Origin of the sequence: Propionibacterium australiense, assembly GCF_003666605.1 — a bacterium.
Classification (GTDB): domain Bacteria; phylum Actinomycetota; class Actinomycetes; order Propionibacteriales; family Propionibacteriaceae; genus Propionibacterium; species Propionibacterium australiense.
The window spans coordinates 173,015-287,191 of the sequence record NZ_RCIV01000002.1; the positions used below are offsets into that span (position 1 = coordinate 173,015).

General features: G+C 68.5%; 101 protein-coding genes, 1 tRNA gene, 3 pseudogenes and 1 riboswitch (2 of these 106 only partly in view). Of the genes and pseudogenes, 57 read left to right on the forward strand and 48 right to left on the reverse strand.

Annotated features, from left to right (window positions below; all coding sequences use genetic code 11):
* Window positions 1–3,299: the 3' portion of a methionine synthase gene (gene metH / locus D9T14_RS02835; protein WP_310648464.1), read on the forward strand. 184 nt of this gene lie to the left of the window's left edge; the window shows 3,299 of its 3,483 coding nt (coding positions 185–3,483); its start codon lies beyond the left edge, outside the window; its stop codon occupies window positions 3,297–3,299.
* 31 nt (window positions 3,300–3,330) lie between these two features.
* Here the strand turns inward: metH and D9T14_RS02840 are convergent, their stop codons facing one another.
* Entirely contained in the window at window positions 3,331–4,578 is a 1,248-nt protein-coding gene (locus D9T14_RS02840; protein WP_170175698.1) for a S49 family peptidase, read from the reverse strand.
* 195 nt (window positions 4,579–4,773) lie between these two features.
* Here D9T14_RS02840 and D9T14_RS14420 point away from each other — a divergent pair.
* The 5 genes and pseudogenes from D9T14_RS14420 (at window position 4,774) to cmk (ending at window position 10,047) form a co-directional block, all read left to right on the forward strand.
* Window positions 4,774–6,596, forward strand: a pseudogene (locus tag D9T14_RS14420) (HAD-IA family hydrolase).
* A gap of 24 nt (window positions 6,597–6,620) precedes the next feature.
* The gene (prcB, locus tag D9T14_RS02855; RefSeq protein ID WP_119160654.1) at window positions 6,621–7,445 is read left to right on the forward strand and encodes a proteasome subunit beta; all 825 of its coding nucleotides are present in this window, start codon (window positions 6,621–6,623) and stop codon (window positions 7,443–7,445) included.
* Entirely contained in the window at window positions 7,442–8,134 is a 693-nt protein-coding gene (gene prcA, locus D9T14_RS02860; protein WP_119160655.1) for a proteasome subunit alpha, read from the forward strand. Before prcB ends, prcA begins: the two co-directional genes overlap by 4 nt.
* Window positions 8,134–9,216, forward strand: a complete 1,083-nt coding sequence (locus tag D9T14_RS02865; protein ID WP_119160656.1) for a prephenate dehydrogenase — start codon at window positions 8,134–8,136, stop codon at window positions 9,214–9,216. The genes prcA and D9T14_RS02865 overlap by 1 nt, the downstream gene beginning before the upstream one ends.
* A 159-nt stretch (window positions 9,217–9,375) precedes the next feature.
* Entirely contained in the window at window positions 9,376–10,047 is a 672-nt protein-coding gene (cmk, locus tag D9T14_RS02870) for a (d)CMP kinase (RefSeq protein ID WP_119160657.1), read from the forward strand.
* 197 nt (window positions 10,048–10,244) lie between these two features.
* Here the strand turns inward: cmk and D9T14_RS02875 are convergent, their stop codons facing one another.
* Window positions 10,245–10,877 carry a GyrI-like domain-containing protein gene (locus D9T14_RS02875; RefSeq protein WP_119160658.1) on the reverse strand — a complete coding sequence of 211 codons (633 nt, stop codon included), beginning with the start codon at window positions 10,875–10,877 and terminating at the stop codon, window positions 10,245–10,247.
* 350 nt (window positions 10,878–11,227) lie between these two features.
* Between D9T14_RS02875 and der the strand changes: the two genes are divergently transcribed.
* Complete coding sequence (gene der, locus D9T14_RS02880) at window positions 11,228–12,580, forward strand: ribosome biogenesis GTPase Der (protein ID WP_119160659.1); 1,353 nt, start codon at window positions 11,228–11,230, stop codon at window positions 12,578–12,580.
* A gap of 101 nt (window positions 12,581–12,681) precedes the next feature.
* On the opposite strand, the gene D9T14_RS02885 is transcribed toward der, so the two are convergent.
* Complete coding sequence (locus tag D9T14_RS02885) at window positions 12,682–14,124, reverse strand: L,D-transpeptidase family protein (RefSeq protein ID WP_119160660.1); 1,443 nt, start codon at window positions 14,122–14,124, stop codon at window positions 12,682–12,684.
* A gap of 77 nt (window positions 14,125–14,201) precedes the next feature.
* Window positions 14,202–14,741, reverse strand: coding sequence for a YbhB/YbcL family Raf kinase inhibitor-like protein (locus tag D9T14_RS02890; protein WP_119160872.1), 540 nt, complete (start codon window positions 14,739–14,741; stop codon window positions 14,202–14,204).
* Window positions 14,742–14,983: 242 nt separating this feature from the next.
* Here D9T14_RS02890 and D9T14_RS02895 point away from each other — a divergent pair, with 242 nt between their 5' ends.
* The 4 genes from D9T14_RS02895 to D9T14_RS02910 are packed head-to-tail and all read left to right on the forward strand — an operon-like array spanning window position 14,984 to window position 18,918.
* Window positions 14,984–16,123, forward strand: coding sequence for a siderophore ABC transporter substrate-binding protein (locus tag D9T14_RS02895; RefSeq protein ID WP_197720671.1), 1,140 nt, complete (start codon window positions 14,984–14,986; stop codon window positions 16,121–16,123).
* Window positions 16,120–17,145, forward strand: coding sequence for an ABC transporter permease (locus tag D9T14_RS02900; protein WP_119160662.1), 1,026 nt, complete (start codon window positions 16,120–16,122; stop codon window positions 17,143–17,145). Before D9T14_RS02895 ends, D9T14_RS02900 begins: the two co-directional genes overlap by 4 nt.
* The gene (locus D9T14_RS02905) at window positions 17,138–18,163 is read left to right on the forward strand and encodes an iron chelate uptake ABC transporter family permease subunit (RefSeq protein ID WP_182482032.1); all 1,026 of its coding nucleotides are present in this window, start codon (window positions 17,138–17,140) and stop codon (window positions 18,161–18,163) included. Before D9T14_RS02900 ends, D9T14_RS02905 begins: the two co-directional genes overlap by 8 nt.
* On the forward strand, window positions 18,160–18,918 hold the full coding sequence (locus D9T14_RS02910) for an iron ABC transporter ATP-binding protein (protein ID WP_119160664.1): 759 nt from the start codon (window positions 18,160–18,162) through the stop codon (window positions 18,916–18,918). The genes D9T14_RS02905 and D9T14_RS02910 overlap by 4 nt, the downstream gene beginning before the upstream one ends.
* 94 nt (window positions 18,919–19,012) lie before the next feature.
* Here D9T14_RS02910 and D9T14_RS02915 read toward each other — a convergent pair whose 3' ends face one another.
* Complete coding sequence (locus D9T14_RS02915; RefSeq protein ID WP_119160665.1) at window positions 19,013–19,720, reverse strand: sirohydrochlorin chelatase; 708 nt, start codon at window positions 19,718–19,720, stop codon at window positions 19,013–19,015.
* 413 nt (window positions 19,721–20,133) lie between these two features.
* On the opposite strand from D9T14_RS02915, the gene D9T14_RS02920 reads away from it, so the two are divergent.
* The 9 genes and pseudogenes from D9T14_RS02920 to D9T14_RS02950 all read left to right on the forward strand — a co-directional run bounded on the left by D9T14_RS02920 (window position 20,134) and on the right by D9T14_RS02950 (window position 29,003).
* Complete coding sequence (locus tag D9T14_RS02920) at window positions 20,134–20,826, forward strand: FadR/GntR family transcriptional regulator (protein WP_119160666.1); 693 nt, start codon at window positions 20,134–20,136, stop codon at window positions 20,824–20,826.
* A gap of 98 nt (window positions 20,827–20,924) precedes the next feature.
* A complete protein-coding gene (locus tag D9T14_RS02925; RefSeq protein ID WP_119160667.1) occupies window positions 20,925–22,343 on the forward strand; it encodes a four-carbon acid sugar kinase family protein in 1,419 nt (472 codons plus the stop codon).
* 145 nt (window positions 22,344–22,488) lie between these two features.
* A pseudogene (locus D9T14_RS14095) lies at window positions 22,489–23,046 on the forward strand (NAD(P)-dependent oxidoreductase); the annotation flags it as partial.
* Window positions 23,047–23,143: 97 nt separating this feature from the next.
* Window positions 23,144–23,329 (forward strand): NAD-binding protein, encoded by a 186-nt coding sequence (locus D9T14_RS14100; protein ID WP_232012508.1) that lies wholly within the window; start codon window positions 23,144–23,146, stop codon window positions 23,327–23,329.
* 9 nt (window positions 23,330–23,338) lie between these two features.
* Window positions 23,339–24,709, forward strand: a complete 1,371-nt coding sequence (locus tag D9T14_RS02935) for a GntP family transporter (protein ID WP_119160668.1) — start codon at window positions 23,339–23,341, stop codon at window positions 24,707–24,709.
* Window positions 24,710–25,112: 403 nt separating this feature from the next.
* Window positions 25,113–25,973 carry a PRD domain-containing protein gene (locus D9T14_RS02940; RefSeq protein ID WP_197720670.1) on the forward strand — a complete coding sequence of 287 codons (861 nt, stop codon included), beginning with the start codon at window positions 25,113–25,115 and terminating at the stop codon, window positions 25,971–25,973.
* A 619-nt stretch (window positions 25,974–26,592) separates the two neighbouring features.
* Window positions 26,593–26,949 (forward strand): annotated as a pseudogene (locus D9T14_RS14425) (PTS transporter subunit EIIB); the annotation flags it as partial.
* Complete coding sequence (locus D9T14_RS02945; protein ID WP_197720669.1) at window positions 26,873–28,447, forward strand: glucose PTS transporter subunit IIA; 1,575 nt, start codon at window positions 26,873–26,875, stop codon at window positions 28,445–28,447. The pseudogene D9T14_RS14425 and the gene D9T14_RS02945, both read left to right, overlap by 77 nt.
* A complete protein-coding gene (locus D9T14_RS02950; protein WP_197720668.1) occupies window positions 28,440–29,003 on the forward strand; it encodes a glycoside hydrolase family 1 protein in 564 nt (187 codons plus the stop codon). Before D9T14_RS02945 ends, D9T14_RS02950 begins: the two co-directional genes overlap by 8 nt.
* On the opposite strand, the gene D9T14_RS02955 is transcribed toward D9T14_RS02950, so the two are convergent.
* On the reverse strand, window positions 28,966–29,730 hold the full coding sequence (locus D9T14_RS02955) for a transposase family protein (RefSeq protein ID WP_197720667.1): 765 nt from the start codon (window positions 29,728–29,730) through the stop codon (window positions 28,966–28,968). The genes D9T14_RS02950 and D9T14_RS02955 overlap by 38 nt on opposite strands.
* Before the next feature lie 151 nt (window positions 29,731–29,881).
* Between D9T14_RS02955 and D9T14_RS02960 the strand changes: the two genes are divergently transcribed.
* Window positions 29,882–30,781, forward strand: a complete 900-nt coding sequence (locus D9T14_RS02960; protein ID WP_119160669.1) for a family 1 glycosylhydrolase — start codon at window positions 29,882–29,884, stop codon at window positions 30,779–30,781.
* A 134-nt stretch (window positions 30,782–30,915) separates the two neighbouring features.
* Here the strand turns inward: D9T14_RS02960 and rpmG are convergent, their stop codons facing one another.
* Window positions 30,916–31,089 carry a 50S ribosomal protein L33 gene (gene rpmG, locus D9T14_RS02965; protein WP_119160670.1) on the reverse strand — a complete coding sequence of 58 codons (174 nt, stop codon included), beginning with the start codon at window positions 31,087–31,089 and terminating at the stop codon, window positions 30,916–30,918.
* Window positions 31,089–31,325: a 50S ribosomal protein L28 gene (gene rpmB, locus D9T14_RS02970; protein ID WP_119160671.1), complete on the reverse strand. Its 237-nt coding sequence runs from the start codon at window positions 31,323–31,325 to the stop codon at window positions 31,089–31,091. Before rpmB ends, rpmG begins: the two co-directional genes overlap by 1 nt.
* A 69-nt stretch (window positions 31,326–31,394) precedes the next feature.
* On the opposite strand from rpmB, the gene D9T14_RS02975 reads away from it, so the two are divergent.
* Complete coding sequence (locus D9T14_RS02975; protein WP_119160672.1) at window positions 31,395–31,634, forward strand: type B 50S ribosomal protein L31; 240 nt, start codon at window positions 31,395–31,397, stop codon at window positions 31,632–31,634.
* Between the two features lie 173 nt (window positions 31,635–31,807).
* On the opposite strand, the gene D9T14_RS02980 is transcribed toward D9T14_RS02975, so the two are convergent.
* The 3 genes from D9T14_RS02980 to D9T14_RS02990 form a co-directional block, all read right to left on the reverse strand.
* Window positions 31,808–32,629 carry a MerR family transcriptional regulator gene (locus D9T14_RS02980; protein ID WP_232012507.1) on the reverse strand — a complete coding sequence of 274 codons (822 nt, stop codon included), beginning with the start codon at window positions 32,627–32,629 and terminating at the stop codon, window positions 31,808–31,810.
* 85 nt (window positions 32,630–32,714) lie between these two features.
* On the reverse strand, window positions 32,715–33,098 hold the full coding sequence (locus D9T14_RS02985) for a type II toxin-antitoxin system VapC family toxin (RefSeq protein WP_119160674.1): 384 nt from the start codon (window positions 33,096–33,098) through the stop codon (window positions 32,715–32,717).
* On the reverse strand, window positions 33,098–33,328 hold the full coding sequence (locus D9T14_RS02990) for a FitA-like ribbon-helix-helix domain-containing protein (protein WP_119160675.1): 231 nt from the start codon (window positions 33,326–33,328) through the stop codon (window positions 33,098–33,100). The genes D9T14_RS02985 and D9T14_RS02990 overlap by 1 nt, the downstream gene beginning before the upstream one ends.
* Window positions 33,329–33,567: 239 nt before the next feature.
* On the opposite strand from D9T14_RS02990, the gene D9T14_RS02995 reads away from it, so the two are divergent.
* Complete coding sequence (locus tag D9T14_RS02995) at window positions 33,568–34,665, forward strand: DUF418 domain-containing protein (protein WP_119160676.1); 1,098 nt, start codon at window positions 33,568–33,570, stop codon at window positions 34,663–34,665.
* A gap of 112 nt (window positions 34,666–34,777) precedes the next feature.
* On the opposite strand, the gene D9T14_RS03000 is transcribed toward D9T14_RS02995, so the two are convergent.
* Window positions 34,778–34,885: a MetS family NSS transporter small subunit gene (locus tag D9T14_RS03000; RefSeq protein ID WP_119160677.1), complete on the reverse strand. Its 108-nt coding sequence runs from the start codon at window positions 34,883–34,885 to the stop codon at window positions 34,778–34,780.
* A gap of 1 nt (window position 34,886) precedes the next feature.
* A complete protein-coding gene (locus D9T14_RS03005; RefSeq protein WP_119160678.1) occupies window positions 34,887–36,455 on the reverse strand; it encodes a sodium-dependent transporter in 1,569 nt (522 codons plus the stop codon).
* 830 nt (window positions 36,456–37,285) lie between these two features.
* On the opposite strand from D9T14_RS03005, the gene D9T14_RS03010 reads away from it, so the two are divergent.
* Window positions 37,286–38,707: an amino acid permease gene (locus D9T14_RS03010; RefSeq protein WP_232012506.1), complete on the forward strand. Its 1,422-nt coding sequence runs from the start codon at window positions 37,286–37,288 to the stop codon at window positions 38,705–38,707.
* A 148-nt stretch (window positions 38,708–38,855) separates the two neighbouring features.
* Here the strand turns inward: D9T14_RS03010 and D9T14_RS03015 are convergent, their stop codons facing one another.
* The 3 genes from D9T14_RS03015 to D9T14_RS03025 all read right to left on the reverse strand — a co-directional run bounded on the left by D9T14_RS03015 (window position 38,856) and on the right by D9T14_RS03025 (window position 41,739).
* Window positions 38,856–40,256 carry an aldo/keto reductase gene (locus D9T14_RS03015; RefSeq protein WP_119160680.1) on the reverse strand — a complete coding sequence of 467 codons (1,401 nt, stop codon included), beginning with the start codon at window positions 40,254–40,256 and terminating at the stop codon, window positions 38,856–38,858.
* 221 nt (window positions 40,257–40,477) lie between these two features.
* Window positions 40,478–41,434, reverse strand: coding sequence for an aldo/keto reductase (locus D9T14_RS03020; protein ID WP_119160681.1), 957 nt, complete (start codon window positions 41,432–41,434; stop codon window positions 40,478–40,480).
* A gap of 231 nt (window positions 41,435–41,665) precedes the next feature.
* Window positions 41,666–41,739 (reverse strand) — tRNA-Pro (locus D9T14_RS03025).
* Between the two features lie 396 nt (window positions 41,740–42,135).
* On the opposite strand from D9T14_RS03025, the gene D9T14_RS03030 reads away from it, so the two are divergent.
* The 16 genes from D9T14_RS03030 (at window position 42,136) to D9T14_RS03105 (ending at window position 58,601) form a co-directional block, all read left to right on the forward strand.
* The gene (locus D9T14_RS03030) at window positions 42,136–42,612 is read left to right on the forward strand and encodes an SRPBCC family protein (protein WP_170175696.1); all 477 of its coding nucleotides are present in this window, start codon (window positions 42,136–42,138) and stop codon (window positions 42,610–42,612) included.
* Window positions 42,609–43,982, forward strand: coding sequence for an MFS transporter (locus tag D9T14_RS03035; protein WP_119160683.1), 1,374 nt, complete (start codon window positions 42,609–42,611; stop codon window positions 43,980–43,982). Before D9T14_RS03030 ends, D9T14_RS03035 begins: the two co-directional genes overlap by 4 nt.
* Before the next feature lie 4 nt (window positions 43,983–43,986).
* A complete protein-coding gene (locus D9T14_RS03040; RefSeq protein WP_119160684.1) occupies window positions 43,987–44,508 on the forward strand; it encodes a universal stress protein in 522 nt (173 codons plus the stop codon).
* A 225-nt stretch (window positions 44,509–44,733) separates the two neighbouring features.
* Entirely contained in the window at window positions 44,734–46,392 is a 1,659-nt protein-coding gene (locus D9T14_RS03045) for an alpha-amylase family protein (RefSeq protein ID WP_232012535.1), read from the forward strand.
* Window positions 46,393–46,480: 88 nt separating this feature from the next.
* Window positions 46,481–46,945 carry an S-ribosylhomocysteine lyase gene (locus tag D9T14_RS03050; protein ID WP_119160686.1) on the forward strand — a complete coding sequence of 155 codons (465 nt, stop codon included), beginning with the start codon at window positions 46,481–46,483 and terminating at the stop codon, window positions 46,943–46,945.
* Between the two features lie 97 nt (window positions 46,946–47,042).
* The gene (locus tag D9T14_RS03055) at window positions 47,043–47,816 is read left to right on the forward strand and encodes an IclR family transcriptional regulator (RefSeq protein ID WP_119160687.1); all 774 of its coding nucleotides are present in this window, start codon (window positions 47,043–47,045) and stop codon (window positions 47,814–47,816) included.
* A 200-nt stretch (window positions 47,817–48,016) separates the two neighbouring features.
* On the forward strand, window positions 48,017–48,646 hold the full coding sequence (locus D9T14_RS03060) for a bifunctional 4-hydroxy-2-oxoglutarate aldolase/2-dehydro-3-deoxy-phosphogluconate aldolase (protein ID WP_119160688.1): 630 nt from the start codon (window positions 48,017–48,019) through the stop codon (window positions 48,644–48,646).
* A 14-nt stretch (window positions 48,647–48,660) separates the two neighbouring features.
* Window positions 48,661–49,767 carry a sugar kinase gene (locus D9T14_RS03065; RefSeq protein WP_119160689.1) on the forward strand — a complete coding sequence of 369 codons (1,107 nt, stop codon included), beginning with the start codon at window positions 48,661–48,663 and terminating at the stop codon, window positions 49,765–49,767.
* 91 nt (window positions 49,768–49,858) lie between these two features.
* Window positions 49,859–51,418: an MFS transporter gene (locus tag D9T14_RS03070; RefSeq protein WP_232012505.1), complete on the forward strand. Its 1,560-nt coding sequence runs from the start codon at window positions 49,859–49,861 to the stop codon at window positions 51,416–51,418.
* Between the two features lie 75 nt (window positions 51,419–51,493).
* Window positions 51,494–51,612: riboswitch (FMN riboswitch) on the forward strand.
* Between the two features lie 96 nt (window positions 51,613–51,708).
* The gene (locus tag D9T14_RS03075; protein WP_119160690.1) at window positions 51,709–52,611 is read left to right on the forward strand and encodes an ABC transporter permease; all 903 of its coding nucleotides are present in this window, start codon (window positions 51,709–51,711) and stop codon (window positions 52,609–52,611) included.
* Window positions 52,608–53,609 carry an ABC transporter substrate-binding protein gene (locus D9T14_RS03080; RefSeq protein ID WP_119160691.1) on the forward strand — a complete coding sequence of 334 codons (1,002 nt, stop codon included), beginning with the start codon at window positions 52,608–52,610 and terminating at the stop codon, window positions 53,607–53,609. The genes D9T14_RS03075 and D9T14_RS03080 overlap by 4 nt, the downstream gene beginning before the upstream one ends.
* Before the next feature lie 138 nt (window positions 53,610–53,747).
* Window positions 53,748–54,917, forward strand: a complete 1,170-nt coding sequence (metX, locus tag D9T14_RS03085) for a homoserine O-acetyltransferase MetX (RefSeq protein WP_119160692.1) — start codon at window positions 53,748–53,750, stop codon at window positions 54,915–54,917.
* Complete coding sequence (gene metW / locus D9T14_RS03090; protein ID WP_119160693.1) at window positions 54,917–55,552, forward strand: methionine biosynthesis protein MetW; 636 nt, start codon at window positions 54,917–54,919, stop codon at window positions 55,550–55,552. Before metX ends, metW begins: the two co-directional genes overlap by 1 nt.
* Before the next feature lie 70 nt (window positions 55,553–55,622).
* Window positions 55,623–56,090 carry an Lrp/AsnC family transcriptional regulator gene (locus D9T14_RS03095; protein ID WP_119160876.1) on the forward strand — a complete coding sequence of 156 codons (468 nt, stop codon included), beginning with the start codon at window positions 55,623–55,625 and terminating at the stop codon, window positions 56,088–56,090.
* A gap of 27 nt (window positions 56,091–56,117) precedes the next feature.
* Window positions 56,118–57,710, forward strand: coding sequence for an apolipoprotein N-acyltransferase (gene lnt, locus D9T14_RS03100; RefSeq protein ID WP_119160694.1), 1,593 nt, complete (start codon window positions 56,118–56,120; stop codon window positions 57,708–57,710).
* Window positions 57,711–57,791: 81 nt separating this feature from the next.
* A complete protein-coding gene (locus tag D9T14_RS03105) occupies window positions 57,792–58,601 on the forward strand; it encodes a polyprenol monophosphomannose synthase (RefSeq protein ID WP_119160695.1) in 810 nt (269 codons plus the stop codon).
* A 111-nt stretch (window positions 58,602–58,712) separates the two neighbouring features.
* Here D9T14_RS03105 and D9T14_RS03110 read toward each other — a convergent pair whose 3' ends face one another.
* The 4 genes from D9T14_RS03110 to D9T14_RS03125 form a co-directional block, all read right to left on the reverse strand.
* Window positions 58,713–59,051 carry an RNA polymerase-binding protein RbpA gene (locus D9T14_RS03110; RefSeq protein WP_119160696.1) on the reverse strand — a complete coding sequence of 113 codons (339 nt, stop codon included), beginning with the start codon at window positions 59,049–59,051 and terminating at the stop codon, window positions 58,713–58,715.
* Between the two features lie 190 nt (window positions 59,052–59,241).
* Complete coding sequence (locus D9T14_RS03115) at window positions 59,242–60,036, reverse strand: glycerophosphodiester phosphodiesterase family protein (protein ID WP_119160697.1); 795 nt, start codon at window positions 60,034–60,036, stop codon at window positions 59,242–59,244.
* Window positions 60,037–60,051: 15 nt separating this feature from the next.
* Window positions 60,052–60,723, reverse strand: a complete 672-nt coding sequence (locus tag D9T14_RS13275) for a PGPGW domain-containing protein (protein WP_126464219.1) — start codon at window positions 60,721–60,723, stop codon at window positions 60,052–60,054.
* A gap of 194 nt (window positions 60,724–60,917) precedes the next feature.
* Entirely contained in the window at window positions 60,918–62,453 is a 1,536-nt protein-coding gene (locus tag D9T14_RS03125) for a UDP-N-acetylglucosamine 1-carboxyvinyltransferase (RefSeq protein ID WP_259340959.1), read from the reverse strand.
* Window positions 62,454–62,613: 160 nt separating this feature from the next.
* Between D9T14_RS03125 and lpdA the strand changes: the two genes are divergently transcribed.
* Window positions 62,614–64,017 (forward strand): dihydrolipoyl dehydrogenase, encoded by a 1,404-nt coding sequence (gene lpdA / locus D9T14_RS03130; protein WP_119160700.1) that lies wholly within the window; start codon window positions 62,614–62,616, stop codon window positions 64,015–64,017.
* Between the two features lie 73 nt (window positions 64,018–64,090).
* Here the strand turns inward: lpdA and D9T14_RS03135 are convergent, their stop codons facing one another.
* The 6 genes from D9T14_RS03135 to mgrA all read right to left on the reverse strand — a co-directional run bounded on the left by D9T14_RS03135 (window position 64,091) and on the right by mgrA (window position 69,634).
* Window positions 64,091–65,365, reverse strand: a complete 1,275-nt coding sequence (locus D9T14_RS03135; RefSeq protein WP_119160701.1) for a chloride channel protein — start codon at window positions 65,363–65,365, stop codon at window positions 64,091–64,093.
* Window positions 65,362–66,117, reverse strand: coding sequence for a 2,3-bisphosphoglycerate-dependent phosphoglycerate mutase (locus tag D9T14_RS03140; RefSeq protein ID WP_170175695.1), 756 nt, complete (start codon window positions 66,115–66,117; stop codon window positions 65,362–65,364). Before D9T14_RS03140 ends, D9T14_RS03135 begins: the two co-directional genes overlap by 4 nt.
* Before the next feature lie 84 nt (window positions 66,118–66,201).
* Complete coding sequence (locus tag D9T14_RS03145) at window positions 66,202–66,927, reverse strand: DUF6882 domain-containing protein (protein ID WP_119160703.1); 726 nt, start codon at window positions 66,925–66,927, stop codon at window positions 66,202–66,204.
* 26 nt (window positions 66,928–66,953) lie between these two features.
* Window positions 66,954–67,451 (reverse strand): arsenic metallochaperone ArsD family protein, encoded by a 498-nt coding sequence (locus D9T14_RS03150; protein WP_119160704.1) that lies wholly within the window; start codon window positions 67,449–67,451, stop codon window positions 66,954–66,956.
* Between the two features lie 83 nt (window positions 67,452–67,534).
* Window positions 67,535–68,503 (reverse strand): DNA glycosylase AlkZ-like family protein, encoded by a 969-nt coding sequence (locus tag D9T14_RS03155; protein WP_119160877.1) that lies wholly within the window; start codon window positions 68,501–68,503, stop codon window positions 67,535–67,537.
* Window positions 68,504–68,572: 69 nt separating this feature from the next.
* Window positions 68,573–69,634, reverse strand: a complete 1,062-nt coding sequence (gene mgrA / locus D9T14_RS03160; protein ID WP_119160705.1) for an L-glyceraldehyde 3-phosphate reductase — start codon at window positions 69,632–69,634, stop codon at window positions 68,573–68,575.
* A 623-nt stretch (window positions 69,635–70,257) separates the two neighbouring features.
* Between mgrA and D9T14_RS03165 the strand changes: the two genes are divergently transcribed.
* A complete protein-coding gene (locus D9T14_RS03165; RefSeq protein ID WP_119160706.1) occupies window positions 70,258–71,391 on the forward strand; it encodes a M24 family metallopeptidase in 1,134 nt (377 codons plus the stop codon).
* A gap of 69 nt (window positions 71,392–71,460) precedes the next feature.
* Window positions 71,461–72,660 (forward strand): MFS transporter, encoded by a 1,200-nt coding sequence (locus D9T14_RS03170; protein WP_197720665.1) that lies wholly within the window; start codon window positions 71,461–71,463, stop codon window positions 72,658–72,660.
* 32 nt (window positions 72,661–72,692) lie between these two features.
* Here the strand turns inward: D9T14_RS03170 and D9T14_RS03175 are convergent, their stop codons facing one another.
* The 7 genes from D9T14_RS03175 to mnmA form a co-directional block, all read right to left on the reverse strand.
* Window positions 72,693–75,275 carry an MprF family protein gene (locus D9T14_RS03175; protein WP_119160708.1) on the reverse strand — a complete coding sequence of 861 codons (2,583 nt, stop codon included), beginning with the start codon at window positions 75,273–75,275 and terminating at the stop codon, window positions 72,693–72,695.
* A gap of 66 nt (window positions 75,276–75,341) precedes the next feature.
* Window positions 75,342–76,823 (reverse strand): Asp-tRNA(Asn)/Glu-tRNA(Gln) amidotransferase subunit GatB, encoded by a 1,482-nt coding sequence (gene gatB, locus D9T14_RS03180; RefSeq protein ID WP_119160878.1) that lies wholly within the window; start codon window positions 76,821–76,823, stop codon window positions 75,342–75,344.
* A gap of 26 nt (window positions 76,824–76,849) precedes the next feature.
* Complete coding sequence (gene gatA / locus D9T14_RS03185) at window positions 76,850–78,370, reverse strand: Asp-tRNA(Asn)/Glu-tRNA(Gln) amidotransferase subunit GatA (RefSeq protein WP_119160709.1); 1,521 nt, start codon at window positions 78,368–78,370, stop codon at window positions 76,850–76,852.
* Window positions 78,371–78,378: 8 nt separating this feature from the next.
* Window positions 78,379–78,681, reverse strand: a complete 303-nt coding sequence (gene gatC / locus D9T14_RS03190) for an Asp-tRNA(Asn)/Glu-tRNA(Gln) amidotransferase subunit GatC (protein ID WP_119160710.1) — start codon at window positions 78,679–78,681, stop codon at window positions 78,379–78,381.
* Window positions 78,682–78,798: 117 nt separating this feature from the next.
* Window positions 78,799–79,005, reverse strand: a complete 207-nt coding sequence (locus tag D9T14_RS03195; protein WP_119160711.1) for a hypothetical protein — start codon at window positions 79,003–79,005, stop codon at window positions 78,799–78,801.
* 53 nt (window positions 79,006–79,058) lie between these two features.
* Window positions 79,059–80,033, reverse strand: coding sequence for a uroporphyrinogen decarboxylase/cobalamine-independent methonine synthase family protein (locus D9T14_RS03200; RefSeq protein WP_119160712.1), 975 nt, complete (start codon window positions 80,031–80,033; stop codon window positions 79,059–79,061).
* Window positions 80,030–81,253, reverse strand: coding sequence for a tRNA 2-thiouridine(34) synthase MnmA (gene mnmA / locus D9T14_RS03205; RefSeq protein WP_119160713.1), 1,224 nt, complete (start codon window positions 81,251–81,253; stop codon window positions 80,030–80,032). Before mnmA ends, D9T14_RS03200 begins: the two co-directional genes overlap by 4 nt.
* Before the next feature lie 57 nt (window positions 81,254–81,310).
* Here mnmA and glgX point away from each other — a divergent pair, with 57 nt between their 5' ends.
* Window positions 81,311–83,521, forward strand: a complete 2,211-nt coding sequence (glgX, locus tag D9T14_RS03210; protein ID WP_119160879.1) for a glycogen debranching protein GlgX — start codon at window positions 81,311–81,313, stop codon at window positions 83,519–83,521.
* A 131-nt stretch (window positions 83,522–83,652) separates the two neighbouring features.
* Here glgX and glgP read toward each other — a convergent pair whose 3' ends face one another.
* Complete coding sequence (gene glgP, locus D9T14_RS03215) at window positions 83,653–86,220, reverse strand: alpha-glucan family phosphorylase (protein WP_119160714.1); 2,568 nt, start codon at window positions 86,218–86,220, stop codon at window positions 83,653–83,655.
* A 159-nt stretch (window positions 86,221–86,379) separates the two neighbouring features.
* Here glgP and D9T14_RS03220 point away from each other — a divergent pair, with 159 nt between their 5' ends.
* The 5 genes from D9T14_RS03220 to D9T14_RS03240 all read left to right on the forward strand — a co-directional run bounded on the left by D9T14_RS03220 (window position 86,380) and on the right by D9T14_RS03240 (window position 94,654).
* Window positions 86,380–88,617: an alpha-1,4-glucan--maltose-1-phosphate maltosyltransferase gene (locus D9T14_RS03220; protein WP_374955765.1), complete on the forward strand. Its 2,238-nt coding sequence runs from the start codon at window positions 86,380–86,382 to the stop codon at window positions 88,615–88,617.
* Between the two features lie 100 nt (window positions 88,618–88,717).
* On the forward strand, window positions 88,718–90,478 hold the full coding sequence (gene treS / locus D9T14_RS03225) for a maltose alpha-D-glucosyltransferase (RefSeq protein WP_119160881.1): 1,761 nt from the start codon (window positions 88,718–88,720) through the stop codon (window positions 90,476–90,478).
* Window positions 90,479–90,488: 10 nt separating this feature from the next.
* On the forward strand, window positions 90,489–91,814 hold the full coding sequence (locus tag D9T14_RS03230; RefSeq protein WP_170175694.1) for a phosphotransferase: 1,326 nt from the start codon (window positions 90,489–90,491) through the stop codon (window positions 91,812–91,814).
* 17 nt (window positions 91,815–91,831) lie between these two features.
* Complete coding sequence (gene glgB / locus D9T14_RS03235) at window positions 91,832–93,751, forward strand: 1,4-alpha-glucan branching protein GlgB (RefSeq protein ID WP_119160716.1); 1,920 nt, start codon at window positions 91,832–91,834, stop codon at window positions 93,749–93,751.
* Window positions 93,752–93,853: 102 nt separating this feature from the next.
* A complete protein-coding gene (locus tag D9T14_RS03240; RefSeq protein ID WP_119160717.1) occupies window positions 93,854–94,654 on the forward strand; it encodes an NUDIX hydrolase in 801 nt (266 codons plus the stop codon).
* Window positions 94,655–94,937: 283 nt separating this feature from the next.
* Here the strand turns inward: D9T14_RS03240 and pgm are convergent, their stop codons facing one another.
* Entirely contained in the window at window positions 94,938–96,569 is a 1,632-nt protein-coding gene (gene pgm / locus D9T14_RS03245) for a phosphoglucomutase (alpha-D-glucose-1,6-bisphosphate-dependent) (RefSeq protein ID WP_119160718.1), read from the reverse strand.
* A gap of 166 nt (window positions 96,570–96,735) precedes the next feature.
* On the opposite strand from pgm, the gene D9T14_RS03250 reads away from it, so the two are divergent.
* Both D9T14_RS03250 and mce read left to right on the forward strand, forming a co-directional pair.
* The gene (locus D9T14_RS03250; RefSeq protein WP_119160719.1) at window positions 96,736–97,707 is read left to right on the forward strand and encodes a tetratricopeptide repeat protein; all 972 of its coding nucleotides are present in this window, start codon (window positions 96,736–96,738) and stop codon (window positions 97,705–97,707) included.
* Window positions 97,708–97,884: 177 nt separating this feature from the next.
* Complete coding sequence (gene mce, locus D9T14_RS03255; protein WP_119160720.1) at window positions 97,885–98,334, forward strand: methylmalonyl-CoA epimerase; 450 nt, start codon at window positions 97,885–97,887, stop codon at window positions 98,332–98,334.
* A gap of 310 nt (window positions 98,335–98,644) precedes the next feature.
* On the opposite strand, the gene D9T14_RS03260 is transcribed toward mce, so the two are convergent.
* Window positions 98,645–99,064: a hypothetical protein gene (locus D9T14_RS03260; protein ID WP_197720664.1), complete on the reverse strand. Its 420-nt coding sequence runs from the start codon at window positions 99,062–99,064 to the stop codon at window positions 98,645–98,647.
* A 294-nt stretch (window positions 99,065–99,358) separates the two neighbouring features.
* On the opposite strand from D9T14_RS03260, the gene D9T14_RS03265 reads away from it, so the two are divergent.
* From D9T14_RS03265 to D9T14_RS03275, 3 genes are all read left to right on the forward strand, one after another.
* On the forward strand, window positions 99,359–99,943 hold the full coding sequence (locus tag D9T14_RS03265; protein WP_119160721.1) for a hypothetical protein: 585 nt from the start codon (window positions 99,359–99,361) through the stop codon (window positions 99,941–99,943).
* 94 nt (window positions 99,944–100,037) lie between these two features.
* On the forward strand, window positions 100,038–101,279 hold the full coding sequence (locus D9T14_RS14105) for a 1-acyl-sn-glycerol-3-phosphate acyltransferase (protein ID WP_232012503.1): 1,242 nt from the start codon (window positions 100,038–100,040) through the stop codon (window positions 101,277–101,279).
* Between the two features lie 103 nt (window positions 101,280–101,382).
* Window positions 101,383–102,957: a hypothetical protein gene (locus tag D9T14_RS03275; protein ID WP_119160722.1), complete on the forward strand. Its 1,575-nt coding sequence runs from the start codon at window positions 101,383–101,385 to the stop codon at window positions 102,955–102,957.
* 48 nt (window positions 102,958–103,005) lie between these two features.
* Here D9T14_RS03275 and nucS read toward each other — a convergent pair whose 3' ends face one another.
* Entirely contained in the window at window positions 103,006–103,716 is a 711-nt protein-coding gene (gene nucS, locus D9T14_RS03280; protein WP_119160723.1) for an endonuclease NucS, read from the reverse strand.
* Between the two features lie 82 nt (window positions 103,717–103,798).
* On the opposite strand from nucS, the gene D9T14_RS14110 reads away from it, so the two are divergent.
* Together D9T14_RS14110 and D9T14_RS03290 are read left to right on the forward strand one after the other, a co-directional pair.
* On the forward strand, window positions 103,799–104,077 hold the full coding sequence (locus tag D9T14_RS14110; RefSeq protein ID WP_119160724.1) for an Rv1322 family protein: 279 nt from the start codon (window positions 103,799–103,801) through the stop codon (window positions 104,075–104,077).
* Window positions 104,074–104,901: an alpha/beta fold hydrolase gene (locus D9T14_RS03290; protein ID WP_119160725.1), complete on the forward strand. Its 828-nt coding sequence runs from the start codon at window positions 104,074–104,076 to the stop codon at window positions 104,899–104,901. The genes D9T14_RS14110 and D9T14_RS03290 overlap by 4 nt, the downstream gene beginning before the upstream one ends.
* Here D9T14_RS03290 and D9T14_RS03295 read toward each other — a convergent pair.
* Window positions 104,888–105,550, reverse strand: coding sequence for a peptidylprolyl isomerase (locus D9T14_RS03295; protein ID WP_182482033.1), 663 nt, complete (start codon window positions 105,548–105,550; stop codon window positions 104,888–104,890). The two genes, D9T14_RS03290 and D9T14_RS03295, sit on opposite strands and share 14 nt — an antisense overlap.
* 113 nt (window positions 105,551–105,663) lie before the next feature.
* Here D9T14_RS03295 and D9T14_RS03300 point away from each other — a divergent pair, with 113 nt between their 5' ends.
* The gene (locus D9T14_RS03300; RefSeq protein ID WP_119160727.1) at window positions 105,664–106,329 is read left to right on the forward strand and encodes a cob(I)yrinic acid a,c-diamide adenosyltransferase; all 666 of its coding nucleotides are present in this window, start codon (window positions 105,664–105,666) and stop codon (window positions 106,327–106,329) included.
* A 76-nt stretch (window positions 106,330–106,405) separates the two neighbouring features.
* On the opposite strand, the gene lplAB is transcribed toward D9T14_RS03300, so the two are convergent.
* The 10 genes in view from lplAB to atpB are tightly spaced (at most 58 nt apart) and all read right to left on the reverse strand, a layout consistent with a single transcriptional unit that may run on beyond the window.
* Window positions 106,406–107,455: a lipoate-protein ligase LplAB gene (gene lplAB, locus D9T14_RS03305; RefSeq protein ID WP_119160728.1), complete on the reverse strand. Its 1,050-nt coding sequence runs from the start codon at window positions 107,453–107,455 to the stop codon at window positions 106,406–106,408.
* Window positions 107,456–107,469: 14 nt separating this feature from the next.
* On the reverse strand, window positions 107,470–107,946 hold the full coding sequence (locus D9T14_RS03310) for a DUF2550 domain-containing protein (RefSeq protein WP_119160729.1): 477 nt from the start codon (window positions 107,944–107,946) through the stop codon (window positions 107,470–107,472).
* Between the two features lie 42 nt (window positions 107,947–107,988).
* Window positions 107,989–108,456 carry a F0F1 ATP synthase subunit epsilon gene (locus D9T14_RS03315; RefSeq protein WP_119160730.1) on the reverse strand — a complete coding sequence of 156 codons (468 nt, stop codon included), beginning with the start codon at window positions 108,454–108,456 and terminating at the stop codon, window positions 107,989–107,991.
* Window positions 108,456–109,907 (reverse strand): F0F1 ATP synthase subunit beta, encoded by a 1,452-nt coding sequence (atpD, locus tag D9T14_RS03320; RefSeq protein ID WP_119160731.1) that lies wholly within the window; start codon window positions 109,905–109,907, stop codon window positions 108,456–108,458. Before atpD ends, D9T14_RS03315 begins: the two co-directional genes overlap by 1 nt.
* Complete coding sequence (locus tag D9T14_RS03325; RefSeq protein WP_119160732.1) at window positions 109,908–110,843, reverse strand: F0F1 ATP synthase subunit gamma; 936 nt, start codon at window positions 110,841–110,843, stop codon at window positions 109,908–109,910.
* A 1-nt stretch (window position 110,844) separates the two neighbouring features.
* On the reverse strand, window positions 110,845–112,479 hold the full coding sequence (gene atpA, locus D9T14_RS03330; RefSeq protein ID WP_119160733.1) for a F0F1 ATP synthase subunit alpha: 1,635 nt from the start codon (window positions 112,477–112,479) through the stop codon (window positions 110,845–110,847).
* 58 nt (window positions 112,480–112,537) lie between these two features.
* Window positions 112,538–113,308, reverse strand: coding sequence for a F0F1 ATP synthase subunit delta (locus D9T14_RS03335; protein WP_119160734.1), 771 nt, complete (start codon window positions 113,306–113,308; stop codon window positions 112,538–112,540).
* A 6-nt stretch (window positions 113,309–113,314) separates the two neighbouring features.
* Window positions 113,315–113,869: a F0F1 ATP synthase subunit B gene (locus D9T14_RS03340; protein WP_119160735.1), complete on the reverse strand. Its 555-nt coding sequence runs from the start codon at window positions 113,867–113,869 to the stop codon at window positions 113,315–113,317.
* Between the two features lie 10 nt (window positions 113,870–113,879).
* Complete coding sequence (locus D9T14_RS03345; protein WP_119160736.1) at window positions 113,880–114,101, reverse strand: ATP synthase F0 subunit c; 222 nt, start codon at window positions 114,099–114,101, stop codon at window positions 113,880–113,882.
* A 48-nt stretch (window positions 114,102–114,149) separates the two neighbouring features.
* Window positions 114,150–114,177, reverse strand: partial view of a F0F1 ATP synthase subunit A gene (gene atpB / locus D9T14_RS03350; RefSeq protein WP_119160737.1) — the 3' portion only. It continues 857 nt past the right edge of the window; 28 of the gene's 885 nt are visible here — the last part of the coding sequence; its start codon lies off the right edge, out of view; the stop codon is at window positions 114,150–114,152.

Here is a 114,177-nt window from a genome sequence, read left to right on the forward strand (position 1 = left end):
CGGCCGGCTCCGACATCATCACGACCAACACCTTCGGCTGCAACTGGGCGAACCTGTCCGAGTACGGCTGCTACGACCGCATCGGCGAGCTGGCGGCAGCCGGCGCCCGTCTCGCCCGCCAGGCCGCCGACGAGGCGCCCGGCCGGCGCTGGGTGAGCGCATCGGTGGGTCCCGGCACCAAGCTGCCGAGCCTGGGGCAGGTCGACTTCGCCACCCTCGTCGCCGCCTACGAGGCCCAGCTCGACGCGATGATCGGCGAGGGCGTCGACGCCATCCAGCTCGAGACCTGCCAGGACCTGCTGCAGGCCAAGGCCGCGGTCATCGCCGCCAGGCACGCCTGCGCCAGGGCCGGGGTGGACCTGCCCATCATCGTCTCGGTGACCGTCGAGACCACGGGCACGATGCTCGTCGGCAGCGAGATCGCCGCCGCCCTCGTCGCCCTCGAACCGCTCGGCATCGACATGATCGGCATGAACTGCGCCACGGGGCCGGCCGAGATGCGCGAGCACCTGCGCACCCTGTCGGCCCACGCCCGCTGCGGCCTCATGGCCATGCCGAACGCCGGGATGCCCGAGATCACCCTGACCGGCGCCCGCTACCCGCTGAGCCCCGGTGAACTCGCCGAGAGCCTGCTGGAGTACACCCAGGACTTCGGGCTGGGACTCGTCGGCGGGTGCTGCGGCACCACACCCGAGCACATCGCCGCCCTGCGCGAGGCGATCGGCGCCGACCGCCCGGTCGCCGGCCGGCGGCCGGAACACCTCAACGCCGTCTCCAGCCTCTACGCGCCCACCGAGCTGAGGCAGGACACCAGCTACCTGTCCGTGGGGGAGCGCACCAACGCCAACGGCTCCAAGGCCTTCCGCGAGAAGATGCTCGCCGGCGACCTGGACGGCTGCGTCGAGATCGCCCGCGCCCAGACCCGCCAGGGCGCCCACGTGGTGGACCTGTGCGTCGACTACGTCGGACGCGACGGCAGGCAGGACATGGCCGCCCTGGCCTCCCGCTTCAGCACCGACGTGACGCTGCCGGTCATGATCGACTCCACCGAGCCCGAGGTGATCCGCGCCGGGCTGGAGCACCTGGCCGGGCGCGCCATCATCAACTCGGTCAACTTCGAGGACGGCGACCGCCCGGACTCGCGGATCAACCAGGTCATGCCGCTGGTCGCCGAGCACGGCGCCGCCGTCGTCGCCCTGACCATCGACGAGGAGGGCCAGGCCCGCACCGCCGAGTGGAAGCTCCGCGTCGCCGAGCGCCTCATCGCCACGCTCACCGAGGACTGGGGCATGGACGAGGCGGACATCCTCGTCGACTGCCTCACCTTCCCGATCGCCACCGGACAGGAGGAGACCCGCCGCGACGGCATCGAGACCATCGAGGCCATCCGTGAGCTCACCAGATGCCACCCGCGCGTGCACACCACGCTCGGGATCTCGAACATCTCCTTCGGCCTCAGCCCGGCGGCGCGGGTCGTGCTCAACTCGGTCTTCCTGCACGAGGCGCTCGGCGCCGGCCTGGACTCCGCCATCGTCCACGCCGCGAAGATCATGCCGATGGACCGCATCCCCGACGAGCAGCGCGAGGCGGCCCTCGACCTGCTCTACGACCGCCGCAGCGCCGGCTACGACCCGCTGACCCGGATGCTCGAACTCTTCGAGGGCGTCTCGGCGGCCGACGTGCGGGCCGGCCGGGCGGCCGAGCTCGCGGCCCTGCCGCTGCCCGAGCGGCTGCACCGGCGCATCGTCGAGGGCGAGGCCGACGGGATGACCGCCGACCTCGACGAGGCCCTGGCTACCCGCGAGCCGCTCGACATCATCAACAACGACCTGCTGGGCGGCATGAAGGAGGTCGGCGAGCTCTTCGGCTCGGGCCGCATGCAGCTGCCCTTCGTCCTGGCCTCCGCCCAGACGATGAAGCAGGCCGTCGCCCACCTCGAGTCGTTCATGGACGCCGCCGAGGGGCCCGACAAGGGCACCCTCGTGCTCGCCACGGTCAGGGGCGACGTCCACGACATCGGCAAGAACCTGGTCGACATCATCGTCTCGAACAACGGCTACAAGGTCGTCAACCTGGGCATCAAGCAGTCCATCGACGAGATCATCGCCGCCGCCGAGGCCAACGACGCCGACGCCATCGGCATGAGCGGCCTGCTCGTGAAGTCGACGATGGTCATGCGCGACAACCTCGCCGAACTCGACCGGCGCGGCCTCGCCGGGAAGTACCCGGTACTGCTCGGCGGCGCCGCCCTGACCCGGGGCTTCGTCGAGCACGACCTGGCGAGCACGTTCAGCGGCCAGGTGCGCTACGCCAAGGACGCCTTCGAGGGGCTGGCGCTCATGGAGACGGTCATGGCCGTCAAGAACGGCGACCCGGACGCGGCGCTGCCCGCCCCCCGCGAACGCCGCGTCCCGGTCAGGTCGGGACCGGCGCCCGAACCCGCCCCCGAACGCTCACTGATTACCAGGCCCGTCCCCGGCGGTGTCGACGTGCCGCCGGCCCCGTTCTGGGGCACCCGCGTGGCCAAGGGCATCGGCCTGGACGAGATCGTCGCCTGGCTCGACGAGCGGGCCCTGTTCCGCGGCCGCTGGGGGCTGAAGGCCGACGACGACCGCTCCTACGAGGACGTCGTGGCAACCGACGGCACACCGCACCTGCGTGCCTGGCTCGACCGGATCAGGGCCGAGCAGTGGGCCGTGCCGGGCGTCGTCTACGGCTACTTCCCCTGCTGGAGTGCCGGGGGCAGCCTCCACGTCGTCGACCCGGCCCGCCCCGGCGATCTCGACGCCGTCGTGGCGAGCTTCGAGTTCCCCCGGCAGAGCCGAGAGCCGTGGCTGTGCCTGGCGGACTTCTTCCGCGACCGCGCCGAGGCCGAACGGTTCGGCCCCGACACGCTGGGCCTGCAGCTCGTCACGGTGGGGCCGCGGCTGTCGCAGGCCACCGGGGCCCTGTTCGAGTCCGACTCCTACCGCGACTACCTGGAGCTGCACGGCCTGTCGGTGCAGCTGGCCGAGGCCCTCGCGGAGCTGTGGCACCACCGTGTGCGCGTCGAACTGGGCATCGCCGCGGCCGACGAGGACGTCGCCGCGGTGCTGCGCCGCCAGGACTACCGCGGCGAGCGCTTCAGCCTCGGCTACGGCGCCTGCCCCGACCTGGGTCAGCGCCGGATCATCCGGGAGCTGCTGCGCCCGGAGCGCATCGGTGTCGAGCTGAGCGCCGAGCACCAGCTGCACCCGGAGCAGTCGACCGACGCGATCGTCCTGACGCACCCGCAGGCCGGCTACTTCAACGTCCGCTGAGGGGCGGGGCCTGCGCCGGGGCTCTCCGCGCTCAGCCCCCGCAGGCCTGGATGGGGTTCGCGGACCACGCGAAGACCGTCGTTGCCGACGTGCACAGCTCACTGGTGGCCTTCCCCGAGGTCATCGGTCGGCCGTGCCCGAAGACCCGAGAGGAGTCGGCGCCGAGGAGCCGGGACAGGGTGCTGGGCGTCGTGTCGGTGACGATCTTCGTGTCATCGGGGTCGGCGCCGGCATCGGTGGCGGCCTGGCGGAAGGCCTCCTCGCGGGCCAGCACGGCGTCGGCCAGGTGTTTGTCGACGGCGGTCTTGGCGTCGAACAGGTAGGCGCCCAGCTCGTCGCGGATCACGTCGGTGCTGATGCCGCGGTTGTCGGCGACCCACTGGACGAAGACGTCGTACTCGCGGGCGATGCCGTTGGTGTAGGTGGCCCGCTCCTCCTCGGTCATGTCACGGAAGGGGTTGCCGAAGTCCTTGGCGGTGCCCTGGGTCAGGTAGAACTGCTCGATCGACTCCGCCGAGACACCGCCGGAGAGGATGCCGTTGTCGATCTGGGTGACGCCGCTGTAGTGGGCGAACGGGCCCATGATGACGCCGATCGAACCGATGAGGGTGCCCTGGTCGGCGTAGATGTGGTCGGCGCCGGCCATCGCGTACATGCCGCCCGAGGCCGAGGTGCCCGTGACATAGGCGATCACGGGGTGCCCGGTGCGCTCCCGGTAGCGCTCGGCGGCCATGGCGATGGCGCGGGAGCCGGGAATCGTGCCGCCCGTGGTGTTCATGAGCAGGAGCAGCCCGTCGGCGTCATCGGCCTCGAGACCGTCGATGATGTCGGCCACGTCGTAGCCGTAGGTCGTGCTCGTGTACAGCGAACTGGTGGACTCCCCGCTCGTCGCGATCGTGCCGGTCACCTCGATGGCGCGCAGCGTGTGCGAGGCGCCGGGCTCACCCCAGATCGTCTTCGTCGTCGAGGTGTCGGCACTCGTATTCGCGCTGCCCGGACGGGCCAGGGCCAGCATCGCGACCAGCCCGAGGATGTTCAGCAGGGTCAGCGCGCACACGACCGCGCCGGCACCGAGGGCGGCGCCGGCACCCGCGCCGAAGCCCCGCTTGAAGCTCGACGGTCTCGGCTGGCCGACGACCGGCAACGGCCCGGGCGGGGGATAGGGCAGCTCGGGTGCCGGGCCGGTCGGGGCGGGCCGGTCGCTGTCCGGGGTCTGCCTGGGGACGGTCCTCGTGCTGTCCTGCTCGGGGGCTGGGTCGGTGCCCTCGGATGTGCTCACAGCGGCTCCTTCGTCTCGTGAGACTCGATGCCGGCAGGTTAACCGCCGTCGCCGGGTGCAGGCCATGTTCCAGGCCAGCATGCGCCGGGTTCTGCCTGCCCGGCGGCTTGGGTGCGCCAAGGATGAGCTGAGAGAATCGACGCCGTGACTTCCGCGCTCAGCAGACCAGCCGCCACCGGGCTCGCCCTCGAGGCCGTGCTGTGGGACTTCGACGGCACCCTGGTGAACACCGAGCCGATGTGGTTCGCCGCCGAGACCGAGTACATGACGAGCCGCGGCGCGCCGTGGCCGGCCGAGGAGGCCCGCAGCTACGCCGGGGCGGCGTGGACGACCTCGGGGCAGGCCATGCGCGACCGGCTCGTCGAGTACGGCACCGACCCGGCACTGACCGCCTGGGACGTCTACGACGGGGTCACCGACGTCGTCGTGGAGCGCCTGCTCTCGGAGGGGACGCCCATGCCCGGCGTGCTGGAGCTGCTGGAACGGACCTGCGCGGCCGGTATCCCGAACGCCATCGTCTCGGCCAGTCAGGCCAGGCTCATCGAGGCGGGCCTGAGGGTGCTCGGCGTCGCCGACATGTTCGCGGCCGTCGTCGCCGGCCCCATGGTCGCCAACGGCAAACCGGCCCCGGACGGCTACCTGCTCGCCACCCGCATGCTCGACGTCCGCCCGCATCGCTGCGTCGTCCTGGAGGACTCGCCGACCGGCTGCGAGTCGGGCCAGCGCGCCGGCGCCCAGGTGATCGGGGTGCCCTCGGTGGTGTCCCTGCCGGCCGTCGCCGGTCAGCTGCGCCGCGCCTCGCTGGAGGGCCTGGGCGTCGACGAGCTCGACCGGGCCGTCCGCGAGCACCTGGCCGAACCCATCGCCGAGGGCAACACCGGCGGCTGAGCCGCGGCGGCAGGTCCGGCAGCCGGCGGCGAATCGGGCCGGGCCGGCCCCGGCCGGGCCGATGGGCGCCGTCGAGCAACTAGTCTTGGCATCCGGTCCCGCCCGGTGGGGCCGTCGAACCACGAGAGGCGTCCATGAGCATCGATCCAGCCGACCTGTCCGGCGTCCGCCGCGGGCCGCTCCGCGCCGGCGAACGGGTGAGCCTCGCCGACATGAAGGGGCACCGCCACACGCTGCTGCTCGCCGAGGGCGGGGTCTTCCACACGACGAAGGGCGCCCTCGCCCACGACGACATCATCGGCCGGCCGCAGGGCATCGTCGTGAGCACCGTCGGCGGCCTGGAGTTCACCGTCTTCCGTCCGCTGCTGCACGAGTACACGGTCTCGATGCCGCGCGAGGCGGCCGTCATCTACCCGAAGGACGCCGCCCAGATCGTGCTGTGGGCCGACGTCTTCCCCGGCGCGCGCGTCCTGGAGTCCGGTGTCGGCTCCGGCGCCCTGAGCCTGTACCTGCTGCGCGCCATCGGCCCGACCGGCACGCTGCACTCCTACGAACGCCGCGAGACATTCGCCCAGGTGGCTCGGGGCAACGTCGAGGAGTTCCTCGGCGGCCCGCATCCCGGCTGGACCATCACCGTCGGAGACCTCGCCGAGACGATCAGCGACGAACCCGTCGACCGGGCGATCCTCGACATGCTGCGCCCCTGGGACTGCATCGACGCCGTCTCCGAACGCCTCGTGCCCGGCGGCCTGCTGTGCTGCTACGTCACGACGACCACCCAGATGGGGCGGGTCGCCGACCAGCTGCGCCACCACGGCGGCTTCACCGAGCCGGTGATCACCGAGACCACCGTGCGCGAATGGCACGCCGAGGGCCTGGCGATCCGGCCCGGTCACGGCACGAGCGCCCACACCGGGTTCCTCCTCCTCAGCCGGCGCATGGCCCCCGGCGTCCAGGCCCCGGTGAAGAAGCGGCGTCCCGCGCCGGGCGCCTACGGGCCCGACTACCACGGCCCCGTCCCGCGCAACGTCGCCGCCGAGCACCTCGAGGCGAACCGGCAGCGCGCCGCCGACGACTCCGAGCAGATCTCACCGTCGATCCGCAAGGCGCTGCGCCGCCGCGGCCACTGAGGCACGCCCGATAGGCTGAGAACGATGATCCACCACGCCAGTCCCAACGACCCGGGTCAGTTCTGGGTCCGGGCGAACGAGTCCTTCGCCGATCTGCTCGCCCGGACCAGCCCGGGCACCCTCCCGCACCCGGCCCAGGGCGAGCAGCTCGCCGCCCGGGGAACGACCGTGCTCGCCGTCGTCCACGCCGACGGCGTGCTCATGGCGGGTGACCGCCGCGCCACCCAGGGCAACCAGATCGCCCAGCGCGACATCCGCAAGGTCTTCGCCGCCGACGAGAGCACGCTGATCGGCATCGCCGGATCGGCCGGTTTCGCCGTCGACCTGGCCAAGCTGTTCGGTGTGGAACTGGCCCACTACGAGAAGATCGAGGGCACCCCGCTCAGCTTCAGCGGCAAGGCCAACCGGCTGGGCGGCCTCATCCGCGACCACCTCGGCCTGGCCATGCAGGGCTTCGTCGTCGTGCCGCTGCTCGCCGGCTGGGACGCGCGGACCGGCAGCGGACGGATCATGGGCTACGACGCCACCGGCGGCCACTACGAGGAGGAGTCCTTCGCCTGCATCGGCTCCGGCGCGGCCTTCGCCCGCGGCTCCCTGAAGAAACTCCACCGGCCGGGTCTCGGCAAGGAGCGGGCCGCCATGATCGCCCTTCAAGCCCTGTTCGACGCCGCCGACGACGACTCGGCAACCGGTGGCCCCGACATCGTGCGCGCCATCTACCCGACCATCGCCTCCGTCGGCCCCGACGGGCTCGACGAGTGGACGCCCGAGCAGGTCGGTGAACTCGTCACCGCCATGATCGAGCAGCGCAGGACGGACCCGGACGGTGCGGGGGAGGAACCGCGATGAGCATGCCGTTCTACGTCTCGCCCGACCAGATGATGAAGGACCGGGCCGACTTCGCCCGCAAGGGCATCGCCCGCGGGCGCTCGGTCATCGCCATGCGGTGCGCCGACGGCATCGTCCTGGTCGCCGAGAACTCCTCGGGCAGCCTGCACAAGATCTCCGAGGTCTACGACCGGATCGCCTTCGCCGCCGTCGGCCGCTACAACGAGTTCGAGGCGCTGCGGGTGCAGGGCATCCGCTACGCCGACCTGCGCGGCTACGCCTACGACCGCGCCGACGTGAGCGCGCGCGGCCTGGCGAACTCCTACGCGCAGCTGCTCGGCACGTCCTTCAGTTCCGGCACCGACAAGCCCTTCGAGGTGCAGCTGTGCGTCGCCGAGCTGGGGGCCGAGTCCGGGCTGGACCGCCTGTTCGTCATCAACTTCGACGGCTCGATCACCCAGGCCGAGGACTTCACCGTCATGGGCGGCCACGCCGAACCCATCGCCCGGGCCCTGCAGAGCAGTTACGACGTGGACGGTTCCCTCGCCGAGGCGCTGCGGTCCGCCGTCGCCGCGCTGCGCACCGACGGTGCCGTGAGCATCGGCGAGCTGGAGGTCGGCCTGCTCGACCGTTCCCGACTGGACCGCCGCCGCACCTTCGTGCGCCTGGACGACCAGCGCGTCGCCGAACTGGTGGGGGACGAGGACTGATGGCGCCGAAGCATCCCGACGCCGAGGCGCTGAGCCCCACCGTCATCATCGGTACCGGCCTCATCGGCGCCTCGATCGGCTGCGCGCTCACCGAGGCTGGCGTGGACGTGCGGCTGCGCGACCGCTACCGCTCCCATGCCGTCGTCGCCGCCGGGGTCGGTGCCGGCTCCGTGGAGGCGCCCATGGCGACCAAGGTCCGGCTCGTCGTCGTGGCCGTCCCCCCGGCCGTCGTCGCCCCCACCGTCGCCCAGGCCATCAAGCACTACCGCAACGCCACCGTCACCGACGTGGCGAGCGTCAAGCAGCCGATCCTTGCCGACCTGGAGGCCATGGGCACCGACCTGCGGCGCTACGTCGGCTCGCACCCGATGGCCGGCTCCGAGCTGTCCGGTCCGCTCACCGCCCGCCCGCGCCTGTTCGTCGACCGCACCTGGGTGCTCGCCGAGGGCACCGGATCGGCGGAGGCCGTCGAGACGGCGGAGAAACTCGTCGGCATCTGCGGCGCCCGGCTCGTGCGGCGCGCTCCGGCCGACCACGACCGCGCCGTCGCCGAGACCAGCCACGTGCCGCAGATCATGAGTTCGCTCACCGCGGCCCGCCTCGCCGACGTGCCGCCCGAGGACCTGCGCCTGGCCGGGCAGGGCGTCCGCGACGTCACCCGCATCGCCAACTCCGACCCCGCCCTGTGGCGCCAGATCATCAGCGGCAACCGCGCCGAGATCTCCACCCAGCTCAAGGCGATCCGGGACGATCTCGACCGGCTCATCGCCGGCCTGGACGACATCAAGACCATCGGCGAGCTCATCGCCCGCGGCCGCAGCGGCGTCGCCGCGCTGCCCGGCAAGCACGGCCGGCCGGCCAGCACGACCCTCGAGCACGTCACCGTCGAGATCCCCGACGCACCCGGCGCGCTGGCCAGGCTCTTCGTCGACATCATGGGCCAGGGCGTCAACGTCGAGGACCTGTCCATCGAGCACGGCTACGACCGGGACGTCGGCTACCTGTCGATCACCGTCGAGGCCGAGCAGGCGCAGGACCTGCGGGAGGCGATGGGCGAGAAGGGCTGGACCCTGCGGTCCTGAACGCCCCCGGATCAGGGCCCGGTACCGTCCGAGACCTGCGTGGCGTTTTGTCGACTTGTCAGCCGGTCGATGTGCGCGCGGCGCCGCATGGCCCTAACCTGGGTGCGGCCGATGACCCGACCTGGCGCGGCCGCAGAACGAGCAAGGAGCACACGCCCCATGGCCCAGGACAACGAACTCGTCATCGCCATCGACGGGCCCAGCGGGGCCGGCAAGTCGTCGACCGCCAGGGGAGTGGCCACCCGGCTCGGGCTGGACTATCTCGACACCGGCGCGATGTACCGGGCCATGAGCTGGGCGTGCCTGGTCGGCGGCATCGACATGACCAGCCCGGAGGCCATGCTGGAGCGCGCCGGGAACGCCGATCTGCGGATGGTGCTCGACCCCGCCGATCCGCGCGTCGTCGTCGACGGCCACGACGTCACCGCCGCCATCCGTGAACCGGTCATCGCCGAGCAGGTCAGCGCGGTGGCCGGCGTCATCCCGATCCGCGAGCTGCTCACCGCCCGGATGCGCCGCATCATCGCCGACTCGGCCAGGATCGTCGCCGAGGGCCGCGACGTCACCACGGTCGTGTGGCCGCAGGCCCAGCTGCGCCTCCTCATGGTGGCCGACCCGGCCGCCCGCATCGCCCGCCGCGAGGCCGAGCTGGCCGGCGCCGCCGGGCACGAACGGGTCGTCTCGTCGATCGTCGACCGGGACCGCAAGGACTCGGCCGTCAGCCAGTTCGAGACCCCCGCCGAGGGCGTCAGGCTGCTGGACACCACGCACCTGGGCCTCGACGAGGTCATCGGGACGGTCATCGCGATGGTGCCGGGGGCCACGAGCTGAAGGATCACTCCCGGCCGCGCTGCGGGGCGGTGCGCCCGGCCGAGCAGGCGAGCGCGTGCGGTGAGGCCGATACCGGCGGGGGAACCGCAGCCGACCCCGTTCCGGTCGCCTGGCGCCCTCATCGCCGTCTCCTGGCGTGAACCGCGCCCGGGCCCGGACGGTGCGCACCTGCGCACCGTCCCCGCCTGGGCCATGCCTCACAGCGGCCGCACCGGCTGCCGCAGGACGGTCTTGAGCCTCTCCGGGGCGACCCTTCGCGCGTCGCTCAAGTAGATCTCGTGGTGGCGGCGTTCATCGGTGAGATCGAGGGCATAGCCCCGGGTCTCGGCGAACTCGTGCAGGAGAGCCATGGTCGCGGGCTCCTCGTCGTAGGGGCCGACGTGCAGGCACTGCACGCACAATCCCTCGTCGAGCGTCAGGAACTGCGCCCTGGAGAAGTCCATCCCCTTCTTGCGCGTCGCCTCGTCGACCGCCCAGGCGAACTCGTCGGCGGTGACGAACTCGGGCAGCCGGATGGCCGATGTCCACTCGAAATCCGCCTTGCGGGCAAGATCGACCTCAGCGACGCCCTCCTGCCACCAGAAGCCCTCCAGCGGGGGCACCACGAAATCGAAGTAGCCCTCGATCCGATGGTCACCCATCTTGCTCATCTTGACGGTGAACGCGATGGCGTACAGGATGTCGATGGCTTCCTTGTAGTCGCCGCCCTCGACGTTCGGATCCCCCTTGCCGCGCACCGCGACGAAGTTCATCGGCGGTACCGTGACGATCCCCGGCCTTCTCGGTGGAAGGTAGAACTCCTTGTACTCCTTCTTGTAGTCGAACGCCATGACGCCCCCTTCTCGATCCCCCCATTCGCCACACCCCGACGGTGTGTGCGCTCACCCTTGGCTCACCCCTGACCCGCCAACGAAGAGGGGTCGGAGTCTACCGACCCGGGTCGTGCACCACCAATCGCGTGCCCACCGGAACCGGCGGCTCCGCCACCCTGGTGCTGGCGAGGAACCCGGCCACGGCCCGGTTCAGGGCCGCCGTCCCTGCCCGGGGTCCGCCGGGCAGGCCCGCCGCTGGGGATGACCGGCAGGATCCGAGCGCATCGGGGAACGAGACGGAGCCGGCAGCCAGACACGGCCCTGCCCGCTCACGCATCCGGTTTCCCCGACCAAGTAGTTTTGAGGTCATGTCCGAACCCACGTCTGAAGCAGCAGCGCCCTCCCGTCCCGTCGTGGCGGTCGTCGGGCGGCCGAACGTGGGCAAGTCCACCCTCGTCAACCGCATCCTCGGCCGCCGCGAGGCCGTCGTCCAGGACACCCCGGGCGTCACCCGGGACCGGGTCAGCTACGACGCGGAGTGGGCCGGGCGCGAGTTCGTGCTCGTCGACACCGGCGGCTGGGTCCCGGACACCGAGGGCATGGGCGCCATGATCGCCGAGCAGGCCGAGATGGCCATCTCGCTGGCCGACGCCGTGCTGTTCGTCGTCGACGCCACCGTCGGCACCACGGACGAGGACGAGGCCGTCGTCCGGGTCCTGCGCCGCTCCCGCAAACCCGTCGTCCTGGCCGCCAACAAGGTCGACGCCCCGCAGTTCGAGGCCGACGCCGCAGCCATGTGGAACCTCGGCCTGGGCGAGCCCCATCCGGTCTCGGCGCTGCACGGGCGCGGCTCGGGCGAGCTGCTCGACCACCTGCTCGACGTGCTGCCCGAGCAGCCCGCCGCACCCCTGGCCGACGAGGACTCCGGGCCGCACCGCATCGCCATCGTCGGCAAGCCGAACGTCGGCAAGAGCTCCCTGCTCAACAAGCTGGCCCGCTCCGAGCGCTCCGTCGTCTCCGAGGTGTCGGGCACCACCGTCGACCCCGTCGACGAGCTCGTCGAGATCGACGGCGAACCCTTCCGGCTCATCGACACCGCCGGCATCCGCCGCCGCGTCAAGGAGGCCAGCGGCTCGGAGTACTACGCCTGGCTGCGCACCCAGGCGGCCATCGAGCGCGCCGAGATCTGCGTCGTCGTCATCGACGCCGCCGAGCCCGTCAGCGAGCAGGACCTCAAGATCCTCTCGGGCGTCGAGGAGGCCGGCCGCGGCCTGGTCATCGCCTTCAACAAGTGGGATCTCGTCGACGAGGAACGCCAGCGCTACCTGGCACGCGAGATCGAACGCGATCTGCAGGCCTGGGCCTGGGCGCCCACCGTCAACATCTCGGCGCTGACCGGCCGTGGCGTGCAGCGCCTGGCCAGGGCCGTCGACACCGCCCTGGAGGGCTGGCAGACCCGCATCCCCACCGGCAGGCTCAACGCCTTCCTGGGCCGCATCGTCGCCGCCAACCCGCACCCGGTACGCGGCGGCAAGCAGCCCCGCATCCTGTTCGGCACCCAGGCGCAGAACCGCCCGCCCACCTTCATCCTGTTCACCTCCGGTCAGCTGGACGCCGGCTACGTCCGTTTCGTGGAGCGCCGCCTGCGCGAGGAGTTCGGTTTCGCAGGCTCCCCGGTGCACATCGAGGTGCGCGCCCGCGCCAAGCGCAAGGACCGCTGAGCAGGTTCCGCCGCTGCGGCGAGGATGCGAGCAGGCCACCTGCCGGTGGACGCCCGGCTGAGTCCCGCCACGTGAGCCCCCTGGCGGGACCGGGCCGCGGATCAGTAGTGGCTGACCACCGTCGTGCCCACCGGCGCGAAATCGTAGACGTACTGGGCGTCGGCGGTCGACATGTTCACGCAGCCGTGCGAGCCGCCCGGGCCGCTCCAGCCGAACGAGGGCTGCCAGGGTGCGGCGTGCAGGGCGTACGAGCCGTAGAAGTAGCTGACCCACTGCACATTGGGTGCGGTCCAGGTGGTGCCGTCGTCGTTGGTGCCGGTCATCGTCTGGGACTGGTACTTCAGGTACACCTGGAACGTGCCGGTGACGGTCTCCATGCCGGGCCGGCCGGGCACCATGAGCATCGTGGCCTGCGGGTCGGCACCGATGTAGGCGGTGACGGTGTTGTTGCTGAGGTTGATGTCGAGCCAGTGCTCGCCCGGTGCCGCGGGGTGGGCGAGGTTCTCGGCGCCGTCCGCGACGACCGTGTCGTCGTTCTGCGCCTCGACGCTGTCATAGGTGAAGGTGCCGGAGTAGGGCCGGCCTGCGGTGAGCGTGTCGAGGAGCTGCCGGGTGATCTCGTCGACATTGTTGACGGACAGGCCGTCCGTGCCCTCAACGGTGACGCGGAGCACCTCGCCGGAGGAACTCACCAGGCGGGTGCCGTTCACCGGTTCGACGTTGGTGCTCGCAGCGGCACCGCCAACCCATGCGGACACGCTGTCCTCGTCGAGCCCGGGGCTCGCTGCAAGATGACCGTCCTGACCGGTGAGGACAACCCAGGACGCCTTGTCGGCCATGGTGGCCGCGATGACGACACCGTCCGTGCCGGTCACCTGGACCTCGGGGGCGATGAGCGTGTTGGCGGCCTCGGCCGTGGACTGCGCCTGCTCCGTGGTGACGGCTGGATCGGTCTCGGTGAGTTCCATCGCCAGCGACCGCTCGCTCAGCGACCGGCCGGCCTCGGCCGCCAACTCCGTGACGGCGCTCATGTCGTAGCCGCGGCCCTTCTCACCGGGCGAGACGACGAAGGCGGCGTCCGGCGCGGAGAACGTGACCGACGCGTCCTTCGCGGTCGCGCCGTGCTGGGCGGCCAGCTCCTCGAGGAATGCCTGCTGCACGCCTTCGTCGACGGTGATGACGGCCGGGACGTCCCTCTTGCGAACGATGGCGGCGAAGCGTGCGGCCACCGAGCCGTTCGCCTCGAAGGCCTCCTCGGTGGTGGCCTGCGCGTCGACGCTGATCCCGAGCTCGGACAGGGAAGCACGGCGATCCTGTCCGTCCATGGTGAGGACGACGGCCAGTTCCTCCGCACGCTGCTCGACCATCTCGTGCACGGCCTCGGCCGACATGCCGTTGATCGACTGGCCCGCGACGCTCGTGCCCGGCAGGCCGCGATCGGCCGTGCGCACCGCGTACCCGACGGCACCCGCCGCGGTGGCGACGGCGATCACCAGCAGCGCGACGAGCAGGCCCGTCCTCTTCCTCGACTTGACTCTGCCCACCGGGGCAGTCTAAGGGATGCGCCCCGGTCGGCCCGGGTGTTCCATTGTGTGGCATGCCGGCCGAGGCGCGGACCGGCTCAGGCCGGTATCTCGGCGGTGGTGACGATGAAGCCGCGCGCCAGGGTGTGGAAGAACACGTTGAACCCGAGGAAGGCCGGCGTCGCATCGGCCCCGATGCCGAGGTGGTCGACGTCCAGGGCGTGGACCGTCAGGAAGTAGCGGTGCGGGCCGTGCCCGGCCGGGGGAGCGGCTCCGACGAAACGGGCACTGCCCGCGTCATTGCGCAGCTGCAGGGCACGATCGGGCAAGCCAGAGCCGGTGTCGTCACCGGCGCCGGCGGGCAGACTCGTGCAGGTGGCGGGGATGTTGGCCACCACCCAGTGCCAGAAACCGGAGCCGGTCGGGGCGTCTGGGTCGTACATGGTGACCGCGTAGCTCTTGGTGCCGGCCGGCGCGCCCGACCAGGACAGCTGAGGCGAGACGTCACCGCCGCCGGGAACGCCCATGAGACCGGACATCTGAGCGAGATCGAGCTTCTGCCCGTCGCGAACAGTCGTGCTGGTGATCGTCAACGGCGGAACGGACTTCATCGTGGCGAAGGGATCGTTTGCTGTCATCTTCGACATCCTCTCGACGTTGGTCATCCAAGGCTACCGTCAACGCTCCCGGGCCGCCCGGACCGGCCCCGGCCACTGCCGTGCCAGGGGCCTAGCCGGGTGCTCCGCTTGACCCCGCAGGGCACTCGACCAGTCGCGTCGCGTCACCATATGGTCACATTCCAAGACAGGCAAGGCTATCCATAGCTACGATGACCTTCACCTCGGTCAATCTGGACCGTTCGAGATCAATGGAGAACACCATGGCCGTTTCACGTCGCCTTCTTCTCGCTGGTGCCGGCGCCGCAGCGGGTGCTGCCGCCCTCAGTGCATGCTCCAGCTCCGATAGCTCTGACACCGCATCGTCCTCTGCAGCGGGCTCGGCGGCCGGTTCCTATCCCGTCACCGTGGTCCACGCCCAGGGGGAGCTGACCCTGGACGCCAAACCCGAGAAGGTCGTCGTCTTCGACCTCGGCGTGCTCGACTCGATGGTCGCCCTCGGCATCGACGGCGCCGTCGCGGGCGTGCCGCAGAACCAGAACACCTACCCCGATGAGCTGTCGAAGTTCGAGAGCGACACGTACACCAATGTCGGTTCCCTCTTCGAACCCGACGTCGAGGCCATCGCCGAGCTCGGCCCTGACCTGGTCATCGTCGCCAACCGTTCCGCGAGCTCCTACGAGGCCCTGGCGGAATCCTTCCCGACGATCGACGCCTCGGCCGTCACCACCGAGTCGAGCGGGGCACCGGCCTCGGGCGGCCCCAGCGCCTCGGATCAGGCCTCCGCGGGCCAGTCCGCGTCCGAGGAGCGTTCCTCCGACCAGGGGCAGCGGCGTGGCGGCGGGGGCCGCGGAGGCGGCGAGGGCGGCGGCCGCAACTCGAGCGTCGAGATGACCGCCTCGCTGAAGAACCTCGCCACCATTCTCGGCACGGCCTTCGGTGTCCAGTCCGAGGGCCAGGCCAAGGTCGACGAGTTCACCTCGGCGGCCGCCGAGATCAAGTCCCTCGCATCCGGCAAGGGCACCGGCCTGGCGCTGCTGACCAACGGAGACGCCGTGTCCGCTCTCGGTGCCGGCTCGCGGCTGGACGTCATCTTCAACGAGTTCGGCGTCACCCCGGCCGTCGAGGACGTCGAGGCCCAGACCCACGGCGAGGCGATCTCCTTCGAGTTCATCGCCGAGGCCAACCCCGACATGCTCTTCGTCCTCGACCGCGCCACGACGATCGGCCAGGAGGGCCAGTCGGCCCAGGAACTGCTCGACAACGACCTGGTCAACGGCACGAACGCCGGCAAGAACGGGAAGATCTTCTACCTGTCCGGAGCCTCCTGGTACATCGTCGGTGCGGGACTGAACAACTCCCTCTCCCAGGCCGCCGAGATCAAGGCCGATCTGGAGAAGTGAGGACCACGTCCCCGGTCCGTACCGGCACGGCTGATGCTGCGCCGGTACGGACCCGCTCCCGTCGGGCCACCATCCTTGCTGGCGCCCTCCTCGTCGTGCTGTCGGTGGGCTCGCTGTTCATCGGCACCCAGCGCCTCAACCCGGCGGATCTGCTGCGTCTCGACGCCGGACAGGTGCACCTGCTGGCTGTCTCACGAGTGCCGCGCACGCTGGCCGCGATCCTGTCCGGCATGTGCGTGGCAGTGGCCGGCTCGGTCATGCAGCTGGCCGTGCGCAACCGATTCGTCTCACCGACGACCGCCGGCACGACCCAGTTCGCGCTCGGCGGCCTGCTCGCGATGGCGATCTGGTTCCCGGCGGCGCCCCTGGTGTGGAAGATGGCCAGCGCCTCCTTGTTCTCGGTGGCAGGCTCGCTGCTGTTCGTCGCACTGCTGCGGGCACTGCCGCGCCGGCGCACCAGCAGCGATGTGACCGTGCCGCTGGTGGGCATGATGCTCGGCGGCATCGTCGAGGCCGTCACGACGTTCTTCGCCTGGCGCCACGACCTGCTGCAGTCACTCGGCTCCTGGACGGTCGGCGATCTGTCCACCGTACTGGCCGGGCGCTACGAGCTGCTGTGGATCGTCGCCGCACTCGTCGCCCTGGTCTACCTCGCGGCCGACCGCCTGACCGTGGCCGGTCTGGGGCGCGAGACCGCCGTCGGACTCGGCCTCGATTACGAACGGACGATCGCGCTCGCCCTCGTCATCGCCTCGGTCACGACGGCCGTCTCGGTCGTCGTCGTCGGCACGCTGCCATTCCTGGGGCTCGTCGTACCGAACATCGCCTCCAGGCTGCTCGGCGACAATCTGCGTCGCACCCTGCCATGGGTGGCGCTGGCCGGGGGAGTGCTGACCCTGGCCTGCGACATCGCCGGGCGCCTCGTGCGCTATCCCTACGAGGTGTCGCTGTCGGTCATCATGGGCGTCATCGGCTCGGCCGGTTTCCTCGTCATCCTGCTGCGGAGCGTGGACCGTGGCTGACCATCTACTCACCGCCGGCGGACCCGCCAAGGCCAAGAGCGCACCGTCACCGAGGCGCCGCGCCCAGAACCGCAACGGCGCGCTGCGCATCGGGATCATCCTGGCCTGCGTCCTGGCGGCCTGCGCGGTCTTCCTGATCGTCGACGCGCGCAATCCCTGGCGCGTGCTGCCCTATCGCGCCCCGAAACTCGGCGCCCTGCTCGTCGTCGGCTGGGCGACCGCCCTGTCGACCGTCATCTTCCAGACCATCACCGGCAATCGCATCCTCACCCCGGCGATCATGGGGTTCGACGCCCTCTACTCGCTCCTTCAGACCCTGCTCATCCTCTTCCTGGGCGGGATCGGCTATGCGTCACTGCCCAGCACGGTGCGTTTCACCATCACCACGGCGATCATGGTGGGCTTCTCGCTGCTGCTGTTCGGCGCGGTGTTCCGGGGCCGACGCTCGGTGACGACCGTCGTGCTGGCGGGCATCATCGTCGGCACCCTGCTGCGCGCCGTCACCACCTTCGTGCAGCGCATCATGGACCCCAGCGACTACCTCATCCTGCAGTCGCGCCTGTTCGCCTCGTTCAACACGGTCGACTCGCGGCTGCTGGTCTTCACGGCCGTCGTCGTCGCGGCCACGACGGTATGGGCCTGGCGCCAGCTGCGTGCTCTCGACGTGATGGCCCTGGGCCGGGACACTGCCGTCGGCCTGGGCGTCGACGCGCGCGGCCTGACTTGCCGGGTGCTCGTCATCGTCGCGGTCCTCATCTCGGTGTCCACCGCCCTCGTCGGACCGATCACCTTCTTCGGCCTGCTCGTGGCGCACCTGGCCTACAAGGCCGCAGGCACCGACAGGCACGTCATCACGGTGCCGATGGCGATCGCGCTGGCCATGCTCGTGCTCGTCGCGGGCCAGACGATCCTGCACAAGGTCCTCGGCGACGAGACCGTGCTGTCGGTCGTCATCGACTTCCTCGGCGGCGTCGTCCTCATCGCACTGCTCATCCGTCGTCCCGGGAGGCCCTCATGATCTCGGCCAAGGCGATCACCAAGTCCTACGGCGCCCGCCGGGTGCTCGACTCGATCACGCTCGACCTGCCCGCGGGCGGCGTCGTGGCGCTCGTCGGCGCCAACGGGGCCGGCAAGTCGACCTTCCTGTCGGTCATCTCACGTCTTCTCGCCGCCGACGCCGGCAGCGTCACGGTCGGCGGGCTCGACGTGACGAGCGCCCATCCGGGAAGACTTGCCCGCACCCTGTCGGTGCTGCGCCAGGACAATCACCTCGACGTGCGCCTGACCGTGCGCGATCTGGTGGCCTTCGGCCGCTATCCCCACTCGCACGGGCGCCTGACCACCGACGACGACCGCATCGTCGACGAGGCCATGGACTGGATGGACCTCGGCGAGCTGGCCGACCGCTACCTCGACGAGATGAGCGGCGGCCAGCGCCAGCGCGCCTTCGTCGCCATGGTGCTGGCCCAGCAGACGCCCTACGTCCTGCTCGACGAGCCGCTCAACAACCTCGACATGGTGCACTCGGTGTCGATGATGACGACGCTGCGGGCGGCCGCCACCGAACTGGAACGCACTATCGTCGTCGTCCTGCACGACATCAACATGGCCGCCGCCTGGGCCGACCACGTGGTCGCCCTGCGCGACGGCGCCCTCGTCGCGCAGGGCACACCCGAGCAGATCATGACCCGCCAGTGCCTCAGCGAGGTGTTCGGCATGGACGTGCCCGTCCACGAGATCGACGGGCACCGCATTGCCATGGTCTGGGGCTGAACCCTCCGCCCGGTGCGCCGGAGAGCCTCGGGTTGTCAGCGTCGCTGACCGCGCGAGGGCTCTGCCGGCCGTCGGCCCGTGCCGCTGCCGCGCCTCAGCCCGACAGGGCCCCCAGGTAGCGGCGCACGACGGCCTCGACGAGCACTTCGTGCACCCCGATCGGTTCGGCGGCCGGCAGGCCGAGGGCGGCGATGCGCTGCTGGTAGAGGCCGGGGAACAGGGCATGGGTCGACACGGCGATGTCGTTGGCACCGGCCTCGCGCAGGCGGGCGACCGCCTCGACGAGACTGGGGTGCCTCGCGTAGAAGAAACCCACCTCGACCGGGCGGCCGAGCAGTCGCGACAGCCGTCCGGCCGTGGCCCGAGTCTCCTCGTTCGCCTCGTCGTGGTTCGAGCCGGCCGAGGCCAGGACGACGCCGTCACCGAGCGGGCCGGCCTCGGCGAGCCGGTCGCGCAGGGCCGGATCGAGGTCTGCACCGACGTGCTCGGTCGCCCTGGCCAGGCCATGGGTGCGCCGGATGGCTGCCGGGATGTCGTGGGTGACGTGGTACCCGGCGCTCAGGAAGGCGGGGACGACGACCGCACGCCCCACGGCGGGCAGGGTTCGTTCAAGGGTCTCCTCGTGCACGTCGACCCAGCCGATGCCGACACGGACGCCGGGCAGCCGGGCGGCGACGCGTTGACGCAGCTGCTCGGCGCGGTCCAGGCCGGCCGGGTTGCGGGTCCCGTGCAGGGCGATGACGAGTGCGGTGCCGGCTGTCGCATCGCTGGTGGTACTGGGCGTCGTGGTTCGAGCTGGCATGTGTCCTCACATGGATGACGACTGAACGTGGTGTTCCAGGGGTGTGAAGGGATGACAGGAGCCCTGGCCGGATCCTCGGTCAGGGGCCCTGGCGACGGGCCGGAGGGAGTTTCTCGTTCAGCGGCGACACAGTGCCGAGGACACGGCGGCGAGGTCGATGTGGGGCCTGCCCACGAGCATCCAGACCTCTCGCCAGTTCATGGGTTCATCCTAGCCAGTCGTGTCCGGCCGACCGACCATGGTCGGCCGGGTCTGAGAGCCTGCCCACATACACACAAGTCATCTGAGGACTAGAGGGCATTTTGGGGATGTCGTCGCTCAAGCTGATGTAGAAACCTCATCAACTACCAGAAGGTCTTGTGCATTCGCGTCTGGAAGACTTAGACTCACGCCAAGTCCTCAGAGGAGTTGGCATGGCTCAGTCCCGTCTCGACATCGCGGTCGCCGAACTGCTGGGCCGCGTGGTGGACGGCAGCTATGCCGTGGGCTCGGCTCTTCCGGGGGAGGAGGCGCTCGCGTCCGCGCTGTCCGTTTCCCGTCTCACCGTGCGCGAGGCGACTCGGGTCCTGACGACGAAGGGTGTTCTCTCGGCTCGCCAGGGTTCGGGGACGTACGTCAATGAACCCGCCGACTGGCACGATCTCGCCAGCCTGGTGGCGCTGGCCCGTCACGGCAGCTCGGAACGCGAAATCGGCCTGGCCCTGTTGGAGGTGCGGCGCATGATCGAGGTCGGCAGCGCCGGACTCGCCGCCGCCCGCATCACCCCAGAGCGCCTCGCCGACATGGCGGACACCATCGTCGAGCTCCGGCGGGCGGACGCCGCGGACGAGGTCGATGCCGCGGCCGCCGCGGATCTGGCCTTCCACGACCACATCATCGAGGCCACCGACAATCTCTTCATCCACGCCATCTTCGCCCCCCTGCGCGAGGAACTCATGGCCGCCCGGCAGGTGACGTCCGCCCATCACGAGGTGCGGGCCCACGCCGTGGCCCAGCACGAACGCATCCTCCTGGCGCTGCGCCTCGGTTCCCCCGATGCCGCCAAGGCGGCCATGCGCGCCCACATGGATCAGACCACCAACGATCTGCTCCAGTACACGACCTGACCAGCCACCATCACCCGGCCGCCCGGTACCAGCCGGTGGCCCCGGTCCATGACCCACAACTCACCCAGAACGGAAAACAGTCACAAAGGAGTGCACTCATGGAGACATTGGAAGGGCTCACCGCCGGCATCCCAGCCGGCCCCAGCGTGAACCCGGCAGATGTATCTGCTGGCCTGACACGGGCGCTCGTCGTCCTCGACGACGATCCCACCGGCACCCAGTCCGTTGCCGATCTGCCTGTCGTCACCGGCTGGCAGGTCGAGGACCTCGAATGGGCGTTGTCCACCGGGGCGAGCGCCGTGTACGTCATGACCAACTCGCGCAGTCTCGACCCCGACATGGCCAAGCAGGTCAACACCGAGGTGGTCACCAACGCGATGACCGCCGCAGAACGAGTCGGCAGGCGGATCATCTTCGTGTCCCGTTCCGACTCGACGTTCCGGGGCCATTTCCCGCTGGAGCCCGACACCATCGCCGACGTGCTCGAACGTGCGGGCACGACCGTGGACGGCGTTGTCCTGTCCCCGGCCTTCGCCGATGCCGGTCGTATCACGGTGCACGGCGTCCACTACGCCGGCAGTGCGAAGGCCGGCTTCGTGCCCGTCGGACAGACCGAGTTCGCCGCCGACAAGACCTTCGGTTACCAGGCCTCCTACCTGCCCGAGTGGGTGGAGGAGAAGACATCGGGGGCCGTGCGGGCGCAGGACGTCGTCGTCATCGACCTGCTGACCCTGCGCACCGACGAGGACGCCGTCGTCGATCGCCTGAGGTCCGTACGGAACCGAACGCCGATCGCCGTCGACTGCGTCGAGGAGAATGACCTGTTGCTGCTGGCCCGCGCCCTCCAGCGGGCCGAGGCCGCCGGCGCCAATTTCGTCTACCGCGTTGGCCCGCCCTTTGTCCGGGGACGCATCGGGCAGACGCCACACGCCCCCCTCACCTCGGAACAGTCCCGCCCCGCCGACTTCGCCCCCGCCTCCGACGCCGTCGGAGGGCTCATCGTGGTGGGCTCGCACGTGGGTCTGACCGGACGCCAGGTCGATGCGCTGCGCGAGGCCACCGCCACGCCGGAAATCGTCATCGACGTCCCCACCGTGCTCGACGCCGACCGGCGTGACCCGCATGTCAGGCAGGTCGCCGAGCAGGCCGCCGCCGCGCTGCGTCAGGGAAACGTCGTCGTCCGCCGCGGCGGTGCTTTCGTGGCCGGCCGTGACGCGGGGGAGTCCCTGGAGTTCGCACGGCGCGTCTCCGCGGCTGTCGTCGAGATCGTTCAGCGCATCGTCGCCATCCGCTGTCCCCGTTTCGTCATCGCCAAGGGCGGCATCACGTCCTCCGATGTCGCCTCCCGCGGTCTGGGCATACGCCGGGCGCTCGTCCGCGGCCCCATGCTGCCCGGCATCGTCTCCCTGTGGGAACCGCAGGACGGCCCTGCCGCAGGCATCCCCTACATCGTGTTCGCGGGCAACGTCGGGGATGAGGGCTCGCTCACGGACGTCGTCGGCACCCTGAACGCCTGACCACCACGACCGGCCGGTGCCACGTCGCATCCGCCTTGTCCGTCCATCCGCACCACAACCGGGATGTGCATCCCGCAACCGATCAAAGGAGATCATCATGACCACCAACGTCGCCGTGCTCGGACTCGGAGCCATGGGCCTGGCCATGGCCACGAACCTCGCTCAGCACTTCACCGTCTGCGGCTTCGACATAGCCGCTGACCGTCTGGCTCTGGCCGAACGCAGTGGTGTTCGGCCCGCGGCATCAGCCCTTGAGGCGGTCGCTGATGCCGACGTCGTACTGGTCGCCGTCCGCAATCAGGCGCAGCTCGAGGAACTGCTCTTCGGAACGAGCGGCATCGCCGCCGCCATGCGGACCGGCGCCGCGATCCTGCTCACGTCCACGGTCGGCAACGCAGGCGTGGAGGCGGTGGCAGGCCGCCTCCACGACATGGGTCTGCTGCTCGTGGACGCTCCCGTCTCCGGTGGACCGGTACGGGCCGGCAGCGGTGACCTGCTCGTCGTCGTCGGCGCCGATGACCGGGCCTGGGCGGCGACCGAGGACGTGCTGGAGGCCATCTCGTCCACGTTGGTGCGCGTGGGTGACGAACCCGGTTACGGCCAGTCCATGAAAACCGTCAACCAGCTCCTGTGCGGTGTGCACATCGCGGCTGCCGGCGAGGCCCTGGCGCTGGCTCGCGGCCTCGGCCTCGACGCCGAGGCCGCCCTCAAGGCGCTCATGGCGGGTGCGGCGGAATCCTTCATGCTCGGCGACCGCGGGCCGCGGATGCTGCAGGCATACGACGAGCAGGGGGGCGGAGGTGCGTTCCCGGCTGGACATCTTCGTCAAGGACATGGGTATCGTCACCGCCGCGGCCAAGAGCGTGGGACTGTCCACGCCGGTGGCTGCCGCCGCCGAGCAGCTGTATCTGCAGGGCGCGCGGCGTGGCCTGGGCGCCAAGGACGACTCCACCGTGATCACCGTGATCGCGCCCGAGCGGGACTGAGGGCGGATCATGTCCACCACCGTCCTGCTTCTGCTGGCCGTAGCGGCCATCGCGGTTCTGCTCGCCCTGGTCATCAGGGCGAAGATGAGCGCCTTCGTGGCGATGATCCTGGTGTCCATGGTCCTCGCCCTCGCCGCGCGCATCCCGATCGGCGACGTCGTCCAGACGATGATCGATGGCATGGGGAAGACCCTCGGATCGGTCGCCATCGTCGTCGGTCTGGGGGCCATGCTGGGCCGGGTCATCGAGGCGGCAGGCGGCGCCGAGGTCCTTGCCGAACGCTTCACGCGCCTGCTCGGGCGTGAGCGCGTGGTTGCCGCCGTCGTCGCCGCTGCCTTCATCCTCGGTATCCCGATCTTCTTCGACGTCGGCTTCATCATCCTGGCCCCGATCGTCTTCGGCTTCGCCTCCATCGCGAAGATCAACCCGCTCAAGATCGGTCTTCCCGTCGCGGCGACGATGCTCGCCCTGCACGTCGTCATCCCGCCCCACCCGGGGCCGGTCGCCTCTGCGGCGACCCTGGGCGTCGATGTCGGCCTGCTGACAATGCTCTCCCTGCCCGTCTGCGCCCTGGTGGCGGTTGTGGTCTACTTCGCCTCCAAGCGTCTGCACCTGGAAAGAGTTGCCGTCGGGCAGACGCCGTTCGGTGGTGGCGCCTCCGAGAGCACTGGGTCCGCGGATGTGTCCAGTGGCCAGGTCACTCGTGCGCGCACCGGTCCCGGAACGGTCGTCTTCCTCATTCTCGAACCGATCGCGCAGATCATGTTCGGCACGGTGGGGCAGATGCTGGTCGACGAGTCGTCCATGGCCTACACGGTGCTCGGGTTCGTCGGGTCCTCGACGACGGCACTGCTGACCGCCGTCATGCTCGCCTACTTCATCGTCGGTCACCAGCAGCGCTGGAGCCTGGAACGGCGTGGCACGATTCTCGACTCCGCGCTACCCGATGTGGCCACCATCGTCTTCGTCACGGGCGCCGGCGGAGTGTTCGCCGGTGTCCTCGTGGCCAGCGGCATCGGCGATGCGCTGGCACAGGCGCTGGTGGCCACGCACATGCCGATCCTCCTGACCGCCTTCGTCATCTCGGCTGCTCTGCGGGCCTCGCAGGGATCGGCCACCGTGGCGATCCTGACCACGGCGGGGCTGCTGGCCGATGCGATCGCTGGCGGCGGCTACTCGGCCCTGCAGGTGGTGTTGATCCAGATGGCGATCGGCTTCGGCTCGCTGGGGTTCTCCCACATCAACGACTCCGGATTCTGGATCGTCACCAAGTACCTGGGGTTGTCCGTCAAGGACGGCCTCAAGAAGTGGACGGTGCTGTCAACCATCGCCGGGCTCACCGGCTTCCTACTCACCGGCGCCGTGTGGCTCGTCGCGTGAACTCGACAACGAGTACGTGAATGGCTGAGGCCAGGCCCATGATGGCATCACCCGGTACCGCTTGATCTGGATGGTGGGTCGAGCGGTGCTGGGTGACGACGCCGGCACCCTCATGTACTGGGACGGCGGGCACGGCACGGACGAGGAGGTCGCGGCACCGAGTGCATCCCCAAGAGACCGGATGCGCCGGCTACTCGGCGCGAGCACGCGCCCGCTGGCCACATCACACGGGACTCCGCGAACAGAGACTCTAGGGCATCGGCTTCACGGTAGGGGTGTCCCGCTCTCGTGCCGTCGTTCTTGGACGCGATCTGCACGGGGCGAGGATCGTGTCCGGGGTACGCAGGCTTTCACCCCTCGGACAGGCTGGCACTGTCGCCTTGTTTGACGCAGTATCTCTTCTATGGAGCTGGAGGTTCTGCGCGTTTTCAACAACAATGTGGTTCTGGCGCGTGACGAGCTGAACCGCGAGGTGGTCCTTACCGGGCGTGGTATCGTTTTCAAGAAGAACTCTGGTGATCCCATCGACCCAGATCGTGTCGCGCGCCGGTTCGTCCCTGCCCGGAACGCCCTCTCGGTCGGCGAGGTCATTGCAGACATCCCGATCGAACGCATCGCTCTCATCGAGCAGGTCTTCGCGCGCGCCACCCGCGAACTCGGCGCTCCCGTTCCTTCTTCGACGATCATCGCCGTCGTTGATCACGTCAACCAAGCCATGGAACGCATCAACCAGGGCCTGACTATGGACTATCCATTGCGAGCCGAGGTCGCTCATCTGCACCCGGAGGAATTACGCCTAGCCGAACGCATGATCGACGAGCTCAATGCTCGTCAAGAAGTGCAGCTGCCCAAGGGTGAGGCCATTGCCCTCGCCCTGCATCTCTTCGATGCCGTCATCAGCAGTTCTTCGGCCGAGCAGAGCTGGGCCCAGTCACGGCTCATCGCCCAGACCTTCGATGTGCTCCAGGGCGCCTACGGCGCCGACTTCGACGCAGGCTCCATCGATGCGGCACGCTTCGCCGCTCATCTGCGTTACTTCATCATCCGGGCTCGCGGTGGCAAGCAGGTAGAGAACAAGACGACTGAGGCCATCGCGGAGGCACTGCGACAAGACCGGCCACGGACGTACCGGGTGGCCCAGCACGTGCGCGAACTGCTCGAACTTCGCTTGGGCATCGAGGTTTCTGAGGACGAGATGGCCTACCTGACTATGCACCTGGCCCGGCTTGAAGCCGGGGTCAGGCGACGTGCCACCACGCTTTGATGCACGCCTGCTGTCATCCTCGGGTCCTGTCCGATTATTCGGTATCGCATCCATGCCCACCCAGATGGCGCTGATGCCTGGCCATCGGCTGAGACCGGGGTTTCGTTACGATCCCTCAGGGGCGTTGATACCGGCGTCCCCGATACTGTGATCGTTGATCACCAACGCGGCACCGATGCCGCTGTGGAGATGGCCTGCCGCCACGGCCGACAGGGTCATGGCTCATCCACGAAGCTTATTCACAGGAACCTTCACCAGTAGTATCGCTCCTTGTTATGCAGGCATCCATCGGTGCTGTGAATAAGCCCCACGATCCCAGATGCTCTGCAGGCTCCTCGTCCGGGACCGCCTCGATCACCTGGGGCAGATGGACTCAGGCGAGGTATTGCCACGAAGCGTGCAAGTCTGCTAACGTCCTGCATGGACCCGGTGGTCCATAGGATTGTTACCCGTCAGGGGCAAGACCTGAGGCATCCCGTGCACTGTTCGCGCGGGCAGAGCCTCAGGTCTTTTTTATTTCAGGGTCCTGGTACGACATGACTAGGAGGATCTAGATGTCCAAGATCGATTACGCAGCACTCGCACCAGAGCTGCTCGACAAACTGGGAGGGGTGACAATGTCACTTCGCTCTCCCACTGCGCAACTCGGCTTCGATTCATTCTCAAGGACGCGTCGAAGGCCCAGACCGACGCCATCAAGAATACCTCGGGCGTCGTCACTGTGGTCCAGGCGGGAGGCCAGTACCAGATCGTCATCGGCAACGAGGTTCCCGACGCCTATGCGGAGCTCATGAAACTACTACCCGGTCTAGGGCAGGCCTCTCATGATGAAGCACCCGCGCAGAAAAAGGGACCTCTTGATGCCTTCATTGCCCTCATCTCTGGCATCTTCTCCCCCCATGCTGTGGACGCTGGCCGGCACCGGACTGTTCAAGGCTTTTCTCGCCATGTTCGCCACTCTCGGGTGGATCAATGATGAGGGGGACACCTACACGGTGCTCTATGCGGCATCCGACGCCTTCATGTACTTCCTTCCGCTCGTACTCGCAGTGACGGCTGCTCGCCATTTCAAGACGAACCAGTTCACCGCAATGGCGATCGCCGGAGCGCTCGTCTATCCCTCGATCGTTGCCATGGTCGACACCGGTCCCCACAGCTTCGCTGGGATCCCGCTCGTCATTATGAGCTACACGAGTTCTGTACTCCCGATCATCGTTGCCGTATGGGTGCAGAGTTTCCTCGAACGATTCCTCATGAAAGCGATCCCCAGCGCCTTCCGCAACTTCATGACACCATGGATCGTCGTACTCATCATGGTGCCGCTCACCCTGCTCACCATAGGCCCACTCACCACACTCGTCGCCAATGGCATCGCCACGGGTGTTCAGTGGCTGTTCCAGACCATACCCCCGCTCGGCGGCATTGTCATCGGTGGACTCTGGCAGGTCTTCGTGATTTTCGGTCTTCACTGGGGTCTCGTACCGATCATGACCCAGGAGATCGTGTCCAACGATTACTCCCTCATCTACGGGCCGATCGCGGCAGCTGTCTTGGCCCAGGCCTCCGCGACCCTCGCCGTCATGCTGCGTACCAAGGATGCGAAGACCAAGGAACTCGCTGGCCCTGCCGCACTGTCCGGATTCCTCGCTGGTGTGACCGAACCCGCGATCTACGGCGTCAATCTACCGCGCAAGTACCCCCTCTACTTCGGTATTGCCGGTGGTGCCGCCGGTGGCGTGATCTGCGCCATCGCCGGCGGACGCGTCACACAGGCCGGCATCTTCCCCTCCATCATCGGCATCCCTGCCTACCTCACGACACCCAACTTCATCCTGTGGATCATCGGCGTCGTCGTGGCATGTGTCATCGCCTTCGCCCTGACGTGGTTCTTCGGTGTCAGGGATGCCGCGCCGGCGCCCCTTGATGAGGATAAATCAGAGATTCCTGCGGCTCCCGAAAACCCCGATATGGCATGCACCGACGGCATTGATGTCGCTGCGCCTGTCGCAGGGCGCATCATCGCCTTGGAGGACATTCCTGACCCGGTCTTCTCCTCTGGTGCCATGGGGAAGGGCCTCGGTATCATCCCCTCCGATGGCACGATTGTCTCACCGGTCGCTGGGAAAATCGTCGTAGCTACTGACACCGGCCATGCCGTTGGCATCAAGTCGGATGACGGGGTGGAGCTCCTCATTCATATCGGCATTGACACGGTGACGATGAAAGGGGATGGCTTCGTCAGCCTGGTTACCAAAGGTCAGCAGGTCGAAGCTGGACAGGAGCTCGTGAAGGTCGACCTGTCTAAAATCGAGGCCGCGGGCCACTCCACGGTCACGGCCCTTATCGTTACCAACTCCGCCGCACTCGGCGCCATTCTTCCTCGAACCATCGGGCAGACCCTGTCCGCAGGAGATCCTGCGCTGACCGTCGTCCGACAGAACACCACACCGGAAAGGGCTACACAGTATGACTGACACCGTCACACCCTCCTTCCCCGAAGGATTCCTCTGGGGTGGCGCCACTGCCGCCAATCAGATCGAAGGCGCCTACGATGTAGACGGCAAGGGGCTGAGCGTGCAGGATGTCACGCCGGAAGGCGTTGCAGGGCTGCGAACCGACGGGCCTACTGTTGACAACCTCAAACTCGAGGCCATCGACTTCTACCACCGCTATGCCGCGGACATCGCCCTGTTCGCCGAGATGGGTTTCAAGGTTTTTCGTTTCTCGATGGCTTGGTCTCGAATTTTTCCTGATGGCGACGAGGAAAAGCCGAACGAACAGGGCCTGGCCTTTTATGATCGGCTCCTCGATGAGCTGGAGAAGCATGGCATTGAGCCCTTGGTCACGCTCAGTCATTACGAGACCCCATTGCACTTGGCGAGGAAGTACAATGGCTGGGCCGGGCGGGAATTGATCGGCTGTTTTGAGCGCTATGCCCGCACTCTCTTCGAGCGCTATGGTAAACGTGTCAAGTACTGGCTCACCTTGAGGGTTATTCAAAACTGTTTTTGTAGAATTCTAGTGCGATGACTGCTGTGAGGGTTTGTGGGAAGGTGTTTAGGGGCCTGCGGTAACCGGTGTGAAGTGTCTTCCAGGTTTTCAGGTGGGCGATTGCTCGTTCGACCGGGGCCCGTAGCTTGTTGATGGCGTGGTTGTATTGTTTCTGCCAGTCCGTGAGCCCGCTCCCTGGTGGTTTGCGTATCGGGGTCATCATGCCCAGCCCGGTGTAGCCCTTGTCACCCAATGGCGGGGTGTCTGGGAAGTTTTCAAGGAAACCCGTGGACTGGATGGCTTTCGCGTCGTGGGTCGATCCGGGGGCCGGGTCGGACACCCAGACCAAGCGTCCTGTCAGGGTGCAGGCCACCTGAAGGTTCAACCCGGTCCGGTGATGCTTGCCCGAGTACAGGCCCGGCTCGTGTTTCCAGTCCCAGCAGGGCACGAGGGTGCCGTCCACGATCAGGGTCTGGTCCTGGTCCAGATCGTCTGCGGTGGGCACGAGCTCTGCGAGGACCTCGACGATACGAGCCGTCCACCGGGCGATGGCCCGGCAGATCGAGGCCTGACTGACCCCGAACGACTCGGCCAGCTCGGCTTGGGCGCGGTTGCGACGCAGATAAGCCAGGGTTGCCCTGATTTCTTCTGCCTGACTCAGTGCTGGTGGCCGCCCGGTGGCCTGCGGGGTGCGGGGGTAATTGTGGACGAGGGTCTGGTAGAGGACTGTGATTGCTTCGGCGGGCAGGCCTGTTGTATGGTACATGCGAGGACCTGTTCTGAGAATACGGGATTATCGACAACCCAATTTTCTCAGTGACAGGTCCTCGCCTTTCACCCAGACACGCCCACACCGGCAGAACAGATTCCAAGGCCCTCCTCATAACAAGGGTTTTGAATAACCCTCCTTCAATGAGATCAACTCGCTTAAGCATTTCCCGTTCGTCTCAGGAGGTATCAGTAGTCCGGTCGATGAGCTGAGCCCCCAGGATCTCTACCAGGCGATGCACCACGAGCTCGTCGCCTCGGCCTCGGCGACTCGCATCGCTCATGAGATCGACCCAGGCCTCAAGATTGGCTGTATGATCCTTGCCGCACCCTTCTATCCGCTCACCCCCGATCCTCGTGACGTGTGGGCGGCCAAGCAGGCCGAGCGGGAGAACTACGCCTTCGGTGACGTTCACTGCCGTGGACGCTATCCGGGTTACTTCCTGCGCACACTGCGCGAACAGGGCGTGGAGCTCGACATCACCGACGAGGATCGCCGGATCTTGCGGGACAACACGGTGGACTTCGTGTCCTTCTCCTATTACATGTCACTGTGCGAGACGGTCACCCAGGATGTGGAAACCAGTGTGGGCAATCTGCTCGGCGGCGTCAGCAATCCCACTCTTTCGGCCTCCGAGTGGGGCTGGCAGATCGACCCACTCGGCCTGCGGATCGTGCTGAACGATTACTGGGATCGCTGGGGCAAACCACTGTTCATCGTGGAGAACGGCCTCGGCGCCGTCGACGAACTCGTCACCGGACCCAACGGCACCCTCACGGTCGAGGACGACTACCGGATCGCCTACCTCAACGACCACCTCGTGCAGGTCGGTGAGGCAATAGCCGACGGCGTTGACGTGATGGGTTACACGAGCTGGGGTTGTATCGATCTGGTCTCGGCATCCACCGCGCAGATGTCCAAGCGCTATGGCTTCATCTATGTCGACCGCAAAGACGACGGCAGCGGCACGCTGGACAGGTATCGGAAGAAATCCTTCGACTGGTATCGCGAGGTCATCGCCAGTAATGGTGCCAGTCTGCGATCCTGACGTGAAGCTTTCGGGCGTTGAGACGCCCTTGTCGTCTTCGAACTGTTGAGCTGCACGGACGAGCGCCGTGGCCCGGTGTGCGCATGCCGGGCCACGGCGCCCATCCATCACCTGATGTCCAAGAGCCCGTCTGGTCACCTCCTCTCCCTGAACTCGACGTGACGGCGGATGACCGGGTCGTACTTGCGGAGGACGAGCCGGTCAGGGGTGTTGCGCCGGTTCTTCGTCGTGACGTACCGGTAGCCGGTGCCAGCGGTGGACTCGAGGATGATCACAGGCCGGGCGGTGGCCGGTTTCCTCGCCGCCATCAGAGCCTCACCCCCGCAGCGATCAGGTCGGCGACGACGGCATCGATGCCCCTCCGGTCGATCGTCCTGATGGCCCGCGCCGACAGGCGCAGCCGGACATGGCGACCCAGCGACGGCACCCAGTACCGCTTGGTCTGGAGGTTGGGGTCGAATCGGCGCCGGGTGCGCCGATGGCTGTGACTGACATTGTTGCCGAAGCCAGGGCCTGCTCCGCTGATCCGACATCTTCTGCTCATGATTCCCCTTCGATATAATGCGAATGATTATCATTAGACCACAGAAGACAACTGCCCGGAAGGACCGCCGTGAAGCGAGGCATCCACCCCGTCTATCAACCCGTCGTGTTCAGGGACAACGCCACGGGCGAGATGTTCCTGACCCGCTCGACCCTCGGCTCGTCCGAGACGGTGGAGTTCAACGGCGAGATCTACCCGCTGGTCAGGGTGGAGATCTCATCGAGCAGCCATCCCTTCTGGACCGGCAGGAGCCGCGAGATCGACACCGAAGGACGCATCGAGCGCTTCAGGCGTCGCTACGGCGACTGAGGCATCACGCCTCTGCGGGAGCTGCCTGCCGGTCTCGACGGTCGGTTCGTCGGGGGCCATGTCCATCGCGCCTCCCCGGGAGCCGCCTGCCGAGCAGGGCCACCCGGTGCAGAGCCGACATGCCCTGCGCCGGGTGAAACCTCAGGTGGGGACGGCGCCGGACGGCGTGTCACTCACTGCCAGGCGGCTGCCTGCGGGTCGATGCCCTGGGCGCGCGCCGAGGCGTCGACGACGTCCTTGAGCCAGACGGCCAGGCCTGGCTCAAGGGCATCGAAGTGAGCGACCCAGCGCGGATCCTCGCTCTGGGTACGGGCGATGAGGACCTGCTTGGACACGGTGACGTCGAACCAGGTGCCGAGAGTGTCCAGGTGCCGCTGGGCGAGTTCGTTCGCCTCCGGGCTGCCAGGCTCGACCCCGTTGCGCCTGGCGGCGGCGAGTGCGGCCTCCAGCGCCGCAGTGTCGTCACGGGCACGTTCCCAGTCCTCGCGGGTCATGGCGGCCCTACGACGCTCGGCCTCGGCCCAGTCCACGGTTCCGCCCCAGCGGCGTTCGGCCTCGGCCTGGTACTCGGGGGTCCACGTCGTGCCCCAGATCACGGCCTGCTCGGACGGGGTCAGATTGGTGTTGCTCATGGTCTTCTCCATCATCGTGTCGACTGCCCGGACCATCCGGTGCAGGTGTTCGATGCGCTCCATGAGCAGTGCGCGCTGGCGGGCCAGGTGAACGCCGGCATCGGCGCCGGGGTCGTCCAGGACCTCGGCGATCCGGGCCAGCGGCATGCCGGTCTCCCGGTAGACGAGCGCCCGGTGGAGCCGGGCGATGTCATCGGCCGAGTAGAGGCGGTAGCCGGACCAGGTGTGCCCGGAAGGGCGGACCAGGCCCACGGCATCCCAGTGGTGGAGCGTCCGCACGCTCACCCCCACCAGGGACGCCACTGCGCCCACGGTCAGGTCCTGCACGTCCTCGTTGGTGCCCATGGCTTCAGCATCTCTCACGGGAACCAACCTGGTGCCTCACGCCGCGTGAGGGTCAAGCAGTCGTGCTCGTCCTCGATGATCCGCCCGCACGTGCCCGTTCAGATCACCCCTGAGGCACGACACATCGCGTGAAGGTCTTGGCCAGGCGCCGGTCGCAGGTGAGCAGCGGGCACTCGAGCCGCTCGGCGAGTGCCACATACATGGCGTCGTGGGCGCTAGCGCTGTCGCGCAGCGCCCATGCGGCACTGATCAGGGGCGACATGTCGACCCAGATGACACCGAGATCGTCGAAGTCGTGCAGGGCGGCCTCGGCTCGTGTGCCGGTGATGTCCCCACCTCTCACCATTCCTCGCATGACCGAGACGACCTCCACGGCGAGCAGCTGTGGCGCGTAGACGTCCTCGTCGCCGATCGTGGCCGCTACGGCCCGCCCCTGCGTGGTGCCGAGAAGGAGCTCGGCCGCAGCGGATGCGTCGATGACCCACATCAGGGGCGTCTCATGCGCTCGCGCTCAAGCACCTCGGACGCGGGTGGCAGTTCACTGCCCGGATCGCGTCCCTGGATTCTCTCGTAGAGTTCGGCCCGAGACGGACGGGAGGCGACACGTTCGAGCTCGCGGAGCAGATAGTCGCTGAGCGAGCGTCCCTCGCGCGCTGCCCTGGCCTTGAGCTCGCGGCTCAGCTCATCGGGGACATTCCTGATCTGCACGGTTGACATGTATCAAGCATGTCATGCATGCGTGGCGCATGGAGACCGGGGCGGTGCTCACACCCCGGTGACGAACAGGACGACAGATGCACGCCACGGCAGGGAACCGTCCGGTGACCAGGGGTGGCCGATGTCTCATCCCGGTGCTCCACCTGCGGGTGGAATTCGGCCCCGAGGGCTCGCTCGCGGGAGTGAGTGGGGATGGGACGATGGCCACAGAACCCTGCATCGGGCCTAGTCTGAGCGCCATGAACAGCGACAACGCACAGCAACCGAACGTTCCCGTCACAGTGCCGGAACACCGCTCGGCCGATGGGGGAGCGCTCGCGGCGACAGCGGCGCCGGCCCCTCGATATCAGGTCCTCGATGTCCTGCGCGGCTTCGCGGTCTGCGGCATCCTGCTGGTCAACACCGGCGACATCACCAATCTGGGCATGGACCTCCCCGTCGTCATGGGCCGGGGATTCTCCACCACGCAGAACGTTCTTTTCTACCTCGTGTCGACCCGCTTCGTGCCGATCTTCTCCTTCATGTTCGGGATGAGCCTCATGTTCGTCGCCGACTCGGCCCGCCGGCGCGGCGCCCGGCCCTGGCGGGTGCTCCTGCGGCGCATGCTCGGACTGCTGGTCATCGGGCTGCTGCACTCCCTGATCTACCCCGGCGAGGTGCTCAAGACCTACGCCGTGGTGGGCATGGTCCTGATCCCCGTCGTTCTGAGCGCACCGCGCCGGGTGGTGGCCGCCCTGGGGGTGGTGGCCACCGTCGCCAGCTTCGCGGTCGCCGGGTCGAGCGTGCTGAACGTGCCGGGGCTCTTCCTGCTCGGCGCCATGGCGGTCGCCTACGGCCTGCCGACCTTCCTCGAACACCCCGACCGCCGTCTCGTCATCGCCGCGGGCGCCCTCGCGGTGCTGACCGGGCTGGCCGTGTTCTGGCAATTCAGGAGCGGCGACGGCGATCCGCGGTTCGTGTCCGCCGGCGGGATCGCCGGCGGCGTGCAGGCAGCCCTCTACGTGGTCCTCGTGGCGCTGGCCTGTGCCACGCCGCTGCGGCGCCCGCTCGCGGCCTTCCTCGAACCGCTGGGTCGCACGGCACTGAGCTGTTACGTGGGCGCCAGCTGCATCGTCGTGCCCGTCGGCCTCCTGCTGGGCTGGCGCGAGAGCGAGGACCTGCTGCCCGTGCTGGGCGTGGCCGCGGTGGTCCTGGTGATCCAGTCCGTCATCGCGCGGCTGTGGCTGCGGCATTTCCGCTACGGGCCGCTGGAGTGGATCTGGCGCTGCCTGACCTGGTGGAAGCCCCAGCCCATGCGGCGTGACACGAACCGGGACACGGTGCGGTCACCGGCATGACCCGCACATGGTTCAGGCGCGGCCCCGCGGACCGCGCCTGAACCATGTGAAATCGGGTGAACCGCGCGTCAGGGTCCGCGCTCGGCCGGCCCGTGACGTGCGCGGCCGCGAGTCAGCCCTTGGCGCGGCTGCGCCGGGCCAGTGAGATCACGGAGACCAGCAGTCCGCCCCAGATGATGGCGATGGCCGCGGCCATGGTGGTCATTGCGATGGCGGTCATCTCAGCGCGCCTCCTCGAGCTCGAGTTCGTCCAGGTCCACTGGCGTGAAGTCGTCAACGGGTGTTCGCCACTTGATCAGGGTGAGGACGGCGGTGGCGACCGCGCAGACGAAGAGCATCCCCCACCCGAAGACCGCCTCGAAACCGGGCGTGTAGCTGGCCGGGTCGTAGCCGGCCGTGGCGTAGGCCCAGACGGTCTGGACGAACATGAAGCCGAGCAGCACCGGTACGACGATGCAGATGATCACCTGCCACCAGACGCCGACGAGCCGGGAGTCCGAGACGGCGTTGAGGTGGCGGCGCAGCGTGCCGGTCTGGCGCAGGACGAGACCGACGCCGACGCACATGATGATGGCCGAGACGACCACGCCGATGTTGTTGATGAACGCGTCGACGACGTCCAGGTCGTACAGGCCCGAGTCGGTGCCGAACAGCACGAGCGAGATCACCATGGCCGGTATCCCGGCGATGAGGGAGGCCTTGACCGAGCTGAGGTTGAACTTCTCGGTGACACCGGCCGCGACCACCTGGATGATCGAGATGAACGACGTCAGGCCGGCCATCGTGAAGGAGGCGAAGAACAGGACGCCGAACAGGGCCCCGCCGGGCATCTGCGAGATGATCGTGGGGAAGGTGATGAACGACAGGGCCACACCGCTGATGCCCTCCAGCTCGCCGACGGTGACGCCCTGCTGGTTCGCCATGAAGCCGAGCGTGGCGAAGACGCCGATGCCGGCGAGGATCTCGAAGGAGGAGTTCGCGAAGCCGGCGACGAGGCCGGTGCCCAGCAGATCGGAACGCCTGCGCAGATAGGAGGAGTAGGTCAGCATGATGCCGAAGGCCACGGACAGCGAGAAGAAGATCTGTCCGAAGGCCGCCATCCACACGCGGTAGTCCCCGAGCGCGCTCCAATCGGGCGTGAACAGGGCGTTCAGCCCCTCGGCGGCTCCGGGCAGCGTGATGGCCCTGATGACGAAGGCCACGAACATGACGACGAGCAGCGGCAGGAAGATCTTGTTCGCACGCTCGACACCGTTGGTCACACCGAGCGCGATGACGGTGAGACCGAAGGCCCACACGATGATCAGCGGAATGACGACACCGCCCACCGGCGAGGCCGAGTAGGCGACGGCGTCGGTGTTGAGGCCGATGAACTCGTAGAAGAAGCTCTGTGCGTCATCGCCCCAGGCCGCGTTGATGGAGAAGAGGGTGTAACGCAGGGCCCACGCCACGATGACGGCGTAGTAGGTCATGATGACGAAGCAGATGAGCACCTGCCACCATCCCAGCCATTCGAACCTGCGGCTGAGCCTGCGGAAACTCGCCGGTGCCGACCCGCGGAAGCGATGCCCGATGGAGTAGTCGAGGAAGAGGACGGGAATGCCGACCATGAGCAGGGCCACGACGTAGGGGACGATGAAGGCGCCGCCGCCGTTGGTGTAGGCGACGCCGGGGAAGCGCCAGATGTTGCCCAGGCCAACGGCTGAACCGATCGCGGCGAGCAGGAAGCCCAGCTGGCTTCCCCACTGTTCGCGCGGATTGGACTCTTGTGACAGAGCCGGGGAGGACATGATGCCCACCTTTCTAGGTCGAAGGAGCGGAAAGTACTTGGACGTGGCGTACGCACGCCAGCGAGCACGTCCGACAGGCCCGGTCATTATGGGGGAGTGTCTGAGCGCACGACGCGCCAGTCCATAATGCGAGCCGGCATGTCCGTTTCTGATCTGTTCGCGCCGGGGTGAACGGGGGGCCAGTGCCCTGCTCGTTCGTGCGATCTGGCCGAACACTCGCGCCGATGCGATGACGTCGGGGTCGAGGTACTTACCGGGCGCGCAGGGAGCAGAACACGTCCCGGTCCGGGGCATGGGACGAACCCCCGGCCGGCGCCGGTGCGTGCAGGGGGTATGTCCAAACGGCATGCGCCGGTGGAGCCGATGACGAGGAAGGTTCTACCGGATCAGGTCCGTCGGGCTCGGTGAATCGGCGCTGGGCTATCCCGAATGGTTCAGCGAGCAATTCCTGTCCGGGTGTGCTGCGGACCGGCGGGATCGACCCCGTGGCCCGGTGCGGAACGATCTGGTGTCAGCCATCGGAAAACTCTCTTGTTCTCTGATTGAACTGATGGTAACCAAGCAAACTGATGGTAACCAAGCAATGAGGACTTGGTGTGTTTCGTTCTCGTGCTAGCATGTGCAGCGCGGTTTCTCCTGTTGAGTGTTCCCCGTCACGCATTTGTCATCTCGAGGTGGACCGTGTTCGGTGTCTTTGACAGCCCTACGAGATCGCCGACGGCGACTCAGACCAACCGTGTGAATGAGCCTCGAAGATGTCCATATCAGAAGAACAGAACGCCCTTGATGCCCGGCCGGATCGGCTGACACGAGGACTCAAGGCGCGTCACATGTCCATGATCGCGATCGGTGGAGCCATCGGAACAGGTGTCTTCCTCACCACCGGGAAAGCGGTCAGCAATGGCGGCTCTGGAAGCGCCACGATCGCCTTCCTCGTGATCGGGTTCATGATGTACCTCATCATGACCCAGCTCGGTGAGATGGCGACCGCCATGCCGGTCTCCGGGTCGTGGAGCACCTATGCCGGGAAATTCGTCGATCCGGCATTCGGCTTCGGGATCGGCTGGAACTCGTGGTTCTCGGCGGTCATCACCATCCCGACCGAGATCACGGCCGCCAACATTCTGCTGAGATTCTGGCTGCCGGACCTGCCGCTTCTGGCGAGCATCTGCATCAGTCTGTTGTTCCTCGGTCTCCTCCTCGTTCTCAACATCGTCTCTGCCGGCTTCTACGGGGAGAGCGAGTTCTGGTTCGCGGGGATCAAGGTGGTGACCTGCGCCGTGTTCATCATCGTGGGCATCCTCACGATCCTCGGAGTCCTCGGCGGCAACGCGGTCGGGTTCGGGAACTGGACGGTGGAGGAGGCCCCCTTCGTCAATGGGTTCAGCGGGCTCATGGTCGTCATGGTGACAGCAGGTTTCGCCTTTCAGGGTTCCGAGTACGTCGGCATCACCGCGGGTGAGAGCGAGAACCCGTCGCGTGACGTGCCGCGAGCCATCAACTCGGTGTTCTGGCGCATCCTGATCTTCTACGTCGGGACGATCGTCGTCATCTCCTTCCTCATTCCCTACACCGATCCGAACCTTCTCGCGGCGTCGAGCAGCAACGTGGCAATGAGCCCGTACACGATCGTCTTCGAGCGCGCCGGACTCGCTGCCGCGGCATCCGTGGTCAACGCGGTCCTCCTGACCTCCGTTCTGTCGGCCGGCAATACGATGATGTACGGCTCTTCGAGGATGCTCTACGCGCTCGCCAGTGAGGGCAAGGCACCCCGCGTCTTCAGCAGGACGAATGCGCGCGGCATACCGATCAATGCGCTGCTGGTCAGTGTCTGTGTCGGCCTGGTCTCGATCGTCGCGGCGATCTACGGCGATGTGGTACTCGGCTGGCTCGTCAACATCAGTGCGGCCACTGGGTTCGTCAAGTGGCTCGCCATATCGAGTTCCCACTACCGGTTCCGCAAGGCATGGCTCCTGCAGGGACATTCGGCGGAGGAGCTGCCCTACCGGGCGAAATGGTACCCGTACGCGCCGTTCCTCGCCTTCACGCTGACCGTGTTCATCTTTTTCGCACAGGTCATTCCGGGTCCTGGCGGTGAGTTGAACTGGAGTGACATCATCTCGACCTATTGCGGTATCCCGGTGGTCCTGGTGACCTGGCTCGGTTACAAGATCGTCAAACGCACCAGGGTCATCGCGCTCAAAGACATCGACCTGAGTGAGGTGAAAGCAGACCGTGCGGAACGCCTATGACGGGAGCGAGGATTTCCCCGGACTCGACACACCGGGTCCGCGCCGCACGCTCGGCATCGCCGTGCGGTCCGATTGCCCCACGGCCACCTCCGCTCGGGCGATCCTGTTGTGACGAGGATGACCACAGCGGTGCTCCTGGTTTCACGGTTCAGAACGCGTCCTGCACCGGGCCGGTGCCGGTGAGATGACGCATGTCGGGATAGCGGTCGCCGAGAGGCGCGGGCAGCCCGTCCAGTCGCCTGATCTGCTCGGCGGTGAGCTGAACGGAGGCGGCACCCAGGTTCTCCTCCAGCCTACCGATGTGCCGGGTGCCGGGAATGGGCACGATGTCGTGCCCGGGGGCGCCCTTGGCGAGCAGCCAGGCGAGGGCGATCTGTGCCGGGCTCGCGTCGAGCTGCGCCGCGATCTGCTCGACCTGCTCGACGATCCGCAGATTCGCCGGCAGCGCGTCGGGCGCGAACCGCGGGTTGCCCCTCCTGAAGTCGTCCTCGTCCAGTCCTTCGAGATCCCGGATGCGGCCGGTGAGGAAGCCCCGTCCGAGCGGGGAGTAGGGGACCAGGGTGATGCCCAGTTCGCGCAGCACGGGCAGTACCTCGGACTCCACGTCGCGTGACCACAGCGAGTACTCGGTCTGCACGGCGGCGACCGGGTGCACGGCGTGGGCCCGCCGGATGGTCTCGGCGTTTGCCTCGGAGAGCCCGTAGGCGCCGATCGCGCCCTCCTCGATGAGTTCGGCCAGGGTCCCCGCGGTTTCCTCGATGGGGATCGTCGGATCGGGACGGTGCTGGTAGTACAGGTCGATGTGCTCGACGCCGAGGCGCCTGAGCGAGCCCTCGACGGCCCTGCGGATGTTCTCGGGACGTCCGTCGTAGCGGCGGATCCCGCCTGCCAGGTGGGAGAGCATGCCGAACTTCGTGGCGACCACGGCCCGGTCCCGGATGCCTCGCAGGGCCCTGCCGACGAGTTCCTCGTTCGCGTAGGGGCCGTAGATCTCGGCGGTGTCGATCATGGTCGCGCCGAGTTCGACGGCGCGGCGGATGGTGCGGATCGAGGCCTCCTCGTCCTGGCCGGCGCCGGTGTAGAAGGCGGACATGCCCATGCAGCCCAGGCCGATGATGCCGATCCGGGGCCCTGCCGCGCCGAGTCGTGTCTGCTCAAGCATGAAACTGTCTCCCATCTGCCGGTACAGCGCGATCTTGTGGTCGATGACGTCGAGAGCGTGCTGCAGTTCCCCGAGGCGCTGGCGCACATCCCGCCGGTGCTCCTGCAGCAGGGCGAGCCGGTCCGGTGCGCTGTCCTCGCCGGCCCGGGCGAGTTCGGCGTACCGGCGGATCATGCCGATGGGCATCCCGGAGGACCGCAGCTTGGTGATGAACTCGACCCACCTCGCGTCTGCTGCCCGGTAGATGCGCTGCCCGCTCCCGTTGCGGGGAACGGGGTCGCGCATGAGCCCGGCGCGTTCGTAGTACCGCAGCGCGTCCGGTGACAGACCGACCGCCTCGGCGAGCTCGCCGATGAGGAGCGCATCACGATCGGGACTCTTCGTCATGCCAGGAACGCTAGGGGCTGGAGCGCGCTCCAGGTCAAGCGGTCAGGGCCGCTCCTGGCCGGGCAACGACGCGGCGAAGCGCCTCCGAGAACAGGCAGGATCGTTGCGGGCCACACCCGATCACAGCGCACGGATGGTTCCGGGTGTGGCCCTCGGCCGGGGCGATTCCTTGATGACCCGACGATCCCGGCACGGAGAACCCGGGGCAGTTCAGGACGTGCTCAGCGGAACGGTGTCGAGGCCTCGTCCAGGGCGGCGATCTCGTCGGCGGTCAGGTCGAGCGTGGCCGAGGCGAGCAGGGCCGGGAGTTGTTCGGGGGTGCGGGCCGAGGCGATCGGCGCCGTGACGCCCTTGGCGCGTAACCAGGCCAACGAGACGGTGGTCACCTCGACCTCGTGGGCCTCGGCGACGCCACGCACCACGTCGAGCAGCGAGAAGGCGGCGCTGGTGGCGGCCTCGTCGGGCAGATAGGCGTCGATCATGCCGGCCCGTGCCGTGCCCTGGATGTCCTGGGGCGAGTGGTACTTGCCGGTCAGCAGGCCCGAGGCGAGCGAGAAGTACGGGAAGACCGCCAGCTCGAACTCGCGGGCGAGCGGGCCGTAGCCGTTCTCCACGTCGCCGCGGTGCAGCAGGTTGTAGTGCGGCTGGAGGGCCACCGGACGGGCCAGGCCCTCGCGATCGGCGTACTCGATCCAGGCGCGTTCACGCTCGACGGAGAAGTTCGACAGCCCGATGTGACGCACCGCGCCGGCCCTGACCAGGGCGTCGAAGGCGGCGGCCATGTCCTCGACGCTCTGGGTCGGGTCGTCGTAGTGGGCGTAGTACAGGTCGATGTGGTCCGTGCCCAGGCGGCCCAGCGAGGCCTGCGCGGCGGCCGCGACATTGGCGGGGGAGAGGCCCTTGAACTGCGGGTGGGTGGCCACCTTGGTGGCGATGACCACCTGGTCGCGTTTTCCACTGGAGGCGAGCCAGCGCCCGATGATCGTCTCGGACTCCCCGCCGTGGTTGCCGGGGGCCCAGGCCGAGTAGCCGTCCGCGGTGTCGACGAGCGAGCCGCCCGCCTCGACGAAGGCGTCGAGCACGGCGAAGGAGGTCTGTTCGTCACTCGTCCAGCCGAAGGTGTTGGCGCCCAGGGCGAGCGGGAGGATGTCGATGCCGGTACGCGGAAGCTGCACCATGAGAGAGAACCTTTCCGTGCTGGTGGTCCACCGTCGGTGAGTCCGACTGTACAGAACCCGGGACGGCTCATGCGCTGCCCGTGCGGATCGGGCCGGAGCAGCCGACCGACTCCCGCCCCGGTGCCGTGACAGGAACACCCCGATCCTGGGGAACCGGACGCGTCGGCAGGGCCGATGGCCGGTCGGGAGCACGAAGGGCGGTTTCCCCGGATCCGGGGAACCGCCCTCTCGTCGGGCTGACAGGATTTGAACCTGCGACCCCTTGACCCCCAGTCAAGTGCGCTACCAAGCTGCGCTACAGCCCGCCGGGCCACTGATGACCCGCCGGTGCACTTTAGCTCAGTTCGCTCGCGGTTTTCCAGTCGGGAGCCCGGAGCGGTGCGGGCCGGGTCGTGTCGGACCACCGCCGAGCCCGTCGCCTCCGCCGGCCCATGCTCAGTCTGGGGTATTACCAGCGACGATCCGCTGTTGCGACTATGGTGGCAGCTGTGGCACGAGTTCAGTGTTGAGCAGCTGTCTGACGCGATCGGCTCATCCCCGCTACGACAAGCCGTGGAGCAGCAGAACTGCCCGACGGGCAGCACACCCCCGTTCGCTTGTGGATGAATGGACAGGCGATCACGCCCCCTAGGGGCTCTGAGAGGATGTGCCACGGCGGGCCGCCCCCGGCCCCTGCTATCGATCATGAGGAAGGAACCGGCATGGAGGAAGTGGACACAGTCCTTGAGGTCGAGAGAGAGTTCACCTATCCACGGGATGTGTTGTTCCGGGCATTCACCGAACCCGCCGCGTTCAGTCAGTGGTTCGCCCCGACTGGCTGGCACGTGGTACCCGAGTCGGTGGAACTGAACCCCCAGCTGGGCGGACGCATCCGTCACACCAAGGTGCGCGACGACGATCCCGAGAAGATCTGGGTCGTCGACGGCGTCTACACCGAGGTCTTCTACCCGGACGTCCTCGTCACCCGCCAGCGCATCAGCGGCATCTCCGGGATCGACCCGAGCCGTCCGGTCGAGCTGCGCGTGGAGTTCACGCGCCTGGGCCAGGGCAAGACGCTGCTGAGGATCGTCCAGGGGCCCTACACGGAGTCGGCCGCTCTGGACTACTCCGACGGCTGGGAGTCCATCCTCGATCACCTTCAGACCTATCTCGAATCCTCCAAGGACAACAAGCGATGAGTCAGACCACTACGGCCACCACCGTCATCCGGCGCAAGCCGATGATGTCGATGAAGCAGATTCTTCTCATGAATCTGGGCTTCTTCGGCATCCAGTACTCGTTCGGTATGCAGCAGACGGCCATCAACCCCATCTACAACTTCCTCGGGGCCTCGCCCGAGCAGCTGCCCCTGCTCAACATGGCCGGCCCGATCACGGGCTTGTTCATCCAGCCCATCATCGGATCCCTGTCCGACCGCACCTGGAGCGAGCGGTGGGGCCGACGGAAGCCCTTCTTCCTCATCGGCGCCACGGGCTGCGCGATCTGCCTGTTCTGCTTCCCGTTCGTCTCGGCCGTCTGGATGGCGGCGCTGCTGCTGTGGCTGCTCGACGCCTCGAACAACACGGCCATGGAGCCCTACCGGGCCTTCATCGCCGACAAGCTGCCCCCGAGCCAGACGGCCAAGGGCTTCCTGGCGCAGAGCTTCTTCACGGGGCTGGGCATCACGCTCGCCAACATCTCCCTGTTCCTGTTCCAGCACGTCCTGTCGGGCATGACGGCCGCCGGGCTGCCGTACTGGGTCTTCGGCTCGTTCATGCTCGGCTCGGTCTGCTCGATCGGCACCGTGCTCGTCTCCGTGCTCAGCACCCCGGAGATCCCGCCCTCGCCGGAGGAGCTGGCCAGGCTGCGGTCGAAGCAGAACGGCAACGCCCTCAAGGGCATCTGGACGGCCATCGTCGAGATGCCCACCCAGCTGCGCAAGCTCGCCCTGGTCTACCTGTTCCAGTGGTACGCGATGAATGTCTACTGGCAGTACGTGTCACTGTCGGTCGCCAAGAGCGCCTTCGGCACCACCGACACCCACTCGGAGGCCTACGAGTCCGCCGTCACCTGGACCGGCCTCATCAACGGCGGCTACAACGTCGTCACCTTCTGCGTGGCCTTCCTGCTGGTCTCCTTCGCCAAGAAGCACGGCGCCAAGTACGTCCACTCGGCCTGCCTCCTGCTCGCGGTGGTCGGGCTGCTGTTCTTCCCGCACATCGGCAACAAGTTCCTGCTGTTCCTGCCGATCATCGGGCTGGGCATCGCCTGGGCCTCCATCATGGGCGTGCCCTACATCATGGCCGTGCGCATGGTGCCGTCCAGCCGCTTCGGCGTCTACATGGGCATCATCAACATGATGATCGTCATCCCGCAGCTGCTCCAGACCCTCACCTTCGGTGCGGTGTACAAGCACCTGCTCGGCTCCAACCCGACCAACGCCATCACCTTCGCCGCCGTCCTGCTGGGCTGCGCCGCGCTGTCGATGCTCTGGATCAAGGAACCGCCGATCGTGCGTGACGTCGACGACGTCGCGGCCCCGGCCAAGGTTCAGATGGGGGAGGACTGATCCCATGGAACTCGATCGTTACCGCAAGATCCTCGTCGGCACGGACGGCTCATCGCTCGCCGGGCCAACCGTCACCCGGGCGGCACGGCTGGCCGTGGCCGACGACGCCGATCTCATCGTCGTGTGCGCCTACACGAAGCTGCCGCTGCGCGAGGCGGCCAAGGAGCCCAACATCGAGGGCTCGGTGGCCACGCTCGGCCAGGTACCGGGCTCGGAGGCGGCCACCCTGGCGATCCAGGAGGCCATGCAGGTGGCCCACGCAGAGGGCGCCCGCGTGACGGCGGCCCTGCTCGTGGACTCCGATCCGGTCGCCGCGATCCTCGAGACCGCGCGCGACAACAAGGTCGACGCCATCGTCATCGGCGCCATCCGCGACACCTCGATCGCCGGGCGCCTGCTGGGGACGGTGTCCTCCGATGTCGTACGACGGGCTCACCGTGACGTGCTCATCGTGCGTCCGACCGAGGACGCCCCGGAGCCCGCCGTGGCCGAGGACGTCCACGTCGCCGATGCCACGGAGGACTGAGACGTGGCCCTGGATGCCTCTGCCCGCCAGAGTTTCGAACTGCGCTGGGACCGCTACGCGCCCCAGATCGCGGTCTGCCTGGCGCGACTGTTCCCCGACCGCGCGTACGAGGTGACGGAGCGGCTCTACGCGATCCTCGAGAACGCCATCGAGCAGCGCTCAGCCGAACTGCGCCGCCTCGACGAGGCCCGGCTGCTGCGGCCCGACTGGCTGCAGCAGCCGGACATGGTCGGCTACGTCTGCTACGCCGACCGCTTCGCCGGTGATCTGAAGGGCGTCCGGGACCACGTGGACTATCTGCACGGTCTCGGGGTGCGCTATCTGCACATCATGCCCTTCCTCAACCCCAGGCCCGGTGCGAACGACGGCGGCTACGCGGTGGCCGACTACCGTACGATCCGCCCCGACCTGGGCACGATGGACGATCTCGAGGAACTCACCGCGGAGCTGCGCGCAAACGACATCTCCCTGGTGATGGACCTGGTCATCAACCATGTGGCGCGCGAGCACGAATGGGCCGTCCGAGCCAAGGCGGGTGAGCCCAGGTACCGCGACTACTTCCTCCTGTACCCCGACCGTTCCGTACCGGACGCCTACGAGCGCACCCTGCCGGAGATCTTCCCCGAGTTCGCCCCTGGCAACTTCACCTGGAACGACGAGCTGAACGCCTGGGTGTGGACGACCTTCAACGACTACCAGTGGGACCTGAACTGGGCCAACCCCGACATCCTGTGCGAGTTCGTCGAACTCATGTGCTGGCTGGCCAACAAGGGCGTCGAGGTCTTCCGGCTGGATGCCATCGCCTTCATCTGGAAGCGCATGGGCACCAACTGCCAGAACCAGCCCGAGGTGCACGACCTGACCCAGATCATGCGGGCCTGCATGCGCATCGCCGCCCCGGCGGTGGCGTTCAAGGCCGAGGCGATCGTCTCCCCGGAGGACCTCATGGCCTATCTGGGCCTGGGGGAGCACTACGGTCTGGTCTCCGACATGGCCTACCACAACGAGCTCATGGTGCAGCTGTGGAACTGCCTGGCCACGGCGGACGCCAAGATGGCCGAGACCGCCCTGTCGAACATGCCGGCCAAGCCCCCGTCCACCACCTGGGGGACCTACGTGCGATGCCATGACGACATCGGCTGGGCCATCTCGGACTCCGATGCCACCGCCGTGGGCGTGGACGGTTACGAGCACCGGCGCTTCCTGTCCGACTTCTACTCGGGCCAGTACAAGACCTCGTTCGCCCGGGGGCTGGTCTTCCAGGACAACCCGCTCACCGGTGACCGGCGCATCTCCGGTTCCGCCGCCAGCCTGGCCGGCCTGGAGAAGGCCCTGGACGAGGGCGACGAGCACGGCGTCGACATGGCGATCGCGCGCGTCCTGCTCATGTACACCCTGATCTGCGGATACGGGGGCGTGCCCCTCATCTACATGGGTGACGAGCTGGGGCTGCTCAACGACATGGACTACGCACGCGACCCGGCCCTTGCCGACGACAACCGCTGGGCGCATCGCCCCTTCATGGACTGGGAACTCGTCGAACGGGTGCGCGGCGGGGAGGACCTGCCCGCGACCAGGCTCGACAGCGCCATCCGCCACGTCCTGCAGGTGCGTGCAACCGTCCCGCAGCTGCACGCCTCGGTCGCCACCGAGGTCGTCCCGAGTCCGGATCCGCGCATCCTCATCCTCAAACGCGATCATGCCCTCGGCCCGCTCGTCGAGATCTACAACATGAGCGAGCAGATGGTCGACCTGCACCACAGTGCGCTCACCCAGCACCTCGGGTACAACGCGCGTGAGCTCATCGGAGGCTACGACTACGACCTGCGCCCGGCCACGATCGGTATCTGGCCGTACCAGGCGGCCTGGTTCGTCGCGCCCTGAGCAGGGCGCCGGTGCGCCTGCGTTTTCCGGCCGGCACGGTTCTGGGAGAATGTCGACAGTGACGAGACTTCCGACGAGGGGATGGGCCATGCCTCAGCACATGAACGTGGAGAGCTTCAACCTGGATCACAGGAAGGTGGTGGCGCCGTTCATCCGGGTCGCCGATGTGAAGGAGCTGCCCGCCGGTGACGTGCTCACCAAGTACGACGTGCGCTTCTGCCAGCCCAATCGGGAGCACCTCGAGATGGAGGCCGTGCACTCCATCGAGCACGCCTTCGCCGAGTGCGTACGCAATCACTGCGATGCCGTCATCGATTTCGGCCCGATGGGCTGCCAGACCGGTTTCTACCTCATCATGGCCGGTTCCCCCGACGTGCCGGCCACCTGCGAGCTGGTCGAGCGCACGCTGCGTGACCTGCTCGAACTGGCAGAGGTTCCCGCCGCCAACGAGATCCAGTGCGGCTGGGGTGCCCATCACAGTCTGGCGGCTGCCAAGGACGCTGCCGCCACGATGCTCTCCCGCCGTGCCGAGTGGGAGCAGGTCATGGCCTGACAGCGCAGGCGCACGAGCATCGTGTCCGGCCCGATGGCCGGGCGAGTAGCACATACCACGGGAAGCCCGGCAGCGCCCGGGGACGAGAGGAGCCCCCATGGCCAGCGCCACCAACGGGCCGGCACGCATCGAAGCCATCGACCGAGCCCTGGTACTGCTCGAGGACCTGTCCCGGGCCGGGGCCGGCGGTTTCTCCCTCGCCGAGATCTGTTCGCGTGTCGGCATGAACAAGTCGACCGCCTACCGCGCCCTCACGACCATGCGCGGGCGCGACTACGTCCAGCAGGACCCGGAGTCGGGCAACTACGCGCTCGGCCCGGCGGCCCTCATGCTGTCGTCCAGGTACTTCACCGACGACGCCTTGGCCCAGGGGATGCACCCGGGGATCGTCGCATTGTCCCGCGAGATCGATGAACTCGTTCACCTCGGTGTCATGAAGGGCGACACGATCGTCTACCTCGACAAGGTCGAGCCCTCACGCACGATCAGGGTGTGGTCCGACATCGGTCGCACCGTCCCGGCATGGAGCACCGCACTGGGGCGGGCCATCCTGGCCTTCACCGGCGTCGAACGTCAGCAGCTGGCCGCCTACCTGCCGGTCGGCGACAGCGCCCGGGAGGATCACCTGTGGCTGATGCTCGAGTTCGCACGCGACCACGGCTACTCCTTCGAGAACGAGGAGAACGAGCCGGGCATCGCCTGCCTCGGCGTTCCCCTGCTGCGCGGCGACCACCCGGTCGCGGCTTTGAGCGTGACGACCTTCGCCTCCACGTTCACCCCTGATCGCCGGGCCGAACTGGTCAGCGCCATCGCAGCCGTCGTACCGCCTCTGCTGCCCGGCGGTATCGCCCTGCCCGAGCTGCGCGCCTGATCCGACAGGAGTCCCTGTACCCGTCTCCGGCCCATGACGCCCGCCATGGTTGACCGCTCCGTGCTGACATCCGATCGATGTCGGTGTACACTTCAAGTGTTTCTTGCAGAAAACTCAATATTTCATTGAACAAAATATATGTCGAGTGTCTGGCCCGATCCCGCGGACTCAGACCTCGTGCACCGAAGGGATCGTCTGACATGTCCGCGGACCTATCGACCATCACAGCCCACCGGATCATCCCCGTCGTCGTCCTCAACAGCGCGGACCGGGCCGACGGGCTCGCCCAGGCCCTCGTCGACGGCGGCCTGCCCGTCGCCGAGGTGACCTTCCGCACCGACGCGGCCGTCGAATCCATCGAGATCATGGCACGCCATGGTGACGTCCTCGTCGGCGCGGGCACCGTCCTCGACGTCGGCCAGGTGCACCGCGCTCTCGATGCCGGTGCGGGCTTCATCGTCAGTCCCGGGTACAGCCAGGCCGTCGTCGACGAGTGCCTCGGCCTCGGCGTCCCGGTCCTGCCGGGCACGGCGACCCCCACCGATGTGACAGCCGCCGTCAACTCCGGTCTCGACACCGTCAAGTTCTTCCCCGCCGATCCCCTCGGGGGTGCCGCGACCATCAAGGCCCTGTCCGGCCCGTTCCCGCAGGTGCGGTTCATCCCTACTGGCGGTGTCAACGCCGCGACCGTGGGCGAGTACCTGGCCCTCGACTGCGTCCCCGCCGTCGGAGGCTCCTGGATGGTCCCGGCCGGGCTCATCGACGCCGGTGAGTTCAACCGGGTCACCGAGCTCGTCGCCGGGGCCGTCGACGCCGTCAAGGCCTGCTGAGGGGGAGTACCACGATGACTGCTGGCATCACCCTGCGCCCGGCCGATCAGTGCGCCTTCGACGCCGCGAGCCTCGGCGAGGTCATGTTGCGACTCGACCCGGGCGAGGGCCGCATCCGCACCACCCGCGTCCTCCACGTCTGGGAGGGCGGCGGCGAATACAATGTGGTCCGCGGCCTGCACAAGGTCTTCGGCCTGCGCTGCACCGTCCTCACCAGCCTGGTCGACAACGAGATCGGTCATTTGGTCGAGGACCTCGTCGAACAGGGCGGCGTCGACACGTCCAACATCGCCTGGGTTCCCGGCGACGGTGTGGGACGGACGGTTCGTAACGGCCTGAACTTCACCGAACGCGGCTTCGGCGTCCGCGGCTCGGTCGGCGTCTCCGACCGCGGCAACACCGCTATCGCCCAGGCCAGGGCCCGCGACTTCGACCTGGATGCCCTGTTCACCAAGGCGGGCGTGCGCTGGCTGCACACCGGCGGCATCTACGCCGCCCTGTCCGAGCAGAGCGCCCGGACCTGTGTCGACGTCGTCCGGGCGGCCCACGAGGCCGGTACCGTCGTCTCCTACGACCTGAACTATCGTCCGAGCCTGTGGCGAGCCATCGGGGGGCGGGCCCGCGCCCAGGAGGTCAACCGCGAACTCGCCAGGTACGTCGACGTCATGATCGGCAACGAGGAGGATTTCACCGCCGCTCTCGGTTTCGGGGTCGAGGGCATCGACGAGAACCTCACCGACCTGCCCGTCGACAAGTTCGGAGCCATGATCGAGTCCGTTGCCGACGCCTACCCGAATTTCAAGGTCATCGCGACCACTCTGCGGGGTGTCCGGTCGGCCTCCAACAACGACTGGGGCGCCCTGGCCTGGAGCCGGCCGGACGGCCTCGTCCAGGCGACCCAGCGCGACGCCATGGAGATCTTCGACCGGGTGGGCGGCGGCGACTCCTTCGCCTCGGGCCTCGTGTACGGCCTGCTGAGCGGTGAGCCGCTGCAGACCTGTGTCGAGTACGGCGCGGCCCACGGGGCCCTGGCCATGACGACCCCTGGCGACACCTCGATGGCCACCAGGGCCGAGGTGTTCAAGCTGGCCGGCGGCGGAAACGCCCGCGTCGATCGCTGAAACCGTTCCTGGCCGGTTCCCGGCCCTGTGAACGACACCGATCGGCGCGTCCGGTACGCGCGCCCGGGGCACTCGGTGAGAAGATCCTTCGGTGAATCCTCAGCAGAGCGCCCAGTCCCACGTGGAGCGCATCAGCGTCGACAGGCGCAGATGGTGGGGATTGGCCGTCCTCACTGTCGCTCTGCTCATGGCGTCGATGGACAACACGATTCTCAACATCGCTCTGCCGACACTCGCCCGCGAGCTGCACGCCACGAACGACGCCCTGCAGTGGACCGTCGACGCCTATCAGCTCACCTATGCCGGATTCCTCCTGGTGGCCGGCAGCCTCGTCGACCGCTGGGGGCGCAAACGCACCTTCATGACCGGCGTGATCCTGTTCGGCGTGTGCTCGATCGCCGCCGGCCTGGCCAGGGGGGCTGCCATGCTCATCGCGGCACGCGCCCTCACCGGTATCGGCGCCGCCCTGCTCACGCCATCCACCCTGGCCGAGGTCTCCGTGCTCTTCCGTCGTCCAGCCGAGCGGACGACGGCCTTCGCCGTCTGGTCCGGGGCGAACGGTGCAGGCGCAGCGATCGGGCCGCTGCTGTCGGGCGCCCTGCTCGAGCGCTTCAGCTGGTCGTCCATCTTCTTCATCAACGTACCCCTGGCCGCGTTGTGCGTGGCGGCCGGAACCATGCTGCTGCCCCGCGCCGCGCCGGCCCGGCACGAGGGACGCATCGACTGGTCCGGTGTCCTCGCCTCCATCCTCGGCCTGTCGCTGCTGTGCTGGGCCGTCATCTCCGCGCCCGGTCTGGGGGCCGGGTCCCCGCTCGTCATCGGCGCATTCCTCGTCAGCCTGGTCGTGCTCGGCCTGTTCGTCTGGGGACAGACGCGGGCCGGGACGCCGCTGCTCGACCTTGCCCTGTTCAAGCGCCGCACCTTCACCGTCGCGGTCGCGGTCTCCGGCCTGGTCACCGGCGGGGGAGCGGGGGCCCTGTTCGTCCTGGCCCAGTACATGCAGTACGTGCTGGCCTTCACACCCTGGCAGTCCGGCCTGGCGATCATGCCGGTGGCGGCCTGCATGCTCGCCGGCGCCGTCAGCGCACCGAAGGTGCTCAACAGGATCGGCATCAAACGCATCGTCGTCATCGGACTGGCACTGGTCGCCAGCGGCTTCGCCGCCATGGCCCTGAGCGGTTCCGCGATGGCCTACTCGCATCTCGTCGTCGGTGCCTGCGCCTTCGGCCTGGGTGCCGGGATGCTCATGCCCGCAGCGACGCAGGCCGTCATGGACTCCCTGCCCGCCGGTTCCGAGGGCGAGGGCTCGGCAACCAACAGTGCCCTCATGCAGGTGGGCAGCGCCCTCGGCGTGGCCGTCATCGGCAGCCTGCTGGCCTCCACCTACCGCGCCGGGCTCGAGGGCAGGGCCGTGCTCTCGGGCCTGGACGAGGCCACTCGCGAAACCGTGCTCAGCTCTGCCGGGCAGGCCTTCTCGATGGCGCTGGACGGCATGGACGAGCTGCTGGCAGCCATGCGCGAGGCCTTCTCCGCCGGCATGACGCTCGGGCTGGGGGTCTGTGCCGGCATCGTCGCCGTCGCAGCCATCGCCGTCGTCGTCCTGTACCCGGCACCTGCCGGCGAACCGGCAACCGGGCCGGGGCGGAGCTGACGGCGGTCCGCCCCGTGCCAGCCGCCCATGCTGTACGAGCGCCGGGCGGAGGGGATATATAGTTTGCTTCGCAACCAACGTGCCCGGGGTCGGTGAAAACCCGAACCGGCGGTAAAGCCCGCGAACCAGCTCAGCTGGCCGAACCGGTGAGATTCCGGTGCCGACGGTCATAGTCCGGATGGGAGAGCACGTGCGGACCCGTGGGGTCGGCAGTGGCACATGCCGTGCCGCCGACCGTGCGGCCCTGCCTGCGTCCCGGTCACGGCGATGTGACAGGAGATGCACGGCCGATGAGAACGATCCGGGCGAACAGGGTGCCGGCGCCGCTGGTCGTGCGCGTGGGCGCCCCCGTGGCCGTGTTCAGCGTCCTGCTCCTCACCTGGCAGTTCGTCGTCGTCTCGGGCACCGTCCCGCCCACCCTGCTGCCCAGCCCGGGGCAGGTCCTCGCCCGCCTGGTCAGCGACCTGAGGGCGGGCGTCCTGGTGCACCGCACGCTCGTGACGATCTGGGAGGCGATCCTCGGCTGCGCCCTGGCCAGTGTCGTGGCCCTGCCGATCGGTTACCTCATCGCCCACGTCCGCTCGGCGGAGGCGGCGTTCTCGCCGTACCTGGCCGCATCCCAGGCGATCCCGGCGGTTGCGCTCGCCCCGCTGCTGGTCATCTGGGTCGGCTATGGCCTGCTGCCCATTGTGCTGCTGTGCGCCCTGCTCGTCTTCTTCCCGCTGGTCCTGTCGACCACGCTCGGGATCCGCACCATCGATGACGAGATCACCGAGGCCGCCGAGCTCGATGGCGCCTCGGGGTGGTCGATGATCGCTCACGTCGAGGCGCCGATGGCCCGCTCGGCGATCCTCACCGGCATCCGCAATGGTTTCACGCTGTCGATCACCGGTGCCGTCGTCGGTGAATTCGTCATGGGTGGCAAGGGCCTGGGCATGATCGTCTCGGTCGAGTCGGCCACCGCCGACACCACGGGCCTGTTCGCCACCATCATCGTCCTGTGCGTGCTCGCCGTCGTCATCTACATGACGATGCTCCTCGTGGAGAACCTCACCGATCCCTGCCGCGCCGCCGGGGACCGTGTCGGATCCGAGCCCGAGAACGACGCCGAACCCTTCCCGCACCCCAGGACCCTGAGCCCTCACATCGTCCCCTCGGACCCCCGGACAGCCGACAAGGAGCTGATCGCATGACTCATTCCCGTTTCCGCCGCCTGTGGCAGGCCCTGCTCCTGGCCATGGGGCTCACGCTCGTCGTCTCGGCCTGCTCCGGCAGCGAATCGCCGGGCTCCGGCGCCAGTGACGGCGACGAGATCGTCGTCGGCCTGACCTACACCGCAGACATCCAGTTCTCGCCGTTCTACGTGGCAGCCGAGAAGGGCTATTTCACGGACGAGGGCCTCACCGTGACGCTGCGTCACCATGGCACGTCCGAACCCCTGCTCGGCGCACTGCAGTCCGGCGACGAGGACGTCGTCTACGCCGGCGGGGACGAGATGATGGTCAACCGGGCCCAGGGCGTCGACGTCGTCGACTTCGCCACGATCTATCAGAGCTACCCCGGTGAACTCATCGTCCCGGCCGATTCCGCCATCGGCTCCCTCGCCGACCTGAAGGGACATTCGATCGGCGTCCCCGGCGAGTTCGGGGAGACCTGGTACACCCTGCTGGCACTGCTCGACGAGGCCGGCCTGAGCCGTGACGACGTGGACATCCAGAGCATCGGGTTCACCCAGCAGTCGGCCCTCATGACCGGCAAGGTGGATGCCGTCGTCGGTTTCGCGAACAACGATGCCGTCCAGTTCCGGCAGGCCGGCTTCGAGATCCGCGAGATCGCCCCGAGCGAGGGCACCCCGCTGGTCGGCCTCGGCCTGGGCGCCACGGCCAGCACCCTGTCCGAGCGGCGTGACGATCTGACCGGTCTGCTCAACGCGCTGGAACGGGCCGCCGACGACTGCGCCTCGAACCCGGACGAGGCCGTCGAGCTGTCGGCCCGGTACATCACCACGCTCACCGACGACGAGCAGCGCGCGAAGGCCAGGGCCACGCTCGAGGCGACCAACGCCCTGTACGGCGATGACTTCGGCAAACAGGACAGCGACAGCTGGGCCGCCATGAGCGCCTTCCTCATGGAGAAGGGCATCACCGCCGAGGCAGTCGACCCCGACCAGGCCCACGTCACGCTGAGCTGAGAACCGGTTCGTGGCCCGATCGCCGGGCACCGGCGTCATGACGGCGCCCGGACGGGACCGGCACCCGGCTAGAGTTGAGCAGCGACCCCGTGACACCGACCGGCAGTGCGCGGACCGAGCCCATTCAGGAGTGACCCCATGACATCGGCCGAGCCCAGGACGCTCGTCGAGACGAAGACGATCCGTCTGTTCGACGAGAACAGACCGCTCGACTTCGTGCGAGGCGGCCGCCTGAGCGAGGTCAACGTCGCCTACGAGACCTACGGCACCCTCAACCGGGCCCGCGACAACGCCGTCTACGTCTGTCACGCCCTCACCGGCGACGCCCACGCGGCCTTCTGGCACGAGGGCGACAACCGTCCCGGCTGGTGGGACGTCATGATCGGACCGGGCAAGGCCATCGACACGGACCGCTGGTTCGTCATCGCCTCGAACATCCTGGGCGGCTGCCAGGGCACCACCGGCCCCTCCGACATCGACCCGGCCACGGGGGAGCCCTACGGCCTGGACTTCCCGCTCATCGACATGCACGACTTCGTCACCGTGCACCGGGCGCTGCTGGCGGCTCTCGGCGTCGAACACCTGCACGCCGTGGTCGGCGGCTCGCTCGGCGGCATGCAGGTGCTCGACTGGTCGCTGACCCATCCCGAGGACATGGACCAGGCCGTCATCGTGGCCGCCTCCAGCCGCCTCACCGCGCAGAACATCGCCTTCAGCGCCGTCGGGCGCGAGGCGATCATGCGGGACGAGAACTTCTACGACGGCCGCTTCGCCGCCCACGACGCCAATCCCACGGTGGGGCTCGCCGTGGCGCGGATGATGGCGCACATCACCTACACGAGCGAGGAGGGTTTCGAGGAGAAGTTCGCCCGCCGCCCCCAGTTCGACGCCCGCCATCCCGGTTTCGGCGTCGACTTCGCCGTCGAGAGCTACCTGGATCATCAGGGCAGCGTCTTCGTCAACCGTTTCGATGCCCTCAGCTACCTGTACCTGACCCGCGTCATGGACTACTTCGACCCGTTCGCCGATCCGACCGCCATGGACCAGGTCGCCAGGACTGCCCTGAAGTACCTCGTCATGAGCTTCGACTCCGACTGGCGTTTCGGCACCGCCCACTCCCGGCGCATCGTCCGCCGACTCCAGTCACGCGGCCTGCCGGTCAGCTTCCGTGAGATCAGCGCGCCATGGGGCCACGACTCCTTCCTGCTGAAGATCGACCCCTATCTCGACACCGTCCGCGCCTTCCTCGAACAGCCGGCCACACCGAAACCGAGCATTCACCGTCGCCGCATGGGGAGGCACCACTGATGCCACCGGACCGTCTGACCCAGGGCCTGCTGCGCCACGACCTGCAGTCGGTGGCCGCACTCATCAACAGAGGCGAACGCGTCCTCGACCTCGGTTGCGGGGACGGCGACCTGCTCGCCTATCTGATCGGCGCCATGGACTGCACGGGCACCGGCGTCGAACGCGACCCCGGTGCCGTCATGGCGGCCATCGGACGGGGCGTACCGCTCATCGAGCTCGACCTCGACACCGAGCTGGGGGAGTTCGGCGATGACTCCTTCGACGTCGTCGTGCTGTCCCGTACGCTGCAGGCGGTGCTCCGCCCCAAGGACGTCATCATGCAGATGCGACGCATCGGCCGGCGTCTCATCGTGACCATGCCCAACTTCGGTTTCTGGCAGCACCGGCTACGGCTGCTGAGCGGCCGCATGCCCCAGAGCCGTGACCTGCCCTACACCTGGTACGACACCCCGAACCTGCACCACACCACGCTGGTCACCCTCGAGGAGTTCTTCACAGACTGCGGGCTCACCGTCGCCCAGCGCATCCCGCTGGACGGCAGGGGACGTCAGCCGCGCATCGGCGGGCGTCTCCTGCAGCACGGCGCGAACCTCCTCGCTGGTTCGGCGATCTACGTCCTCGCGCGCAGCAGCTGACCCGTCCACGGCGCCGTGCACAATGCGGGCACTCGGACCAGGACCGTTGTCATCTGCCAAAATGACGTTCATGGAGTCGACCGACCAGAAGATTCTCGCGCTGCTGGCCCGCGACGGTCGCATGTCTTTCACCGACATCGGCCGTGAAACCGGCCTGTCAACGTCAGCTGCCCAGCAGCGCGTGCGGCGCCTGGAACAGCGCGGTCTCATCTGCGGCTACCGGGCCAGGCTCAACGGCAAGGCCCTCGGTCGCTCACTGGTGGCCTTCGTCAAGATCATCCCGGTGGGCCATGTGACGGACGACACCAGCGTCGTGGAACTGCTCGAGCAGATGCCGGAGATCACCGCGTGCTACTCGGTGGCGGGTGACGCCAGCTATCTGTGCCAGGCCGAGGTCGGCAGCCCCGAGGACCTGGACGATCTGCTCACCCGGATCCGCATCGCCCAGCCAGTGGCGACCTCGACGACGATCGTGCTGCGCACCATGTTCGCCGACCGGCCACTCGTCGACGAACCAGGCGCCCCGAACGGCGCCTGAGGGCGCGCCGCGACTGGTTCGGCACCCATGAGCCAACGACCCGACCGGACCGCCGCCCTGCGGGGCGGACCACCGCAGACCGTCCTGCCCTGGTGGGCGGCGCTCCTGGCGTCCCTGGCGGCCGGCGCCCTGCTCGCCCTGGCCTACCAGCCCTTCGGCCTCTGGTTCACCGCGCCGCTCGGCGTCGGCGTGCTGTGCTGGCTGTCCCGCCAGGCCCGCGTGCGCCGGGCCGTGTGGTCCGGTTTCGTCGCCGGCCTGGTCCTGTACGGGGTGACGGTCAGTTTCGAGTACATCGTGGACTGGTGGTTGCCGCTGCTGCTCGTACCGGTGCTGGCCCTGTGGCTCGCCCTCGTCGCCGCGATCCAGCGTCTCGTCCAGCGGTTGCCGCTGTGGCCGCTGTGGGCGGCGGCGGCGTGGACCGCGGTCGAGGCCTGCGCACAGCGTTTCCCGCTGGGCGGTTTCGCCTGGGACAGGCTGGGCTTCACCACGGCCGACGCGCCCTTCGGCGGTTATCTGTGGGTACTCGGCGCCGCCGGCACGGGATTCGTCGTCGCACTGACCGGCACGCTCCTGCTCGCCGCCGCGGATGCCCTGGCGGGGATCGGCCGCCGTGCCGCGCGAGCCGCGACGCTCCTCGTCCTGGTGGTCCTCATCCTCGCCGGCGGGGCAGTGCTGCGGGCGGTCCCCGTGGCCGAGCCCGGGGAGGGCGAGGTGACGATCGCCGTCGTCCAGGGCGACGTCGACGGCTCGGCGGGCCCGCACGCCATGGGCTATGCGCGCTCGGTGACCGACAACCACGTCTCCGAGACGATCATGGCGATGGCCCGCGCCCGTACCGGGCTCGACCCGATGCCGGACCTGGTGCTGTGGCCGGAGAACTCCACCGACATGGACCCGAACAGCGACGAGCAGACGCGCGAACTCATCGCCCGGGCCCAGGACATCGCCGGCGTGCCGATCCTCGTCGGCGCCGTCACCGACGGGCCCGGTGCCGGCGAACGGCAGACGACGGCATTGTGGTGGACCGCCGACGGCGAGACCGATCGTCATGCCAAGCGCAACGCAGTCCCCTTCGGTGAGTACACCCCCATGAAGGACCTCGTCTTCTCGCTCGTGCCGATGGCCAGGCAGGTCGGGCGTCAGACGGTGCCGGGCACCGAGCCCGGTGTCCTCGACGGGGAACTCAACGACGGGCGCCGGCTCAGCGTCGGCACCATCATCTGCTACGAGCTGGCCTTCGACGCCACCGTCTACGACACCGAGCGGTACGGCGGCCAGGTGATGACGGTCCAGTCGAACAACGCCACCTATGAGGGCACCATGCAGCCGCTCCAGCAGTTCTCCCTCACACGCATCAGGGCCATGGAGATGCGCCGCGAGATCGTCGTGTCGACGACCAGTTCCTACTCGGGCCTCATCGGCGCCCGCGGTGAGGTCATCGCCCGCAGCACTCCCGGCACCGCCTACGCCCGCTCCTTCACCGTGCCCGTCCGCTCCGGGACCACGCCGGCCATGACGATCGGTCTCTGCTGTGAGCTGGCGGGCGTGGTCCTGGTCGTGGCAGGTGCGGCGGCCGGGGTGGCCGTGGGCCGTGCGCGAACCCGGGCAGCGGATCGCTAGACTGAGCCCGTTGCCGCGCCACCGTCGCTGCAGTGATCTCTGACGGCCCGGACGGGCCCTCTCCAGTACGAGGAGTGTGTCATGGTTGACCGCAAGCACGAGCCCTTGGACAAGGTACTCGTCATCATCCCCACCTACAACGAGGCTGAGAACCTGGAGTCCATCGTCCAGCGGCTGCGCGAGGCGGTACCGACCGCGGATGCCCTCATCGCCGACGACAACTCCCCGGACGGCACCGGAGACATCGCCGACCAGCTGGCCGCCCAGGACGATCACATCCACGTGCTGCACCGCGCCGGCAAGGAGGGGCTGGCGGCAGCCTACGTCGCCGGCTTCCGGTGGGGGCTGGAGAACGGCTACGACGTGCTCGTCGAGATGGACGCCGACGGGTCCCACCAGCCGCAGTTCCTGCCCGCCATGCTCGCCGCGCTGAGGAATGCCGACATGGTGAAGGGTTCGCGCTGGGTGCGCGGAGGCGAGGTCGTCGACTACGACCTCAAACGCGAGTGGCTGTCGCGGCTGGCGAACATCTGGATCCAGGCCGTCATGGACCTTCCGGTGCATGACAGCACCGGCGGCTTCAACGCGTTCCGGGCCAGCGCGCTGGAGGCCATGGACCTCGACACGATCGCCTCGAAGGGATACACCTTCCAGGTCGATCTCACCCGCCGTGTCATCGCGGCCGGCGGCACCGTCGCCGAGGTACCCATCAGCTTCCCGGACCGTCAGCTCGGCGAGTCCAAGATGAGTGGCTCGATCATCGTGGAGGCACTGCGCCGCACGGCCGGCTGGGGCTGCGAGAAGCGTTCGGCCCAGATCAGGCAGCTCGCCGAGGCGACCACGGACAGGATCAAACCCCTGCTCGGCAGCCTCACCGGCAAGGCCCGCTGACCGAGCGAGGGAACCCCCTCGTCCCCATGAGATGAGGGGGCCGCGGACCAGCTCACGTGCTGGTCCGCGGCCCCCTCACTCGAGAAGTGCTCTGAGAACGGAACCGGGCGCTCAGTAGTGCGGGGTGTGGCGCACGACCTCGAGCCGCTCGGCGAGCAGCTCCTCGAGCTCGGAGATCGAGCGGCGCTCCAGGAGCATGTCCCAGTGCGTGCGAGGCGGTTTGACCTGCTTGTCCTCGGGCTGGGTGCCGTCGGAGCGAGCCGCCACGGCCCCGCAGCGCGGGCACTCCCACTCGGCCGGGAGCTCGGCCTCGGTCGAGAAGGTGATGTCGAAGTGGTGGCCCTTGGGGCAGTCGAAGCCAAGAACCTTGCGGGCGGCGAACTCGACTCCCTCTTCGTCCTCGAAGCTCTTGGCCCCGAGGCCCATGCCGCGTAGTGCTCGATCTGCCATCTCAGTTCCTTCTTGTCCTGGCCCTCACGGGCGATCCTGCAGTGCTCGGAGGTATCGGCAGCGATGTCTCATCGGCTCAACGACTCAGGCGCTGTCGTTGTTCCACGAGCAGACCCGCCCCGGTGCACATCACCAACCATAATCAGGCTCCGAGTCATGAATACCATGCCGGCGAACAGCAGGTGAGCTCTCACCACAGATCACGGTCCGTGCACAAGGCTTTCAGCTCGTCGATGCGATTCGAGACGATGCCGTCGACGCCGGCGTCCATGAGCGAGCGCATCTGGTCCGGATCATCGACCGTCCACACGTGGACGCGCATGTCCCTCTCGCGTGCGGTGCGCAGCAGGTTACGGGTGAGCACCTTGACGCTGACCGGCCCGATCCGCTGCCGCACCGGGATCTGGAAGGCCTGCACGCCCGCATTCACGAAACGGGGCAGCAGCGGCACGAAGGACGACCAGGCGACCGCACCCAGGGACGCCGATGTGGCCACGCGCGGCCCCATGGCACGGCGGAAGGCAGCCAGCCGCCTGGGACTGAAACTCGCCACGCAGACCCGGTCGTAGGCGTTGTGACGGCGAATCGCCCGCGCCAGTGGTGCGATGGCGTTGGGCTCCTTGATGTCGATGTTGATGCGTGCCTCGGGCAGCGCCTCGAAGACCTCGTCCATCGTTGGGATCGGTTCGCGGCCACCGATGCGTGCGGTCCTCACCTGCGCCCAGTCGAGTTCGGCGATGGCGCCCCGGTGATCGGTGACCCGGTCGAGCCGCATGTCGTGGAAGGCGAGCAGTTCGCCATCGGACGTGGCGTGCACATCCGTTTCGACATAGCGGTAGCCCAGGTCGTCGACGGCGTGCTGAAAGGCGGCCAGGGAGTTCTCGAGTTCCTCGCCGATCCTGTCGTCCCAGCCGCCGCGGTGGGCGAGCGCCGAGAAGGGCGCATCGAAGTAGGCATAGTCGCTGGCGTTACGGATGGTGCGCACGATCCGGGATGCCTCTCAGCCGACACCGGGCAGATGGGACAGCCACCGAGCCGCCCAGCCCGGAACCCAGGAGGGAATGCCGATGACGAGCAGAACGATGTAGAAGCAGGTCACGACGATGGCGCCGAAGGCTCCCATGCCGATCACCTTCGCCCTGACCGACCAGCACTCGATGCGGCGCACGAGCATCATGACGGTGACGGTGATGCGATGAGCCCATCGGAACTCGCTGGCCAGCACGGCCATGCCGATGAGGAACAGCGGGATGCCGCCGGGGCCCGGCAACCAGCCCGTGAGCGCTGAGAGAACGAGAAGAAGGGCACCGAGGACGCCGATGCCGGTGCGGTAGGCCAGGGAAGTGGCCGGGTTCGCATGGATACGGGCGCGCCAGGCGAACCGTTCCCGCCGGGGAATCAGCCAGCGGTGCATGGCCGGCCTGATGCCGTGCGCTCGTGGCACGACTGTGCCGCCATCATTCCTGTACAGAGGCTCCGCGACGTCCTCACCGGCACCTGGCGACCCATCGGCTGCGTCATCGGGACCCCCTGCAGCCGTCGGCAGCGAGGGCGGCGCTGTGAGCAGGGAATCGTTCTCAGCCGCAGCCTCTTCGTTCCCGTCGGGTAGCCCACGAGCCCCCAGGGCGTGCAGCAGCTGCGGCGCCTGGTCGAAGACCTGTGCTGTGCTCACGGGTCAATGCTGCCAGAAGAACATGGCAGCCACGGCATTCCTCCCCTCAGATTCGCTCTCACGGGGGAGACGCCGGGCCAGGAGTGCGCCTCTGGTCGCATGAACTCAGAGCCACGGAGGATCCTGAGCTATGCCCAAGGGGGCACGGCGGTGGGGTCCGGCCGTTCGCCCGGACCCCACCGGTGGCCGAAAGATCACTCGTAGAAGGGCTCCACGTGAGCGCCGAGCGCGTTGAGCCTGGTGGGCAGGTCCTCGTAGCCGCGGTTGATGACGTAGACGTCACGGAGCACGCTGTTGCCCTTGGCGGCGAGCATCGCGAGGAAGAGGCAGACCGCGGGGCGCAGCGCCGGCGGCGAGACCATGTCGCGGCCACGCCACCGCGTCGGACCGTTGATGACGAGACGATGCGGGTCGAGCAGTTGCACGTTCGCGCCGAGCTGCGACAGCTGCAGCAGGTGGATGGAACGGTTCTCGAAGACCCAGTCATGGATCTGCGTCTGGCCGTGGGCCGTCGCGGCGATGACCGCGAAGAACGGCAGGTTGTCGATGTTGAGGCCGGGGAACGGCATCGGATGGATCTTGTCCGGCGGTGCCTTGAGCTCGCTGGGCCGCACCGTGACGTCGGTCAGGCGGGCAAGACCATTGCCGGACCGGTACTCGTGGCCGAGGGAGTAGTCAAGGCCCATCTGCTCCCCGAGGATCGCGAGCTCGACCTCGAGGAACTCGATGGGCGCGCGTTCGATGGTCAGCTCGGAGCCTGTGACGATGGCCGCGGTGATGAGACTCATGGCCTCGATCGGGTCCTCGCTGATCTGGTACGAGACGTCCATGCTGGGCGGCTCGTCGAGTCCATGGATGACCAGCGTCGTCGTGCCGATGCCCTCGATCTGAACCCCGAGCAGCATGAGATAGGCGCACAGGTCCTGCACCATGTAGTTGGGTGAGGCATTGCGGACGATCGTCGTGCCCGGGGTGATGGCGGCCGCCATGAGCGTGTTCTCGGTGACGGTGTCGCCGCGTTCGGTGAGCACGATGCGACGCTCGGTCCCGTGGTCGTGGTCGGCCGAGACGTTGTACTGGCCGTTCGTCGCGTGCACCTGGACGCCGAAGTGGCGCAGGGACTGCAGATGGGGCTCGACGGTGCGCACGCCGAGATCGCAGCCGCCGGCATAGGGCAGCTGGAAGTTCTCGTAGAAGCGGCTGAGCGGCCCCATGAACATGAGGATCGACCGGGTGCGGCGGGCCGCGGCCTCGTCCATGCCGGCCAGGTCGAGCTCATCGGGACGATGCAGCGTCAGGTCCTTGCCGTCGGGCGACCACGCGACCTCGACACCGATGCTCGTGAGCACCTCGATGAGACGATTGACCTCTTCGATGTGGGCGATGCCCTTGAGCACCGTGCGGCCGCGGTTGAGCAGGCTCGCGCACAGCAGCGCGACGGCGGCGTTCTTGCTGGAGCGCACCGGGATGGAGCCCTCCAGGTGGGTCTCGCCGCCGATGCGGAAGTTCAGGGCACTCGTGTTGCCCGGAACGATCAGGGGCGATTCCAGTGCGTTGGCGATCCGGTTGATGGTTTCCAGGGACAGGTTCTGGTGTCCGGACTCGATCCGGTGGATGGCGCTCTGGCTCGTGTTGAGCTCGGAGGCCAGCTGGTTCTGGGTCATGCCGCGCTGCTTGCGCGCATCACGGATGAGCCGGCCGATGTTGGCGGGGGTAGGTTCCTGAGTCACGGCGACATCATAACTCATTCTTGAGATATTGCATGTCGCCGACGTTTCCCGCCGAGCCGTCTCACGCGTCATCGTGGGGGAGCGGGGCACCGATGTCGCTCAGAGCGAACCGGAGAGACGGACCTCAGCCGGCTTGGATGCGATCCTTTACAGTGACGACATGAGCGCTCATTTTGATGTTGTTGTTCTCGGTGCCGGCCCCGGCGGCTATGTCGCCGCCATCCGTGCAGCGCAGCTCGGCAAGAAGACCGCGGTCATCGAGAAGCAGTGGTGGGGCGGTGTCTGCCTCAATGTGGGCTGCATCCCCACGAAGGCCCTCCTGCGCAACGCGGAGCTGGCCCACATCGTCACGAAGGAGGCCGCGACCTTCGGTATCAGCGGGGACATCACCGTCGACTACGGCAAGGCCTTCACCCGCAGCCGGCAGGTCAGCGACCGCATGGTCAAGGGCATCCACTTCCTGATGAAGAAGAACAAGATCACCGAGTACGACGGCTACTGGGGCACCTTCCTCGACGCGAAGACCCTCCAGGTCGCCAAGGACGACGGCACCACCGACACCGTCACCTTCGAGAACTGCATCATCGACGTCGGCGCCACGGCCAAGATGCTGCCCGGCACGAGCAAGTCGGCCAATGTCTACTCCTTCGAGGAGATGATCCTGTCCGACCAGCTGCCCGGCTCGATCATCATCGGTGGTTCGGGCGCCATCGGCACCGAGTTCGCCTACGTCCTGGCCAGCTACGGCGTCGACGTGACCATCGTCGAGTTCCTCGACCGCATGGTCCCGAACGAGGACGAGGAGATCTCCAAGGAGCTCACCCGCGAGTACAAGAAGCTCGGCATCACGATCATGACGAGCACCGCCGTCCAGTCCGTCGTCGACACCGGCACCGGCGTGGACGTCACCGTGGCCCCGGCGGCCGGCGGCGAGTCCCAGGTGCTGCACGCCGACAAGATGCTGCAGGCCATGGGCTTCGCCCCCCGCGTCGAGGGCTACGGCCTCGAGAACACCGGTGTCGCGCTCACCGAGCGGGGCGCCATCGCGATCGACGACTACTGCCGCACCAATGTCCCGGGCATCTACGCCATCGGCGACTGCACCGCCAAGATGATGCTCGCCCACACCGCCGAGGCCATGGGCGCCGTCGCCGCCGAGACCATCGCCGGGGTCGAGACCATGCCCGTGGACTACACGATGATTCCGCGCGCCACCTACTCCCAGCCCCAGATCGCCAGCTTCGGCCTCACGGAGAAGCAGGCCCGGGACGCCGGCTACGAGGTCACCACGAGCAAGTTCCCGTTCAGCGCCAACGGCAAGGCCGTCGGCATGGGCGCCGCCACCGGGTTCGTCAAACTCGTCGCCGACAGCCGCTACAACGAGATCCTGGGCGCCCACATGATCGGCGAGGGCGTCACCGAGCTGCTGCCCGAGCTCACCCTCGCCCAGAAGTGGGACCTGACCGCCGGTGAGGTCGCGCTCAACGTCCATGCCCACCCGACCCTGTCCGAGGCCCTGAAGGAGGCCGCCGAGGGCATCGAGGGCCACATGACGAACCTCTGACCGCCCGGGACCGGCCCGAACCGTGGGGCGTCCCCTTCCGGCGCCCCACGGCCGTGCAGTGGCCCCGCTCCCGTCAGTGCCGGCACCTGCGCAGCGCGCCCGTGACGAGCCGGTCGAGGCAGCAGACGGCCCACACGGCGAGCAGCACCGCGACCGCGACCGGCAACGGAGCCCTCGTCAGCTCGATCGCGAAGAAGGCGGCGAAAAGAGGCGCCTTCTGGTTGAGGGCGAGGACGCAGCCCGCCCCTGCGATCGTCAACACCGCCGTCGTGGCCGGATCGGCTCCCGCCACGACACCGACGATCCCACCCGTGCAGGCCCCGACGGCCAGCGAGGGCGTCAGCAGGCCCCCTGTCGACCCGGTAACGAGGGCCATGGCGGTGCCGCAGCTCTTGGCCATGAGAAGAGCGACGAGCGCAGGCGGCGCGAGAGAACCGGTGAGGACGGCTTGGACGGCCACCTGCCCGTTCCCGACGACGAGCGGCTGCCAGATGGCCAGTGCCGCGACGGCGAGCGACCCGAGCGGAACGGTCCGGACGAGCAGGCGGGTCGGCGGTACGTGCCGGCGAGCGGCACCGATGAGCGCGTTGAAGCCCCAGCCGACGACCAGGGCCGCCGCCACGAGGACCAGGACCCATGGGTTGATCGGCCCATCGGCAGGACCGGACGGTATGGCATAGCTGGGCTCGTCATGGTTGAACAGCCATGAGACGGCGGTGGCGATGGCGCAGACGAGCGCGACCAGTCCGGCGTGCACCCACCCGCGACGCGTCCGCAGATCCGGGTGCACGATGAGCTCCAGCGTGTAGCAGGTGGCGGCGATCGGTGCGTTGTAGACGGCTGCCAGGCCCGCCCCGGCCGCAGAGCCGATGAGCAGCCGGCGGCTCTCCCCGCCGAGCCTCGTGCGGTCGAGTACCGCTTGGCCGCCGACCGCAGCGAGGATGCGCGGGGCCGCCTCGCGGCCGAGCGAGATGCCCGAACCGACGATGAGCAGCTGGGCGAGGGCGTCCGCGATGCCGGTGGCGGCCGGCATGCGGGTGCATCTGGCCGGTTCGGGGCCGACCGCCTCGGCGATGCCGGGTGGCATGCCCGTGGGCCGGGGCCTGATGGACCGCCAGCAGATCCCGCAGACCAGACCGGCCAGGACCGCCACGCCCAGTCGCCGCCACACCGGTGCGGCAGCGACACCGCCCGGGGCAGTGGTGTAGTCGAAACCGAAGCAGATCGTCTCGATGCCGGTCGAGAGACAGCGAGTCAGTGAGCCGATGAGGCCGGCGAGCACCGCGACGAGCACGACGGCCAGAGCCGGCCGCGCCCAACCGTGCGCGGCTCTCGGGCGCTCGGTCACGTACCGCCCTCTGCCGCTACCCTGGCGGCCTCGACCTGGGCCGTGGCCGGGTCGAGATAGCTGCCGGCGCGGTCCAGCGGATCACCGTGCTCATCGGTCTCGAAGACCAGCGGCTGGGCCGCCGGGATGTTGAGCCGCTCGACCTCGGCGGCGGTCACCCCGCCCATGAGCAGGCACAGCGCGCGCAGGGAGTTGCCGTGGGCGACCACGGCGACCGGTCCCTCGCCGTCGGCCAGCTGCCCGCGCAGCCATGCCCAGAAGGGACGCACGCGTTCGACGACATCGGCCAGGGACTCGCTCATGCCGAGGACGAGCGGCCCCAGCTCGACGCTGCTGGTGGGCCAGCCGGCGCGCTGCTCTTCGGTGGCCGCCGGGGGCCGGCCGGTCAGTGTGCGCCGCCAGGTGAAGAAGGCCTCCTCCCCCCAGCGGGCACGGCACTCGTGCTTGGGCACGCCGGTCAGGCAGCCGTAGTCGCGCTCGGCGAGCCGCCAGTCCAACCGCAGCGCCGCCTCCGGGCAGAGCACCTCCTGAATGCCCTCGGCCGTCCGGGTGGCGCGCAGCAGGGGAGAGGCGACCACCAGGCGGGGGTGCAGCCCGGCGTCGGCCATGAGCCGGGCCGCGACGCCGATCTGGGCGACACCGCGCTCCGACAGGTCGACGTCGAGCAGGCCGGTGAAGATCTGGTCGGCGTTGTAGACGGACTCGCCGTGCCGGACCAGGACGAGAGTGCGCCGCTGCTCACCGTTCTGCATGGTCGCCTCCCTCCCTCCTGACCGGGGGACCGGTCTATGGGGCCGACGTTGCGGCATCGTCTGAGCGCTTGGTGGATCGGCGGCTCAGACGGACGTCAGACGCGTCATCCGCCCGTACTCGTCGAATGTGGCCTGATAGGCGGTCCCGTCCTGGAAACCGATGCGCCACCCGCCCGACTCGTCCCCGCTGAACTCCGCCCCGAACCACTGCGCATAGGCCCGTACCGGTTCGGTGACCTCCCAACCCTGGCTGACCAGGTGCATGACGAGCTGGGGGAAGCGGACGGGGGAGGCCTCGAAGCGGGGGACCGACTCGTCGTGGATCGTGAGGAAGGCCCGCCCTGGCCCGTAGCTGCCCGAGTACTGGGCCCGTGGCGCGAGCCAGGCGAAGCACGAGAACTGCAGGGCCCAGGCCGGTGCGCCCTCCGTCGAGGACTGCTCGTCGACGGGGAACTTGGCGGTGCGCAGCTGCCAGACCCGGTCGTGGTGGGGGCTCGCGTCCCGCAGCCAGATGGCCGCCTCGGCCATGGGGTTGCCCTGGAAACCCGAGTTGGCCCAGGACCACAGCCAGGTGTTGTCCAGTTTCGAGAGCGAGCCGAGCAGCTGGGCCTTGAACGTGCGTTTACCCAGGGTCAGCGTGCCGGCGTCGGGGTCCACAGTGAAGGGCTTCATCGAGTCCTCGCCGAGCCACTCGCGGAAGGCCTGCTGGGTCTCCATGACGATGAGTTCGTGCAGGGAAGCGAAGCGGCACAGCTCGGAGTGGTCCACGGGGGCATCGGGCGCGATGACGGGAAAGGGTTGTTGGGTCATGAATCCTCCTCGGACGGGGTGGTTGGTCACCTGGGTGAATACGATCGGCCTCGGTGAGAACACCCACAGCCGCCACCACAGCCACAGCCATCACCGGTGCGGCCGGCCATCGGCGCCTCGACGGGGGAGCCGCTGCCGGGCCTGCGCACGGCCGGTCCGTCGGTGTTTCGTGGTGCCGGTGGGGCCGCAAGCCCGCGCCCGGCCGTGTCCTCGCCGGGCAGGGTGATTGAGCGGACGGCCTGCATGGCACCGGCGTACCGGCGCAGCTGATCGGCGCTCGGATAGCGCCCGTACAGCACGATGAGCTCGTCGACGGTCGTGGCCGGCAGCATCTCCTCGCCCTCCACCTCGATGAGGCGGCGGACCACCAGGCAGCGTCGGAATGCCTCCTGGTTGCGGCCCAGGCGCAGCCGCTCGACCTCGATGCCCTCTGCCGTGACGGCGGCGACGGCCCGCTCGAAGGCCGCCAGCTCGGCAGGGTCGGCCGTGTCGGCGGCCTGCTCGTAGATGCGGATGCTGCGCATGGCTCCTTGTCCTGTGGGTGTTTCGAGCGTTCCGACCACAATCCTATGCGTCCGGGGCCGCGGGAGGACAGCCAGCGCTGCGGCTACCGTTCGGCGCGGCCCCGGACGACGCCACGGCGCACGGTGAAGTGCCAGCTGAGGCCGTTCCTGGTGAGCACCTGCGAACGCAGGTCCTCGGGCAGGATGCCGGTGCGGTCGGTGTAGCCGAGCAGGTACTCGTCGAACGGGGGGAGTGTGTACGTCCTGGCCAGGGCCCGTTCCAGTTCCCTCGCGGTGATGCCGGACTGCCAGTCGGGCACGTAGTACACGCCCTCGCGGTGATAGCCGGTGCCCAGTTCCAGGGCGCGCCGAATGGTGGTCTTGCCGCAGTGGGTCCACCAGGTGAGGTCGTCGAGCGTCGCCGGACCGTGGGAACTGACATAACGTGTGGCCAGTTCGGCCAGCGCCTCGTCGCCGGTCGGCTCGTGGTGCGAGCCGGGCAACCGGTGGACGAGCCGGAAGACCTCCTCGCGGCCGCGCCTGGCGCCTTGGACGATCAGGCCCTCGCTGCCGAAGGCACGCAGCAGTCCAGGGCCGTGACTGCGGGTCAGGTCGACACCGGCCCGGGCGAGGACCTCGTAGCACTGGGTCCGCGTCAGCGGCCCGGCGGCGAGGGCCTCGTGCAGGGCCCGGCGTGGCGCGTCGAAGCCGTCGGGCAGGTCGAGCCGGGCCGCGTAGGCCTTCTCGGTGAGCATCCCGCCGAGCCGGCTGAGCCAGGCGGCGTCCTCGGCCGCCATGTAGTGCAGGGTGCCGCGCTGGGGCCAGCACCGGACGATGCGCCCGGCATCGAGCTCGGCCTCGGCCGCCGCGGTCCACGTCCGGCTGCGCCGGCGGCCCTGCCGGAGCGCGATGGCCTCGAGTCCGCCGACGTAGTGCTGGCCCTGCAGGGCCAGCATCCAGCGGCACACGTCGACGGGTGCGAGGACGCGCCCGGTCAGCGGATGGGCCTCCGACGGCGCGAGCAGCTGAGCGATGAGCCGGCGCGCGGCGATCTCGCGGAGGGACAGGGCCATGGCGACCAGGTTAATCGGGTGTCCCCGCAGGCCGGGGCCGAACACGAAGATCCGGACCCGGGCCCGGGATCAGCGGAGCTCACCCCTGCGGGCGGCGGCCCACAGATCCACCTCGCCGTCGTCGGGCAGTAGCTCGTCGATCGCCGCGAGTTCGTCCTCGGACAGCTCCATGGCCTCCAGCGCCCGGACGTTCTGCTCGATCTGCTCCACCGAGGAGGCGCCGATGACCAGCGACGTCATGCGCGGATCGCGCAACGCCCACACCAACGCGAGCTGGGCGAGGGTCTGACCGCGCTCCGTGGCGATCCGGTTCAGGCCCCGCAGTCGCTCGAGCATGCCCTCGTTCAGCCATTTCGTGTCGAACGTCGTGCCGGCGGCCGCGCGCGAATCGGCCGGGATGCCGTTCAGGTAGCGATCCGTGAGGAGTCCCTGGGCGAGAGCGGTGAAGCCGATGAGTCCGAAACCGAGTTCCTCGGCGGTCTCCATGAGGCCCTCGGTCTCGATCCAGCGGTTGAGCATCGAGTAACTGGGTTGCTCGATGAGCAGGGGAGTTCCCATGTCCGACAGGATGCGCACGGCCTCGCGGGCGCGCGGGGCGTCGTAACTCGAGATGCCGACGTAGAGCGCCTTGCCCTGCCGCACGGCGGTGTCGAGGGCGCCCATCGTCTCCTCGAGCGGGGTCGTCGCATCGAGGCGGTGGCTGTAGAAGATGTCGACGTAGTCGAGTCCCATGCGCGACAGGCTCTGGTCGAGGCTCGCGAGCACGTACTTCCGTGAACCCCCGCCCTGGCCGTAGGGGCCGGGCCACATGTCCCAGCCGGCCTTGGTCGAGATGATCATCTCATCGCGGTAGGGCCTGAAGTCCTCGCGCATCAGCCGACCGAAGTTCATCTCGGCGGCGCCATGGGGCGGCCCGTAGTTGTTCGCGAGGTCGTGGTGGGTGATGCCGAGGTCGAAGGCGCGTCGCGCAACGGCACGCTGGATCTCGAACGACCTGTCGTCACCGAAGTTGTGCCAGTAACCCAGCGAGAGCACCGGCAGGTCCAGTCCCGATCGGCCGCAGCGGCGGTACCTCATGACGCCGTCGTAGCGATCCGGAGCGGGAGCATAAGCAGGAGGTGTCGTTGCCATGGGCCTCATTCAACCAAGACCCTTCGCACCTGCCAACGAGATTCCCCCGGAGACTCCCCGGATCCGAGACCGGTCCATGTGCCCGATAATCAGCATTATGTCAGAACGCAGGATGTGAGGCGATCTTCAGGATCCGCCACCCTCCGATGCCGGGTCCCCCATCGTGACGACAGCCGGGCCGGACTTGTTCGACTGCACCGCCGACAGAACCTCGCATCGATGGGCGGCGCCGTGTGACCATGCCCGAACTCGGCGGGCCGTACGAACACCGACCGACTGACCGACTGGACCCCCGGGACTCCGGGTGCAGAACCCCTTGAGAGCTTGTGGCCAGCGATGGGCAGATCAGTGGCCACAAGCCCGAGGCATCCACGGCGGCCGGCTCCAGACTCGCCCGCGGCACCCCACGTGGCAGCCGTCGAGAACATCAAGGGGTGGGGATCTCGACTGCCCTTGCACCACGCAAAAGTTATGTTCCCACATGAGCAAGCTGTGAGTACATTGTGTATTGATGTTTTCGCTTCCGGCGAATTGAGTCCGGTACGACTCATCTGCCCGCCTGGCGCCGAACCGTCAGCGGGCCCATGACGTCCGGCGCTGCCCCGGCGGGTACTCTTCTCGCCATGACCGATCCCCGCCTGCTGTGGGTCCCTGGCGTCGATGAGCATCGGACGCGGCTCGCCCGACTGTCCAGGCGACTGCGAGCAGCCGGGCTGGACGCCGTCGTCATCGCGCCCGGCGCAGACCTGCGCTTCTGCCTGGGACGCACCCAGGGCTCGCACGAGCGGTTCACGGGGCTCGTCGTGCGAGCGGCCGGCGACCCGTTCCTGCTCGTCCCACGGCTGGAGAGCCCCGGCTGGGCCGGCTCGCCGGCCGAACAGATCGTGGACGTGCTCACCTGGGCCGATGGCGAGGACCCCTACTTGGTCATCGCCGGCAGGCTCGGCGCCGGGGCCCGGGTCGGTGTGGACGACTACATGCCCAGCATGCACGTGCACGGCCTGGGCGAGGCCCTCGGCTCTGCGGTCGTGCCCGGCGGTCCGGTGATCCGGGATCTGCGCATGGCCAAGACAGCGGACGAACTCGAGGCGCTGCACGGCGTCGGCGAGGCCATTGACCGGGTCCACGCCCGCGTCGGCGAGTGGCTGCGGCCTGGGCGCACCGAGGCCCAGATCGGCGCCGACATCGCCGCGGCGATCGTCGAGGAGGGGCACTGCTGCGCCGACTTCGTCATCGTCGGCTCCGGCCCCAACGGGGCCAGCCCGCACCACGAGCAGTCGGACCGCATCGTGCGGGCGGGTGATCCCGTCGTCATCGACATCGGCGGCCCGGCGCCGAGCGGCTACTTCAGCGACTCGACCCGCACCTATGTCTGCGGCGAGCCCACCGACCCGGAGTTCGAGCGCGTCTGGCGGATCGTCCGGGACGCCCAGCGGGCCGGCATCGCCGCCGCCCGCGCGGGTCAGCCCTGCTCCGGCGTCGACGCCGCCGCCCGCGCAGTCATCACGGACGCCGGCTACGGCGAGTACTTCATCACCCGGACCGGGCACGGCATCGGCATGGAGGTGCACGAGCACCCGTACATGGTGCGCGGCTACGACACCGCCCTGGCGCCGGGCATGGCCTTCTCGGTCGAGCCGGGCATCTACCTGCCGGGGCGTTTCGGCGTGCGCATCGAGGACATCGTCGCCATCGGCGGCGACGGCGGACCGGTGCTGTGCAACCACAGCCCGCAGGACTGGCGACTGCCGGCCTGATCCTCCCGCCGGGGCAACACGGAAGAACTCACGGTCCCCACGCGAGGGATGGCACTAGGCTGTCCGCTCGTGAGCAGGCTCGACCACCGTTACACGATCGGTGCCTCCTATGTCGCCTACGTCGTGCAGGCCATCGTCAACAACCTCGGCCCGCTGCTGTTCGTCATCTGGCACGACAGCTTCGGGGTCTCGCTGGCCAGGCTCGGCTCGATCGTCGGCCTGAACTTCGGCATGCAGCTGGTCATCGACTTCTGCTCCGCCAGGATCATCGATCTCATCGGGTACCGGGCCGCCATGGTCATCGCCCACGTCGCCGCGACGATCGGTGTCGCGGGCATGGGCTGGTTCCCCTTCGTCATGTCCGATCCCTACGCGGGGCTGCTGGTCGCCATGGCGATCGCCGCCGTCGGGGGCGGCCTGCTCGAGGTGCTCATCTCCCCCGTCGTCGAGGCCTGCCCGACCGAGAACAAGGCCTTCCACATGAGCCTGCTCCACTCGTTCTACTCGTGGGGGCAGCTGGCCGTCGTCCTGCTCACGACGGCCGGTTTCGCCGTCTTCGGCATCGCCTCGTGGCGGATCGTCTGCTTCTGCTGGGCGGTCGTTCCACTGGCCAATGCGGTGCTGCTGTGGTTCGTGCCCTACTACGAGCTGGTCACCGACGGCGTCTCGATGAGTTACCGGCAGCTGTTCTCCAGGCCACTGTTCTGGGGCTTCATCGTGCTCATGCTGGCGGCCGGCGCCTCCGAACAGTCGATGAGCCAGTGGGCCTCGACCTTCGCCCAGACGGGCCTGGGCCTGAGCAAGACCGTCGGCGATCTGCTCGGACCCATGCTGTTCGCCCTGTGCATGGGAAGCTCACGGGTCATCTTCGGTGCGAGGGCGACGACGGCCACGCTGTCCCGCACGGTACGGGTCTGCGCCGTGCTGTGCATCGTCGCCTATCTGCTGGCGATCCTCGCTCCCCTGCCATGGCTGGGTCTGGCCGGGATGGCACTGTGCGGTTTCAGCGTCGGCATCTTCTGGCCGGGGACCTTCTCCCTGGCCTCGGAGGCATTCCCCCGCGGCGGTACGGCGCTGTTCGCCCTGCTCGCACTGGGCGGTGACGCCGGATGCGCCCTGGGACCGGACCTGGTCGGCCATGTCGCCGACCATTTCGGCTCACTGTCGACCGGCCTGCTCGTCGGTCTGGCCTTCCCGGTCATCATCCTCACGGTGACGACGGCGGTGCGCGCCGGCGACAGGCGCTCCCCCGCCACCGCCCGGGCCTGAGTGCCCGGTCCCCCGCCCCGGCGAGGCGGGGTTCACGCGCCACGCGCCCCGGCCGTACGGCGCGCGCGGACCAGCCTTGCGATGACTGCGCGCCAGCTCACCCTGTCGCCGTCACTGAGATAGGCCGTGGCCAGTGCCCTGCCGATCGAGGGCAGATGGCTCGGGTCGGCGTAGACGAGGTAGAGCGGCCGATAGTCGGGCCCGAACTTCGACTTGAAGTGGTGCAGCGAGGTGAAACCGTAGTACGGCTCGAGCGCGCCGGCGATCTGGTCGACGACGACGGTGATGGTGTCGGAGACCTCGTCCTCGACGGGCTCGTTCACGCGCTCGGCCCTGGCCAGCGGCGAGCCGGACAGGCTCATCACCGTGTAGCCCTCTTCCTGGAAGGTGAGTGCGGCCTGACCGATGAGCAGTTCCATGCCGCTGTGGAAGGCGCCGGGATGGCCACTGCGGCGCATGACGTCGAGCAGCCAGCCGATCACCCGCCCATCGGCGTACAACGGCAGCCAGGAGGCCACGGCGTGCACTCGTCCGGTCTCGTCGACCGCGAGCTCGCAGCGCACGGCCGGGTCGTCCATCTCGGGCAGACCACCGAGCGTGAAACCCATGGGCGGCAGCGCCTGCTCGTCCTGCCAGCCCTCGACGACGAGGGCGATGTCGTGCCTCAGCTGCGCCGAGCACTGCGGCAGGCTCGTCCACAGCACGCTGATGCCCTCGCGTCTGGCCCGGTTCATGGCGGTGCGGACGTCCTGGAAGCGCCTGCCCCGGAAGGTCACCTGGCCGAGTTCGAGCCGCGACTCCTCGGCGATCCGCATGGCATGCCAGCCTCGTTCACGTGCTGCCCGGGCGAACTGCGGACCGACCGAGTAGAAGCAGGGCACGAGGCCCTGCCCATCGCAGAAGATGCTGAACTGGGCGGCCGTGCAGATCTGATTGCTGCTCAGCGGCTCCCCGACCGTCAACGCGACACCGTGCGAGGCGCGGTAGGCCACCGCGGACTGCCGGCCGGGCCCGAACCAGTGGATCGCAGCGGGCCAGGTGGCCATCCACGAGAAGAGCCCGCCCCTTCCCCGGACGACGAGTTCACGCACTCGGGTCCTGTCGCGCGTGACGTGCATCGGGCTGACCGCCATGTCCCGCACGAGCACGACGAGGAAGGCCAGGGTGGTCAGGGGCGGGACGAGATTGGTGACGAGTTGGGCTGGCAGTGAGGCGGCGCTGAGGACCAGTGGCATGCCGGTGAAGACCTCGAGCCCCAGCACCCGTGCGAGGGCGTCGTGGACGAGATCACCGAGCCGGGCTGTCGGCTCCCAGGAATGCGGCATGACAAGGCCTGCGAGGACGAAGACCACGAGGCCCGCCAGGTAGGGGGCGGCGTAGTGGGCCAGGCGGGTCAGGACCTCGCGATGCGACAGCCTGACGGTGAACAGCCGCGCGCAGAGCACCAGCATGGTGATGACCGCGACCGGCTCGAGCGCCGGTACGAGACTGGTCATCACACGCAGGCCCAGCACCGTCCGGTCCGCCTGCTCCCCTGGTCCGGCCGGCCCGGTCATCCCGGTGAGGATCAGCAGGACCGTCGTGGCACCCATCGCCGTGTTGACACCGAGCGCCCAGAGCCAGGCGGAACGACGCCCGCGGAGCAGCCCGACGCAGACCACGAGCAGGATCAGTGAGGGAAGCACCGTCGTGAGCAGGGTCGGGAAACCGGCCGTCTCGTGAAGGCGGGCCAGTGCGCAGGCGTGGTGACTCGCCAGGGAGCAGATGACACGCAGCTCCGGGGGCTCGAAGGAGCCGGTGCGCACATAGCCATCGAGCTGGGCCAGTGGGCTCTCCACGGCGGCCGACCAGGCGGCGACGAGCGGGCCGATGCCGGTGCAGGCGACGATGAGCGCCACGAGCACGCGTCGCTCTGACCGCACCGGACGGACACCGGTCCGGCGGCGCCCCCGCCACATGACGGCGCTCATCACGATACCGGCGAGCATGGCGCCGCAGGTGAGGCAGGCCGTCGAGCTCGGGTCGTACAGCATCAAGGTGACGGCCATCGCGAGCCCTGTCCAGCGCACCCGCGTGCACCACAGCCGGGACATGCCGCCCGAGACCGTCATGAGCGCACCCAGGAGCGCCGGGAGGACACCGCAGGTCCAGCCCTCGCGCATGGCGGCGGCCCAGTCCGGCCACCAGGGGTGAATGGTCCAGGTGAGTGCGGTGACGAACAGGAAACCCACCAGGTGGCAGGCGAGCAGGACGAGGCCGTAGCGCAAGGACCCGAGACGCTGCTCGATGGTCGGACCGATGATGGTCACGACGATGAGGACGATGAGCAGCGCGGTCCATGTTCCGGGGGTGATCAGTTCCAGCCCGATCCTGCCGGGGGTCACCGTGGCGGGATCGAGACGCAACCACGGCCGGTGGGAGACCGGACCGATCCTGATCGGGCTGGACGGGGTCAGCCAGTCCTCGACCACGGTCATCACGAGCGAGGCGAGTGCCAGGGTGAGACTGACCGGGGCATGCCACAGCCGGACGCACCAGCCTCCCAGACCCGCCCCGGCGCGCGGGTCGGCGACGGCTGCCCCGGGCGGCGTGCCCTCATCGACCACTGCGTGCATGGCCCCGATGGTAGGGACTGCGCGCCCGGAACCGGCCGTGACGGGCCGAGATGATCCCAGGTCGGCTCAGGACAGCTTGGTGATGATCAGCTCGCGCACGCGCTTGGCGTCCGCCCTGCCGCCCATGTGCCTCATGACGACGCCGATGAGGGCACCGGCGGCCTGCGTCTTCCCGCCCCGGATCTTCTCCGCGACGTCGGGGTTGGCCTCGATGGCGGCGTCGACGGCCGCCGAGAGGGCCCCCTCGTCGCTGACCACGGCCAGGCCCCGTGACTCGACGATCTGCTCAGGGGAGCCCTCGCCGGTCAGGACGCCCTCGAGGACGGTGCGGGCCAGTTTGTCGTTGATCGTCCCCGCCTCGACGAGTCGCTGCACCTGGGCCACCTGGTCCGGGGTGATCGGCAGGTCCTCGAGCAGGCTCCCCCGCTCGTTGGCGGCCCGGGCCAGTTCGGTGAGCCACCACTTGCGGGCGGCCGCCGGGCCGCAGCCGGCCGTCACGGTGGATTCGATGAGTTCGAGGGCGCCCTCGTTGCCATTGACGTCGCGCATCTCCAGGTCGGAGAAACCCCACTGCGACTGCAGACGGGCGCGTTTGACGGCGGGCATCTCGGGCAGGCCGGCACGCAGTTCCTCCACCCACTCGTGGCTGGGCGCCACCGGGACCAGGTCGGGTTCGGGGAAGTACCGGTAGTCCTCGGCCTGCTCCTTGGACCGGCCGGCGGTGGTGAAACCACCGACCTCGTTCCACATGCGGGTCTCCTGCTTGACGCGACCACCCCCGGCCAGGACCGCGCCCTGCCGGCAGATCTCGTAGTGCAGGGCGGCCTCGACCGAGCGCAGCGAGTTGACGTTCTTCGTCTCGGTGCGGGTCCCCAGCTCGGTGCTGCCCTTGGGCATGAGCGAGACATTGGCGTCACAGCGCAACTGGCCCTGCTCCATGCGGCCCTGCGAGACACCGAGTGCGCGCACCATGTCGCGCAGGTGCGTCATGTAGGCGCGTGCCACCTGCGGCCCCTTCGTGCCGGTGCCATGGATCGGCTTGGTGACGATCTCGACCAGCGGCACGCCGGCCCGGTTGTAGTCCATCAGGGAGTGGTCAGAGCCCTGGATACGACCGGTCGCCCCACCCACGTGCAGGGACTTGCCGGCGTCCTCCTCCATGTGGGCGCGTTCGATCGGTACCTCGTAGCGGGCACCGTCGACCTCGAGTTCGACGAGGCCGTCGAAGGCGATCGGCTCGTCGTACTGACTGATCTGGTAGTTCTTCGGCATGTCCGGGTAGAAGTACTGCTTGCGGGCGAAGCGGCACCACCGGGAGATCTCGCAGCCCAGCGACAGTCCGATGCGGATGGCCGACTCGACGGCCTTCCTGTTGACGACCGGCAGGGATCCCGGCAGCCCCAGGCAGACCGGGCAGGTTCGGGTGTTGGGCTCCCCTCCGAACTCGGTGGAGCATCCGCACCACATCTTCGACCGGGTGCCCAGTTCGACGTGCACCTCGAGGCCGAGGACGACGTCGAACCGCTCCATCACCTCGTCGTAGTCCATCAGTTCGTCGCTGCTGTACTGCACGCTCACCTCGTGACCTCCCCATCGCTGGCAGCGGGCAGGTCCGGGACCTGCAGGCACAGATCGGCGGTCCCGGCGAGTCTCTCGAGTGCCGCGCCGACCCGGTAGACCCGATCGTCGCCGAGCACGGGAGCCATCACCTGGAAGCCGACCGGCAGACCGTCCTCGGGCGCCAGGCCGGCGGGGAACGACCCGGCGGCGACACCGGCGAGGTTCGCGGGCAGGGTGCACAGGTCGCCTGCGTACATGGCGAGCGGATCCCCCACGCGCTCCCCCAGTTTGAAGGCGGTCGTCGGGGCGACCGGCGAGACGAGGACGTCGACCTGCTCGAAGGCGGCCGCGAAATCGCGGGCGATGAGTGTGCGCATCTTCTGGGCCGAGCCGTAGTAGGCGTCGTAGTAGCCGGCCGACAGCGCGTAGGTGCCCAGGATGATGCGGCGTTTGAGCTCGGCACCGAAACCGGCTCCGCGCGACAGCCGCATGACGTTCTCGGCGGAGTTGACACCGTCGTCGCCGACGCGCAGTCCGTAGCGCATGGCGTCGTAGCGGGCCAGATTGCTGCTCAGCTCACTCGGCATGATGAGGTAGTAGGTGGCCAGGGCCTGCGTGAAGTGCGGGCAGGAGACCTCGACGATCTCGGCCCCGGCGGACCGGAGCAGCTCGACCGATTCGCGGAACCGCTGCTCGACGCCGTCCGCGTAGCCCTCACCGCCCAGCTGGGCGACGACGCCGACGCGCATGCCCGCCACATCGGCCGCGGCGGCCGCGGCGGCGACGTCGGGAACGGGTTCGTCCAGGCTCGTCGAGTCGGCCGGGTCGTGTCCGGCGATGACCGCGTGCAGGGCCGCCGCGTCGGCCACGGTGCGCGCGCAGGGGCCGGCCTGGTCGAGGCTGGAGGCCATGGCGATGATGCCGTAACGACTGACGGCGCCATAGGTCGGTTTGACGCCGACGGTGCCGGTCATCGACGCCGGCTGGCGGATCGACCCGCCGGTGTCGGTGCCGATGGCCAGCGGGGTCTCGAACGCGGCCAGCGCAGCGGCCGAACCGCCCCCGGAACCCCCGGGGACACGGCCCAGGTCCCACGGGTTGTGGGTGGGGCCGAAGGCGGACGACTCTGTGGAGGAACCGGTGGCGAACTCGTCGAGGTTCGTCTTGCCGAGGATCACCAGACCGGCATCGAGCAGGCGCTGGACGACGGTGGCGTTGTACGGCGGGACCCAGCCCTCGAGCATCCTCGATGCCGCGGTGGTGGGAAGGTCTTCGTAGCACAGCAGGTCCTTGACGGCGATCGGGACGCCGGCGAGCGGGGACGGCAGGGGCTCACCCGCGGCGACCATGGCGTCGACGGCGGCGGCCTGGGCCAGCGCACGGTCCGCGTCGACCGACAGGAAGGCGTGGACGGCCGGTTCCACCGCATCGATCCGGTCGAGGAAGGCCCGGGTCGTCTCGACACTGGTCAGCTCCCCGGTCCTGATACGACGGCCCAGCTCGAGGGCGGTTGCCGTGCAGATGTCACTGTTCATGGCACACCTCATCCGGCGTCGGAGTCGTCGATGATGCGGGGCACGCGGAATCGCTGCTGCTCCTGGGCGGGGGCCCCCATGAGCATCGCCTCGGCGGGCCAGCTGTCCTTGAGCTCGTCCTCCCGCATGACATTGGTCAGCGGCACGGCGTGGGAGCTGGGCGGGATGTCCTGATCGGCGACCCGCCCCACCGAGGCGACGGCCTCGAGGATGACGTCGAGCTGCGGGACGATCTCGGCCAGTTCGGCCTGCGTCAGCTCGATGCGGGCCAGTTCGGCCAGCCTGCTGACGTCCTGCGGCGTGAGTGCCACGATGACTGCTCCTTAACCGGGCCCGCGTTCCTCCGGCGTCGGTCGCGGCCGGGGCCCTGTCCGGGCTTCATCCTAGCGGGCCCGCCGGCTCGTCCCGGGCCACGACCGGTGAGGCGATCAGCCGCCCTGCAGGATCTTGTAGAAGACGGTCATGAGGCCGCTCACGGCGGCGAGCCCGGCAGCGAGGGCTACGACGGTGAGGGCCCGGACACGCTTCTTGCGTGAGGTGGTGGGCACCAGCGAGGGACCCCACTCCCCCAGACGGGGACGTACCCGCACCGGCGTGTCGCCGGTGAGATCCAGGTCGGAGGAGAACTTGGCCATGCCGGTGATTCTAACCGGCGGCCGCCCCGCCCCGGTTTGCGGCGGAACGGGGCTCACTGGTCGGTGGCGACCCGGACCAGCTCGCGCAGGATCTGCCACTGGCCGCTGCTGGTGGCCGCGGCCAGGCCGCAGGCCGGTGTGATGGCCCAGCCGTCCAGACGCGGTGAGCCCTCGGCGACGTCAAGGCGCGCGCGGGCCTGCGAGAACCGCTGGGCGATGACCGTGCCCCCGAGATCGGCCTCGTCGGCGCCGACCAGACCCAGCCACAGACCCCGGGCAGGTTCAGCGGAACACCACTGGGCCAGCTCGTCCACACGGTCCTGGACCCAGTCCCGCACGTCCAGGCTCAACGCGTCGGCGCCGATCTGCCCGAGCACCTCCAGGTGGGGATCGTCCGCGCAGCAGTGGACCACCACCTGATCGCCACCGGCCCTCGCGGTCTCGACCGAGCGGGACAGGATGCGCCGGGCCTCCTGGGCATCGACCGGCGGCAGCCGGTGGCGTCCGGACTCGTCGGGCAGCTCGCCGTCCAGCAGCATTGCCAGGGATGGTTCGTCGATCTGGACGGCGAACGCACGCCCGGCCAGACGCACGGTCTCGCGCAGGAAGTCACTGACACCGGCCTGCCAGGACTGGGCGATGTCGTGGCGTGCCCCGTGGTCCCCGGCCGCACGTCCACCCCTCGGCAGGTCGAGGCCGGCCGCCAGGGCGAGCGGTCCGGCGAGGGTGATGGTGGGGACGCCCGGCCAGTCCTGCATGATCTCGGTGAAGATCTCACGGTCGTCCGCGAGCCGTCGCCTGGCACGCCTCGCGATGAGGGAGGGGCCCTGGCACAGCCGCCAGCCGGCCGGTGAGAGATCGAAGGGCATCTCGGGCAGCAGGCTCGCGGTGCGGCCGATCATGTCGGCTCCGGGGCCGCGGGCGGGCAGTTCCGGCAGCGGGGCGCGGTGCTCCAGCTCGCCCAGCACCGCGTGGCAGCAGGCCGCGTAGTCGGTTCCGGCGAAGGATCCCAGGGCCGTGGCGATCATGCGGGCACCTGCTGTGCGGGGAGGGGATCTGGATCGCCGGGCCGGCGCGTTGCGGTGATCTCCGCGCAGCCACGGACCACGTCCTGTTCGTAGAGGACGACGAACTGACCGGGCGCCACCGAGGAGACCGGATCGTCGAAGACCACGCGCACCCGGTCGCCCTCGCGCCGCATCGAGGCGGGGAAGGCCGCCCCATGGGCTCGGAACTGGACCGCGCCGTGCCAGCCATCGGGCAGGTCGGCGCCGGTCAGCAGCAGCCGTTCGGCGAGCACCTGCTCGACCAGGAGTGCGCTGCCCTGGCCGACGCGCACGATGTTCGCAGCGGCATCGATGCCCGTGACATAGCGTGGCCTGCCGTCGCTGGCGGGGCGCCCCAGGCGAAGTCCTCTGCGCTGTCCGATCGTGAAGTGATGGGTGCCTTTGTGCCGGCCGATGACCCTGCCGTCCTCGTCCACGATGTCACCCGGCCGGTCGGGCAGGTGCCCGGCGAGGAACTCACCGGCACCGCCGGCGGAGATGAAGCAGATGTCGGTGGAGTCGGGCTTGTCCGCCACCGGCAGCCCGAGTCGGTCGGCCAGGGCACGCACCTCGTCCTTCCCGGTGATCTCCCCGAGCGGGAACATGAGCCGACTCAGCTCCTGCTGGCCCAGCACTGCGAGTACGTAGGACTGGTCCTTGCGCGGATCGGCTGCGCGGCGCAGTTCCGCCAGGCCCTGCCGGGACCTCGTGATCCGTGCGTAGTGGCCCGTCGCGACGGCATCGAAACCCTCGGCCCGGCTCCGAGCCAGTAGCCCGCCGAACTTCACCCTGCGGTTGCAGCGCAGACAGGGGTTGGGAGTCAGGCCGCGGGCGTAGGAGTCGACGAAGTAGCCGATCACCTGCTCGGTGAAGGGCTCCCGCAGGTCCCAGACCAGCAGCTCGACGCCCAGCCGGTCCGCGACCCGCTGGGCATCGGCGGTCTCCTGCGCCGTTCCCATGAGCAGGTGGACGCCGACGACGTCGTGGCCCTGCGCCTGCACGAGGGCCGCCGAGACGGCCGAGTCGACACCGCCGGACAGGGCCACCGCTACACGCATCTGGAAACTCCTGGAGACTTGGCATTCGAGGCAGGGGAACGGTTCGCCACCCGCGCAATGACACACGCGGACCGGGCCCCTTCCACATCCTAGATGCGAGGACGGATAAACTACCTCCCCGTGTGTGTGCGGCCCACGCACCATTTCCGCTAGAATCCCCCGCGCCGTCCGAATAGCCGTCAGGCGGAAAGAGCAGTGAAGATGATCACCTCGCCCGTTCAACGCACCTCAGCACTCGGAGCCGTCCTCACCGGGGACGGCTGCGATTTCAGCCTGGTGGCTCCCCGTGCCGACCGCGTCGAACTCGCCCTCGTCAACGACGACGGCACGACGATCCGCAATGTCGACATGACCCGCGACGGTGACGTGTGGCGGACCCATGTCAAGGGCGTGACCGACGGGCAGCGTTACGGCTACCGGATCCACGGCGAGTGGAACCCCGATGCCGGTCTGCGCGCCAACCCGGCCAAGCTCCTCGTCGACCCCTACGCCCGTGCGGTCACCGCCGGTGTCGACTACACCGGTCCGATCTTCGACCACACCGCCGAGTCCGACTACGAGCCCGACACCCGCGACTCGGCCCAGTACGTGCCGCTGTCCGTCGTCGTGGCCGACTCCCCCGCCCCGGAGCCGATCGCCAAGCGACGTCCCCTCAGCGAGTGCGTCATCTACGAGACGCACGTCAAGGGCTTCACGATCAAGCACCCGGCCGTGCCCGAGCACATGCGGGGCCGCTACGCGGGCCTGGCCTATCCCGCCGTCATCGAGCATCTCAAGAAGCTCGGTGTCAACGCGATCGAGCTGCTGCCCCTGCACCAGTTCGTCTCCGAACCCTTCATCATGGGCCGTGGCCTGTCCAACTACTGGGGCTACAACACCCTGGCCTACTTCGCCCCGCACGGGGCCTACTGCTCGGTGGGGACCGAGGGCGACCAGGTCCAGGAATTCAAGAACATGGTGACGGCCCTGCACCGCGCCGGGATCGAGGTCATCCTCGACGTCGTCTACAACCACACGTGCGAGGGCAGCCACGAGGGGCCGACGCTGAGCTTCCGGGGCATCGACCACAAGGGCTACTACCGGCTCACCGATGACCTGCGCAACGACTACGACGTCACCGGCTGCGGGAACTCGGTCGACACCGGTCACGAGGAAGTCCTCAACCTCGTCCACGATTCGCTGCGCTACTGGGTCACAGAGATGGGTGTGGACGGCTTCCGGTTCGACCTGGCCACCACCCTCATCCGTGACAGCGCCCACGGCGTCGACCAGAACCACGAGTTCAAGAAGCGCCTGGCGGCCGACCCGGTCTTCAAGGACATCAAGCTCATCGCCGAGCCCTGGGACATGGGCCCCTACGGCTACCAGGTCGGACGCTGGGGCAACGGCTGGAGCGAGTGGAACGACCGCTACCGCGGCCTCGTGCGCGACTACTGGCGCTCCCAGGTGCACGGCGTCAGTGAGCTGGCCTCCCGCCTGGCCGGCTCGCCCGACATCTTCGACCACGAGGACCGCCCGCCGTTCAGCTCGATCAACTTCATCGACGCCCACGACGGCTTCTGCCTGCGTGACCTGGTCAGCTACAACGGCAAGCACAACGAGGCCAACGGCGAGGGCAACCGCGACGGTTCCGACGACAATCGCTCCTGGAACTGCGGCGCCGAGGGCGAGACCGACGATCCGGAGATCAACGCCCTGCGGCACCGTCAGGTGCGCAACATGCTGGCCACGCTCATCATGTCCGATGGCACGCCGATGTTCTGCGCCGGCGACGAGATGGGCCGCACCCAGATGGGCAACAACAACGCCTACTGCCAGGACAACCACATCAACTGGGTGCACTGGGACCTGCTCGAGAGCTGGCGGGACGTCTTCGACACCGCCCAGCAGTTCATCGCGCTGCGCGCCTCCTCGCCGCTGCTGCAGGCCGACGACTACCACTATCGCACCGAGGTCACCGACGCCGAGGGCGAGCCGTTGGGCCGCTACGAGATGGCCTGGATGAACGGCGCCAGCGGCGAGATGGGTGAGGGCGACTGGAACGACGGTGCTCGCCGGCTGCTCGGCAAGTACGTCTCAGATGCCTCCGGTGAGGCATTCCTGACGTGGTTCTACGCCGGTGACCAGCCCGTCGAGGTCACCACTCCCCCCTTCCCCTGGGGCATGAGCTACCAGATCGTGGCCTCCACCGCCGAGGAGGGCGAGTTGCCCACCGAGGCGCTGGCCCCCGGAGAGAGCTTCACGATGCCGGGCCGCACGGTCGTCGCCATGAAGGTGACGGTTCCGACCAGCAGGAAGCAGCTGGACCAGCTGGCTGCCGCAGCGACCGACACGGCTGAGGAGACGGAGAGCGACGCCACTGCCGGGACCGACGCGGCCGAGGACACCGAGACCGGTACGGCGATCGGGTGAGCACCGGCCCGGCCCCGGGTGACGCCACGAATCACGAATCCGGGACCGTGACGGAACAAGGGCCGGGCCCCGGGGAATCCCCGGGGCCCGGCCCTTCGTGCTGCTCGTGCCGGTTCGCGTTCCGGCAGCGGTCAGAGCTCGACGGCCGAGGCGTCGGCCACGACGGCCAGACCCAGCTCGGCCGGACTGGCCATGAGCTGGTTCTTCGGCACGACGCGCACCGTGTAGCCGACCGCACCGGCGAATTGCGCGACGGTCCGCGTGGTGAACTCCTGGGCGCCTGCCTTGCTGCGTCCGGTCGGCTTCAGCTCGTTGATGCGCACGTTGACCATCTCGTCGGTATCGCCGTTGACGTCACCGGAGACCAGCTGGACCGAGACGTCATCGGCCGTCAGTTCTCCGAGATGCACCCACGCCGTGACGCTGTTCTCGGAACCGACCGGGACCGGGTTGGGCAGATCGGCGATGACACGCTCGACGGACACGGTGGGCCATGCCCGGCGCACGTCTCGTTTCCACAGGGCGAGCTGAGCAGCTGCGCCCTCGGCGGCCAGCGCACGCGAGGAGCGGGCGGCGGGCGTGTAGTACCACGTGGTGTAGTCGCGCACCATGCGGCTGGCGAGGATCTTCGGCCCGAGGTCGGAAATCGTCTCGCGCATCATGCGGATCCACTCGGTGGGCAGGCCGTTGGTGTCGCGGTTGTAGAACTTCGGCACGATCTCGCCCTCGATGAGGTCGTACAGCGCCTCGGCCTCGGCCGCGTCCCGGGCGACCGGATCGATGATCGTGTCGGCAGAGGGAATCTCCCAGCCGAAGCGGGGCTCGTACCACTCGTCCCACCAGCCGTCGCGCACCGACAGATTGGCGGCACCGTTGAGGGCCGCCTTCATGCCGGAGGTGCCGCAGGCCTCATAGGGGCGCAGCGGGTTGTTCAGCCAGACGTCACAGCCCGGGTACAGCGGGCGGGCCATCGACATGTCGTAGTCGGGCAGCACGACGATCTTGCCGCGCACCTCCGGGTCGTCCGTGAACTGCACCATCTGCTGGATGAGGCCCTTGCCGATGTCGTCGGCCGGGTGCGCCTTGCCGGCGATCACGAACTGCACGGGGCGCTCGGGGTCGTTGAGCAGCTTCTTGAGGCGCTCGGGCTGGCTCAGCATGAGGGTGAGGCGCTTGTAGGAGGCGCCGCGGCGGGCGAAACCGATGGTCAGGGTGTTCGGGTTGAGGGCCCCGCTCACCCAGTCGGAGTTGATGCCGCGCAGCTGGCAGCTCTTCTCCAGTCGTTCGCGGGCCATGAGGATCATCTCACCGCACATGCGGCGTTTGAGGGACCACAGCGAGGCGTCGTCGACCCGGTCGAGAGCCGACCAGTCGTAGCCGTCGACGACGGTCTCGGCGTCGCTGGTGCGGGTCTTGAGCAGTTCGAGCAGATCCGGGTGGATCCAGGTGGGGTGGTGGACGCCATTGGTGACCGAGCCGATCGGCACCTCGGTGACGTCGAAGTTGGGCCACAGCCCCTGGAACATCTCGCGGCTGACCTTGCCGTGCAGCAGGGAGACGCCGTTGGAGCGCTGGCCCAGGCGAAGACCCATGACGGCCATGTTGAAGCGGGAGGGATCACCGTCGGCGTAGTCCTCGGCGCCGAGCGCGAGGATGCGCTCGAGCGGCAGTGGCGCGAAGTCGCTGAACTGCTCGGCGATCTGGTTCTGCCCGAAGCGGTCGATGCCGGCCGGAACCGGGGTGTGGGTCGTGAAGAGCGTGCCGCCGCGGGTCTTCTCCAGGGCGGTCTCGAAGGTGTCCCCGGACTCCATGAACTCGCGAATGCGCTCCAGGCCGAGGAAGCCGGCATGTCCCTCGTTGCAGTGGAAGACGTCCGGCTCGGGGCGGCCGGTCAGGCGGCAGAACACGCGCAGGGCCCGCACACCGCCGACGCCGAGGAGGATCTCCTGGGCGAGCCGATGGTTCGAGTCGCCGCCGTAGAGGCGGTCGGTGATGTGGCGGGCCTGCTCGTCGTTGCCCTCGACATTCGTGTCCATGAGCAGCAGCGGAACGCGACCGACCTGGACGGTCCACAGCTGGGCCTTGACCGGCCGATGGGAGACGGTGATCTCGATGCTCGCCTGACTGTCGCCGTCCATGAGGGGACTGATCGGCAGCTCGTGGGGATCGAGGATCGGGTAGTACTCCTGCTGCCAGCCCGAGGCGTTCAGTCTCTGGCGGAAGTATCCCTGCGCGTACAGCAGTCCGACACCGATGATCGGCACACCGAGATCGGAGGCCGCCTTGAGGTGATCGCCGGCGAGGATGCCGAGGCCACCGGAGTACTGCGGCAGCACGGAGGCGATGCCGAACTCCGCAGAGAAATAGCCGATGGATGCGGGGGCGCCCTCGGTCCTGGCCGCGAAGCCCTGGAACCACCTGTCGCCGTTCACGTAGTTGTTCAGGCTCTGCTGTACGAGCTCGAGGTGACGCAGATAGCGCCGGTCACCGGCAAGCGTCTCGAGACGCTCACGGGAGACGGTCGCCAGCAGTTTCAACGGGGAGCGCTCGGTGGCCTCCCACAACCCGGGGTCGAGGGACTCGAAGAGGTCCTGGGTTTGAGGGTGCCATGCCCAGCGCAGGTTCAGGGCGAGGTCGTGCAGGGGTTCGAGGGGCTCCGGCAGGACCGGCTGAACAATGAATTTTCTGATAGCTCGCACCCCACAAGGTTATAAGGGCGCGGTGAAAGGAGCGGAAGTACCGCTCATCCGTCCAGAATGTGGGAGCCGATTGGGTTCCCGAAGGCGCCGGCGAACCGGTATCGGTCCACCTCGCGTCCTGCGGCATCGCGGGCCTCGCTGGACCGGTAGCGTAGACACGTGTTCAGCAAGTGGAAGTCGCGCTCCCAGCGCCGCAACGAGAGCCCTCAGCAGATCCCTGACGAGTCCACCGCGCCCCCCGTCACGGCGTCCCCGGCGCCACTGGAGCCTCAGGAGCAGGAGACGGCTCCTGAGCCCGCCGCGCAGCAGCCCGTCGCCGCCGAACCGGAGCACGTATCCGTCGCCGAGCCCGACCGGGCGCGGTACGCCGATCCCGAGCCGCTCGCCGAGCATCCGGCTCGTCTCCCGGTGCCCTCGCGTCGTGGCGTGCCGAACGGCTTCGGACGCATACCGGTTCACAACGTCTCGCCCGTCCTCGAGAACGGCGCCTACCCGGCCAAGGCCGTCGAGGACGAGACCATCACCGTCAAGGCGAACATCTTCCGAGAGGGCCACGACGCCCTGGGCGCCTGCATCGTCCTCACCGATCCGGCCGGCGCCGAGCAGCGTTTCGACATGGCCCAGATCGAACCGATGGGCCTGGACATCTGGGCCGCCCAGGTGCCGCTGGGAGCCCCCGGCGACTACAGCTTCCGTGTCGAGGCCTACGACGACCGCTGGCGCACCTGGCGGCACAACGCGGACATCAAGTTCGAGGCCGGTCTCGACATCCCCCTGGTGTGCGCGGAGGGCAGTATCCTCCTGAACGAGGCCGCCGCTTCGGCGCGCGCCGCCGGAGCGGAGCAGGACGCCGCGCTGCTGGCCGACACCGCCCAGCGCCTGGACGCCGACGCCCCGGTCGGCCGGCTGACTGCACTCGTGACCGACCCGGCCGTCAACGCGGGAATGGGCCGCTGGCTCCCCCGCAGGCTGCTGACCCCCACCGGCGAGTTCCCGCTCGTCGTTCACCGTCGCGGCGCCCAGTTCTCGAGCTGGTACGAGTTCTTCCCCCGCTCGGTCGGTGCCGTGCGACACGAGGACGGCTCCTGGACCTCGGGCACCTTCCGCTCCAGCGAGAAGATGCTGGAACGCATCGCCGCGCTGGGCTTCACCGTCGCCTATCTGCCGCCGATCAGCCCGATCGGGCGTGCCTTCCGCAAGGGGCCGAACAACACGCTGCAGGCCGGCCCCAACGACCCCGGCTCGCCGTGGGCCATCGGATCGGCCGACGGCGGCCACGATGCGGTCAATCCGGAACTGGGCACCATCGAGGATTTCGACCACTTCGTGGCCCGCGCCCACGAGCTGGGTCTCGAGATCGCCCTGGACTTCGCCCTGCAGGCCTCCCCGGACCACCCGTGGGCGGTCGAGCACCCCGAGTGGTTCACCACCCGCGCCGACGGCACCATCGCCTACGCCGAGAATCCGCCGAAGAAGTACCAGGACATCTACCCGATCAACTTCGACAACGATCCCGAGGGCATCTACAACGAGGCCCTGCGCCTGGCCGAGTTCTGGATCGATCACGGCGTGACGATCCTGCGCGTGGACAATCCGCACACCAAGCCGGTCGACTTCTGGGCCTGGTTCGCCGCGCGCCTGCACGAACGCCACCCCGAGGTCGTCATCCAGGCCGAGGCCTTCACCCGGCCGGAGATGATGCACGCCCTGGCCAAGGTCGGTTTCCACCTGTCCTACTGCTACTACACCTGGCGCAACACCAAGTACGAGCTGAGCGAGTACCTCACCGAGTTGTCGACCCAGTCGGTGGACTTCTTCCGTCCGAACTTCTTCACCAACACCCCGGACATCAACCCGAGGTTCACGCAGTCCGGCAATCCGGCGGCCTTCGCGATCCGCATGATCCTGGCCGCGACGATGAGCCCGGCCTGGGGGGTCTACTCCGGTTTCGAGCTGTGCGAGCACGAACTGCTCAAGCCTGGCGGCGAGGAGTACCTGAACTCCGAGAAGTACGAGTACCGGCCGCGCGACTACGAGGCCGAACCCAATCTCAACGGGCTCATGACGATGCTCAACGCGATCCGCGCCGGGCATCGGGCGCTGCAGCAGATGCGCGGCACGCAGGTGCTCGCGACGAGCAGCGACAAGATCTTCGCCTTCGCCAAGCGCGACGGGCAGGACCGTGTCGTCACCATCGTCAGTCTCGACCCGGATCAGGGTGTGGACGGTACCGTGCACATCGACCTCGCCTGGCTCGGGCTCGCCCCGGACGCCCGTATCCGTGTTCACGACGAGCTGACCGGCCAGGACTTCGACTGGGGCGCCGACAATTACGTACGCTTGTGGCCGGCCCAGCCCGCCCACATCCTGTCGGTGCGCCCGGCAGATCAGGGCTGATCCGATCGGTCGTGGTGCGGACCCGCCGGGTCCGCACCACGACTTCCTGCGCTGAGGACCCTCCTCCGCACCGTCAGCACTCGGACACAGGCAGCAGATGATGACGATCATTCCCCGCGATTCGAAGACCCCGAGCTTCGACGTTCCAGAGGACGACTACGACGCCAGGCTGGAACTGGCCCTGGCCATGACCACGCCCCGTGGCGCCATCGACCCGGAGGACCACAGCTGGTTCAAGACGGCAGTCTTCTACGAGGTCCTGGTCCGATCCTTCGCCGACTCGGACGACGACGGCATCGGCGACCTCGCGGGCCTGACCAGCCGCCTGGACTATCTGCAGTGGCTCGGCGTCGACTGCCTGTGGCTGCCCCCCTTCTTCGCCTCGCCGATGGGCGATGGCGGCTACGACGTCGCGGACTACCAGGCCATCCAGCCCGGCCTGGGCACCCTGGACGAGTTCGGGCAGTTCATCGACGCCGCCCACGACCGGGGCATGCGCGTCATCATCGACATCGTCATGAACCACACCTCGACGCACCACCCGTGGTTCAAGAGCTCCCGCAGCGACCCCGACGGCCCGTACGGCGACTACTACGTGTGGCGTGACGCGCCCGACGAGTACTCCGACGCACGGATCATCTTCCTCGACACCGAGGACTCGAACTGGGCCTGGGACGAGGTGCGCGGCCAGTACTACTGGCACCGCTTCTACTCCCACCAGCCCGATCTCAACTACGAGAACCCACGGGTGCTCACCGAGATGCTCAACACCCTGCGCTTCTGGCTGGGTTTCGGTGTCGACGGTTTCCGGCTCGATGCCGTGCCCTATCTCGTCGAGGCAGAGGGTACGAACTGCGAGAACCTGCCGGGTACCCATGCCATCCTCAAGCAGGTGCGCCAGATGATCGACGCGGAGTTCCCGGGGCGCATCATGCTGTGCGAGGCCAATCAGTGGCCGCGTGACGTCATCGAGTACTTCGGGGCCGGTGACGAGTGCCAGATGGCCTTCCACTTCCCCGTGATGCCCCGGCTGTACATGGCCATGGAGCGCCACACGCGCGAGTCGATCACGACGATCCTGGCGTCCACCCCCCCGGTCCCCGAGGGCTGCCAATGGGGCACCTTCCTGCGCAACCACGACGAGCTGACCCTCGAGATGGTCACCGAGGACGATCGGCAGTACATGTGGCGCCATTACGCGCCCGATCCGCGCATGAAACTGAACCTCGGCATCCGGCGCCGTCTGGCTCCGCTCATGGACGGCGACCCGGACAAGATCCGTCTCATGCACGCGATGCTGTTGTCATTGCCCGGCTCACCGGTGCTCTACTACGGCGACGAGATCGGCATGGGCGACAACATCGACCTGCCCGACCGTGACGGCGTGCGTACTCCGATGCAATGGACCGGAAGACGAAGAGCCGGTTTCTCGAAGGCGGAGCCGGAGGATTTCTACCTGCCGCTCATCGCCGACGAACGTTATGACCCCCGCCATGTCAACGTCTGCGATCAGTTGAGCGATCCGAGCTCACTGCTGTTCTGGCTGCGCTCGATGCTCGCCACCCGCCGCGACAACCCGGTCCTCGGCCTGGGTGACTTCATGGACCTGGGCGGCGAGAACGACGCCGTACTGAGCTATCTGCGGACACTGAGCGACGAGAACGGCACCAGCCGCGTCCTGTGCCTGAACAATCTCTCACCCGAACCGCAGGAGATCTTGCTGTACCTGCCCAACTTCGCCGATTACCAGACCATCGACCTGGTGTCGGCGCGGAGCCACGAGCCGGTCGGCCCCAACCACGAGTTCAGGCACCACCTGCCGCCATGGGGCTATGCCTGGCTCGCGCTCATCGAGCCCTAGGAGAAGAACGATGGTGAGTGATCTTCAGGCCGATCCGCGCTGGATCCACGCAGCGGATTCACGCTGGTTCGCCGGAAAGGGTTCCGGTGCGGTCCCGGTGCGCATCACGTCACTGGACTGGATCGTGCCACCGGGCGGAAACAAGCCGGCCGTTCGCCCGGAGATCCTCTCGGTCGCCTTCCCGGACGGCCGGCGCGAGGACTACCAGCTGCTGCTCAGCTACCGCATGGACCGTGTCGCCCGGGCCGTCATCGGCCGCGGGCTGAACGAGAACTTCGAGTGGGTCCATGACGCCACCAGGGACCCGCAGGCGATCATCGCTCTCGTCGACGCGCTCCGGGGCGATGGCCACGGGAAGGACTGGCAGGCTCATCTGGCGGCCGATGCCCTGCCCGCGGATCTTCGTCCGGTCCGCGTCTTCGAGGGCGAGCAGTCGAACTCGACCGTCTTCCTCGGCAGCCACGCCCTCATCAAGATCATCCGCCGCCTGGAGCCGGGCCGCAGCATCGACATCGAGCTGCACGAGGCCCTGGCGAGGGCCGGCGTGACGAGCACCGACGAGCTGCTCGGCTCGCTGAGCGCCACCCGCACTGCCGACGACGGCAGCGGCGTGCAGGTCGACCTCGCCATGATCACCACGCGCATCAACGACGCCCGGGACGGCTGGGAACTGGCAACCGGCGAGGCCGCCGCGGGGCACGACTTCTCCGGCCACGCGGCCCGGCTCGGTACGGCGCTGGCGCAGGTGCACACGGCCCTGGCCGATCAGCTCGGCACCAGCACGCTGAGCGGCGAGCTCATCGCGGACGCCATGACCACTCGGCTGGCCTGTGCCGTGACGGAGGTACCGCAGCTGGCGGAGTACGAGACGGCCCTGCGCGGCCTCTTCGACGCACTGCGCGACCGTGAGCTGCCGGCTCAGCGCATCCACGGTGACTTCCACCTGGGCCAGACCCTGCTGGGCCGGGACGGCTGGCACATCATCGACTTCGAGGGGGAGCCCCTCAAGTCCCTTGAGGAGCGTCGCAGTCCGGACAGCCCGCTGCGCGACGTCGCCGGCATGATCCGTTCCTTCGGCTACGCCGCGGCCAGCGCGACGGGCCTGACACCGGCAGCACGTGAGAGCTGGGAGCGGTCCTGCTCGGAGGCCTTCACCGCTTCGTGGACAGGCGCCGATCCGCTCCGGACGCAGGGCGATACGCTGAGCGCATATGTGGCGGACAAAGCCATCTACGAGGTGGTCTACGAGCACCGCAACAGACCCGGCTGGGTCCACATACCACTGAATACGCTCAGGGCGCTCGCCGCCCCCGGTGCATCAGAGGCACGATGCTGATGCAGAAAGGTTTGGCCATGGCTCGAATGAACTTCGGGAATCTGACCGGACAGGACCTCGAAGGTTTCCACAACGGCGGAGACACGGAGGCATGGCGGCGACTGGGTTCGCACGTCGTCGACGTCGAGGACCCCCAGCGCGGCACCCTGCGCGGCACCCGCTTCGCCGTCTGGGCGCCGAACGCCCGCCGCGTCCAGGTGATGGGTGACTTCAACTGGTGGCAGGGCGATGACATGGAGCTCGTTCCCGGTTCCGGTGTGTGGGCGCTGTGGAAGGAGAACGTGCTCGAGGGCACGCAGTACAAGTACAAGATCCAGCACACCGACGGCACCTGGCAGGAGAAGGTCGACCCCTTCGCCTTCTACTCGCAGGTCCCGCCCGAGAACGCGTCGGTCGTCTGGACCTCCCGGCACGAATGGGCCCCGACCGAGGACGAGTGGCTCGCCCGTCGGGCCGCCGCCGATCCCTACCACTCCCAGATGAGCATCTACGAGCTGCACCTGGGCAGCTGGCGCAAGAGCCTGGACTACAAGCAGCTCGCCAAGGAACTCCCCGAGTACGCCGCCTGGATGGGCTACACCCATGTCGAGCTCATGCCGGTCATGGCACACCCGCTGGCCGCCAGCTGGGGCTACCAGGTCACCGGCTACTACTCCGCCGATTCGCGCTACGGCAACCCCGACGAGCTGCGCGAGCTGATCGAGGCCCTGCACGCCGCCGGCATCGGCGTCATCCTCGACTGGGTGCCGGGCCATTTCCCCAAGGACGACTGGGCCCTCGGCCGCTTCGACGGCACGGCGCTGTACGAGCACGCCGACCCGCGCCAGGGCGAGCACCCGGACTGGGGCACCTACGTCTTCAACTACGGCCGCAACGAGGTCAAGAGCTTCCTGGTCTCCAACGCCCTCTACTGGATCAGCGAGTTCCACATCGACGCCCTGCGCGTCGACGCGGTCGCCTCGATGCTCTACCTCGACTACTCGCGCAACGAGGGCGAGTGGGTGCCCAACAAGTACGGCGGCCGCGAGAACCTCGAGGCCATCGACTTCCTGCGGTACGTCAACAGGCACCTGTACGAGCGCCAGCCCGGCGTCATGATGATCGCCGAGGAGTCCACCAGTTTCCCGGGCGTCACCAAGCCCGTGCACGAGGGCGGCCTGGGCTTCGGCTTCAAGTGGAACATGGGCTGGATGAACGACTCGCTCGAGTACCTCAAGCTCGATCCGATCTACCGGCAGTACCACCACAACGAGATGACCTTCGCGATGGTGTACGCCTACTCCGAGAACTACATCCTGCCGATCAGTCACGACGAGGTCGTGCACGGCAAGGGCTCGATGGTGAACAAGGTCCCCCAGGACGACTGGCGCAAGTTCTCCACCCTGCGCACCTTCTACTCGTTCATGTGGGCCTTCCCGGGCAAGCAGCTGCTGTTCATGGGCCAGGAGTTCGGCGAGCGCGCCGAGTGGAACGAGGAGGCCGGCCTCGAGTGGTGGGTCGACGGCCTGCAGTGGCATCGGGGCCTGCGCGACATGATGCGCGAGATCAACCTGGTGCAGGCCGCGACACCGGCACTGTACGAGCGTGACTGCGAGCCCGATGGCTTCAGCTGGATCAACGCCAACGACTGGATGGCCAACACCTTCAGCTGGCTGCGCTACGGCGCCGACCACGACCACGAGATCGTGGCCTGCCTGGCGAACTTCTCGCCCGAGCCCTACGACCAGTACGCGATCCGGGTGCCCAGGCCGGGGGTGTGGCGTGAGATCCTCAACACCTCCGATCCCCGGTGGGACGGCAGCGGCGGCTACGAGAACGGCATCCTGACCACTTTCGTCGGAACTGACGGCTCCGACCAGCTCATGGTGCGGGTCCCCCCGCTGGCCGGCCTGTGGCTGGCCTATGACCCGGTCGCCAGCGCCGAGCAGGGTTTCTGAGGGCCGCGGCCGACTGCGCTAGATTCACGGGTGAACGCGCCGGGCTCTGCTCCGCGGGCAGGCCCGGCTCGTCACCACCACGAGGATCGGGAGGGCCGGCCCATGGTCGATGGTTTCCAGGTGCGCGTCGTCGTCGAGGGCGACATCGGAGTCCTGCACTGGTCCGGCTACGCCGACCAGCACACCCTTGACGAGGCGGTCTCGCTGGCGGCCGATGACTCGCTCATCGGCCGCGGCCTGCGGCGCGTCGAGGCCAGTGTCCCGGCCACCGACCGGCCTGCCCAGCGCGCCCTGCACAAGGCCGGTTTCCGCCGCGAGGGCAGGCGGCGCCGTGCCGTCCCCGACGGTGACGGCGGTTTCGTCGACGCCCTGCTGTACGCCCGCCTCATCGAGGACCAGGTCTACGGGATGGGCGCCATGACGGCGATCATGGACTCGGTCATGCCGGCCCACCGCGTCATCGGCCACGTCATCATCCGCGACGAGATCGACCGGATCCTGTTCGTCGAGCCCACCTACAAGGAGGACTGGGAACTGCCGGGCGGTGTCGTCGAGGTCGACGAGTCGCCCCGCGACGGCGCCATCCGCGAGGTGCGCGAGGAGCTGGGCGTCGAGATCACGGTGAGGGACCAGCCGCTCGTGGCCGACTGGATGCCGCCCTACCTTGGCTGGCACGACGCCCTCGAGTTCATCTTCGACGGCGGCCGCATCGCCGCCAGCGACATCGAGACCTTCGTGCCCCCGCCCGAGGAGATCCGCGACTACCACTGGGTGGCTCCCGCCGAGATCCCCCTGCGCGTCAAGGACTTCTCGGCGCGACGCATCGCTGGCATCCTGGACGGCACCGGCCTGGGCTACACCGAGGCCGGCTCCCCCGTCGATCCGGGCCGGTCACCGGGCTGAGCCCGGCAGCTGTACGACTGGTCTCCCACCGCGCGACCGGCCAGCACCACGGATCCGTGCGCCGGAGCGCGGTCGGACGGCTCGTGAGGTCGTGCGGAACCGGCGGGCTGCTCACGACCGGTTCGCCCGGGAACCGGGTGCCACGAGAACCAGGCGTTGCCCGGTCGGTGGCGGGCACACTCGCGGAGGCGGTGCTGTACCGCTGCGACGGGACGAGCCGGGCGGGGCGAGCGGATGAGACGAACCGGATCCGCTCGCCCCGCACCGGAACGGCGACGAGTCCTCAGCCCTCGAGGGCCTCGGAGACCACCTGGCGGGCGCCCTCCTGCAGCTGGGCGAGGTGCTCGGCGCTGCGGAAGGACTCGGCGTAGATCTTGTACTTGTCCTCGGTGCCCGAGGGACGGGCCGCGAACCAGCCTCCGTCAGTGGTCACCTTGACGCCGCCGATGGCGGCCCCGTTGCCGGGGGCCTCGGTGTAGATGTGGGTGATCGGGTCACCGGCCAGCTCGGTGGCCTTCACGTCCGCGGGCGAGAGGGCCTTGAGGCGGGCCTTCTGCTCGCGGGTGGCGTCGGAGTCGATACGGGCGTAGTGGTAGTCGCCGAACTCGGCGGCCAGCTCCGCGTAACGCTGGCTCGGGGTCTGGCCGCACCTGGCGGTGATCTCGGCGGCCAGCAGGTCCATGATGAGGCCGTCCTTGTCGGTCGTCCAGGTGGCCCCGCCCAGTTCCAGGAAGGACGCGCCGGCGGACTCCTCGCCGCCGAAGCCGAGTTCGCCGCTGATGAGACCGGGCACGAACCACTTGAAGCCGACGGGCACCTCGACGAGGGTACGGCCGAGCTTGGCGGCCACGTTGTCGATCATCGAGCTGGACACGAGGGTCTTTCCGATGGCGGTGTCGGCGGGCCAGCCTGGGCGGTTGCCGTACAGGTACTCGATGGCGACGGCCAGGTAGTGGTTGGGGTTCATGAGGCCCGCGTCGGGCGTCACGATGCCGTGCCGGTCGGAGTCGGCGTCGTTGCCGGTGGCGATGTCGTACTTGTCCTTGTTGCTCACCAGCGAGGCCATGGCGTTCGGGCTGGAGCAGTCCATGCGGATCTTGCCGTCGGTGTCGAGCGTCATGAAGTACCAGGTCGGGTCGATGACCTTGTTGACGACGGTCATCGAGGGGATGAGGTTCTCCGCGATGTACTCCCAGTACTGCGCGGAGGCCCCGCCGAGCGGATCGGCGCCGATCCGCAGGCCGGAGGCCCTGATGGCCTCGATGTCGACGACGTTGACGAGGTCCTGGCAGTAGGCGGTGCGGTAGTCGTGGCGCTCGACCTGGGCGGCGGCCTGCTCGTAGGGGACGTGCTTGATCGCACCGAGGTCGCCGAGCAGCTCGTTGGCGCGGGCGGCGATCCACCCGGTGGCGTCGGTGTCGGCCGGGCCGCCGTTCGGCGGGTTGTACTTGAAGCCGCCGTCGCGCGGCGGGTTGTGCGAGGGCGTCACGACGATGCCGTCCGCCAGGTCCGTGCTGCGGCCGCGGTTGTGGACGATGACGGCGCGCGACAGGGCAGGAGTCGGCGTGTACTCGTCCTCGCGTTCGGCGATGACGTGCACGCCGGCGGCGACGAGCACCTCGATGGCGGTCTTCCAGGCCGGCAGGCTCAGGCCGTGGGTGTCCTTCGCGATGAACAGCGGGCCGGTCGTGCCCTGCGAGGCGCGGTACTCGACGATCGCCTGGGTGATCGCCGCGATGTGGGACTCGTTGAAGGCGCCGTCAAGGCTGGAGCCGCGGTGCCCCGAGGTGCCGAAGACGACCTGCTGGTCGGGATTGGCGGGGTCGGGCTTGATGTCGTAGTAGGCGCCGATCACTGCGTCGACGTTGATCAGATCGGAGGGGAGAGCCGGTTTCCCGGCGCGTTCGTGTGCCATGGACCCATCTTCCCCCACTCCGGGCCGTTGCGCTCACGTGTTCACCGATCGGTTCGCCGGACCGTCCCCCAGCTGTCCCCGATCCGTCGGCTGAGAACCGGTCATGGGGCGCGCCTGACCCGCATCGGCGGGTGGACCGCGACAATGCGGTGGAACAATTGGGGGCATGAGTCAACCGGTCAATCCGAATCAGGCCTCCGGCCCGGCGCAGCGCCGCCCTGCGCCCGGCACATCCGCCGCCAGCGCGTCGTTCAGCCGCCCTGGCGCCGTCGACCTGTCCCAGATCGCGGCCCAGGCATCCGCCCAGCAGACGCCCCCGGGCTCCCCGGGCGGTGCCGGCAGCTACACGGTCGAGGTCACCCAGGCCGAGCTGAACTCGGTGCTGCAGCAGTCGATGAACTACCCGGTGGTCATCGCGCTCCTGTCGGGCGCCGACCCGGGCTGCCAGCAGCTGCGGGCGACGCTGACCAGGATCTCCGACGACGACGCCGGCCGCTGGCTGCTGGCGACCGTCGACGTCGACACCCAGCCGGGCATCGCCCAGGCCTTCCAGGTGCAGGCCGTCCCGACCGTCATGGCGGTCATCGGCGGTCAGATCGCCCCCCTCTTCCAGGGCACGGCCGACGAGCAGCAGGTGCGCGCCGTCCTCAAGCAGGTGCTCGACATGGCCGTCGCGAATGGCGTGGCGGGCCGCGCCGCCCCGGTCTCGCACCCGGACGCCGGCCCCGACCCCAGGTTCGTCAAGGCCGACGAGGCCATGGCCGCCGGGGACTACGCCACGGCGATCGCCGAGTACGACAAGCTGCTCGCCGCGAACCCGAAGGACCGCGAGGCCGCGGCCGCCAGGGCCACCGCCGCGATGCTGCTGCGCAGCCCCCAGGGCGGCGGACGGGACGCGATCGCCGCTGCCGACGCCGACCCGGCCGACATCGACAAGGCCTTCGCGGCCGCCGACGCCGAGATCATCGCCGGCAATGCCCAGAACGCCTTCAGTCGTCTCATCGGTCTCATCCGCACCACTGCCGGTGAGGACCGTGAACGGCTGCGCGTACGGGTTCTCGAACTCTTCGAGACGATGGACCCGGCCGATCCGGTCCTGCTTGCTGCGCGGCGGGACCTCGGCTCCGCGCTGTTCTGACCCGCACCGCGGGCCGGGACGTTCCCCGCTGACCAGAACCAGGTCCTGGGCCCGGTCGGGAACGGCCCGGCCGGGCCGTCCGGGTCTGCCGGAGGCCGACTGCCGGTCGTGCCGGGAACCGCATCCCAGTCCTGCCCCGGCGCTGCCCGGACGGTTCTGCTGTGCGATGATGCCCCCATGGAAAACGAAGATCTCTTCACCTGTATTGACCACGTCGCCTACGCCTGCCCCGATGCCGACGAGGCCGCCAAGTTCTACATCGAGACCTTCGGCTGGCACGAGATCCATCGTGAGGAGAACCCCGAGCAGGGCATTCTCGAGATCATGATGGCCCCTGCCGCCGAGCTGACCCCGGACATGACCCAGGTCCAGATGATCAGCCCCATCAGCGAGACCTCCACCACCGCCAAGTGGCTCGAGCAGCACAACGGCCGTGCGGGCCTGCATCACATGGCATGGCGCGTCGACGACATCGACGCCGTGAGCGCCACCCTGCGTGAGCGCGGCGTCCGCCTGCTCTACGACGAGCCGAAGATCGGTACCGGCGGCAACCGCATCAACTTCATGCACCCGAAGTCGGGCCGCGGCGTGCTCATCGAGCTCACCCAGTACCCGAAGAACGCCTGAGTCCCCCGGTCCGGGCCGGCACCGGCCCGGCCAGCAGACCCGTTGTGGCGCGTCCGATCCGGGACGCGCCACAACCGTGTCATCCCGCCGGCCCCCGCCGTGACACGTCGGTCCCGTCACGCCGGGCATCCGTCGCGGCGCACGAAATGGGATGGCCATCCCGGGTCCGGTCCGTCCCCGCGATGGCGCGGGGGTCCGGTCCCTGATCCCTGGACCCCGCCAGGACCCTCGTGGCCGGCAGGGCGCCGTCGGGTTCGTGGGCCGCACCGGTTCTGCGAGAACACCGCCGGGACACGAGGACCGTGGGCGGTCACGTGAAGTAGTCCGGGTACTCCTCGAAGGGGTCGTGTTCGCCGTGATCGACCCAGCCGCTCGCGATCTGTCCCGCGGTGATGCCGGGGAACAGGACCGTGTGGCCGTTGAAGCCCTCGTCGACGTACCACAGGACCAGGCCGGGGTCCGGGTGCAGCGACCTCACCCAGGCCGCCACCTCTGCGCTCTGATCCGGGATGCCGTCCACCGAGATCATGTCGTTCGGGAAGTGGGTCACCGTGAAGGATGGAGCGCCGGCCGGGTTCACATCGACCTCTGCGTCGCTGATCTCTGCTGCGGGATCGTTCTCGAACGTGCGACAGCCCGGCCACTTCCGCCGGGCCTGGCGCAGGAAGGCATCCGCGTCGAGCATGTGCTGGTCCGGGACGACCGTGATCACCATGAAACTGACGCCCATGTCTGGGCTCCTCTCGTCTTGGCGCATGCTACCGATGCGCAGCACGCATCTTCCCTCCACCCGGCATGATCCGTAGCATGATCCGAGATCACTGACCGGCCGGCGGAAGGAAGAATCCTCATGGAGGAGCAGGCGAATGATCCGGGCGCGCAGCCCCGTCGGCCGACGTCCTCAGCGCCCTTGGCAGGATCGACGCCCGGCACCCCGGCGCAGGGCTCTCGGCTTCGCGGCCATCTGCCGCCGCCCCCGGCCTCACCGGCCCCGGTCCGGCTCACCCAGAGCGCGGAGAACCAGGTGGGCAAGTATCTTCTCTCGGGTGCCGCGGCCCTGCTCGTCCTGCTGTCAGGCGCCACCCTCGTCGCGATGTGGTGGGACACGATCCCGGACCTCGTCAAGGTCTCCGCGGTCTTCGTCATCGGCGTGCTCCTCACCGCCCTGGGGACGTGGCTGGCCCTGCGGCACCGCGGCAATGCCCTCCACGCCGCGACCGTGACGGGGATCGGCGGCGGGCTCGGATTCGTCGGGCTCATGGGCGCCGCCCTGCTCCATCTCGTCCCGTCGGTCGCCTCCTTCGTGGCACTCAGCGCGTGGACCCTGGTCATGCTCGGCCTCGCCGCCCGCACCAGGCTGGTCTTCACCATCATCGTCGCCGCGCTCGGCGGGGTGGCGACGACGCTCCTCGCGGCCGGGCAGGTCGCCGAGAACCCCACCGAGGCCCTCCTCGCCCTGCTCCTCATGGTCGCCTACGCCGCCTCGACCTGCCTGACCTCGGCGGTAGTGGTCCGCTTCGTACCCCGCGATCGCGTCCCCCTGCACCTCATCGCGCCCCTGGTGCTCATCGTCGCCACCGCCGCACTCGTGCCCATCGAGGCGTCCTAATTGGATCTCGGCGCCGGGGACGGTCGCCGGTCTCGGACTGCTCGTCGCCCTCCTCGCCGGGCTCCCGGTGCTTCTGAGCGGAGGCCAGTCTGGGGTGTGGACCTTCGGCGTCCTCGTACTCGTCATGGGCGTGCTGCTGCAGGACCGGTGGGATCTCGCCGTCGTCATCCTCGTGGCGGCACTGGCCGCCGTCGGACTCGCGCTCGTCACCGACCGCCGGCTCAGGGGCAACACCGCTGTGCGCGCGACCACCGTCATCGTCGCCGTCCTGCTCGTGTGGCGGGTTCCCGCCGCCATCGCATCGCTCGCGGACGGGCTCGGCCTGTCGACGCAACAGGCCATGACCCTGAACTGGACGCTCAGCCCGCTGGTGCTCGTGCTCCTCACGGCGTTCGGTCTGGGCTCGGGGCTGCACCGGCCCGCAGCCCTCCTCACCGGCCGGGCCGTCGGGGACGCCGCCCTCCGACGCCATACCCACCACACCGCCCTTCGGCTCCGCACCCGCCACGCCGCTCTTCGACCCACGGCCTCCTGCTGCCCGGGACGGCGGTGGCCGGCCACCGGATGCCCCGCCACCCGTGAACGGGCCCGCAGGCCCGCCCTGAGGTTTCCGGGACGGATTCCGGGGCTCGTCGCGCCGATGAGGGCGCCCGCCCGTGGTGCAGTCCGCCCCGGGCCGCTCCCCCGTTGTGGACCGGCCCCGCCCCGCGTACCCGCCCCGAGTGCTCCGGTGCGGCACGATAGGAGCATGAGAATCCGTCGTGCCCTGGCCGATCTCGGCTGGCGTCTGTCCCCCTATCGACTCGTCGGACGTGCGTTGCCGTCCGAGCCAGGTATCTTCCTGGGGGCGCCGCACACCAGCAACTGGGATTTCATCGCCTTCCTCGGCGTCGCCTGGCACTACGAGATGCCGATGAAGGTGCTCATCAAGAACTCCTGGGTGAACAGTCCGGCGGGGCCCCTCATCAAAGCGATGGGCGGTGTCGGCGTGGACCGTTCCAGGCCTTCGGGACTGGTCGAGGACCTCGTTCGCAGGGCGGCGCAGGGTGAGCACTTCCAGCTCGTCATCGCACCGAAGGGGACCCGCTCGCCACGCCCCTACTGGAAGTCGGGTTTCCACCGCATCGCGCTCGGCTCGGGGCTGCCCGTCACCCTGGCCGGCATCGACCACGACCGCAGGGAGGTCGAGATCGGCCCCACGCTGATGATGAGCACCGACACGAGGGCCGACATGGCGAAGATCCGGGACTTCTACTCCCGCTTCGGCGGCGTCGTCCCGTCCAGGCGTTCCGAGCCTCGCCTGCGCGAGGAGGACGCCGGACAGCCGGTCCGCTGAGCCCCCACCCGCCACCCGGCGGTCCCACACCCCGACGGCGGGTCACCCCGGCCGGTGAGCCGGTCCGTTGATAACCTGCACGTGAACGTCCTCAGGAGCCTTGATGAGCGATTACACCGATGCCAACGCCGACGAGTTCAGCGAAGAGACCGGTCTCAACCTTTTCGACGACAGGGCCAGTGCGGCCGGTAGTTTCCCCCACGCCATGATGGGCTACGACCGCAGCACGGTCGACAACTACGTGCGGGACATCGAGCACCGCCTGGCCGCTGCCCGTCAGCTCAATCGCGACCGCCTGCGCGACCTCGAGATGCTCAAGGCCCAGCAGGGCTCCACTGATTTCACCAGGCTCGGCTCACACGCCACGGCGCTGCTGCGCGCCGCGGAGGCCCAGTCGGACGATCTCGTCTCGAAGGCCGGTATCGAGGCCGAACGGATCAAGGAGGAGGGCCGCCGCGTCGCGGCCGGTCTGCGCGCGAACGCCCAGACCGAGGCCGACGACATCCGCGTCTCGGGCATGACGAACCTGCGGGCCATGCGCGAGGAACTCCAGCGTCAGAGCCAGTCGATCCTGGACGAGGCCAGGGCCCAGGCCAACAATCTCGTCGAGACCGCACAGCGTCACGCGCAGACGGTCACCGAGGAGGCCGAGCACAACGCCGCCATGACACGTCGGGCCGCCGAGGGTGAGGCGGAGGCCTCACGCAACCAGATCGCCAAGCAGGCCGCCGACGCCGCCACCGCCTCCCGCAACGAGGCCGACCAGATCACCGGTGCCGCCCGTGCCCAGGCGGAGCAGATCCTGACGAACGCCCGCGCCGAGGCCGAGGAACTCAAGGCCGGCGCCACTGCACAGGCCAATGACCTGCTGGCCGAGGCACGCACGGAGGCCACCGATGTACGGACCAAGGCCGAGCAGGAAGCGGCGGATCTGCTGAGGGCCGCCCGCGCCGAGGCCTCCGAGACCACGACGAAGGCCAACCAGCTGGCCTCCGACACCGCCGGCGCCGCTCAGGCCCAGGCCGAGAAGATCCTGGCAGAGGCCCGCGACGCGGCCGACGGCATCCGCGCCGAGGCGAACGAGCAGGCCAGGGCGCGTCAGGACGAGGCCACCGCTCAGGCCGAGACGATGCGCGCCGAGATGGCCGAGCTCTACGCCGCCGCGACGAAGGCCTCCGAGGAGTCCACGCGCCTGACCCAGGCACAGGCCGCCGAGGCACGCAAGGTCACCGACGAGGCCCTTGAGAACGCCGAGCAGATCAAGACCGAGGCCGCGAACATGGCCGAGGCCACCATCGCCGCGGCCAACCGGCAGTCGGCCATGATGAAGGATCGCCTCGAGGAGCAGTACGCCTGGCGCAAGGAGCAGCTCGAGCGTGAGGTCAACGCCCTGCAGCTGCGCAAGGACGCCCTCGTCGCCCAGCTCGCCAACATCCGCGAGCTCGGCGAGGAAGCAGCCGAGGACTTCACCACCGCGGACGCGGCCGAGCCCGCCGCCGATGTGAGGCTGCCGCAGGACGAAGGGGCCGAGGACACCCATGAGGTCCCGGTCACCGACGATCAGGAATGGCTCAAGGAGGCCCCTGCCGAGCAGGCCCAGGCGGGCGCCGATGAGCCGACCGCCCTCATCGACACCGAACGGCTCAAGAAGGGCGCCCAGCAGGTGAAGAGGCGCTGAGGACTCGCGGGGTGTCAGGCCCCGCCGGCGGCTCGCGTCGGACGGGGTTCAGAACAGCCTCTCCGCCGAGTTGTCGATGCCGCGCAGCGCGTCGTAGTCGACCGTCAGGCAGGTGATGCCGCGGTCGGCGGCCAGCACACGGGCCTGCGGCTTGATCTCCTGGGCCGCGAAGACCCCGGTGACCGGCGCGATGAGCGGATCACGGTTCATCAGTTCGAGGTAGCGGGTGAGCTGTTCGACGCCGTCGATCTCCCCGCGGCGCTTGACCTCGACCGCCACGTAGGCGCCCTGCGCGTCGTGCAGCATGAGGTCGACCGGGCCGATCGCCGTCGGGTACTCACGCCGGACCAGGGTGTAGCCCTCGCCGAAGGTGCTGGGGTTCTCGGCCAGCAGTGCCTGCAGATGGGCCTCGACACCGTCCTTGCGCAGGCCTGGTTCGGCGCCCAGCTCGTACTCGTTGTCGTCGATGATCTCGGCTATGGCGATCTGCAGGGTGTCCTCGCCGGCGCCCCTGACCGTCCACACCTGCTGGATCTGCTCGTCCAGGTCCGATGTCGTCGCGGCCAGGTCCTCGGGGGCCTCCTGCACCGTGAGCGTGCACGGCGGGGTCATCCAGTTGAGCGGCTTGTAGGCGCGGTCGTCCGCGTGCACGGACACCGCGCCGTCGGCCTTGATCATGATGAGCCTGGTGGACATCGGCAGATGGGCCGTGAGCTTGCCGCCGTAGTCGACCTGGCATCGGGCAATCACCAAACGCACCCCGCCAAACTACCAGTGCCCCGCCCCGGTGGCGGGGCACCACCGGCACGGTGCCTCGGGCACGACGGGTTAATCTTGAGGAGTGGCACGTCACCGTTCGAGCAAGCACACCCGGCCCGTGCGTCCCCTCAGCCATGCCGCCTACCAGACCAGCGCCACCAAACGGGACGGCCGCTGGATCATGCGCCAGATCCGCGCCGGGCAGTCGACCAAGGACTACCGCTGCCCCGAGTGCGATCAGCTCATAGCCGCCGGTACGGCCCACGTCGTCGCCTGGCCGCACACTCCCCCGATCGGCTCCACTTCCGGTCTCGACTTCCGCCGCCACTTCCACGGCTCCTGCTGGAGCCGCAGGCCGTGAGCAGCGCCGTCCCGCTGCACGTCACGGTGGCCGGTTCGGGCCCCGCACCCGTCGTCTTCCTGCACGGCTTCCTCGGGCAGGGCAGGAACCTGGCCCAGGCGGCGAGGGGGATCGGTGACCTGGCGACGAGCCTGCTCGTCGACGCGCCGAATCATGGCCGGTCCGGCTGGACCGAGCACTTCGACTACCCGCAGTTCGCCGACATCATCGCCGGCGAGATCACGGCCCGTGGCGCAGCCCAGCGGCCGGCCCTCGTGGTCGGGCACTCGATGGGCGGCAAGATCGCGATGTGCCTGACGCTGCGCCACCCCGAACTCGTCGCGCGTCTGGTGGTGGTCGACGCCTCCCCCGTCCGATACGAGCAGACCGGTTTCTTCGAACGGGTCCTCGACGCGATGGCCGCGCTCGACACCGAGCACCTCGCCTCACGTGACCAGGCCGACGCAGCGCTGTCCGCTGTCGTGCCCGACGCGAGGATCCGGGGCTTCCTGTTGCAGAATCTGCATCGCGCGCCGTCCTCGGACGGCCCCGGCTGGCGGTGGCGGTGCAATCTGGGGATGCTGAGCGCCGAGCTGGACGAGATGGCCGGTTTCCCCGATCCGGGCGGGGCCAGCTGGCAGGGGCCGGTGCTGTGGCTCGCCGGCGCCCGCTCCGATCACGTGCAGGCCTCCCATGCCCCGGCCATGCATGCACTCTTCCCGCGGACCCGGCTGGTACGGTTCAAGGATGCCGGCCACTGGGTGCACGCAGACCAACCGCAGGTCTTCACCCGGATACTGCGGGCCTTCCTGCAGAGCTGGCCTGCCGGCCTCAGCCCAGCGTGACCTGTCGCAGTGTCGTGTCCGCCGCCGGCGCGGGTGAGGCGCCCTGCTTGAAGCCCTTCTCGGCGATCTGGGTGAGCACCTGCTGCCCGGCCTCGTCGATCGTGCCGAGCACCGGGTAGTCGCCGCTGATCTGCGATTCGGCGTAGGTCATGAAGAACTGGCCTCCGTCGTGCTCGGGATCGGCGAGGACGACGAGCCCGGCCGGGTAGCTGCACTCGGTGCGGGCCTCGTTCGCGCAGGTGACCAGGGGCGAGTTCGTCTCCGGCGTGAGGCCGTAGCCGGATGTGCCCTCACCGGTGCCGCTGGGATCGCCGCACTGCAGGATCCGTATCCCGGCATTGGTCAGGCGGTGACAGCTGGTGCCGGTGTAGTAGCCCTGGGCGGCGAGGGACTCGAAGGAATGCACCGCGCACGGCGCCGCGGACCGGTCGAGGGTGACGGTGAGGGTGCCGGCGGCCATCGTCAGGGTGACCGTGGCAGTGCCGGTGGTGGGCACCTGGGCACCGCTCGGCGGATCGGCGACCTTGGCCGCTCCACCGGTGACCGTGTACTCACAGCTGACCCAGGCGGTGGCGGCGGTGTCGCTCGGCCTGGGCGACGTCGGGGCCTTCGCGCACCCGGCCGGCACCAGTGCCAGAGCGGCCGCCACGACTCCCCCTATCCTGCCTGTCCTGCTCATCGTCGGCTCTCTTCCCATGATTGTCCAAGGTTGTCATGTTGGGGGCCACCGGTCCGGTGCGCCATGCCGGTTAGTCTGGGTTCATGGTGAATCTGACGCGTATCTACACTCGTACCGGCGACGCCGGCATGACGAGATTGTCGAACAATGAGGTGGCAGACAAGACGGATCCCCGCGTCGAGGCCTATGGCAGCACCGACGAGACCAATTCCGCCATCGGCGTGGCCCTCACCCTTGGTCCCGACGAGAAACTGCGCGACGCCCTCGTCATCGTGCAGAACGAGCTCTTCGACGTCGGCGCCGACCTGTCCAACCCGGTCGTCGCCGATCCGGAGTGGGAGCCACTGCGTGTCGTTCAGTCGTCCATCGACCGTCTCGAACGATGGTGTGATGAATTCGGGGAACCGCTGCCGAATCTGCGCTCGTTCATCCTTCCAGGCGGCTCCCCCCTGGCCGCTCAGCTGCACGTCGCCCGCGCCCTGGCCCGGCGCGCCGAACGCAGGGCCTGGGAGGCGGTGAAGGCCTTCGGCTCCGAGGACGGCGAGGCCGATCCGCGCGGCGGTGTCAGTCTGCTCGCCGTGAAGTACCTCAATCGTCTGTCGGACCTGTTGTTCAACATGGCGCGCTATGCCAATCTCATCGCCGGGCACGACGAGGTGTTGTGGCTGCCAGGAGGCGAGCGCAATGCCGAACACGCCGAACGGCTCGCTGCCGAGAAGGCCGCGCGGAAGACCTCTCAGACACAGTGACCGAGATCGGCCGCTACCCGGCCTCGTGGTACCCGGGGCCTTGCGGCCCGCCGGGAACCACGAGAGGGGGCGCCGGTCACGGCACGCGATAGGTCCACTCGTTCGTGGTGAACTTCTCGTCGAGCAGGCGCCTGGCCTGGGCGATCTCCTCCGGGCGGTAGCCTGACTCGGCGGCGTCGTAGCGGTTCATGAAGTAGGCCATGAAGCGCCGGAATATCTCCTCACGCGGCAGGCCGGTCTGCGAACGCATCGGGTCGACGCGCTTGTTGGCGCTCCTCGTCCCCTTGTCGGAGAGCTTCTCCCGGCCGATGCGCAGTACCTGCATCATCTTGTCGGCGTCGATGTCGTAGCTCATCGTCACATGGTGCAGGACCGTGCCACCGACCAGCCGGCGCTGGGCGGCACCGCCGATCTTGCCCTTGTCGCTTGCGATGTCGTTGAGCGGCTTGTAGCTGGCGTGAACACCGACCTCCTCAAGGGCACCGAGCACCCAGTCATCGAGATAGGCGTAGGACTGCTCGTAGCTGAGTCCCTCGACGAGTGAGCCGGGCACCGTCAGCGAGTAGGTGATGCAGTTGCCGGGCTCCATGAACATGGCACCGCCACCGGTGATGCGGCGGACGACGCGGATGCCGTACGCTGCGGCGTTCTCGGCGTCGATCTCGTTGCGCACCGACTGGAAGGAACCGATGACGACCAGCGGCGAGTCCCAGTCCCAGAAACGCAGCACCGGGCCTCGGCGCCCGGCGGCCAGCTCGGCCGGGAAGACCTCGTCCAGCGCGACGTGCATGGCCGGATCCATGACCTCGGGGCCGATGACCTCGAATCTCAGGTCGGCCCAGCTGATGGCACCGCCGACGGCGCGACGGGCGGCAATGGCGACCGCCAGCGGGTCGAATCCGACCAGCCGTGCGTTCTCATCGAGTGCCGCCTCGATGGAGGCGGCCAGTTCTTCGGCCGAGGCCGAGGTCGGGACGCCGTTGATACCGGCGTTGATCTGTTCGAGGGCTTCGTCGGGTTCGAGGAAGAAGTCCCCCGACAGATGGGCGTTCGCATAGCGGCCGTCGACCTCGTCCACGTGGACGATGACGAGCTTGCCGCCCCTGACCTTGTACTCACCGCGCACGGCGTATCTCCTGTTCAGTTTCGGTCTGACTGGTGCATCGCACGATAGCGCTCCTCGCCGGGCGGGCCGGCCTCGAGCCAGCTCATGAAGCCAGTGAGACACTCAACGTCCATGCCCAGGTGCCACAGCGCCGACTCGTCCTGGCCGGAGCGCTGGGTGATGGCGACGACCTCCTGGCCCGCCGTGAGCCGGTTCAGGTCCTTGTCATCGGGCGGTCTGTGACCGAGCAACTCGGTCCTGCGGCGATGAATGACGACATTGGGCCGGTATCCGAGAGACAGCACCCGGTACCAGCCGAGACGGTTTCCCTCATAGCGTGCCAGGCCGGAGTGCCAGGGGCGCACGACGGGCTGTTCCTGGCGCAGCTGGCACTCGAAGACGGCCCCGCGCGACCAGATCCACCGGATGCGCAGGACGCAGAGCAGGCAGACAACGAGAACGAGCGCGACGACAAGGCCCGCCACTGCGACGATCACGGTTCCCGTTCCCATGGCAGAAACTTACTCGTACCGCACCGATGGACCAAGCCCGGGTCAGTTCCTCTCCCGGATGATCCGGACCGGGGCCGGTGTGATCTCGACCTCGCCCTCCCCGGCCAGCGCCGCCGCCCTGGTGGCGGCGCGCACCTGCGCGATGGCGTGGTTGTAGGCCCGCACCTGGTCGTGGTCGGCCTCGCCCGCGTCGACGACATCGTGCAGATGGGCGATCGTACTGCGGGCCTGGTCCACGGAGATCTCTGATGCGATCTCCCCGAAGGCGCTCAGCAACGAGACGTGGTTGTTGAACACCGAGACGAAACCGTCGGAGACGGCGATGACCTCGGTGACCCCGTCGACCTGGGTGATCTGCACGGCGCACGGCACGAGAGCGGCCATCAGCGGCGTGTGGTTGGGCAGGATACCGATGTCACCTTCGGTGGTCCTGGCGATCACGCTGACGGCCCGGCCCTCCCAGACCTTGCCGTCGGCTGCGACCACCGCGACCTCGAGGGATGCGGCCATCAGGCCTCCTTCTTGAGCTGGTCCCACTTCTTGTAGACGTCATCGAGGTCACCGACGTTGAAGAAGGCCTGCTCGGGGATCTCGTCGCACCTGCCCTCGCAGATCATCTTGAAGCTCTCGACGGTCTGCGTCACGGGAACCGTGGAGCCCTCGACACCGGTGAACTTGGCGCCCGTGTACATGTTCTGGGACAGGAACTGCTGTACCCGGCGGGCCCGGGCCACGACGATCTTGTCCTCCTCGCTCAGCTCGTCGATGCCCAGGATGGCGATGATGTCCTGGAGCTCCTTGTTGCGCTGCAGGATCTGCTTGACCTGCGTGGCGACCTCGTAGTGCTCCCTGCCGACGTACTCGGGGGCGAGCAGCCGGCTGGTGCTGGTCAGCGGGTCGACGGCCGGGTAGAGACCGCGCGAGGCGATCTCGCGGGACAGCTCGGTGGTGGCGTCGAGGTGGGCGAAGGTGGTGGCCGGGGCCGGGTCGGTGTAGTCATCGGCCGGTACGTAGATGGCCTGCATCGAGGTGATCGAGTGCCCGCGCGTCGACGTGATGCGCTCCTGGAGCTGACCCATCTCGTCGGCGAGGTTGGGCTGGTAGCCCACTGCCGAGGGCATGCGGCCCAGCAGCGTGGAGACCTCCGAGCCGGCCTGGGTGAACCGGAAGATGTTGTCGATGAACAGCAGCACGTCCTGGTTCTGGACGTCGCGGAAGTACTCGGCCATCGTCAGGGCGCTCAGGGCCACCCTCAGCCTGGTGCCGGGCGGCTCGTCCATCTGCCCGAAGACCAGGGCGGTGTCCTTGAGAACACCGGCCTCGTCCATCTCGTGGATGAGGTCGTTGCCCTCCCTGGTGCGCTCGCCGACCCCGGCGAACACCGATGTGCCGCCGAAGTTGTGGGCGATGCGGTAGATCATCTCCTGGATGAGCACCGTCTTGCCCACGCCGGCGCCGCCGAACAGGCCGATCTTGCCGCCCTGGACGTACGGGGTCAGCAGATCGAGCACCTTCAGGCCAGTCTCGAGCATCTGGGTGCGTGGTTCGAGGGCGTCGAAGGCCGGCGGGTCGCGGTGGATGGGCCAGCGCTCGGTGACGGTGATGGAGGATGGGTCGACGTTGAGGACGTCACCGGTGGCGTTCCACACGTGGCCCTTGGTGACCTCCCCGACCGGCACGGTGATCGGTGCACCGGTGTCGACGACCGGGGTGCCGCGGCGCAGGCCGTCGGTGGGTTTCAGCGAGGTGCAGCGCACCGCGTTGTCCCCGATCTGCAGGGCCACCTCCAGGGTGATCGTGCGTTCGCCCTCACCGGAGTCGAAGGTCACGTGCAGGGCGTTGTTGATCGCGGGAACCCGACCATCGGGGAACTCGACGTCGACGACGGCCCCGATGACACGGAGGACATGGCCGCCGGCCGTCGTCTCGGCCGAACCGGGAACTGTGGATGTGACAGTCATTCAGATCTCCTGCGTGGATTCGGACAACGCGCCTGCGCCGCCCACGATCTCGTTGATTTCCTGGGTGATCTCGCCCTGGCGGGCCTGGTTGGCCTGTCTGGTGAGGGTGTCGATGAGGGTGCTGGCGTTGTCGGTGGCCGAGTGCATGGCCTGCTGCCGGGCGGCCAGCTCCGAAGCGGCGGACTCACGGAGCATGTACTTGATGCGGTCGATGACGTACAACGGCAGCAGCGCACCGAGCACGGTCTCGGGGTCGGGCTCGAACAGGTACGGGGGAACGAAGCCCTCGGGGCGTTCCAGCGCCTCGTCGGGGCTCTCGGCCAGGTCGCCGCTGTCCTCGACGATCTTGAGGGGCAGCAGCCGGATGATCTCGGTCTCCTGGGTGACGAGGGACCGGAAGCGGGTGAACACCACGTGGATCGAGTCGACGCCGCCCTTGTCGGTGGGCCGCAGGAACGCCTCGATCAGTCTGTTCCCGATCTCGTAGGCGTGCCGGTAGTGCGGGTCGTCGCTGAAACCGGTCCAGGAGCCGGCCAGTTCGACGCCGCGGAAGGTGAAGTAGTCGCGGGCCTTGCGTCCGACGGTGTAGATGTCGATCTCCCGGCCGAGGTCGCGCAGCCGGGTGATGAGTCCCTCGGTCGCCCTCATCACATTGGACGGGTAGCCGCCGGCCAGACCCCGATCCGAGTTCACCACGAGGATGGCCACACGTGTGGCGTCGGTGATGTCGTTCGTCAGCGGGTGGTCGACACTGGAATAGGCCGCCGCCGACGAGACCGCCTTGACCAGCTCGCGGGTGTAGTCGTCCGATTTGCGGGCCTTCAGCTGCGCCTTCGTGACACGCGAGGCGGCGATGAGCTCCATGGCCTTGGTGATCTTCATCGTCGTGGCCACGGAGTTCCTGCGCTGCCTCAGCTCGCGGAGGGATGCGGGCATGTCAGGACCTCTTCGTGGCGACGATCTTGACCTGGCTGATGTCCTCTCCGTCGACCTCTTCGGCCTCACCGCGTTTCAGCGGCTGGCCGTCGCTGGTGCGGAAGATGTCCGAGAAGACATCGATCTGGCGGGCGAGTTCCTCGGTGGACTCGGCCGCCAGCTCGCCGGAACTCGCGATCGCCGCGAGGACGTCGCTCTGCTCGCGCAGATGCTCGATGAACTCGTCGACGAAGCGCAGCACGTCCTCGACCGGGACGATGTCGAGGTGGCCGTTGACGCCGGACCACAGGGCCACGGCCTGCTCGGCCATCGGGACCGGGCTCGCCTGGCTCTGGCGCAGCAGCTCGGTGAGGCGAGCGCCCCGATCCAGCTGGCGGCGGCTCGTCGCGTCCAGGTCGGAGGCGAACATGGCGAAGGCCTGCATGTCGCGGTACTGGGCCAGGTCGATCTTCAGCGTGCCGGAGACCTGCTTCATGGCCTTGGTCTGGGCGGCGCCCCCGACCCGGCTGACGGACAGGCCGACGTCGACGGCCGGGCGCTGGTTGGCGTTGAACAGATCCGACTGCAGGAAGATCTGCCCGTCGGTGATCGAGATGACATTGGTCGGGATGTAGGCCGAGATGTCGTTGGCCTTGGTCTCGACGATCGGCAGACCCGTCATCGAGCCGGCGCCGAGATCGTCGGACAGCTTGGCGCAGCGCTCCAGCAGACGGCTGTGCAGGTAGAAGACGTCGCCGGGATAGGCCTCGCGTCCCGGTGGCCGGCGCAGCAGCAGCGACATGGCGCGGTAGGCCTCGGCCTGCTTGGTCAGGTCGTCGAAGACGATGAGGACGTGCTTGCCCGCGTACATCCAGTGCTGGCCGATGGCCGAGCCGGCGTACGGGGCGATGTACTTGAAGCCCGCGGGCTCGGAGGCCGGGGCGTTGACGATGGTGGTGTACTCCATCGCGCCCGCCCTCTCGAGGTTCTCCCGGACCTCGGTGACGGTCGAGTTCTTCTGGCCGACGGCCACGTAGATGCAGCGGACCTGCTTGGCCGGGTCGCCGGACAGCCAGTTCTCGCGCTGGTTGATGATCGTGTCGGTGGCGATGGTGGTCTTGCCGGTCTTCCGGTCGCCGATGATGAGTTCGCGCTGGCCGCGGCCGATCGGGACCATCGAGTCGATGGCCTTCAGGCCGGTCATGAGCGGCTCTCGGACCTCCTGCCGGTGCATGACGTCGGCGGCCTGCAGCTCCAGGGCGCGACGTCCCTCGACGTCGGTCAGCGGGCCCTTGCCGTCGATCGGATTGCCCATGGCGTCCACGACACGGCCGAGGTATCCGTCGCCGACCGGCACCGAGAGGATCTCACCGGTGCCGCGCACGACCGAGCCCTCGTCGATGCCCTCGGAGTCACCCAGGATGACGGCACCGATCTCACGGGCCTCGAGGTTGAGGGCGATGCCCATCGTGCCGTTCTCGAAGCGCAGCAGCTCGTTGGCCATCGCGCGCGGCAGTCCCTCGACGCGCGCGATGCCATCCCCCGAGCTCACCACGCGCCCCACTTCCTCGGGTACGGCCTGAGCGGGCGTGAAGCTCTCCACGAAACTGGCCAGTGCGCTACGGATCTCCTCCGAGCTGATACTCAGTTCAGCCATGGCGTCCTGTCTTCCTCGATTCCTGCATGTGGGCCCCGCGGGGCCTGGTCTGTGGGGATCAGGCGAGCTGCCTGCGGGCCTGATCCAGGGTGGTCGCGATCGTCCCGTCGATCACCTCGTCGCCGACGCGCACGAGGACCCCGCCGAGCACCTCGGGGTCGATGCTGATGCTCAGGTCGACCGGTGTGGCGTAGACCCGGGCAAGCTGCTCACTCAGCCGTTCGGCCTGGTCGGCGGGCAGTGCCCTGGCCACGGTGACCCGGGCGAGCAGCCTGCCGAGAACAGCCGAGGCGATCTCCTCGTAGCCCGCGATCGTCCGGCCGACCCGGCCACCACGGCGGGCCGCGTGCTGGACGAGGAGGAGCGTGGCGGCACTGATCCTGGGACCGAACAGCCTCGTCACGAACGCGGATCGCTGCTCGGGCCCGGATCCGTGCGCCGACAGGGCCTGCTCGATCTGCGGAAGCTCACCGATCAGGCGGGCGCAGGCGCCGAGCTCGTCGCGGACCGTGGCGGGATCGCCCGAGCGTACCGCGCTGCGCACGCCCTGCCTCTCAAGGGCGTCGGCCAGCTCCAGACCGAATCGCCAGTCCATGGCGGCGGCGGTGGCCAGCAGGTCCACCGCTACCGAACCGATCCGCTGACCGAACAGCCGCTCGGCGAGCCGCCCGCGGGCAGCGGCGGCGAGACTCGTGTCGGTCAGGGCGCGGCGCAGCTGAGGATTGGCGCGCAGGGCCTCGACGACCTGGAAGAGATCGTCGACCAGCGTCGCGTCCGGCGTGAGCCCGCCTGCCGCTGCGTCGAGTGCCGCGAACCGGTTCTCTGCCATCGTGGTTCACTCCCCCGCGTCCTGGGCACGGACGGGCTGGGTCTCCAGCTCAGCCAGGAAGCGGTCGACCGTGTGGCGGGCGCGTTCGTCGTCGCTGAGGGACTCCGACAGGATCCTGCCGGCCAGCGTCGTGGCCAGGACACCCACCTGCGAGCGGAGCTCGCTCATGGCGATCTCGCGTTCGACGGCGATCTGGGCCCTCGCCTCGGCGATCATGCGCGCCTGTTCCTGGGCCGCCCGCTCCTTCGCCTCGGCGATGATCTGCTCGCCCTGCTCCCTGGCCTCGTCGCGGGCGCGGGAGGACTCGGCACGGACCTGCTCGAGCTGCCTCTGGTACTCGGCCTTGGCGGCGTCGGCCTCTGCCTGCACCCGCTCGGCGTGCCTGATGCCGCCCTCGATCTCGTTGGCGCGCCGCTCGTAGAGCTCCTCGAAGCGGGGAGCGACCATCTTGGCCATGATCAGCCACATGAGCGCGAGCAGCGCCAGTCCGGCGAGGAACTCGGGCAGTTCGGGCAGCAGGGGGCCCAGGTCGAGCAGGGGCACCAGTTCGAACGGTGTCATCGCGGACTACTCACCGCACGACGAAGGCGAGGACGAACCCGAGGATCGCCAGGGCCTCGACAATGGCGAAACCGATGTAGACCGGCTGCATGATCGTGCCCCTGGCCTCGGGCTGACGGGCGATGCCGTTGATGCCGGCGTAGAAGATGAGTGCCACGCCGATGGCAGGGCCGAGCGTCGCCAGACCGTAGCCCAGAACGTTCAGCGAACCGCTAATCTCCAACGGAGTCATTGCATTTCCTTTCGGTTTCTTGTCGGGTGAAGACGACCGGATGGCCCCTCAGTGGGCCTCGCCGACGGAGGAGCCG

What these genes read in the sequence shown, in the direction of transcription:
- prcB (WP_119160654.1), top strand. Translation starts at nt 6,621, where the DNA reads ATGATCCACCACGCCAGTCCCAACGACCCGGGTCAGTTCTGGGTCCGG.
- prcA (WP_119160655.1), top strand. Translation starts at nt 7,442, where the DNA reads ATGAGCATGCCGTTCTACGTCTCGCCCGACCAGATGATGAAGGACCGG.
- D9T14_RS02865 (WP_119160656.1), top strand. Translation starts at nt 8,134, where the DNA reads ATGGCGCCGAAGCATCCCGACGCCGAGGCGCTGAGCCCCACCGTCATC.
- cmk (WP_119160657.1), top strand. Translation starts at nt 9,376, where the DNA reads ATGGCCCAGGACAACGAACTCGTCATCGCCATCGACGGGCCCAGCGGG.
- D9T14_RS02875 (WP_119160658.1), bottom strand. Translation starts at nt 10,877, where the DNA reads ATGGCGTTCGACTACAAGAAGGAGTACAAGGAGTTCTACCTTCCACCG.
- der (WP_119160659.1), top strand. Translation starts at nt 11,228, where the DNA reads ATGTCCGAACCCACGTCTGAAGCAGCAGCGCCCTCCCGTCCCGTCGTG.
- D9T14_RS02890 (WP_119160872.1), bottom strand. Translation starts at nt 14,741, where the DNA reads ATGACAGCAAACGATCCCTTCGCCACGATGAAGTCCGTTCCGCCGTTG.
- D9T14_RS02895 (WP_197720671.1), top strand. Translation starts at nt 14,984, where the DNA reads ATGGCCGTTTCACGTCGCCTTCTTCTCGCTGGTGCCGGCGCCGCAGCG.
- D9T14_RS02910 (WP_119160664.1), top strand. Translation starts at nt 18,160, where the DNA reads ATGATCTCGGCCAAGGCGATCACCAAGTCCTACGGCGCCCGCCGGGTG.
- D9T14_RS02915 (WP_119160665.1), bottom strand. Translation starts at nt 19,720, where the DNA reads ATGCCAGCTCGAACCACGACGCCCAGTACCACCAGCGATGCGACAGCC.
- D9T14_RS02920 (WP_119160666.1), top strand. Translation starts at nt 20,134, where the DNA reads ATGGCTCAGTCCCGTCTCGACATCGCGGTCGCCGAACTGCTGGGCCGC.
- D9T14_RS02925 (WP_119160667.1), top strand. Translation starts at nt 20,925, where the DNA reads ATGGAGACATTGGAAGGGCTCACCGCCGGCATCCCAGCCGGCCCCAGC.
- D9T14_RS02935 (WP_119160668.1), top strand. Translation starts at nt 23,339, where the DNA reads ATGTCCACCACCGTCCTGCTTCTGCTGGCCGTAGCGGCCATCGCGGTT.
- D9T14_RS02940 (WP_197720670.1), top strand. Translation starts at nt 25,113, where the DNA reads ATGGAGCTGGAGGTTCTGCGCGTTTTCAACAACAATGTGGTTCTGGCG.
- D9T14_RS02945 (WP_197720669.1), top strand. Translation starts at nt 26,873, where the DNA reads ATGCTGTGGACGCTGGCCGGCACCGGACTGTTCAAGGCTTTTCTCGCC.
- D9T14_RS02950 (WP_197720668.1), top strand. Translation starts at nt 28,440, where the DNA reads ATGACTGACACCGTCACACCCTCCTTCCCCGAAGGATTCCTCTGGGGT.
- D9T14_RS02955 (WP_197720667.1), bottom strand. Translation starts at nt 29,730, where the DNA reads ATGTACCATACAACAGGCCTGCCCGCCGAAGCAATCACAGTCCTCTAC.
- rpmG (WP_119160670.1), bottom strand. Translation starts at nt 31,089, where the DNA reads ATGGCGGCGAGGAAACCGGCCACCGCCCGGCCTGTGATCATCCTCGAG.
- rpmB (WP_119160671.1), bottom strand. Translation starts at nt 31,325, where the DNA reads ATGAGCAGAAGATGTCGGATCAGCGGAGCAGGCCCTGGCTTCGGCAAC.
- D9T14_RS02985 (WP_119160674.1), bottom strand. Translation starts at nt 33,098, where the DNA reads ATGTGGGTCATCGACGCATCCGCTGCGGCCGAGCTCCTTCTCGGCACC.
- D9T14_RS02990 (WP_119160675.1), bottom strand. Translation starts at nt 33,328, where the DNA reads ATGTCAACCGTGCAGATCAGGAATGTCCCCGATGAGCTGAGCCGCGAG.
- D9T14_RS02995 (WP_119160676.1), top strand. Translation starts at nt 33,568, where the DNA reads ATGAACAGCGACAACGCACAGCAACCGAACGTTCCCGTCACAGTGCCG.
- D9T14_RS03000 (WP_119160677.1), bottom strand. Translation starts at nt 34,885, where the DNA reads ATGACCGCCATCGCAATGACCACCATGGCCGCGGCCATCGCCATCATC.
- D9T14_RS03005 (WP_119160678.1), bottom strand. Translation starts at nt 36,455, where the DNA reads ATGTCCTCCCCGGCTCTGTCACAAGAGTCCAATCCGCGCGAACAGTGG.
- D9T14_RS03010 (WP_232012506.1), top strand. Translation starts at nt 37,286, where the DNA reads ATGTCCATGATCGCGATCGGTGGAGCCATCGGAACAGGTGTCTTCCTC.
- D9T14_RS03015 (WP_119160680.1), bottom strand. Translation starts at nt 40,256, where the DNA reads ATGACGAAGAGTCCCGATCGTGATGCGCTCCTCATCGGCGAGCTCGCC.
- D9T14_RS03020 (WP_119160681.1), bottom strand. Translation starts at nt 41,434, where the DNA reads ATGGTGCAGCTTCCGCGTACCGGCATCGACATCCTCCCGCTCGCCCTG.
- D9T14_RS03030 (WP_170175696.1), top strand. Translation starts at nt 42,136, where the DNA reads ATGGAGGAAGTGGACACAGTCCTTGAGGTCGAGAGAGAGTTCACCTAT.
- D9T14_RS03035 (WP_119160683.1), top strand. Translation starts at nt 42,609, where the DNA reads ATGAGTCAGACCACTACGGCCACCACCGTCATCCGGCGCAAGCCGATG.
- D9T14_RS03040 (WP_119160684.1), top strand. Translation starts at nt 43,987, where the DNA reads ATGGAACTCGATCGTTACCGCAAGATCCTCGTCGGCACGGACGGCTCA.
- D9T14_RS03045 (WP_232012535.1), top strand. Translation starts at nt 44,734, where the DNA reads ATGGTCGGCTACGTCTGCTACGCCGACCGCTTCGCCGGTGATCTGAAG.
- D9T14_RS03050 (WP_119160686.1), top strand. Translation starts at nt 46,481, where the DNA reads ATGCCTCAGCACATGAACGTGGAGAGCTTCAACCTGGATCACAGGAAG.
- D9T14_RS03055 (WP_119160687.1), top strand. Translation starts at nt 47,043, where the DNA reads ATGGCCAGCGCCACCAACGGGCCGGCACGCATCGAAGCCATCGACCGA.
- D9T14_RS03060 (WP_119160688.1), top strand. Translation starts at nt 48,017, where the DNA reads ATGTCCGCGGACCTATCGACCATCACAGCCCACCGGATCATCCCCGTC.
- D9T14_RS03065 (WP_119160689.1), top strand. Translation starts at nt 48,661, where the DNA reads ATGACTGCTGGCATCACCCTGCGCCCGGCCGATCAGTGCGCCTTCGAC.
- D9T14_RS03075 (WP_119160690.1), top strand. Translation starts at nt 51,709, where the DNA reads ATGAGAACGATCCGGGCGAACAGGGTGCCGGCGCCGCTGGTCGTGCGC.
- D9T14_RS03080 (WP_119160691.1), top strand. Translation starts at nt 52,608, where the DNA reads ATGACTCATTCCCGTTTCCGCCGCCTGTGGCAGGCCCTGCTCCTGGCC.
- metX (WP_119160692.1), top strand. Translation starts at nt 53,748, where the DNA reads ATGACATCGGCCGAGCCCAGGACGCTCGTCGAGACGAAGACGATCCGT.
- metW (WP_119160693.1), top strand. Translation starts at nt 54,917, where the DNA reads ATGCCACCGGACCGTCTGACCCAGGGCCTGCTGCGCCACGACCTGCAG.
- D9T14_RS03095 (WP_119160876.1), top strand. Translation starts at nt 55,623, where the DNA reads ATGGAGTCGACCGACCAGAAGATTCTCGCGCTGCTGGCCCGCGACGGT.
- lnt (WP_119160694.1), top strand. Translation starts at nt 56,118, where the DNA reads ATGAGCCAACGACCCGACCGGACCGCCGCCCTGCGGGGCGGACCACCG.
- D9T14_RS03105 (WP_119160695.1), top strand. Translation starts at nt 57,792, where the DNA reads ATGGTTGACCGCAAGCACGAGCCCTTGGACAAGGTACTCGTCATCATC.
- D9T14_RS03110 (WP_119160696.1), bottom strand. Translation starts at nt 59,051, where the DNA reads ATGGCAGATCGAGCACTACGCGGCATGGGCCTCGGGGCCAAGAGCTTC.
- lpdA (WP_119160700.1), top strand. Translation starts at nt 62,614, where the DNA reads ATGAGCGCTCATTTTGATGTTGTTGTTCTCGGTGCCGGCCCCGGCGGC.
- D9T14_RS03140 (WP_170175695.1), bottom strand. Translation starts at nt 66,117, where the DNA reads ATGCAGAACGGTGAGCAGCGGCGCACTCTCGTCCTGGTCCGGCACGGC.
- D9T14_RS03145 (WP_119160703.1), bottom strand. Translation starts at nt 66,927, where the DNA reads ATGACCCAACAACCCTTTCCCGTCATCGCGCCCGATGCCCCCGTGGAC.
- D9T14_RS03150 (WP_119160704.1), bottom strand. Translation starts at nt 67,451, where the DNA reads ATGCGCAGCATCCGCATCTACGAGCAGGCCGCCGACACGGCCGACCCT.
- D9T14_RS03155 (WP_119160877.1), bottom strand. Translation starts at nt 68,503, where the DNA reads ATGGCCCTGTCCCTCCGCGAGATCGCCGCGCGCCGGCTCATCGCTCAG.
- mgrA (WP_119160705.1), bottom strand. Translation starts at nt 69,634, where the DNA reads ATGGCAACGACACCTCCTGCTTATGCTCCCGCTCCGGATCGCTACGAC.
- D9T14_RS03165 (WP_119160706.1), top strand. Translation starts at nt 70,258, where the DNA reads ATGACCGATCCCCGCCTGCTGTGGGTCCCTGGCGTCGATGAGCATCGG.
- D9T14_RS03175 (WP_119160708.1), bottom strand. Translation starts at nt 75,275, where the DNA reads ATGCACGCAGTGGTCGATGAGGGCACGCCGCCCGGGGCAGCCGTCGCC.
- gatB (WP_119160878.1), bottom strand. Translation starts at nt 76,823, where the DNA reads ATGGACTACGACGAGGTGATGGAGCGGTTCGACGTCGTCCTCGGCCTC.
- gatA (WP_119160709.1), bottom strand. Translation starts at nt 78,370, where the DNA reads ATGAACAGTGACATCTGCACGGCAACCGCCCTCGAGCTGGGCCGTCGT.
- D9T14_RS03195 (WP_119160711.1), bottom strand. Translation starts at nt 79,005, where the DNA reads ATGGCCAAGTTCTCCTCCGACCTGGATCTCACCGGCGACACGCCGGTG.
- D9T14_RS03200 (WP_119160712.1), bottom strand. Translation starts at nt 80,033, where the DNA reads ATGATCGCCACGGCCCTGGGATCCTTCGCCGGAACCGACTACGCGGCC.
- mnmA (WP_119160713.1), bottom strand. Translation starts at nt 81,253, where the DNA reads ATGGTGCGTGGGCCGCACACACACGGGGAGGTAGTTTATCCGTCCTCG.
- glgX (WP_119160879.1), top strand. Translation starts at nt 81,311, where the DNA reads ATGATCACCTCGCCCGTTCAACGCACCTCAGCACTCGGAGCCGTCCTC.
- treS (WP_119160881.1), top strand. Translation starts at nt 88,718, where the DNA reads ATGACGATCATTCCCCGCGATTCGAAGACCCCGAGCTTCGACGTTCCA.
- D9T14_RS03230 (WP_170175694.1), top strand. Translation starts at nt 90,489, where the DNA reads ATGGTGAGTGATCTTCAGGCCGATCCGCGCTGGATCCACGCAGCGGAT.
- glgB (WP_119160716.1), top strand. Translation starts at nt 91,832, where the DNA reads ATGGCTCGAATGAACTTCGGGAATCTGACCGGACAGGACCTCGAAGGT.
- D9T14_RS03240 (WP_119160717.1), top strand. Translation starts at nt 93,854, where the DNA reads ATGGTCGATGGTTTCCAGGTGCGCGTCGTCGTCGAGGGCGACATCGGA.
- pgm (WP_119160718.1), bottom strand. Translation starts at nt 96,569, where the DNA reads ATGGCACACGAACGCGCCGGGAAACCGGCTCTCCCCTCCGATCTGATC.
- D9T14_RS03250 (WP_119160719.1), top strand. Translation starts at nt 96,736, where the DNA reads ATGAGTCAACCGGTCAATCCGAATCAGGCCTCCGGCCCGGCGCAGCGC.
- mce (WP_119160720.1), top strand. Translation starts at nt 97,885, where the DNA reads ATGGAAAACGAAGATCTCTTCACCTGTATTGACCACGTCGCCTACGCC.
- D9T14_RS03260 (WP_197720664.1), bottom strand. Translation starts at nt 99,064, where the DNA reads ATGGGCGTCAGTTTCATGGTGATCACGGTCGTCCCGGACCAGCACATG.
- D9T14_RS03275 (WP_119160722.1), top strand. Translation starts at nt 101,383, where the DNA reads ATGAGCGATTACACCGATGCCAACGCCGACGAGTTCAGCGAAGAGACC.
- D9T14_RS03300 (WP_119160727.1), top strand. Translation starts at nt 105,664, where the DNA reads ATGGTGAATCTGACGCGTATCTACACTCGTACCGGCGACGCCGGCATG.
- D9T14_RS03310 (WP_119160729.1), bottom strand. Translation starts at nt 107,946, where the DNA reads ATGGGAACGGGAACCGTGATCGTCGCAGTGGCGGGCCTTGTCGTCGCG.
- D9T14_RS03315 (WP_119160730.1), bottom strand. Translation starts at nt 108,456, where the DNA reads ATGGCCGCATCCCTCGAGGTCGCGGTGGTCGCAGCCGACGGCAAGGTC.
- atpD (WP_119160731.1), bottom strand. Translation starts at nt 109,907, where the DNA reads ATGACTGTCACATCCACAGTTCCCGGTTCGGCCGAGACGACGGCCGGC.
- D9T14_RS03325 (WP_119160732.1), bottom strand. Translation starts at nt 110,843, where the DNA reads ATGCCCGCATCCCTCCGCGAGCTGAGGCAGCGCAGGAACTCCGTGGCC.
- atpA (WP_119160733.1), bottom strand. Translation starts at nt 112,479, where the DNA reads ATGGCTGAACTGAGTATCAGCTCGGAGGAGATCCGTAGCGCACTGGCC.
- D9T14_RS03335 (WP_119160734.1), bottom strand. Translation starts at nt 113,308, where the DNA reads ATGGCAGAGAACCGGTTCGCGGCACTCGACGCAGCGGCAGGCGGGCTC.
- D9T14_RS03340 (WP_119160735.1), bottom strand. Translation starts at nt 113,869, where the DNA reads ATGACACCGTTCGAACTGGTGCCCCTGCTCGACCTGGGCCCCCTGCTG.
- D9T14_RS03345 (WP_119160736.1), bottom strand. Translation starts at nt 114,101, where the DNA reads ATGACTCCGTTGGAGATTAGCGGTTCGCTGAACGTTCTGGGCTACGGT.